Annotated in this window: 107 protein-coding genes and 1 tRNA gene (2 of these 108 only partly in view); 50 read left to right on the top strand and 58 right to left on the bottom strand. The window is 36.2% G+C overall.

Annotated features, from left to right (window positions below):
* The 5 genes from FW780_RS17885 to FW780_RS17865 form a co-directional block, all read right to left on the bottom strand.
* Nucleotides 1-1,961, bottom strand: the 5' portion of a protein-coding gene (locus FW780_RS17885) for a glycosyltransferase family 117 protein (protein WP_149835023.1). The gene continues 1,525 nt to the left of window position 1, outside the view; 1,961 of the gene's 3,486 nt are visible here — the first part of the coding sequence; its start codon is at nt 1,959-1,961; its stop codon lies off the left edge, out of view.
* A 150-nt stretch (nt 1,962-2,111) separates the two neighbouring features.
* Complete coding sequence (locus FW780_RS17880) at nt 2,112-2,900, bottom strand: SDR family oxidoreductase (RefSeq protein ID WP_149835022.1); 789 nt, start codon at nt 2,898-2,900, stop codon at nt 2,112-2,114.
* A 94-nt stretch (nt 2,901-2,994) separates the two neighbouring features.
* A complete protein-coding gene (locus FW780_RS17875; protein ID WP_149835021.1) occupies nt 2,995-3,384 on the bottom strand; it encodes a RidA family protein in 390 nt (129 codons plus the stop codon).
* Between the two features lie 100 nt (nt 3,385-3,484).
* The gene (locus tag FW780_RS17870; protein WP_149835020.1) at nt 3,485-4,048 is read right to left on the bottom strand and encodes a Crp/Fnr family transcriptional regulator; all 564 of its coding nucleotides are present in this window, start codon (nt 4,046-4,048) and stop codon (nt 3,485-3,487) included.
* 37 nt (nt 4,049-4,085) lie between these two features.
* Nucleotides 4,086-4,688 (bottom strand): TlpA family protein disulfide reductase, encoded by a 603-nt coding sequence (locus FW780_RS17865; RefSeq protein WP_149835019.1) that lies wholly within the window; start codon nt 4,686-4,688, stop codon nt 4,086-4,088.
* A gap of 417 nt (nt 4,689-5,105) precedes the next feature.
* On the opposite strand from FW780_RS17865, the gene FW780_RS17860 reads away from it, so the two are divergent.
* Both FW780_RS17860 and FW780_RS17855 read left to right on the top strand, forming a co-directional pair.
* Nucleotides 5,106-7,436, top strand: coding sequence for a TonB-dependent receptor (locus tag FW780_RS17860; protein WP_149835018.1), 2,331 nt, complete (start codon nt 5,106-5,108; stop codon nt 7,434-7,436).
* A gap of 3 nt (nt 7,437-7,439) precedes the next feature.
* Entirely contained in the window at nt 7,440-8,255 is an 816-nt protein-coding gene (locus tag FW780_RS17855; protein ID WP_149835017.1) for a DUF4249 domain-containing protein, read from the top strand.
* Between the two features lie 48 nt (nt 8,256-8,303).
* Here FW780_RS17855 and FW780_RS17850 read toward each other — a convergent pair whose 3' ends face one another.
* The gene (locus FW780_RS17850; protein ID WP_149835016.1) at nt 8,304-9,029 is read right to left on the bottom strand and encodes a YoaK family protein; all 726 of its coding nucleotides are present in this window, start codon (nt 9,027-9,029) and stop codon (nt 8,304-8,306) included.
* Between the two features lie 373 nt (nt 9,030-9,402).
* On the opposite strand from FW780_RS17850, the gene FW780_RS17845 reads away from it, so the two are divergent.
* Nucleotides 9,403-10,089: a Crp/Fnr family transcriptional regulator gene (locus FW780_RS17845; RefSeq protein ID WP_149835015.1), complete on the top strand. Its 687-nt coding sequence runs from the start codon at nt 9,403-9,405 to the stop codon at nt 10,087-10,089.
* 101 nt (nt 10,090-10,190) lie between these two features.
* The gene (locus tag FW780_RS17840) at nt 10,191-10,586 is read left to right on the top strand and encodes a VOC family protein (RefSeq protein WP_149835014.1); all 396 of its coding nucleotides are present in this window, start codon (nt 10,191-10,193) and stop codon (nt 10,584-10,586) included.
* 186 nt (nt 10,587-10,772) lie between these two features.
* Here FW780_RS17840 and FW780_RS17835 read toward each other — a convergent pair whose 3' ends face one another.
* The 4 genes from FW780_RS17835 to FW780_RS17820 all read right to left on the bottom strand — a co-directional run bounded on the left by FW780_RS17835 (nt 10,773) and on the right by FW780_RS17820 (nt 15,085).
* On the bottom strand, nt 10,773-11,720 hold the full coding sequence (locus FW780_RS17835) for an alpha/beta fold hydrolase (RefSeq protein ID WP_149835013.1): 948 nt from the start codon (nt 11,718-11,720) through the stop codon (nt 10,773-10,775).
* 157 nt (nt 11,721-11,877) lie between these two features.
* Complete coding sequence (locus FW780_RS17830) at nt 11,878-12,276, bottom strand: ACT domain-containing protein (RefSeq protein WP_149835012.1); 399 nt, start codon at nt 12,274-12,276, stop codon at nt 11,878-11,880.
* Nucleotides 12,277-12,747: 471 nt separating this feature from the next.
* The gene (locus FW780_RS17825) at nt 12,748-13,401 is read right to left on the bottom strand and encodes a response regulator (RefSeq protein WP_174774471.1); all 654 of its coding nucleotides are present in this window, start codon (nt 13,399-13,401) and stop codon (nt 12,748-12,750) included.
* Nucleotides 13,379-15,085 (bottom strand): sensor histidine kinase, encoded by a 1,707-nt coding sequence (locus tag FW780_RS17820; RefSeq protein ID WP_241676934.1) that lies wholly within the window; start codon nt 15,083-15,085, stop codon nt 13,379-13,381. Before FW780_RS17820 ends, FW780_RS17825 begins: the two co-directional genes overlap by 23 nt.
* Nucleotides 15,086-15,799: 714 nt before the next feature.
* Between FW780_RS17820 and FW780_RS17815 the strand changes: the two genes are divergently transcribed.
* From FW780_RS17815 to FW780_RS17800, 4 genes are all read left to right on the top strand, one after another.
* Nucleotides 15,800-16,987, top strand: a complete 1,188-nt coding sequence (locus tag FW780_RS17815; RefSeq protein WP_149835010.1) for an FAD-dependent oxidoreductase — start codon at nt 15,800-15,802, stop codon at nt 16,985-16,987.
* A gap of 13 nt (nt 16,988-17,000) precedes the next feature.
* The gene (locus tag FW780_RS17810; protein ID WP_149835009.1) at nt 17,001-18,770 is read left to right on the top strand and encodes a flavin monoamine oxidase family protein; all 1,770 of its coding nucleotides are present in this window, start codon (nt 17,001-17,003) and stop codon (nt 18,768-18,770) included.
* A gap of 264 nt (nt 18,771-19,034) precedes the next feature.
* A complete protein-coding gene (locus FW780_RS17805) occupies nt 19,035-20,174 on the top strand; it encodes a vWA domain-containing protein (protein ID WP_149835008.1) in 1,140 nt (379 codons plus the stop codon).
* Nucleotides 20,175-20,235: 61 nt separating this feature from the next.
* Nucleotides 20,236-21,690 carry a sigma 54-interacting transcriptional regulator gene (locus FW780_RS17800; protein WP_149835007.1) on the top strand — a complete coding sequence of 485 codons (1,455 nt, stop codon included), beginning with the start codon at nt 20,236-20,238 and terminating at the stop codon, nt 21,688-21,690.
* 75 nt (nt 21,691-21,765) lie between these two features.
* Here the strand turns inward: FW780_RS17800 and FW780_RS17795 are convergent, their stop codons facing one another.
* Entirely contained in the window at nt 21,766-22,173 is a 408-nt protein-coding gene (locus tag FW780_RS17795) for a YybH family protein (protein ID WP_149835006.1), read from the bottom strand.
* Between the two features lies 1 nt (nt 22,174).
* Complete coding sequence (locus FW780_RS17790) at nt 22,175-22,423, bottom strand: hypothetical protein (RefSeq protein WP_077414800.1); 249 nt, start codon at nt 22,421-22,423, stop codon at nt 22,175-22,177.
* Nucleotides 22,424-22,589: 166 nt separating this feature from the next.
* Here FW780_RS17790 and FW780_RS17785 point away from each other — a divergent pair, with 166 nt between their 5' ends.
* The 3 genes from FW780_RS17785 to FW780_RS17775 all read left to right on the top strand — a co-directional run bounded on the left by FW780_RS17785 (nt 22,590) and on the right by FW780_RS17775 (nt 25,746).
* Nucleotides 22,590-23,414 (top strand): AraC family transcriptional regulator, encoded by an 825-nt coding sequence (locus FW780_RS17785; protein ID WP_149835005.1) that lies wholly within the window; start codon nt 22,590-22,592, stop codon nt 23,412-23,414.
* A 70-nt stretch (nt 23,415-23,484) separates the two neighbouring features.
* Entirely contained in the window at nt 23,485-24,606 is a 1,122-nt protein-coding gene (locus tag FW780_RS17780) for an agmatine deiminase family protein (protein ID WP_149835004.1), read from the top strand.
* Nucleotides 24,607-24,801: 195 nt separating this feature from the next.
* Nucleotides 24,802-25,746 (top strand): MBL fold metallo-hydrolase, encoded by a 945-nt coding sequence (locus FW780_RS17775; protein ID WP_149835003.1) that lies wholly within the window; start codon nt 24,802-24,804, stop codon nt 25,744-25,746.
* Between the two features lie 103 nt (nt 25,747-25,849).
* On the opposite strand, the gene FW780_RS17770 is transcribed toward FW780_RS17775, so the two are convergent.
* The 4 genes from FW780_RS17770 to FW780_RS17755 all read right to left on the bottom strand — a co-directional run bounded on the left by FW780_RS17770 (nt 25,850) and on the right by FW780_RS17755 (nt 29,443).
* Nucleotides 25,850-26,629: a CPBP family intramembrane glutamic endopeptidase gene (locus FW780_RS17770; protein ID WP_149835002.1), complete on the bottom strand. Its 780-nt coding sequence runs from the start codon at nt 26,627-26,629 to the stop codon at nt 25,850-25,852.
* A gap of 432 nt (nt 26,630-27,061) precedes the next feature.
* A complete protein-coding gene (locus tag FW780_RS17765) occupies nt 27,062-28,810 on the bottom strand; it encodes a CocE/NonD family hydrolase (protein WP_149835001.1) in 1,749 nt (582 codons plus the stop codon).
* Between the two features lie 193 nt (nt 28,811-29,003).
* Nucleotides 29,004-29,088, bottom strand: a tRNA-Ser gene (locus FW780_RS17760).
* 142 nt (nt 29,089-29,230) lie between these two features.
* Nucleotides 29,231-29,443: a glyceraldehyde-3-phosphate dehydrogenase gene (locus FW780_RS17755; RefSeq protein WP_149835000.1), complete on the bottom strand. Its 213-nt coding sequence runs from the start codon at nt 29,441-29,443 to the stop codon at nt 29,231-29,233.
* A 111-nt stretch (nt 29,444-29,554) separates the two neighbouring features.
* Here FW780_RS17755 and FW780_RS17750 point away from each other — a divergent pair, with 111 nt between their 5' ends.
* Nucleotides 29,555-29,764, top strand: a complete 210-nt coding sequence (locus FW780_RS17750) for a hypothetical protein (RefSeq protein WP_149834999.1) — start codon at nt 29,555-29,557, stop codon at nt 29,762-29,764.
* Nucleotides 29,765-30,027: 263 nt separating this feature from the next.
* Here FW780_RS17750 and FW780_RS17745 read toward each other — a convergent pair whose 3' ends face one another.
* From FW780_RS17745 to holA, 3 genes are all read right to left on the bottom strand, one after another.
* Entirely contained in the window at nt 30,028-30,405 is a 378-nt protein-coding gene (locus FW780_RS17745) for a VOC family protein (RefSeq protein ID WP_149834998.1), read from the bottom strand.
* A gap of 390 nt (nt 30,406-30,795) precedes the next feature.
* Nucleotides 30,796-31,737, bottom strand: coding sequence for a thioredoxin-disulfide reductase (gene trxB, locus FW780_RS17740; protein WP_047376728.1), 942 nt, complete (start codon nt 31,735-31,737; stop codon nt 30,796-30,798).
* Nucleotides 31,738-32,033: 296 nt separating this feature from the next.
* Nucleotides 32,034-33,071: a DNA polymerase III subunit delta gene (gene holA / locus FW780_RS17735; RefSeq protein WP_149834997.1), complete on the bottom strand. Its 1,038-nt coding sequence runs from the start codon at nt 33,069-33,071 to the stop codon at nt 32,034-32,036.
* A gap of 7 nt (nt 33,072-33,078) precedes the next feature.
* Between holA and FW780_RS17730 the strand changes: the two genes are divergently transcribed.
* The gene (locus FW780_RS17730) at nt 33,079-33,510 is read left to right on the top strand and encodes a type I restriction enzyme HsdR N-terminal domain-containing protein (protein ID WP_149834996.1); all 432 of its coding nucleotides are present in this window, start codon (nt 33,079-33,081) and stop codon (nt 33,508-33,510) included.
* A gap of 152 nt (nt 33,511-33,662) precedes the next feature.
* On the top strand, nt 33,663-34,406 hold the full coding sequence (locus FW780_RS17725) for a dienelactone hydrolase family protein (protein ID WP_149834995.1): 744 nt from the start codon (nt 33,663-33,665) through the stop codon (nt 34,404-34,406).
* 85 nt (nt 34,407-34,491) lie between these two features.
* On the opposite strand, the gene FW780_RS17720 is transcribed toward FW780_RS17725, so the two are convergent.
* Complete coding sequence (locus tag FW780_RS17720; protein ID WP_149834994.1) at nt 34,492-35,364, bottom strand: T9SS type A sorting domain-containing protein; 873 nt, start codon at nt 35,362-35,364, stop codon at nt 34,492-34,494.
* A 274-nt stretch (nt 35,365-35,638) separates the two neighbouring features.
* Between FW780_RS17720 and FW780_RS17715 the strand changes: the two genes are divergently transcribed.
* Together FW780_RS17715 and FW780_RS17710 are read left to right on the top strand one after the other, a co-directional pair.
* Nucleotides 35,639-38,470: a sensor histidine kinase gene (locus tag FW780_RS17715; protein WP_167510751.1), complete on the top strand. Its 2,832-nt coding sequence runs from the start codon at nt 35,639-35,641 to the stop codon at nt 38,468-38,470.
* Nucleotides 38,467-39,222 (top strand): LytR/AlgR family response regulator transcription factor, encoded by a 756-nt coding sequence (locus FW780_RS17710; protein WP_149834992.1) that lies wholly within the window; start codon nt 38,467-38,469, stop codon nt 39,220-39,222. Before FW780_RS17715 ends, FW780_RS17710 begins: the two co-directional genes overlap by 4 nt.
* A 327-nt stretch (nt 39,223-39,549) precedes the next feature.
* On the opposite strand, the gene FW780_RS17705 is transcribed toward FW780_RS17710, so the two are convergent.
* From FW780_RS17705 to FW780_RS17670, 8 genes are all read right to left on the bottom strand, one after another.
* Nucleotides 39,550-39,921, bottom strand: coding sequence for a cupin domain-containing protein (locus FW780_RS17705; protein WP_149834991.1), 372 nt, complete (start codon nt 39,919-39,921; stop codon nt 39,550-39,552).
* Nucleotides 39,918-40,445 carry a GNAT family N-acetyltransferase gene (locus tag FW780_RS17700; protein ID WP_149834990.1) on the bottom strand — a complete coding sequence of 176 codons (528 nt, stop codon included), beginning with the start codon at nt 40,443-40,445 and terminating at the stop codon, nt 39,918-39,920. Before FW780_RS17700 ends, FW780_RS17705 begins: the two co-directional genes overlap by 4 nt.
* Before the next feature lie 3 nt (nt 40,446-40,448).
* Nucleotides 40,449-41,051 carry a DUF2911 domain-containing protein gene (locus FW780_RS17695; RefSeq protein WP_149834989.1) on the bottom strand — a complete coding sequence of 201 codons (603 nt, stop codon included), beginning with the start codon at nt 41,049-41,051 and terminating at the stop codon, nt 40,449-40,451.
* A 129-nt stretch (nt 41,052-41,180) separates the two neighbouring features.
* Nucleotides 41,181-41,786, bottom strand: coding sequence for a CDP-alcohol phosphatidyltransferase family protein (locus FW780_RS17690; RefSeq protein WP_149834988.1), 606 nt, complete (start codon nt 41,784-41,786; stop codon nt 41,181-41,183).
* Between the two features lie 55 nt (nt 41,787-41,841).
* Entirely contained in the window at nt 41,842-42,885 is a 1,044-nt protein-coding gene (locus tag FW780_RS22740; protein WP_149834987.1) for a bifunctional transcriptional activator/DNA repair enzyme AdaA, read from the bottom strand.
* A 239-nt stretch (nt 42,886-43,124) separates the two neighbouring features.
* The gene (locus FW780_RS17680) at nt 43,125-43,637 is read right to left on the bottom strand and encodes a methylated-DNA--[protein]-cysteine S-methyltransferase (RefSeq protein ID WP_149834986.1); all 513 of its coding nucleotides are present in this window, start codon (nt 43,635-43,637) and stop codon (nt 43,125-43,127) included.
* A gap of 33 nt (nt 43,638-43,670) precedes the next feature.
* The gene (locus tag FW780_RS17675; RefSeq protein ID WP_149834985.1) at nt 43,671-44,222 is read right to left on the bottom strand and encodes a DinB family protein; all 552 of its coding nucleotides are present in this window, start codon (nt 44,220-44,222) and stop codon (nt 43,671-43,673) included.
* A 53-nt stretch (nt 44,223-44,275) separates the two neighbouring features.
* A complete protein-coding gene (locus FW780_RS17670; RefSeq protein WP_149834984.1) occupies nt 44,276-44,794 on the bottom strand; it encodes a Crp/Fnr family transcriptional regulator in 519 nt (172 codons plus the stop codon).
* Nucleotides 44,795-44,863: 69 nt separating this feature from the next.
* Between FW780_RS17670 and FW780_RS17665 the strand changes: the two genes are divergently transcribed.
* Together FW780_RS17665 and FW780_RS17660 are read left to right on the top strand one after the other, a co-directional pair.
* Nucleotides 44,864-45,718 carry a hypothetical protein gene (locus FW780_RS17665; protein ID WP_149834983.1) on the top strand — a complete coding sequence of 285 codons (855 nt, stop codon included), beginning with the start codon at nt 44,864-44,866 and terminating at the stop codon, nt 45,716-45,718.
* A 3-nt stretch (nt 45,719-45,721) separates the two neighbouring features.
* Entirely contained in the window at nt 45,722-46,762 is a 1,041-nt protein-coding gene (locus FW780_RS17660; RefSeq protein WP_149834982.1) for a hypothetical protein, read from the top strand.
* 323 nt (nt 46,763-47,085) lie between these two features.
* On the opposite strand, the gene FW780_RS17655 is transcribed toward FW780_RS17660, so the two are convergent.
* The 11 genes from FW780_RS17655 to FW780_RS17605 form a co-directional block, all read right to left on the bottom strand.
* Entirely contained in the window at nt 47,086-48,138 is a 1,053-nt protein-coding gene (locus tag FW780_RS17655; protein WP_149834981.1) for an alpha/beta hydrolase, read from the bottom strand.
* Nucleotides 48,122-49,405 carry a PepSY-associated TM helix domain-containing protein gene (locus FW780_RS17650; protein WP_241676933.1) on the bottom strand — a complete coding sequence of 428 codons (1,284 nt, stop codon included), beginning with the start codon at nt 49,403-49,405 and terminating at the stop codon, nt 48,122-48,124. Before FW780_RS17650 ends, FW780_RS17655 begins: the two co-directional genes overlap by 17 nt.
* Nucleotides 49,406-49,606: 201 nt before the next feature.
* A complete protein-coding gene (locus FW780_RS17645) occupies nt 49,607-51,757 on the bottom strand; it encodes a TonB-dependent siderophore receptor (protein WP_149834980.1) in 2,151 nt (716 codons plus the stop codon).
* Nucleotides 51,758-51,905: 148 nt separating this feature from the next.
* Nucleotides 51,906-52,727 (bottom strand): acyl-CoA thioester hydrolase/BAAT C-terminal domain-containing protein, encoded by an 822-nt coding sequence (locus FW780_RS17640; protein WP_149834979.1) that lies wholly within the window; start codon nt 52,725-52,727, stop codon nt 51,906-51,908.
* Nucleotides 52,728-52,787: 60 nt separating this feature from the next.
* Nucleotides 52,788-53,363 (bottom strand): Crp/Fnr family transcriptional regulator, encoded by a 576-nt coding sequence (locus FW780_RS17635; protein ID WP_149834978.1) that lies wholly within the window; start codon nt 53,361-53,363, stop codon nt 52,788-52,790.
* A 3-nt stretch (nt 53,364-53,366) separates the two neighbouring features.
* On the bottom strand, nt 53,367-53,861 hold the full coding sequence (locus FW780_RS17630; RefSeq protein ID WP_149834977.1) for a hypothetical protein: 495 nt from the start codon (nt 53,859-53,861) through the stop codon (nt 53,367-53,369).
* Nucleotides 53,862-54,033: 172 nt separating this feature from the next.
* On the bottom strand, nt 54,034-54,639 hold the full coding sequence (locus FW780_RS17625; RefSeq protein WP_149834976.1) for a hypothetical protein: 606 nt from the start codon (nt 54,637-54,639) through the stop codon (nt 54,034-54,036).
* Nucleotides 54,640-54,672: 33 nt separating this feature from the next.
* Nucleotides 54,673-55,224, bottom strand: a complete 552-nt coding sequence (locus tag FW780_RS17620; RefSeq protein WP_149834975.1) for a hypothetical protein — start codon at nt 55,222-55,224, stop codon at nt 54,673-54,675.
* Between the two features lie 165 nt (nt 55,225-55,389).
* Entirely contained in the window at nt 55,390-58,572 is a 3,183-nt protein-coding gene (gene carB / locus FW780_RS17615; protein WP_149834974.1) for a carbamoyl-phosphate synthase large subunit, read from the bottom strand.
* A gap of 167 nt (nt 58,573-58,739) precedes the next feature.
* Nucleotides 58,740-59,813 carry a carbamoyl phosphate synthase small subunit gene (locus FW780_RS17610; RefSeq protein ID WP_149834973.1) on the bottom strand — a complete coding sequence of 358 codons (1,074 nt, stop codon included), beginning with the start codon at nt 59,811-59,813 and terminating at the stop codon, nt 58,740-58,742.
* Between the two features lie 104 nt (nt 59,814-59,917).
* The gene (locus FW780_RS17605; RefSeq protein ID WP_149834972.1) at nt 59,918-60,808 is read right to left on the bottom strand and encodes an aspartate carbamoyltransferase catalytic subunit; all 891 of its coding nucleotides are present in this window, start codon (nt 60,806-60,808) and stop codon (nt 59,918-59,920) included.
* Between the two features lie 239 nt (nt 60,809-61,047).
* Between FW780_RS17605 and FW780_RS17600 the strand changes: the two genes are divergently transcribed.
* Nucleotides 61,048-61,509, top strand: a complete 462-nt coding sequence (locus tag FW780_RS17600; protein WP_149834971.1) for an Lrp/AsnC family transcriptional regulator — start codon at nt 61,048-61,050, stop codon at nt 61,507-61,509.
* 422 nt (nt 61,510-61,931) lie between these two features.
* Here the strand turns inward: FW780_RS17600 and argH are convergent, their stop codons facing one another.
* The 8 genes from argH to FW780_RS17560 form a co-directional block, all read right to left on the bottom strand.
* The gene (argH, locus tag FW780_RS17595; protein WP_149834970.1) at nt 61,932-63,236 is read right to left on the bottom strand and encodes an argininosuccinate lyase; all 1,305 of its coding nucleotides are present in this window, start codon (nt 63,234-63,236) and stop codon (nt 61,932-61,934) included.
* 347 nt (nt 63,237-63,583) lie between these two features.
* Nucleotides 63,584-64,666 carry a M20 family metallo-hydrolase gene (locus FW780_RS17590; RefSeq protein ID WP_149834969.1) on the bottom strand — a complete coding sequence of 361 codons (1,083 nt, stop codon included), beginning with the start codon at nt 64,664-64,666 and terminating at the stop codon, nt 63,584-63,586.
* Nucleotides 64,641-65,435, bottom strand: a complete 795-nt coding sequence (gene argB, locus FW780_RS17585; protein WP_149834968.1) for an acetylglutamate kinase — start codon at nt 65,433-65,435, stop codon at nt 64,641-64,643. The genes FW780_RS17590 and argB overlap by 26 nt, the downstream gene beginning before the upstream one ends.
* A gap of 69 nt (nt 65,436-65,504) precedes the next feature.
* Nucleotides 65,505-66,461, bottom strand: coding sequence for an N-acetylornithine carbamoyltransferase (locus FW780_RS17580; RefSeq protein ID WP_149834967.1), 957 nt, complete (start codon nt 66,459-66,461; stop codon nt 65,505-65,507).
* Nucleotides 66,462-66,721: 260 nt separating this feature from the next.
* Nucleotides 66,722-67,861: an aspartate aminotransferase family protein gene (locus tag FW780_RS17575; protein ID WP_149834966.1), complete on the bottom strand. Its 1,140-nt coding sequence runs from the start codon at nt 67,859-67,861 to the stop codon at nt 66,722-66,724.
* A 110-nt stretch (nt 67,862-67,971) separates the two neighbouring features.
* On the bottom strand, nt 67,972-68,937 hold the full coding sequence (gene argC, locus FW780_RS17570) for an N-acetyl-gamma-glutamyl-phosphate reductase (RefSeq protein ID WP_149834965.1): 966 nt from the start codon (nt 68,935-68,937) through the stop codon (nt 67,972-67,974).
* A gap of 51 nt (nt 68,938-68,988) precedes the next feature.
* Nucleotides 68,989-70,185: an argininosuccinate synthase gene (locus FW780_RS17565; protein ID WP_149834964.1), complete on the bottom strand. Its 1,197-nt coding sequence runs from the start codon at nt 70,183-70,185 to the stop codon at nt 68,989-68,991.
* Nucleotides 70,157-70,843: a GNAT family N-acetyltransferase gene (locus tag FW780_RS17560; protein WP_149834963.1), complete on the bottom strand. Its 687-nt coding sequence runs from the start codon at nt 70,841-70,843 to the stop codon at nt 70,157-70,159. Before FW780_RS17560 ends, FW780_RS17565 begins: the two co-directional genes overlap by 29 nt.
* A gap of 160 nt (nt 70,844-71,003) precedes the next feature.
* On the opposite strand from FW780_RS17560, the gene FW780_RS17555 reads away from it, so the two are divergent.
* The 23 genes from FW780_RS17555 to FW780_RS17450 all read left to right on the top strand — a co-directional run bounded on the left by FW780_RS17555 (nt 71,004) and on the right by FW780_RS17450 (nt 98,273).
* Nucleotides 71,004-71,420, top strand: coding sequence for an IS1/IS1595 family N-terminal zinc-binding domain-containing protein (locus tag FW780_RS17555; RefSeq protein WP_149834962.1), 417 nt, complete (start codon nt 71,004-71,006; stop codon nt 71,418-71,420).
* A gap of 281 nt (nt 71,421-71,701) precedes the next feature.
* Nucleotides 71,702-73,081 carry a porin gene (locus tag FW780_RS17550; RefSeq protein WP_149834961.1) on the top strand — a complete coding sequence of 460 codons (1,380 nt, stop codon included), beginning with the start codon at nt 71,702-71,704 and terminating at the stop codon, nt 73,079-73,081.
* Between the two features lie 46 nt (nt 73,082-73,127).
* Nucleotides 73,128-74,708, top strand: coding sequence for an MFS transporter (locus FW780_RS17545; RefSeq protein WP_149834960.1), 1,581 nt, complete (start codon nt 73,128-73,130; stop codon nt 74,706-74,708).
* A 43-nt stretch (nt 74,709-74,751) separates the two neighbouring features.
* Nucleotides 74,752-74,979 (top strand): DUF6814 family protein, encoded by a 228-nt coding sequence (locus FW780_RS17540; protein ID WP_149834959.1) that lies wholly within the window; start codon nt 74,752-74,754, stop codon nt 74,977-74,979.
* A gap of 61 nt (nt 74,980-75,040) precedes the next feature.
* A complete protein-coding gene (locus tag FW780_RS17535; protein WP_149834958.1) occupies nt 75,041-75,235 on the top strand; it encodes a hypothetical protein in 195 nt (64 codons plus the stop codon).
* Complete coding sequence (locus FW780_RS17530) at nt 75,228-77,930, top strand: ATP-binding protein (RefSeq protein ID WP_167510748.1); 2,703 nt, start codon at nt 75,228-75,230, stop codon at nt 77,928-77,930. The genes FW780_RS17535 and FW780_RS17530 overlap by 8 nt, the downstream gene beginning before the upstream one ends.
* 9 nt (nt 77,931-77,939) lie before the next feature.
* The gene (locus tag FW780_RS17525; RefSeq protein WP_149834956.1) at nt 77,940-78,299 is read left to right on the top strand and encodes a response regulator transcription factor; all 360 of its coding nucleotides are present in this window, start codon (nt 77,940-77,942) and stop codon (nt 78,297-78,299) included.
* Between the two features lie 82 nt (nt 78,300-78,381).
* On the top strand, nt 78,382-80,268 hold the full coding sequence (locus FW780_RS17520; protein ID WP_149834955.1) for an AMP-binding protein: 1,887 nt from the start codon (nt 78,382-78,384) through the stop codon (nt 80,266-80,268).
* Between the two features lie 56 nt (nt 80,269-80,324).
* On the top strand, nt 80,325-82,232 hold the full coding sequence (gene acs, locus FW780_RS17515) for an acetate--CoA ligase (protein WP_149834954.1): 1,908 nt from the start codon (nt 80,325-80,327) through the stop codon (nt 82,230-82,232).
* A gap of 276 nt (nt 82,233-82,508) precedes the next feature.
* Nucleotides 82,509-84,149 (top strand): T9SS type A sorting domain-containing protein, encoded by a 1,641-nt coding sequence (locus FW780_RS17510; protein WP_149834953.1) that lies wholly within the window; start codon nt 82,509-82,511, stop codon nt 84,147-84,149.
* Between the two features lie 6 nt (nt 84,150-84,155).
* Nucleotides 84,156-87,674, top strand: a complete 3,519-nt coding sequence (locus FW780_RS17505; RefSeq protein WP_149834952.1) for a DUF5977 domain-containing protein — start codon at nt 84,156-84,158, stop codon at nt 87,672-87,674.
* Between the two features lie 6 nt (nt 87,675-87,680).
* Nucleotides 87,681-91,250, top strand: a complete 3,570-nt coding sequence (locus tag FW780_RS17500; RefSeq protein WP_241676932.1) for a DUF6443 domain-containing protein — start codon at nt 87,681-87,683, stop codon at nt 91,248-91,250.
* Nucleotides 91,235-91,906: a hypothetical protein gene (locus FW780_RS17495; RefSeq protein ID WP_149834951.1), complete on the top strand. Its 672-nt coding sequence runs from the start codon at nt 91,235-91,237 to the stop codon at nt 91,904-91,906. Before FW780_RS17500 ends, FW780_RS17495 begins: the two co-directional genes overlap by 16 nt.
* 81 nt (nt 91,907-91,987) lie before the next feature.
* On the top strand, nt 91,988-92,395 hold the full coding sequence (locus tag FW780_RS17490) for a hypothetical protein (protein WP_149834950.1): 408 nt from the start codon (nt 91,988-91,990) through the stop codon (nt 92,393-92,395).
* Nucleotides 92,395-93,060, top strand: a complete 666-nt coding sequence (locus FW780_RS17485) for a hypothetical protein (protein ID WP_149834949.1) — start codon at nt 92,395-92,397, stop codon at nt 93,058-93,060. The genes FW780_RS17490 and FW780_RS17485 overlap by 1 nt, the downstream gene beginning before the upstream one ends.
* Before the next feature lie 81 nt (nt 93,061-93,141).
* Nucleotides 93,142-93,567, top strand: coding sequence for a hypothetical protein (locus tag FW780_RS17480; protein ID WP_149834948.1), 426 nt, complete (start codon nt 93,142-93,144; stop codon nt 93,565-93,567).
* The gene (locus FW780_RS17475; protein WP_149834947.1) at nt 93,567-94,247 is read left to right on the top strand and encodes a hypothetical protein; all 681 of its coding nucleotides are present in this window, start codon (nt 93,567-93,569) and stop codon (nt 94,245-94,247) included. The genes FW780_RS17480 and FW780_RS17475 overlap by 1 nt, the downstream gene beginning before the upstream one ends.
* Before the next feature lie 76 nt (nt 94,248-94,323).
* Nucleotides 94,324-94,491 carry a hypothetical protein gene (locus tag FW780_RS22490; RefSeq protein ID WP_167510743.1) on the top strand — a complete coding sequence of 56 codons (168 nt, stop codon included), beginning with the start codon at nt 94,324-94,326 and terminating at the stop codon, nt 94,489-94,491.
* 25 nt (nt 94,492-94,516) lie between these two features.
* Nucleotides 94,517-94,741: a hypothetical protein gene (locus FW780_RS17470; RefSeq protein WP_149834946.1), complete on the top strand. Its 225-nt coding sequence runs from the start codon at nt 94,517-94,519 to the stop codon at nt 94,739-94,741.
* A complete protein-coding gene (locus tag FW780_RS17465; RefSeq protein ID WP_149834945.1) occupies nt 94,735-95,418 on the top strand; it encodes a hypothetical protein in 684 nt (227 codons plus the stop codon). The genes FW780_RS17470 and FW780_RS17465 overlap by 7 nt, the downstream gene beginning before the upstream one ends.
* Before the next feature lie 104 nt (nt 95,419-95,522).
* Nucleotides 95,523-96,500, top strand: coding sequence for an RHS repeat-associated core domain-containing protein (locus FW780_RS17460; protein ID WP_149834944.1), 978 nt, complete (start codon nt 95,523-95,525; stop codon nt 96,498-96,500).
* 404 nt (nt 96,501-96,904) lie between these two features.
* Nucleotides 96,905-97,558, top strand: a complete 654-nt coding sequence (locus FW780_RS17455) for an RHS repeat-associated core domain-containing protein (protein WP_149834943.1) — start codon at nt 96,905-96,907, stop codon at nt 97,556-97,558.
* Nucleotides 97,559-97,967: 409 nt separating this feature from the next.
* Complete coding sequence (locus FW780_RS17450) at nt 97,968-98,273, top strand: hypothetical protein (protein ID WP_149834942.1); 306 nt, start codon at nt 97,968-97,970, stop codon at nt 98,271-98,273.
* 56 nt (nt 98,274-98,329) lie between these two features.
* On the opposite strand, the gene FW780_RS17445 is transcribed toward FW780_RS17450, so the two are convergent.
* Nucleotides 98,330-98,740 carry an HAD family hydrolase gene (locus FW780_RS17445; protein ID WP_149834941.1) on the bottom strand — a complete coding sequence of 137 codons (411 nt, stop codon included), beginning with the start codon at nt 98,738-98,740 and terminating at the stop codon, nt 98,330-98,332.
* 80 nt (nt 98,741-98,820) lie between these two features.
* On the opposite strand from FW780_RS17445, the gene FW780_RS17440 reads away from it, so the two are divergent.
* From FW780_RS17440 to nhaA, 6 genes are all read left to right on the top strand, one after another.
* Entirely contained in the window at nt 98,821-99,423 is a 603-nt protein-coding gene (locus tag FW780_RS17440; RefSeq protein WP_149834940.1) for an RHS repeat domain-containing protein, read from the top strand.
* A 314-nt stretch (nt 99,424-99,737) separates the two neighbouring features.
* Nucleotides 99,738-100,016 (top strand): hypothetical protein, encoded by a 279-nt coding sequence (locus FW780_RS17435; RefSeq protein ID WP_167510742.1) that lies wholly within the window; start codon nt 99,738-99,740, stop codon nt 100,014-100,016.
* 6 nt (nt 100,017-100,022) lie between these two features.
* Nucleotides 100,023-100,352 (top strand): hypothetical protein, encoded by a 330-nt coding sequence (locus FW780_RS17430; RefSeq protein ID WP_149834938.1) that lies wholly within the window; start codon nt 100,023-100,025, stop codon nt 100,350-100,352.
* Nucleotides 100,353-100,882: 530 nt separating this feature from the next.
* Nucleotides 100,883-101,248 carry a hypothetical protein gene (locus FW780_RS17425; protein ID WP_149834937.1) on the top strand — a complete coding sequence of 122 codons (366 nt, stop codon included), beginning with the start codon at nt 100,883-100,885 and terminating at the stop codon, nt 101,246-101,248.
* A gap of 109 nt (nt 101,249-101,357) precedes the next feature.
* Nucleotides 101,358-103,568, top strand: coding sequence for a RelA/SpoT family protein (locus FW780_RS17420; protein ID WP_149834936.1), 2,211 nt, complete (start codon nt 101,358-101,360; stop codon nt 103,566-103,568).
* A gap of 2 nt (nt 103,569-103,570) precedes the next feature.
* Nucleotides 103,571-104,749, top strand: a complete 1,179-nt coding sequence (nhaA, locus tag FW780_RS17415) for a Na+/H+ antiporter NhaA (protein WP_149834935.1) — start codon at nt 103,571-103,573, stop codon at nt 104,747-104,749.
* On the opposite strand, the gene FW780_RS17410 is transcribed toward nhaA, so the two are convergent.
* Entirely contained in the window at nt 104,746-105,759 is a 1,014-nt protein-coding gene (locus tag FW780_RS17410; protein ID WP_149834934.1) for a YihY/virulence factor BrkB family protein, read from the bottom strand. The genes nhaA and FW780_RS17410 overlap by 4 nt on opposite strands.
* Before the next feature lie 360 nt (nt 105,760-106,119).
* Here FW780_RS17410 and FW780_RS17405 point away from each other — a divergent pair, with 360 nt between their 5' ends.
* A complete protein-coding gene (locus tag FW780_RS17405; protein ID WP_149834933.1) occupies nt 106,120-106,593 on the top strand; it encodes a 23S rRNA (pseudouridine(1915)-N(3))-methyltransferase RlmH in 474 nt (157 codons plus the stop codon).
* Between the two features lie 76 nt (nt 106,594-106,669).
* On the opposite strand, the gene FW780_RS17400 is transcribed toward FW780_RS17405, so the two are convergent.
* The 4 genes from FW780_RS17400 to FW780_RS17385 all read right to left on the bottom strand — a co-directional run bounded on the left by FW780_RS17400 (nt 106,670) and on the right by FW780_RS17385 (nt 108,927).
* On the bottom strand, nt 106,670-107,122 hold the full coding sequence (locus tag FW780_RS17400) for a tRNA (cytidine(34)-2'-O)-methyltransferase (protein WP_149834932.1): 453 nt from the start codon (nt 107,120-107,122) through the stop codon (nt 106,670-106,672).
* Nucleotides 107,123-107,207: 85 nt separating this feature from the next.
* The gene (locus tag FW780_RS17395; protein WP_149834931.1) at nt 107,208-108,020 is read right to left on the bottom strand and encodes a tetratricopeptide repeat protein; all 813 of its coding nucleotides are present in this window, start codon (nt 108,018-108,020) and stop codon (nt 107,208-107,210) included.
* Entirely contained in the window at nt 108,017-108,583 is a 567-nt protein-coding gene (locus tag FW780_RS17390) for a phosphatase PAP2 family protein (RefSeq protein WP_149834930.1), read from the bottom strand. The genes FW780_RS17395 and FW780_RS17390 overlap by 4 nt, the downstream gene beginning before the upstream one ends.
* 2 nt (nt 108,584-108,585) lie before the next feature.
* Nucleotides 108,586-108,927 (bottom strand): Sec-independent protein translocase subunit TatA/TatB, encoded by a 342-nt coding sequence (locus tag FW780_RS17385; protein ID WP_047383575.1) that lies wholly within the window; start codon nt 108,925-108,927, stop codon nt 108,586-108,588.
* A 432-nt stretch (nt 108,928-109,359) separates the two neighbouring features.
* Between FW780_RS17385 and FW780_RS17380 the strand changes: the two genes are divergently transcribed.
* Complete coding sequence (locus FW780_RS17380) at nt 109,360-110,310, top strand: hypothetical protein (protein ID WP_149834929.1); 951 nt, start codon at nt 109,360-109,362, stop codon at nt 110,308-110,310.
* A gap of 78 nt (nt 110,311-110,388) precedes the next feature.
* On the opposite strand, the gene FW780_RS17375 is transcribed toward FW780_RS17380, so the two are convergent.
* The 5 genes from FW780_RS17375 to secD form a co-directional block, all read right to left on the bottom strand.
* Entirely contained in the window at nt 110,389-111,198 is an 810-nt protein-coding gene (locus FW780_RS17375; protein WP_149834928.1) for an arylamine N-acetyltransferase family protein, read from the bottom strand.
* Nucleotides 111,199-111,304: 106 nt separating this feature from the next.
* Nucleotides 111,305-112,540, bottom strand: coding sequence for a TCR/Tet family MFS transporter (locus tag FW780_RS17370; protein WP_149834927.1), 1,236 nt, complete (start codon nt 112,538-112,540; stop codon nt 111,305-111,307).
* 196 nt (nt 112,541-112,736) lie between these two features.
* Complete coding sequence (locus FW780_RS17365) at nt 112,737-114,002, bottom strand: hypothetical protein (protein ID WP_149834926.1); 1,266 nt, start codon at nt 114,000-114,002, stop codon at nt 112,737-112,739.
* 83 nt (nt 114,003-114,085) lie between these two features.
* The gene (locus FW780_RS17360) at nt 114,086-114,658 is read right to left on the bottom strand and encodes a hypothetical protein (protein ID WP_149834925.1); all 573 of its coding nucleotides are present in this window, start codon (nt 114,656-114,658) and stop codon (nt 114,086-114,088) included.
* Between the two features lie 447 nt (nt 114,659-115,105).
* On the bottom strand, nt 115,106-115,343 hold the 3' end of the coding sequence (secD, locus tag FW780_RS17355) for a protein translocase subunit SecD (RefSeq protein WP_149834924.1). 2,672 nt of this gene lie beyond the right edge of the window; the window shows 238 of its 2,910 coding nt (coding positions 2,673-2,910); the start codon falls outside the window, past its right edge; the stop codon is at nt 115,106-115,108.

Below are 115,343 nucleotides of genomic sequence, written 5' to 3'. Positions count from 1 at the left end.
ATCATAAAAGGAATTCCCAGCAATACTACTCCTAGGATAATATGAGTTGCATTAGATTTAAGTTTAGACTGAATCAGCCAAAGTATTGCTCCTGCTCCCAGACCAATCCAGATGGCAAAAGCATAGAATGAGCCTACCATCGCATAATCTCTTTCCCTTACTTCAAATGGTTTTACCCCGGTATAGAAAACAATTCCCATACTTGTAAGAACAAACAGCGAAAGAATAGCATAAAATCTCCCGAAGTCCCTGTTCAGCTGAAAAAAGAAACCGATAAGTCCTAAAATCAATGGCAGAAAGAAAAACTTTACGGTACTTTCATTTTTGAATTTAGCCGGCATATGATCCTGATCACCCAACAGCACATTATCAATAAAGGAAAATCCTGAGATCCAGTTCCCATTGGTGTTTTCCATATGTCCCTCAAGATCGTTCTGCCTTCCTACGAAATTCCACATCAGATATCGGACAAAGTAGTATCCGTTCTGGAAAGAGATGAAATAATCCATGTTCTGAGCAAAGGAAGGACGTTGTACCTTAATAAGATCATAAGGTTTTACTTTCAGGTAATCTTCTGCGGTAATAGAATCTCCTTCATATTTCGCTCTCAGTTCATCAAAAATCCTTTTAGCTTCCGGATTGTCTGCTACGTCTTCATTATCATAATTGAAGGTAAAATCAGGAGCGCCATACAAGGCAATATAATTTGCGGTAACCTCTTTATCTTCATTGAACATCCTCGGCATGAAACTGATATGCGATTTATTAAACACATAATTGAATCGTTCCCCCGTTTTTCTGTAGGTTCCGGTTTTTTCATCTTTTTCATAAATATCTCCTGTCACATCTCTTTTGTAACTTCCGTCTTCCTCTTTTTCCAAACCATTTTTATCGAGAAATGCGGTGTAATTCTGTCCGTAAATGGTTGGCCAGTCCCCATATTGTACCCTGTTATAATAATCTCTCATTCCTATTGCGGTATCCGGATCATTAAGATTCATCGGCGGATTGGCATTTGCTCTGATGGGAATCACCAGCCAGCAAGAGAAGCCAATCATCATATACACAAGAGATAAAACCATGGTCTGATAGACTTTTCTTTTTGTTTTCCTCGCATATTTAATCAGGAAATAACTTATTGCAGTCATAAGAACAAATGCCGCAATCGTCCCTGAATGGAAAGGAAGTCCCAGCCCGTTCACAAAGAAAATCTCAAGTTTTCCAAATATCGTCATCACCAAAGGGAAAATAATCTTGAATACAAAAGCAAGAATCCCTAATGTAATCAGATTGGCAATTATAAAACTCTTCCATGAAAAAGTATAGTTTCGGGCATAATACACCAGACATATGGCCGGAATAGCCAGCATACACATCATATGCACACCCACAGAAAGTCCGATTGTAAAGAAAATAAGAATGATCCATCTCTCATTGTCAGCAGCTTTAGATTCATTCTCCCATTTGGTGATCAGCCACACCAGCAAAGCGATAAACAGAGAAGCCATTGAATATACCTCTCCTTCTACCGCTGAAAACCAGAATGTATCTGAAAATGTAAAACATAAAGCCCCAATGACACCGGCAAACAGGATTGAAATCTCCTGAGATCTGCTAACATCCTCAAAATCTTTATTCAAAAGCCGTCTTAAAAAATGGGTAATCGTCCAGAACAGAAACAAAATGGTAAATGCACTGAATACTGCTGACATCGCATTAATAACAATAGAATAATTTTCAGCATTTCCCAACGCAAAAATACTCGCCACCGCTCCCATAATCTGGAATAAAGCAGCTCCCGGAGCATGCGTTACTTCAAGTTTAACCGCAGAAGAAATATACTCTCCACAATCCCAAAAGCTCAAGGAATGCTCCATTGTTGAAAGATAAGTGACAAGTGCAACAGCAAAAAGGAACCACCCCAATACGGTGTTCCATTTTTTAAAAGACCAGTTTTTCATATAATATTTTCAATATGTATATGACAACCGAAGGAAAAGATTTATTACATGGAAGAAAACTTATTTAATTTTTTTTCTAACCATAAAAGTCACAAAAGCTTTATTCCAATTCAATTAGTTTAAAATGAACATTAATGTATATAAAGCTCTTTAATACGTATTATTCAATCCTCCATCCAAAGGAATGCTTGTTCCGGTAAGATAATTTGAATATTCTGAAGCCAGAAAAGCTACCAGATGACCATATTCTTCCGGCTGCCCGAATCTTTTCATGGGAATCTTATTTTCTCTTGCTCTTTTTATTTCGTCTGCCGGAGCGCCACTTTGCTGAGATTCATGGGCAACCAGTTTTTGAATTCGCTCGGTATCAAAATATCCTGTCAGAACATTATTTACAGTGATATTATGTTGTGCAATCTCATTAGAAAGGGTTTTTGCCCACGCAATTACTGCCGAACGGATAGAATTGGAGAGCGCCAGATTGCCGATCGGCTCCTTAACTGACAAAGAAGAAACATTGATAATACGGCCGTTTTTCTGTTGGATCATGTGAGGCAGAGCCAATAGTGTTGTATCACAAACCGTTTTAAAAAGAAGATCAAACGCTTTCTGATAATCATCCGGAGTTTTATCGAGTGCTAAACCGGGTTCCGGACCGTTTGTATTATTCACCAGAATATCAACCGAATGATCATTAAAATATCCAGCTATAATTTTCCTGTAACTTTCAAAATCCGAAAAGTCTGCCACCAGATACTCATGCTTCTGTTCCGGATTGAGTACCGGCAGAGAAGAAACGAAATCTTTAAGTTTTGTTTCATTGCGGGCCATAACGGTAACATTAGCACCGCATTTTGCCAATTCCAGAGCAATTCCTGCACCTATTCCCTGGGTTGCCCCTCCCACTAAAGCGTTTTTTGAAAAAAGTTGAATATTCATAAGATCTTTGGATATTGTATTGGTATAGGATAAATGTAAGAAAAAACCTTCAAAATATAATTTGAAGGTTAAATTTTTAAACTCTGTTTATCATTTATTTTACGACTGTAGCTTCAAGTTCCACCTTTAAAGTTTCAGACAAACCATTTACCTCAAGCATCGTTACGGCTTGCTGAATTTTATGTCGGGCAATCCACTCCTGAAGAATAGGAAAATAAGGCCAGAGTTCTTCCGTAGAAGTTGTATAGATATTTAATCTTACTATGCCACTACATTCATATCCTGCTGTGCTGATCACTTCTTCCAGATTGGCAATAGCCTGTTCCAGCTGAGATTTCATATCCTTATTACTGGATGTTCCATCAGGATCAATAGCTGCCTGTCCGGAGCAATATAAAGTACTTTCAACGTTTTTTACCTCTACCGCCTGAGAATAACTTCTCTCATCCTGCCATTTCCATGGGTTAACTGTTCTTTTTTCCATTGTCTCGAATTTGTTATTTGTTACAGTACAAAATTGCAGAACAAATACAGCAAATCCCTGTGATCCGGATCACGATTATGATGTGAGCCCGATCACTTTTTTACAATGGCAGCCGACTCAAAGTTTCTCTGGAAACGCCTAAATAAGCGGCTAAAAGAGATTTCGGAACACGTTGGACAAGAGAGGGATACTTTTTCAAAAGCTGGTCATACCTTTCTTTTATTCCTGTTGTCATCATAGAAATAGTACGCTGCTGAGCAGTAATAAATCCCATATATGCTTTTTCCAGAAAGAAATGTTCGAGTTTTGGAAGACGGGCACAGAGCTTTTTATAATCCTCTAACTGAAGACACAATACGTCTGTATCTTCGAGACACTCTAAAGACATCGTTGCCAAAGTCTGCTGATAGTAAGCCGGAAAGTCTGTTTCCCACCAGTCTTCCATCGCAAATCCTATAATGTGTTCTTTTCCGGTTTCGTCAGTATAAACCAGCTTCAGAAGACCTTTCAATACAAAATAATTGTAAGGGACAGCTTCTCCTTCCTGCACTAAAAACTGATGTTTCTTGTATTTTTTATAGGTAAAACAGGATGCTATGAATTCAAATTCATCATCATTAAGAGGTATAATTTTTTCAATATGGGTTCTTAGCAAATGCAGCATGTCTGTTTCCTATGATATAAAAATACAATTTAAACAATTAAAATTTTTGTTTCAACAGCTCATCTATCTGTTTATAAAAAGAATCTTTGCTGTAATCTGCCAATCCTTTATGATGCAGACGGATGTCACCTTTTTTATCCAGCACAACTGTTGTAGGTAATGATCCACTGTAAAGTACATCAGGAATATTACCAGCGGGCACCAGAAAAGGAATGGTAAATCCCTTTTCTTTTAAATAAGATTTTCCAAGAGCAGTGTTATCATCAAGATTTACGGTAAGAAATACCATATCCGGATTGTTTTTATATTGATCATAAAGCTTCTGAACGGAGGGAAACTCTGCCCTACAAGGAGGACACCATGAGGCCCAAAAGTTAATGAAAACTACTTTGTTTTGTAAATCAGAAGTATTAATAACGGTTCCATCTTCATTTTTCACCATAAATCCGGCGTAGGAAACCCGTGCTGAATTATTTAGATGCTCTTTTGGTTCTGATATACTGGAATTTAAGATTCCCGTGGAAGCAACCTGTCTCATCAGCCATGCCTTTGCATCTTTATTTACCAATACAACAATGAACAATAGGGTCAATATTGCAGTAGAGCCATTTTTTCTGATCCAAATTTTTACATTTTCCATACTCTTCCTCTTAATTCTTAGCCAAGATAAGACTAAAATTCCGATCAAAAGTTCTGAAGAGGCCTTTTTAAGCTAAAAAAACTTTACATCACAAAATATAAAAGCTCTTTAAATGTTCAGGTGTATAATTTTCATAACAGGCAGCAATAAAGTTCACACAACAGCCGTTAATAATTTATTTTTTAACATAACCGACTAAAAAACGATTAATAAATCAATATACAATGCATAATATTATTTTTTATGTAACAGTCTTATTTTATTCTTGCTTTTACCATTTTTAAAAACACACTTTTTCAATGGATTTATTTCATAATTAATTTGTTACATGTAACAAATTCCCTGTTCATCCAACTAATCGTACATCAATAAAATATTAATTCCTATACAAGAGATCTACTACTTTAAAATAAACTAATGCAAACATCCTTTTTAAAAATTACCGCTGCCACCGCAGCGCTCTGTTTCAGTACCCTGGCAATAGCCCAACAAACCTATTCTGTAAGTGGAACTGTAAAAGACAAAAAAAACGGTGAGCTGTTAATCGGAGTATCGGTAAAAGTAAGTGAAGATCCTACCATCAACGTTACAGCCAATGAGTATGGATTTTATTCTCTTTCACTGCCTGCGGGTACTTATACCGTCATTATTTCCAATCCGGGATATAAAGATTTTGAACAGCAGATCAAAGTAGATCAGAATGTGAAACTTGATCTCCCTCTTCTTCCTCAGGAGGAGACAACAAAGGCCATTGACGAAGTAGTGGTGACCGCTGTTAAAAAGGATAAAAATTTAACATCTGCTCAAATGGGAGCAGAAACGTTAAATATAAAAAGTATAGAAAAGCTCCCTGTTCTTTTTGGGGAAAAGGATGTGATGAAAACCATACAACTTTTACCGGGTATCAAAAGTAACGGTGAAGGAAGCAGCGGATTCAGTGTAAGAGGTGGTGCTACCGACCAAAACCTGATCCTGCTGGATGAAGCTCCGGTTTATAATGCCTCTCACCTTCTTGGTTTTTTCAGTACATTCAACAGTGATGCCCTGAAAGATGCCAGCATTATTAAAGGAAACAGCCCCGCCCAATACGGTGGCCGACTTTCTTCCGTTCTGGATGTAAAAATGAAAGACGGAAACAATAAAGACTATAACCTGAATGGAGGAATCGGTCTTATCAGCAGCAGGCTGAGTGTAGAAGGTCCTATCCAGAAGGAAAAATCGTCCTTCATTGTTTCGGGAAGAAGAACATATGCCGATTTGTTTCTTAAAACCAACAAAGATTATAAAGACAACAAGTTATACTTTTATGATCTGAACCTGAAAGCCAATTATCAGATCAACGAAAACAATCGTATTTACCTTTCAGGATACTTCGGAAGAGATGTTCTGGGATTGGGAGATACTTTCAATACAGACTGGGGAAATACAACAGCCACTTTGAGATGGAACAGCATTATCAGCAGCAAATTATTCTCCAATACATCTTTCATCTACAGCAATTATGATTACAAAATCAGTCTGAAAAATGATGATACTGTATTTGATTTAAATTCAAAAATACGTGACTGGAACCTTAAACAGGACTTTACCTGGTTTGCCGGGAACAAGCATTCTGTACGTTTTGGTCTTCAGTCTATTTATCATACGCTTACTCCAAGCAGTGCCTCCGGTACTACGGTGAGCAGCTTTCCAAGGAATCCGAGATATTCATGGGAGAATGCGGTTTATATCAACGATGATTTTAAAGCAACGGAAAAGTTAACCATCAATTACGGAGTAAGGCTTGCGATATTCAGTGTATTGGGAGGAGATACTTTCAATACGTATGAAAACGGAGTACTTACCGACAGTAAATTCTTAGAGAAAGGGAAATTTGGGAAAACGTATGTGAATCCTGAACCGCGAATTAGTGCAAACTACCGCATCAATGAAGTGAGCAGTGTGAAAGGAGGTTATTCCCGAAACACTCAGAATCTTCACCTTTTAAGCAACAGTAACAGCGGAAATCCTACCGACCAGTGGATAGGAAGCAGCTATACGGTAAAACCTGAAATTGCAGATCAGATCAGTGTGGGCTACAGCAGAAATTTCAACAACAATAATTATGAATTGAATGCTGAAGTTTATTATAAAGACATGAAAAATCAAATCGATTTCAAAAACGGGGCTCAGATTGGGTTTGATGCCGGATCTGATGTAGAAAGTGAGTTGTTGTTCGGGAAAGGAAGAGCTTACGGTCTTGAACTTATTGCTAAAAAGAAAAGCGGAAAACTTACAGGATGGATTTCCTATACTCTTTCTAAAACGGAAAGAAAGATCAACGGAATTAATAATAACGAATGGTATAATGCCAGAATGGATAAAACCCACGATCTATCCATTGTTGCCACTTATCAGCTTAATCCGAAATGGAGCTTTTCAGGATTGTTTGTTTACAGCACAGGAAATGCCGTTACCTTCCCTACCGGAAAATATGAGCTGAACGGTCAGACTATATTCCAGTACAGCAACAGAAATGCTGACAGGATGCCTGCCTATCACAGAATGGATCTGAGTGCGACTTATGAACCAACTTCCAACAAGCGATTCCGTGGTTCATGGACATTTGGTATTTATAACCTGTACGGAAGAGAGAATGCCTACACAATCAATTTTGAAGATAATCCTGACCGTCCCGGAACAACACGCGCAATGCAGACTTCTTTGTTCCGCTGGGTACCCAACATCACTTATAATTTCAAATTTTAAATCATGAAAAATACTTTTTATATCATATTATCTCTCTTTGCATTAACCTCTTGTGAAAAAGAGATCGATCTGGATCTGAATGATCAGAGCGGAAATATTGTCATTGAAGGAAATGTAACCAATCAGCCGGGGCCTTACACCGTAAAAATTACAAAATCAGTTGGTTTTTCAGATCCTAACCAGTATCCGGCTGTAACCGGAGCGCAGGTTATTTTAAGTGATGATACGGGCCAAACCGAAACTCTTCAGTATGCAGGAAATGGAATGTATCAGACCACCACTTTTGTGGGCCAGCCTGGAAGAACCTATACTCTGAAAATACAGGCGGAAGGGAAACAATATACCGCTCAGAGCAGCATGCCTGAAATTGTTCATTTTGACGGGCTTGAACAGAGTTCGTTCAAATTCGGTGACAAAACCACTTATACCCTTTTACCGATCTTTACTGATCCGATGCCGCTTGGTAACCGCTATCTTTTTAGTTTTACGATCAATGATCTCCCTAAAAAATACATGAATACCTTTTCAGACAATGTAAATAACGGAATGCCTAACCAACAGCCACTGATTCTGCCTAACGACGATAACAAAGGCAGAGACCATGAAGTGATCGTGGGAGATAAAATTCATGTAGAGATGCAGTCTATTGATAACAATATATTCACTTATTATAGTGCTTTGCTTCAGATTTCCGGAGGCAATGGCGGAGGTACTACTCCAGCCAATCCACCAAGTAATATCAACAATGGAGCTTTGGGCTATTTTTCCGCCCATACCACAGATACGGAGACTTTTGTGATCCAGCCTGTAACTCCATAAATTTAAAAAGGATATTTCATTGAATGGAATATCCTTTTTTATTTTGTCTTATCTCAATTTTCTTTTCAAGGCATAATACCTGTACAAAAGCTTATCATATCGGATAACAAAGAACAATAACCCTGCAGCTATCATCAGTGTTTTTAATTGAATCGTGTTATAACTATAACCGCCAATAATACATCCTGAAAAAAAGCAGGCAATGATGACCAGCTTAAGGGTAATATTCTTTTTAAGCTGTCTCTGCTCATTTTTTCTTTCTTTAAAAAACAGTTTTGAAAGTTCTATTCCAAGATCTGTAAACAATCCTGTAAGATGTGTTGTTCTTACTACAGACTGTGATACTCTTGTAACCAATGAATTCTGAACACCCATTGCAAAAAGTAAAAGACCTGCAGTGATATAAGGAGATAAAGAGATTTTTAATTCCTCAAAATCTGATATTCCTACAAATCCTAATATCAGAATTTCGGTTATTAACGGGATGAGATGCGGACGAACAGTTCTGTGTCCTGATGAGAATTCAACTAAAAAACTGGAACAAAAAGCTCCGCTCAGAAAACAGATTATAAACAGAAAGTAAGTAAGTGCTTCATTGTAATGATCCAGAAGAATCTCTTCAGAAAAGAAAGCAAAGTGTCCTGTTATATTGGTTGTAAGCACTTTAACGGATAAAACGCCTACAATATTCACTATTCCTGCAACGAATGAAAGTGCTGATGCCAGCTTAAGGTTGTGAAAATAAGTTCTGTTTCTTCCTCTATGTCTGAACATTTTAAATCTCTATAAGAGCTGTGCATTATTGTCAAAAAAACAGCTGGATAAAATAAATAAGTAAAAAAAATAAATTTAGAAATGTCAGTTTCAAACTGTGAAAAACATGTCCGCTTAAATATTTATCCAGTGTTTTTTTATAGATCTACTATATCTTTTTTGTATTCTTAAGTAATAAATTACAAGCTTTTATAGAAAGTAGAACAATTTCTCTGCGACGCTCTGAAATGTTCTGTTTCTTAATTAAAAATCAATTTTATTACTTTTGTAAAAGTAATTCGTTTAGGAGAAAAACTTGGTGATCTGCATCAGTTTAAAATGTGATTTAAGTTAAAAAAACTAGCCTTTATTCAATAGTCCGTATAGAAAAATTATGATCTCAAAATTTATTTTTAATAATCAGTATCTTTTTGATGAACTCCCTGAATATGATAAAAATCTGCTTACAGGTGCAATGAAAACCAGAAATTATCGTAAAAATGAGCCTATATTTACTGACGGGACAAAACCTAATGGTATTTACTACCTCAATGAAGGGAAAATAAAGAAATATAAGGTTGACAATGACGGAAGGGAACAGATTATTTACATTTACAGCTCCGGTGAATTTTTCGGATATTCTGCTATTCTGAGCAATGAATCTTATGGAGACACTACCTCTACATTAGAAAATTCTGTTATCTCATTCATTTCAAAAGACCATTTTCTGGATATCCTAAGTCAGTCATCAGTACTTTCAAGACTGTTGCTGAAATCTTTAAGCCATGAATTCAGTGTTATGGCCAATCTTATTGCCGTTTTATCTCATCGCACGGTAAGAGAACGAGCTGCTTTGAGTTTGCTTATTCTTCATGATAAGTACAAATCAAATAATGAATCTGATCAGGAAGTATTCATTTCCCTTTCCCGTATAGATCTGGCAAATATGGTAGGGACAGCCAGAGAAACCTTAGCCAGGATTATTAATGATTTTAAACAGGAAAAACTTATCAGATCTGAAGGCCGTAAAATACAGATCATCGACTTCAAGCAGTTAATTCATATCGCTAATTTTTATTAGTAAAATAATTTAGTCTAAAAGTTCAGATTTCCTACTGACAACCTGTTGTCATAACTCTCTATTACCTTTGTTTAAGATTAGTTTAAACAAAAAAATACCTTATGAAACTTACCTCATTAAGACTCATCAGCAAAGACATCAAAGCGGCAGTAGAATTTTACGAACAAATCATGGGAGCAACTGCCAGATGGTATACTGAAGATTTTGCAGAACTCTCCGCAGATTCCATAACTATAGCGATTGGAAGTACCCGAACGATGCAACTATTTTTGGAAGGTCTTACAGAATTTACAGGAACAAAATCAACCATTATTGAATTTATGGTTAAAAATGTAGATGAAGAATACGAAAGAATTAAAAATATAGCATCCGAAATTATTCAGGAACCTACAACAATGCCATGGGGAAACAGATCACTTCTGTTCTGTGATCCGGATGGAAACATGATTAACTTTTTCACTCCGGTAAGTGTGGAAGCTGTGCAAAAGTTCAGCTAAGTCACCCCCTTCAATAAAAAATAAAAAGAGGTTGTCTCAAAAGTCAAATAAATTGGCTTTTGTCATTCTGACGAAGGAAGAATCTTATTAGTAACCGAACATATGAGATTCTTCACTCCTTTTCATTTCATTCAGAATGACACTTTTGAGACAGTCTCTTTTTGTTATAATTAAAAAAATTAAATTTTATTTCCCAAGGAACTCAATTGCTTTCCCTACAAAAGTATCATGGTACTGATAGAAAGAGGCATGTCCAGAATCCGGGAAAATCACCAATTCTGCCTGATCTAAATTCTGAGCCATATTTTTAGCATTCTGAACAGACACGGGAAGGTCATTTTCACCATGAACAATCAGTACAGGGTTTTTGATATTTTGTATTTCTGTAAGAGCATCAGCATTGGGTTGAGCCCAGCTTAACACAGCTGTAAATTGCGAATTTGAAGTAGCATCATTTAACGGAACATCTCTGTCTTTTGTACGAAGCTGAACTCTTGCAAAAGAGGCTTTTCCCTCCGCTATACTTTGAGCCGATTCTGTAAATCCGAATTTCAGGAAGGAAGCTTCAGGACTTAGGCCCGCTGTTCCTGCAACAATATTAGGTAAGTTTGATAATCCGATGGCTCCCTGAGGACCAGTTCCGGTTAAAATCACTTTATTAATCAGCGAAGGATGAGTCAGCACTATTCTCTGAGCAATAAATCCCCCCATTGAAAATCCCATGATATTCACTTTATTCAGATTCAGCGCATTGATAAAATCGACAGCATCATCAGCCATTGTCTGAATAGTATTGGGAGTAACTCCTTTTGAAGATGCCACTCCTTTATTGTCGAAGATAATTACTTTGAATTTTTTTGCCAGTCCATCGGTCACAGCAGGATCCCAGTCATCCATTGAACCTCCCAATCCTGGCAGAAGTACCAGCGGAATTCCCTCTTCTTTTCCTAAAACGCGGTATGCAATGGCATTTCCTTTAACGTTTATGAATTGGGTTTTGGCCGTTTGATGGTCTCTGTTTTGTACCTCCTGTACCGTGGGAGGTTCATTTTCTTCAGTACAGGACACGGTCACAACGGTAAAAAGAGTTAAGCATAATAGGCTAACAGCTGAGATTTTTCTGATTGTTTTCATTGTAGTTTATTTTTGTTTGATTATGGTGCAAACATAAAACACAAAAACAGGCAGAACACTTAAAAGTATTATCAACAGGACATTTTAGGAATTCAATTAGACATTTTTAAAGGTGAAAATTACAAATGGAAAGTTTAAAGATGATTTTTGAAACTTCTTAACCATTTTTCAATGCATGGAGAGTTCTCATTGCTTTTTCAGCATCTTCTTTGGCTACAAAAATATGATCATGAAAATAAGCAGCCACTACATTACAGCTGATATTTTCCTGTTTCAAGGCATTTGCAAAGGCAGCAGTGAGCCCTACAGCTTCCAGGGAAGAATGAATATTCAGAGTAATCCATGAAGCAATATAACTGTAAATCATATTCCATTCATCTGCTATTTCTTTTTTTAAAACAATGGTAACCGCCTCAGCTTCCCTAAAGAAAAACAAGACCTTTTCTATATCCGGTAACTCACTGAGGTTTTCAACAGTACAAAACACATATTCTCCTGTATTTAATACGGGTTCCATGTTCTGAAGCAAAACGGCTAAATCTTTTTCTCCTGTCATCTTTTTGGTACAAAACTAAGATATAGATTACAGCATCTGTTTATCAAATGATAAAAAACAAAAAGAAGGCTGTGCGCCTTCTTTTTTGTTTTGTAATTGTAACCTGTCAACTGAACCTCTTTATATGTATTTGTGTTTTTTTCATTTGGCTTTTAAGAAGCCCGCTGAAGGTTATTCATCACTCCGTTTAATTTCATCAGTGTTTTTATTAATTTCATCATTTGTGTCTCTATAACTATCGTTTATTAAATGTATAGTTATAATCATTTGTTGTTTTGTGTATGAAATCTTATCAATTGAAAAGCATTTCTCAGTTGCTTTTTCATTACTTAAATTTCACAGTACAAAGGAACAACATTACAAAATAAAATTCTCTATAAACCTCATCGATACATCTCGATTCACTTATAGATATTTATCGATAAAATCAAATTCTCTGACTATACGAAGTGAAAAATGTCCTACGGACTGCTATAGTTTATGGTGCGTTTTAATGAGTTCTACCAGCTCAACCATATTCTCTATCTTCAGTTTTTCAAAGATATTTTTTTTGATTGTGCTTACTGTATTCTGTTTGATATTCAAGCTGTTTGATATTTCCAGGTTTCCATATCCTTCGGCATAGAGTTCTGCAATCTGCAGTTCTCTTTTGGTCAGACTGTTGAGAGGACTTATCAGATCCGGATTATAAACAAGCTGCACCAATAGATTTCTCAAAAGCTCAGAAAAATATTCTCCTTTCTCTATAAAAGTTGTAATCGCTTCCCTTACCTCTTCCTCTTCACTCAATTTGCTCAGGTAGCCGTTAGCACCCGCTTTAATAAATTTAAGGCCATGCAGATCCTCTTCAAGTCCTGTAAAAATCAAAACTTTAAGATCAGGATTCACACTTTTCATCTGAGGCAGAATATGCAGACTGTTTCCGTCCGGAAAATGGGCATCAATGATGGCCATTTCAACCCCTTTTGATTCTATCAGTTCCAATACCTGGTGTAAAGATGAAGTCTGATACACTTTAGCATTGGGAACAATATCACTGATAACAATTTCCATTCCCTGGCGCACAATGCTGTGATCGTCTGCCAGCAGGAAAATAATCTCTTTATTTTGAATTGGCGTTTCCATTATTATTACTATTTAAGTTGATCCTGAATGTCACTTTTGTTCCTTTGTGTAGTTTACTTTCCACTGATATATCGCCATCGAAAAGCTCTACGATTTCTTTTACCAGGTTAAGACCAAGTCCTGCTCCCAGATTATCTACTTCATCAGATACCATTCCCTGATAGTAAGGATCAAAAATTTTACCAAGATCAGATTCTGATATCCCTACTCCGGTGTCTCCTACCGTTGTAATCAGGGAAATTTGATTTTCACCTATAGTTTCTGTGGCCATCACGAGATCAATCTGCCCGTTTTCTGTAAACTTGTTGGCATTCCCAATAATATTCATAAAAATCTGGTTGATTCTTATATTATCCGAATAAACTTCTACTTCTTCAGGAATTCTGTCTGTTACTACAAATCTGTTGTTTCTGGTTTCCAGATAAGGTGTAATTACCTTCACAATAGAACTGATCTCATCTTTAAGATTGAAAACTGATTTTATAAGTTCTTTTTCAGCATTTTCATTTTTAGTGTATTCCAGGATCTGGTTAGATTGCAGAAGCAGAGTACTGTTTGTAAACTTGATAGATTTAAGATAATCCTTTATCGTTTCATCCTCTGTAGTTCTGTGGATCTTATCTATAAAAATATTGATAATTTTTAACGGAGATCTAAGATCATGGCTCAGCATTCCCAGAATTCTGTTTTTAAAATTAAGATTCTTTTTAATCTCTTTATTTGCAGCGTTAAGTTTTTGTTCATATATAAATGCCACTCTAGTAAAATACATGATCAGAATGGATACGATAAACATAAGAATCATCAATCCCAATACCAGATAAGTCCTGATTGTATTATTATTGGAACTCTGTTCGTTGTATTCCTTTTCCAGTTCTGTTTTAAAATCCTTGATGGCATTTTCATACACCTGTATCAATCCGTTACTGTAAACAAGCAACTTACTGAAGTTACTATAAAACTGCAGATTATTTTTCTGATTTTGAGCGGCAAGCAACTGTACCTTCTTTACTTCAGCGGCATAATGCTTATCCATAGACTTTATTGTGTTATCCATTTTGGATTTTACCTGAGAAAGATCTATGGTTTTATTGTTGGTCATTGTGATTACCGTACTTTCCTTCTGAACATCTACTTTTCCTGTTACCGCATCTTTTAAACGACCGAAAAAGCCTTTCTTTTTAACAGTATCGGCATAGGTACGGGTCTGGATTTTCAGATCCTCAAAATCATTTTTATACTTTGCCGGTTCATACTGCTTATCTTCAATTTTTGCAGGTGGGTTCAAAGAGGTCTGGTATACTGAATCTATCAGTGTTTTCAGTTTTTCAGTCTTCTGAATATCCTGACTGTGAGCTGCCAGATTCTTTTTGAGCCTCGGACTTGTATTTTCATATTCACCAATCTTATCAAAATTGGTTTTAAGTTTTCTCAACGATTGAAAATAGAGCTGCAGATCATTATTATCCTGAGTAGCCATATATTTTTGAAGATAATCCTGAGCATCCATAAAATCTTTTCTGGAATTATCCGTCAATCCGCCCAATGCACGGGTTTCTTCAAGCTGATCTTTAATAAACTTCAGCTTCTTCCCGTTGACAAATTCATTATAAAAAAATATGGCGATAATGACCTGTATCAGTAAAATACAAAGGATCAATGAGTAATGAACAAGTTTTCTCAATTTAAAATTTAAGAATTTATATTTCATATTTGTTTATCAGTTAAATCAATTTCCTGACTACATAAGTCCATTAGATATTAGCTTTCAACAATATACTATTATTTTCAATAATTTCATAATAGCAGTATATCATCTAATCTGCAAAGTTAAATTAATTTTTGTCTTCTTATAATAATGAATATTTGACAAAACCCATAGAATTTAATTTTTTTCTATATCAAATTGCCATATAAACATTCAGTTTTATTTACGTAAATCCATTTTTTTAGATCAATTGCAAAAAGCTGGGTTCTGTAAAATATTCTGTATCTGCCTGTTTTATTATATCTAGCGAATAATATATCATCAATAACGTGTGAAAAAACAATAGATAATCACTCACCATTTCAGTCATTTTGAAGGATCATTATTCCCTTACTGAATAAAGTTTTTATACCATTAAGTATTTCTACTAGATACCACAATTGGTTATTTACACTCTAAGAACATATACCCTCTTCTTTGTTACTTTGAAATGCTTATTAATAGTGACAATATCCCATGGGTAACCATGATATTAACATGTACCGGCAGATTCATCTCTACACATCATCTATCGTATGAATGGGATTCAGAGATTGTTGAAGACCAGCAATGGTGGTACACTCTACTTTTTGCTGTCTTTACTTTCTGTAATTCTTCAATACGATTATAAAAATAAAAACGTAATAACCTATGATTACAGAAAACTACGACGTAATCGTCATTGGCGGAGGAGCAATAGGTCTGGCAACGGCCTACCATCTTGGTCAGCGCCAGGCTAAGACTTTGGTATTGGAACAATACACTTTTGTGAATCAGCTGGGCAGCTCTGCAGGAGTATCCCGCCAGTTCCGGATTCCGTATCCGGATGAATATATGGTACAAATGGCTTTGGATTCTCAGCCTTATTGGGATGAACTTCAAAAAAAGACCGATACCCAATTGCTGGATAAAGTAGGCACTCTCTGGTTTGGAGATCCTGAAATACATTCTACCGAAGGAAATATTGCTGAAGCAGAGAAAGCTTTAGAAGCTTTAGGTGTTCCCTATACAAACTTAACTTCAAAAGAGATTGAAGAACAGTATCATTTCAAAAACCTTCCGGATAATTATGTTGGTCTGTTTCAGCCTGATGGCGCCAGCATTAATTTTAAAGCAACTATTGAAACGCTTTTAAGCCTTTGCCAGAAAGAAGAAACCGTAGAACTCAGGGAAGATTCTCCTGTGCTTGAAATCAAACAAAACGGTGAACTTTTTGAACTTACCACGCCCAACGGAATTTATATCGCCAAAAAGCTGGCCATTATCCCGGGGCCCTACATCAACAGTGTTATCAACTTACTGGATTTTAAAATAGAAGCTACTTATTGGAATATGTCTTCTGCTTATTTCAAAAAGACTGATCCTACGATACAGTATCCAACCTGGTTTGTGTTCCAGAATGCAACAGGAGATAACGGCAATCAGTTTTATGGTTTCCCTTCCGTTGAATGGGATCATCCGGAATACATCCGCGTAGCACCGGACTTTGTCATCACCCCTTTAGAAGAACCAAGTGACAGAACATTGATTCCCAACCCTCAGGAACTTGCCTATACTTCGCAATGGATTGAAAACCACATGACGGGGCTGAACATCGAACCGGAATATACCTCAACATGTCTTATCGCATTGAGTACAATTCCCAATAAAGAATTATTAATTGATTTTGCACCTCCTTATGTACCCAACCATAAAAATATTGTGGTCTATGCCACAGGATGGGCCGCAAAATTCACCCCTTTCTTAGGTAAAATCATGTCTGATCTTGCCTTAGACGGACATACCGATTTTGACATTACCCCATTCCGATTAGGATATAAATATTTCTTAGCACTTTAAAAAATTATAAACCATGAATCAAACAAACGTCAATAAAGATACCCCGTTGTATCCGGGGATGCAGCCCGATCTGAAAGTAGAAGTAGCCATTATTGGTGCCGGAACTTCCGGACTATACACTGCTTTTCGTCTGGTAACCGATAATAAGTATAAAGCTCATGAAGTACAGGTCTTTGATATGAGCAACAGACTAGGCGGAAGACTTGAGTCCGTAGTTATGCCGGGAATGAATTTTTGGGGTGAGCTTGGAGGAATGCGTTATCTGACTTCTCAGCAAATTGTAACCACATTGATCGAAGGGTATCCATTGAAAGAGGACCCAGACAAAAGAACACCTGTACTAAAGGATAAGATGACTCCTGTTCCATTTCCTATGGGAGAGCCTGAAAAACTTCTAATGTACATCAGAAAAGAGCGTTTCAAACAGAGTGCCTGGACAGAGGAACAAAAACTTAATAACAAACTGATTACCCGATATTACCTGAATGAAAATGATGAAGGTTTCAGCTCTGATCAGCTATTTAATAAAATCATTTACAATGTTTTAATGTCAGATCCATGGGTAGCAGAAAACTATAAAGAACTGATTATTGCAGACCCTAATGGCTATGATTACTCTTTCCAGCTGACCAGTAGAGACTGGGATGCCATCAAACCAAGAATGATCTACAATTTCCCGGGTTCTCCTTATGACAAACGTCTGGTAAATGATATCGGTTTCTGGAACTTAATCAAAGATCAGGTTTCCCAGGAAGGATATGAATTTTTAGCGAATGCCGGAGGATACTATTCCAATACCATCAACTGGAATTCTGCTGAGGCCTTTCCGTACATGGTAGGAGATTTTTCTGCCGGTACTATCTACAAAACCATTGAAGAAGGATATGACAGCATTGCTTATGCAGTAGCCAACGCTTATATGGAACATGACGGAGCCCGCATATGGTCTGAAAATAAGCTGATTACTTTCACCAAAGACCATCATCTGATTCATACTCATAAATATGAACTTACTTTCCTGAATATACAGAGCAATACAACCTGGAAAGTGTATGCCAATTCATTGGTATTGGGTATGCCAAGAAAATCTCTTGAATTATTGGATCAGAATAACTTCTTTTTCGATGCTAACAGACATCAGAAACTGAATGAAAATATCCGTTCTATTATTATGGAGCCTGCCTTTAAAATCCTAATGGGATTTGACCGTCCATGGTGGAGAGATCTGGGAATTGATTCCGGGCATTCCATTACGGACTTACCTATGAGACAGTGCTATTATTTCGGTACTGATCCTGAAAACGACAATTCAATGTTGCTGGGAAGTTATGGTGATATGGAAACGGAAACGTTCTGGAAAGCGCTATCTGACGACAAAGTTCTTTTCAAAGTAAGAGCTAACAAGTCTACATCCATGGAAGAATTGCACAAATTTGACGATGTTCAGGCCACAGAGTTCATGGTCAACGAATTGATAAACCAGCTGAAAGAATTACATGGTGTAGAAATTCCGCAACCTTATGTAACTTATTTTAGAGACTGGACAGACGATCCTTATGGTGCAGGATACCACGCCTGGAAAGCAGGTTTCTCCGTGAAAGATGTTATGCCATATATGAGAAAACCGTTGATGGATGAGCAAATCCACATTATTGGAGAAGCTTATTCTGATCAGCAAGGCTGGGTGGAAGGTGCTTTCTGTGAAGCTGAAAAAATGCTTCAGACCCATTTTAAATTAGACTGGCCCTACTGGCTGGATCGTGATTATTATTTAGGTTGGTAATCTTAAATACATAATAATAAGATGATGTGTATAGATAAAGCTCCGGAGTATTTCGGGGCTTTATCGCATTTACAGTCTACACAATCTGATATTATATTCTAATTTCATATCACCACCATTAGTTTTTTCTATTTCTCAGGAGGAATCTTGAAGTGATATTTTCCTAACTTTTCAGATTGAAACGAAATAAAGAATACTCCTGATAATTTTTGGATTATCTGAAATATTCAAAAGCAAATAACAGCAAAACAGCTTCATCATCTTATGACAGATAAAAATTTTAATCCTCAGAAAGGCTTTATATTCAGCAAACATGTGCCTGAGGAATTATCGCATTTTGACCGGGTCTTTGATGTTTTCAAAGATTTGCTCACCCACACTTCCGGAGATCTTGAAGAAGCCTTTGAATGGCTTGATATGCTTGATAAGGAATATGACATTTTCAATGATGAATATACCCTTCAGGATTTTGAAGAAGATCTGAAAAAACGGGGCTATATCAAAGAAGAAGATCCTGAAGAAGGCAATACTGGAAGCGGTAAAGGTAAAAATATATTAACTCCAAAACTGGAAGCAGCCCTTCGTGAATATGCTTTAGATCAAATATTTGGAAAACTTAAAAAAAACGGAGCCGGAAATCACCGCACCAGCAAAACAGGAATTGGTGACGAAAGAGATGGCGAAAACCGCTCCTTCCAATACGGGGATGATCTTGCAGCCGTAAACATGACTGAAAGTTTAAAAAATGCCCAGATCAATAACGGAATTTCAGACCTTCGCCTTACGGAAGATGACCTCATTGTAGAAGAAACCAAGCATAAGGCACAGATGAGTACCGTTCTGATGATCGACATCAGCCATTCCATGATCTTATATGGTGAAGACCGTATTACACCAGCGAAAAAAGTTGCCATGGCACTTGTGGAACTGATTAAACGGAAATACCCCAAAGACTCCATTGATATCATTGTTTTTGGAAATGAAGCATGGCCCATCAAGATCAAAGACCTTCCCTATTTAAAAGTAGGGCCTTATCATACCAATACCGTAGCCGGTCTGGAGCTGGCAATGGATATTCTTCGCAGGAAAAGAAATACCAACAAACAGATTTTTATGATTACCGATGGAAAACCGAGCTGTATCCAGCTGCCCAGCGGAGAGTTTTATATGAACAGTTTTGGTTTGGATGAAAAAATTGTTAACCAATGCCTCAACAGAGCAGCACAGGCCAGAAAACTGAAAATCCCTATCACCACTTTTATGATTGCCCAAGATCCTTATCTGCGTCAGTTTGTAGAAGAGTTTACAGCTCAGAACAAAGGAAAAGCATTTCTGACAGGACTCTCAGGTTTAGGACAAATGATCTTCGAGGATTACGAAAAAAACAGAATAAGAAGAATATAAAGATCTGATTTCAGACTTTAAAACAATAAAAATATCACCAGATAATTAGTAGTACAAGAAAATGAAAAACGATATTACATTCAAAGAATTAAAAGACTCCGGCTATACCCATAAAACAATTAACGAGGAAATTCAGGCGAATTTAATAGCCAGGATTAAAGCTAAAGAACCAGTATTTGAAGGACTCTGGGGCTATGAAGACACCGTGGTACCCCAATTGAAAAAAGCCATTCTTGCCGGTCACCATATCAATTTACTGGGTTTACGCGGACAGGCAAAAACAAGAATTGCAAGAAGCATGGTCAATCTGCTGGATGAATACATGCCTATTGTAAAAGGATCAGAAATCAATGACAGTCCATTTCATCCGATTTCAAAATTTGCCAGAGATCTCATTGCTGAGCTGGGTGATGAAACTCCGATTTCGTGGGTACACCGCTCTCACCGTTTCTATGAAAAACTGGCTACTCCTGACGTAAATGTTGCTGATTTAATTGGTGACATAGACCCCATTAAAGCGGCTACTTTAAAACTTCCTTATTCTGACGAGCGTGTTTTACATTACGGAATGATTCCGCGTGCCAACCGTTCCATTTTTGTTTTAAATGAATTACCGGATCTACAGGCCCGTATTCAGGTTTCCCTGTTTAATATTTTGCAGGAAGGAGACATTCAGATCCGTGGTTTCCAGTTGAGAATGCCACTTGACATTCAGTTTGTTTTCACAGCCAATCCGGAAGATTATACCAACAGAGGAAGCATTGTAACGCCATTGAAAGACAGAATCGGGTCTCAGATTTTCACCCACTATCCAAAAACAATTGCTCTTGCCAGACAGATCACAGAACAGGAAGCATTGATTTCTGCTGAAGATAAAGCACAGATACAGATTCCTGACCTGGCGAAAGATCTTTTGGAGGAAGTAGCTTTTGCAGCACGCATCAGTGAATATGTAGATGCAAAAAGCGGCGTAAGTGCGCGTCTGACCATCAGCGCTATGGAGAACTTAATCGCAGCCGCTAAATTACGTTTGATTGAATCCGGAGCTGAACGAACCACTGTCCGCCTGCTAGATTTTATGTCCATCATTCCTTCCATCACAGGAAAAATTGAGCTGGTATATGAAGGAGAACAGGAAGGTGCAGATTATGTAGCCAAAATTTTGATTGATAAAGCGGTTATGACCCAATTTGAAAGTCTGTTCCCACGCATCTCCAAACTTGAAAAAGAAGGGATCAAAACTCCTTATACCGACCTGATCAGATGGTTCAACAAAAATCATTTAGAACTTAATTATAATGATACGGATGAAGAGTTTTATGCTAAGCTCGATAAGATAGCCCCTCTGGCTGCTGTAGTGGAAGAAAATACTTCTGACCTAAGTCCGGAAGATCAGAATTTCTGTAAAGAACTAGTATTATGGGCATTAACCATCAGTAACAAAATTGATAAATCTGAAAGTCAAAATGCCTTTACTTTTGATTCGCCTGGAATTGGCCAGTTTTTGCGTAATTAAAAATCAATATCCGACAGATAAATACAAAAACCTTCAGAACTGATCTGAAGGTTTTTTATTTGTTTCTGAAAGACTTTACACCATATTATCATTTTTAAGTATAGCGGAACCAAAAGGATTATCAACCAGCCACAGCCATTCTCCATCTTCATCCCTTTTCATAATGCTGGAAGTATGACCAGTCATGTGTATAGAGTGTCCGTCCGGAGCAATTCCCGTCATTTCCCACTGATCAAGCCACATGGCAAGATCATTCACAACAATCACATGTGGAACTTCTCCCTGAATATCCAGCTTTAATCTGCAGATTTCATTCATTGCCGGTTCTATCTGGGCCAGCCCTCTCAGCTCTCTCCCATCCCTGTCTATATAGACCGCTTCGGGATGAAAACAGCTTAATGCTCCTGCAGCATCTCCGTTTTTTATACAGTAACGGAAATAGGCTACCGCTCCCACTTCTGTTTTTCTGTTAAACTCCTGCATTTTATTTCAGGTTTCTGGAGTTTAATTCTTCTTCTAATTGTTTCTTATTTTTATTCCAGCGGCTAGCAATAGAACCTACAAAAAATAATGGCAAAACAGTTAAAAATCCGAAACCGCCAGTTATAGTACTGTAAATCGAAATACCAACCATTACTCCCAAAAGTACAGCATTGAGAATATTATTGGATTTGATTTCTTTTTTCTTTTCTAATAATTCATGGTCGGTTAATTGTGATAATTCTTTTTCCATGGTTTATTTCAAGTTTTTGGGTTGTTTTTGGGTTTTAAAATGGCAAAAATCATGGTTTCAGGTTTATTTTTACCAAAAGCTAAAATACAATTTTGCTGTGATATTTTTTTATTTCTTTTATTTGTAATGTATTTCAGACCTCTTATTTCTGAAAACTTCAAAGCTTATGGAAGACAATCTGAACTGCATTTACAGCGTCATCAATTTCATGGAAAAGAATTATGATCAGCCCGTCTCTGTAAAGGAACTGGAAGAAGTCTCTCATTATTCTTACCGGAATATTCAGCGTATTTTTAAGTACAGCTGTGGAGAGACCATAGGTGCTTTCCAGCAAAGACTGAAGGTAGAAAATGCTTATAAGAGAATTCTTTATACTCAGGAAAACCTTACCTCCATTGCTATTGAAGTGGGATTTGCCAATATAGCTTCTTTTTCCAAGGCTTTCAAACAACACTTCGGGATTTCACCCAAAGCAGCGAGATTAAGTAAGGAAAAGCTCCTTTGTGGAGATGAAATTATTCCGGTAACTTCCGACATATTACTGGAACCGGAAATTGTATATCTTAAACCCTTTCAGGTATACTATCAAAGCATTAAAACCTATTATAATAATGAAGAAATTGAGGTACTATGGAAAAACTTCATGAAAAACAATTTTCCTGATTCCGGAACAGCATATTTTGGTGTTATAGCAGACGAACCATTGATTAAAACAGAAATCAACTGCCGGTATGATGCATGTTCTTCTACACAATCTGCCAACAAAAAACTGCCTTCAAAAACAATTTTCGGGGGTAAGTATGCCCGTTTTACTCATATGGGCAGCTATGAAACCATAGACGAAACTTACACTAAAATCTATTCCCGCTGGATTTTTAATTCAGGTCTTGAGTTTTCACACTCTCCTATCATAGAAAAATATGAAAGACATACTGAACAGGAAGAGCATCAGGAAGAACAGCTGACTTATATTTTGCTACCTTTGAAGTAAGTTGTCAATTTGGGACAAGTTTTAGCATTTCAATCCATCTAATTTTGCCTTGTTAAAAAATAGATCAATTATGCAAAAAAAGAAAATCATGTTCCTGTTATTACCTGCTCTTTTAATTGCCTGTTCCCAAACAGAACCTACAGAAGATTCAGGAAGTACAAATCCGGGAACTCCCGTTTACAGAATGCCGGAAGAATCTGCAACGCATGAAGGAACCTGGCTTCAATGGCCACATCAATATCAATATGGAACTACTTACCGCAACCGGCTGGATGCAACCTGGGTCGCAATGACCAAAGAACTGGTACAGAGTGAAAAGGTTCATATCATAGCCTATGACGGGGTAGAAAAAGATCGTATTATAGGATTATTAAACAGTGCCGGAGTTTCCCTTACCAATATCAATTTCAAACTTTATCAGACAGATGATTTTTGGGTAAGAGATAATGGTCCAATCTATGTAAAAGATCAAAACGGGCAGTTATTCATTCAGGATTGGGGATTTAACGGCTGGGGTAATAAAGCAGATTACAGCAAATGCAACACAATTCCATCAAAAATAGCAGCAGACACCAATATTCCAAAAATCAATCTCAACTCAGTAATGATCAATGAAGGCGGAAGTGTAGAAATTGACGGGAACGGAGTATTGATGGCTTGTAAAAGTTCTATCCTCAATAACAACAGAAATCCGGGGATGACTCAACAACAGGCAGAAGCCATATTTACCAAAAATTTAGGGGTAACTAAATTTATCTGGCTGAATGGAAAAGCAGGTCTTGATATCACCGATATGCATATTGACGGTTTTGCTCGATTTGCCAATTCGTCTACTATTATCACCATGAGCCCTGATGATCTTGCTTACTGGCAGGTTCCGGACGGTGATATTGATAAATTATATGATGCTACCGCGAAAAATGGTTCTCCTTACCAGTTTGTAAAAGTTCCGTTAACAAGAAACGACGTGATAACCACTTACGGAAAAAATGTAGGCCGTGCTTCTTACATCAATTATTATATCGCAAATAACCGTGTATTGGTTCCTAATTATAATGATCCAAATGATGTTGTTGCCAACAATATTATCCAACAGCTGTATCCCGGCAAACAGGTTGTTGGAATAGACTGCCGTAACTTATTTGCCAATGGCGGAATGGTACACTGTGTAACACAGCAGCAGCCACAATAAACAATATTCCCATTAAATAAAGTCTGCTGATTGTTCGGCGGGCTTTATCATTTATATACAAAGTTGTTTAACCAGATTCTTAAATACTTAACTTAATTATGCCCTATTTGTTAATACAACTGAAAGGCAGTCGCCAAAAAATAGCGTAAATTTGCTCTGTTCATCCGGTAAAGGATGGTTTCCAGTTTAAGTATTATGAAAAAAACAGCAGTTTCTTTATTGGCCCTTCTTCTGAATATTGTTTGCCACGCACAGAATTTTGATGTCATTCCCTTAGGGATTTATGGTGGAGAGCAGGAAGACAATTTATCTGCCTATCTGGTAGGCGCTCCGAAAGACAATGCATTTCTTTGCCTTGATGCAGGTACCGTAAATGCAGGAATACGAAAAGCTATTGAACTGAAAAGCCTTGACGGTTCTGCAGAAACAGTTTTAAAAGATCAGATAAAAGGATATTTTGTATCACATGGTCATTTGGATCATTTATCCGGACTCATTATCAATTCTCCGGCAGATTCTAAAAAAGATATTTTTGCTATAGCTCCGGTGATTCAGATTTTACAAAATCATTATTTTATCACAGATACCTGGATTAATTTTGCCGATCAGGGCCAAAAACCGATCCTTGGAAAATACCATTATAATGAACTTAAGGAAGGAACCGAAATTCCGGCACCTAAAACCCCATTTTTTATAACAGGTTACGAACTGAGTCATGTAAATCCTTATAAAAGCAGTGCAGCATTGGTAAGAAGAGACAATCATTACCTTCTTTATCTGGGAGATACAGGAGCTGACCGCATAGAAAAGTCCGAACGTCTTGATAATCTTTGGACCACTATAGCTCCACTTGTTAAAAAAAGACAGTTAAACACCATATTAATTGAAGTTTCTTTCCCTAACAGCCAGCCCGAACATCTGCTGTTTGGCCACCTTACTCCTAATCTTCTGACTGAAGAACTCAGCAAGCTGAAAGAAAAAACCGGACAAAACAACCTTGAGGGACTCAGCATCGTTGTTACTCATAGAAAACCAACGGGTGATAATCCTGAAATTATCAAAAAAGAGTTATTAAAAAACAATCCCTTAAAAGTAAATTATATCTTCCCGGAACAGGGCAAAAAGATTAGTTTGCCATAAAATAAATTTGAGATATCTCACAATAAAAAACGCCTTGAATCAAATGATTTAAGGCGTTTTTGTTTTATTCAAGTTTGCTAAACTCTCTGATACCTTTTCGATTTCACCGGGTATGCTGAAATGGTTTTGATATCAGGATAACCGCTACAATTCCAAGGAGCATCACAGCGGTATACGCCATATATGCAACGATTTCACCCTGACTCTCATTGCCTTTAGCTACTGTTTCAATAAATAATCCAGTATTGTCCTTAAAGCCGAACATCCAGTGCGCTGAATTCCACGCAAAATGCAAACCAGTAGATAGAGCGATATTTCCTGTTCTTAAAGTAGCGATTCCAAAAAGCAATGCACCTAATCCCGAGCCGATCAGCGCGTTTTTTAAGGTTAAACCAGCAATCATATGCTCCGCAATAAATACCATTGTAACACAGGTTAAGCTTAATATTGGACCTATTTTATCATTAAGCCTCCACAACATATATGTTCTAAAAGTAAGCTCCTCCCGAAGAGCTACAAAAAGGAAAAGTGGAATGTATAAAGCAAATTGGCCTGGCTGAAATTTCGGTGATCTTTTAAAAACTATATCGGTTAAATTAGTAATAATCAAGGTCATTATCCCTACCACCACCACTCCAATGCAAACCCCAATACAAAACTTTGATATCCAGCTTTTTTTACCCCCGAGACCTATTTGCGTTAATGAAATTTTATCCCAGCGTATAAAAATATAAATCAATCCACACGTTAATACTGTTGCAAATATAAGTGAGAATAATTCTGGAAACTTCCATGTCTTGCAAATAGCATTAGAAAATGCAAACAATAGCATACTCAAAAGATAAAATAGAATTATCTTAAAATAGATCCAGGTATTCTTCATTAGGTAAGAATTTATACTGCTTGAATTTACAAAAAAATTACATATACAATTAAAAACCAAATAATTATGTTATAAAAAAAATAAAGCTTGAAAAATAACAATGTGTGATGGATTAATCAATAAAAGATTTGGTACCATATAATTTAAAAAATCAAAGTTACTTTTGTAAGAAATATGGAAAAATGCGAGGAGAAAAACCCATAAAAAAAATCTACTGGTAATCAGTAGGTTTCATTTTGTTTCTAAGGGGAGAGAGTCATGTCGAACTCCCGATACCTCTTTTGAGTTTTCTAAGCAATATTAAATAAATGACAGAATATGTTTTTCAAATTTCAGAAACCCACTATTGATTTTCCCTTTTTAATAGGATCAATTTTATTTAACCGTCCAAATGTAAAAAATTGACTTTAGTAGATTCTGCTTAAAATGTTTTTATTTTAAAATAGGGATTTCAACAAAACTGCTGTTAAACCATTGGATATTTAAGGGTTCTCTGGCATCGAGAATTGTTTCTTCACTCACCTCTTTACCTGTGCCATAATTAAGCTGGGAAAAAGGATTTTTATTAACATTAAGTACAATTGCCAATCTGCTTCCTTTTTGGAGTTGCTTACTTATCAGGTGGGTATTGGAAAAAGGTATGCTTTCTTTTTTTCCGGGTGTCAACAGAGTGCGCTTGGCAGGATCTTTTGCATAACTTGCGCGACCAATATAATAAGACAAGTGAAAATATTTACCCTCCGCAGTAACTTCATATAGCGTGAGACCTATATCAAGATCCTTTTTATTACAGATTAAATTTATTTGTCCGAGAAAGGAGCCATTAATAAGAAATGGTTCTTCAAAGGGTTCAGTAACGAAAACCAAACCATTACCATCAATATTGTCTCGAACAATTGGATCCGGATAATAATCGTTATTACTGCTCTTTCGGTCGGAAAAATCGACCTCTTGTTTAAAGTATTCTAAGTTTTTAGGTTGATGGGAGCTTAAAGAATAGAATTTCCCTAATTTGTTTTTGCTCAAATAGAATTTCAGATATGTATTGTGCATGGCATCTAAGGAAGGGGCGCTACGCCATTGGTCTGTACCTATAACCTGATAATTAATTTTATCTTTTAAAAAATCAGGTTTCTTACCACCTTTTAATATGAAATCAAACCATTGATAAGTATATTCTTTGATATTAAAGCGGGCCAAGGGATCTATTTTATATCCATTGATCATCTCTTCACCTCCTATCTGGGTTCCAAAATGCCCATAAGGTCCTATCACCAGATATGCAGGGGTATCCGGACTGTATTTGTTAAGTTCCCGTAAATAATATAGGCTTGAATTTTGGGAATCATTATAATAACCATCAAAAGCCAAAACCGGGATTTTTATCTGAGCAAAATCTTCTTTATAAGGAGCCATCTTTTGCCAGTAATCATCGAAATCAGGATGGCTTATCCAACGTTGAAACAATCTGTTAGGTGTTCCATCAATACTGTCCATTTTCTTATAGGCAGCTCCGGATTCCCACCATTTGAACATCATTGCTCTGAACCGGTTTCTATTGTTGCCGGTTTCTGTATCCAGATATTTATTGTTGCCAACATAAAAAGACCATTCATAATTCGGGTTGATGAAAATGTTATTTTCCATAGGCAATCCCATTCCCGGCCGGTTAGCAACATAGGGAACAATCGTTTTCAGTGCAGGGTGAACTTTCTTGGTTGCAGCCCATTGTGTAAACCCATTATAACTTCCTCCGTACATTCCGACACTTCCATTGCACCAGGATTGTTTACTGATCCAGTCAATAATATCGTAGGTGTCATTTCCATCGGTTTCGTATGGGTATATTTCATTGGGACTGTATCTTTTACCTCTTGTATAAGCGATTACACCAATATAATCTCTATCTACAGCGTCTTTAAGCGATTGTAAATCCCTGTCTTTATCACGAACATAAATGGTAAATTGCAGGATAACAGGTTTAGGTCTTGTATCACCTTTTTTACGAACAGCAATAGCAGAGAGTAGAGCCCCATCACGCGTTCTGATCATAATGCTGTCCTGAATATCATAGACTTCATCCTGACTCCTAAAATTTGGAGATAATGTCTTTTGAGCATCAACATCAATCATAGCCAATATAATAAACAGCAAAATAAAAATTTTTTTGTAATTATTCATAAAACGGATGATTTTGATTAACAGGTATTTATTATAAGACAATCATATCCCCGATTTATTACATTTAATTGAGCAAAGTGTTAAAAATAAATCCCAATCAAAAATATTTGCAGAGATTCCTTTTTCAATGATTTGGGACAGGTAGGTATAAACATAAAAAAAGGAGACGTTCATTTTTGAACGTCTCCTTTTGCGGAGAGTGAGGGATTCGAACCCCCGGACCTGTTACAGTCAACAGTTTTCAAGACTGCCGCAATCGACCACTCTGCCAACTCTCCCTAAACCCCGGCTATACCGTTGTTTTCAGTGGTGCAAATATAGAACGATTTTTATTTTCTGCAAAACTTTTGCCACACAAATTTTAACAAAACTTAATAATAGACTAGGAATCAGGGGAATTATTTTTCATGAACACACCACCTATTCCCTATCTATGATTGCAATGAAGCTATTTTTTAAAAGATCAGACGGGTATACAAACTGATCTCCATCTTCTCCCTTTATCACAATAGCACCCTGCTCATCGTTCAGGCACTTGTCCAGCTGGGTTTTCAGGTCATTTAGCTTTCCATGGGGAGCATCAATGATGTAGGTTCCGGTAACGTGTGTTATTTTGATGACTTTTGTTTCCATATTCTTTTTGATTAGTTGCTAAATGTAGGAATTTTACTTTAAGTATGAAGATATTTATTCTCATGAACGATCTGTACTTAGCGAGGATATCAAAAAGGAAAACCTGCAGTGATGGAAAAGAAAAGCGAATTCAATCCAGATCTGACAACCAAGTTTTATAAAGGCGATATTGGCTCTATCTCTACCCCTTTTTCTACCATTGAAAAACCTAAAGTCTCTTTTGTGGAAGGTCTTATTTATGAAGGTAAGACAAGCATCAATTGGCTGGGTAAAAAACTGGGATTCAATCTTAAAGAAAAGAAAATCTACATTTTGGATTAGGAATTACAAAAGTATTGTAAAACTGTCATTCTGGCGAAAGAGAATCTTCAAGTTTGAGATTCTTCCTTCGTCAGAATGACAATGTGGAAAGACTTGAGCGCAGGGAAAACCACCCCGTCAAAAATTCTCTGAATTTTCGCCACCCCTCCGAGGGAGTGGAATGTGTATGTCTTCAGTTGTAATGTTTGTCATTCCACAGGAATCTCGGCTTCGTTAAAATACTTTAGATTCCATGTTTTAGTTTGTTCCGCTTGCTTCACCTTTTACTCTCCAACAGGTTCAAACAATTCTATTTTGTTTCCTTCCGGATCAAGAATATGTACAAACTTTCCATATTCATATGTAGCAACCTCATCCAGAACAGTTACACCTTCTTTTTTCAGTTCTTCTACCAATGCTTCAATATTCTCCACATGGTAGTTGATCATAAATTCTTTTGATGAAGGCTCAAAGTACTGAGTAGATTCTTTGAAAGGACTCCACAGTGTATATCCTTTTTTATCAGATTCTTCGTCTTTCCAGTCGAATTTAGCGCCGTATGGACTGGTGGGTAATCCGAGGTGGGTTTTGTACCATTCGTTTACTTGTTCAGGGTCTTTACACTTAAAGAAGATGCCTCCAATAGCGGTTACTCTTTTCATTTTTTATTCGTTTTTTTTAGTTTATATAAATGGAATGCAAAACGGAATCATTTTGCTTGTTCACAAATATATTAATGTTTTTATCAGATATTTCATAAATTTCTCATTGGATATTTGATATGAAGAAATATTTTTGTTGGAAAACACAAAAGCGCAAGTAATATTAAAAAAGTCTGTTATAAGACACAAAGATTTTATCTCCGATAAAATTGATAACGTATATTTTTTGCTGAAAATCTCATATTGAGTGAAGCCGAAATATTCTTGCGACTTAAAATCATACATAAAGTAGAAAAATCTTTGCATCTTTGTGATTACCCAACAATAGGTATATAAGAACAAAAAAGCGCACCCATAAGGCACGCTTTGTATTGTATAAACTGAATACGATTAGTGTAATTCAGCTAAATATTTTTCAGCATCCATTGCAGACATACATCCGCTTCCTGCAGCTGTAATAGCCTGTCTGTAGATATGATCCTGAACGTCTCCTGCAGCAAATACTCCCGGAAGATTTGTTCTTGAAGAACCTTTTTCTGTTAAGATATATCCGTTTTCATCAAGATCTATCTGGCCTGCGAAGATATCAGTATTCGGTTTGTGACCAATTGCAATAAAGATTCCTTCAACATCTACTGTAGATTTCTCCTGAGTCTGGTTGTTGATGATTACCGCTCTTTCTACCAGGCTGTTTTCACCTTCAATCCCGATTAATTCATGGTGGAATTTCACTTCAATATTTGGAGTACTTTCCACTCTGTGAACCATTGCTTTTGAAGCTCTGAAAACGTCTTTTCTTACCAATAAAGTTACTTTCTTACATAATTTTGCAAGATAAGTAGCTTCTTCGGCAGCTGTATCTCCTGCTCCTACTACTACAACATCTTTTCCTCTGTAGAAGAATCCGTCACACGTAGCACAAGCTGAAACACCACCTCCTGCATATTTTTTTTCATCATCAAGACCTAAATACTTTGCAGTAGCTCCTGTAGAGATAATTACTGTTTTTGCCAAAATCTCTTTGTTTCCTGCATATAATTTGTGAACACCGCCAACTTCTTTAGAGAATTCAGCTTTAGTGATCATTTCATAATGAACTTTGGTATCAAATCTTTCTGCCTGTTTTTGCAGATCCATCATCATTTCAGGACCTGTAATCCCAGCTGGATACCCCGGAAAGTTATCCACTTCTGTGGTTGTAGTTAATTGTCCGCCTGGCTCCAAACCTGTATACAATTCAGGTTTAAGGTCTGCTCTTGCTGCATAGATAGCAGCGGTGAAGCCAGAAGGCCCAGATCCAACGATCACACAATCTAAAATGTTTTGCTCCATAATTTACTTGTTCGAAAAGATTTAATTTGAATTAAGACTGCTAATTTCGGAATTTTTAATTTCTCCTTAAAGTTATTTTAATGATACTTGTCAATATCTGATATGTTGAATTTCGATAGGAGTTGTTTTTGGGTTCTGGATTCGGGATTCGAGTTGCGGGGTTCGGGGTTCGGGTTACAGGGGTCGATGTTTAATATGAAAATTAAAAATTTTATTTTCATTCCCACATCAAGTATCGCAAACTCATCTCGTTATCTCGAATCACGAAACTCATTACCACGCATCACGCATCCCGTCTACACTTTCATCTTGATCTTATCTACATTGATAATTTTATAAACCAGCTCTCTGATCAGTTCCGCTTCTCCCATATTCACAGCACCCAGCCCTTTTCCTTTCATATCGAATTCCCGCAAAATAGAAATGACTCTTGTAGCATGTTTCAAAGGATAAAGTCTTGCACTTTCTGCGTAGTCTTTTATAAAATAAGGATTTACCCCCATCTGGGATGCAATGGTCTGTGGAGACTGCCCAGCCATCGTTTGATAGATAATAACGTTTGAAAAGTAATTGTAAAGGCTTGCCAGCATCATTACAAAAGGATTGTTTTTCGGATTCTTTCCCATAAAATGGGCAATTTTAAAAGCAGTATTGGCATTTTTGGTCCCCAAAGCTTTTTGAAGTTCAAAAATGTTATATTCTTTACTGATTCCGATATGGTTTTCAACAATAGTCCCGTCAAGGATTTCTCCTTCTTTAAGAATGATCTTTAATTTGTTGAGTTCATTGACAATTCTTGACAGGTCATTACCAAGATATTCTGCCAGAAGATGGGAAATATTTGGTGCTGTATTGATTTTAAGTTTCGTACATTCATCTGAAATCCATTTAGGAAGATTGCTTTCCTTTACAGATTCACTCAGAAAAAGAGCTTTGGCTTTATCTAAAGCTTTAGCGGCCTTTTTTCGGCTGTCCAGCTTCTTGTGTTTGTGAGCAAAAACCAATACTGTAGAAGGAACAGGGTTTTCTACATAAGATTCCAGAATTCTGTTTTCCTCTTCATTAAATCGCAAATCCTGAGCTTCTTTCACGATAATCACCTGCTTGTCTCCCATCATCGGAAACTGCCTTGCCAAAGAAAGAACTTCTTGATAAGAAGTATCTTTTCCGTAGGTAACTGTTTGGTTGAAAGCTTTTTCATCTTCTTCCAAAAAGTTATTTTCAAGGGCTTTTACAGCGACATCAATAAAGTAAGCTTCTTCTCCGTGGAAAAAATAAATAGGTAAAACTTCTTTATTTTTAATATTTTTGAGGATTAAATCTAATTCTTTCATCTTATTAATGGAACTTCCAAAACTGAATTTTCAGGAAACTTTTGATTTTAAATTCAAGAAAGACAAAGATAAGTTTTTTATTTATGATTTGGTTCGTAAAACTTATCTTCTGCTCACTCCTGAGGAATGGGTAAGACAGCACTGGATACATTATTACCTTACTGTAAAATCCTATTCTACATCAGCCCTGATCACTGAAAAAAAGATTGTCCTGAATGGGCTAACAAAACGTATTGACCTTCTGGTTACTGAGAAAACAGAGCCTGTAATTCTGATCGAATGCAAAGCTCCACAGATCAAATTAACGGAAAAAACATTTGAACAGACAGCAAGGTACAATTCTATTATCGGAGCCAGAGAAATCATTCTGACCAATGGACTTCAGCATATTAATGCTTATTATGAAAACGGGCAGTATCAGTTTTACAGGCCAGAGTAAAGAAAGACAGAGATTAAGAAACTGCTCTATCCCTTTTTCAGATATTGATTTAATAAAGGAATTGAAGAAATTTGAAGCTGACGCTGAACTCTTTTAAATATTTTCTTACTTTTAATCTATCTTACCATCCACTCATTCACAAACAATTAATTATGATACGTTCTATCTTATTAACCACAATGATTATGGCTTCAGGAACCCTTTTCAGCCAGAAACTTAAACCTGTTTCCTATCAGGACGGTTCACAGAAACTAAATGGTCTTATCACTTCCAACGCAGGAAAAAAACTTCCGGGAGTTTTGATTCTGCCAGCCTGGAAAGGAATTGATGAAGAAGCTAAAACAGCAGCTTTAGAGCTTGAAAAACAGGGTTACATTGCCTTCATCGCTGATATTTATGGTGAAGGAAAGATTCCTGCTGACAATGAATCCGCTGCTAAAAGTTCAGGATATTACAAACAGAATTATCAGGAATACCAGAAAAGAATTTCACTGGCGTTGGAACAGCTGAAGAAAAACGGAGCAATTTCTGATAAAACAGCTGTAATTGGATATTGTTTCGGAGGTACCGGAGCATTAGAATCTGCAAGAGGTCATTTGCCTGTTGCCGGAGTGGTTTCTATCCACGGAAGTCTGGCCAGAGATCAGAGCAGAAAAAATGAAACATTAAGTGCTAAAATTCTGGTTGAAAATCCGGCAGATGATAAAAGTGTCACTCCTGATGATTACAATAACCTCATCAAAGAAATGAATGAAGGAAATGCCGACTGGCAGATCATCACCTACGCTCATTCAAAACACACCTTTACAGATCCGAAATCTCCGGATTATAATGAAACTATGGCTAAAAGAGCATGGAATCACACCCTTATGTTCCTAAAGGAAATTCTGAAATAAACTCAGCTTCCATCTAAAATATCAAAAATAAAAAGCGCACCAAGGTGCGCTTTTTTTCATCAATATTAGTTTTTACCCGCAAAAATTATTTTTTTATGATTGGTAATGATCCTGCATTTCCGTTACTGGAACGCCAATTCACATAATAGGTTCCTGATACTCCTTTTTGGAGATCTATTGGCAGTTTATTAACCCCTGCTTCAATATCAGTCTTATATCCATACAATGTTTTGCCTGCAATATCTGTAACCATTACAGTAATGGTCTCTTTTCCTGAAGCGGTGTACTCAAGCTCTGAGAATCCACTGCTTGGGTTTGGATAGAGTTTCGTTTTGTTCTGTTGGGCTGAGTTTGATTTACTAAAAGTTGGAATTACAGGTGGACATGGCTGGCATATATAACAACTGAATTGAGTACACTGAAGAATATATTCTGCAGAAGCAGTACGGGTAAGAGTTACCCCATACCCATAACTTGTAGTAGTACCCGTGTCATGGTATAGCCCGCGATCCATCTCAGGTGTCCAGCATCCGGGAATAATCGTAGTGGATCCTCCCACTGCAGTTGGAATGGGATAATAAAGGCTTGTTAACCCTGGTGAAGGAAAATGAATTTTAAAAGTCTGTGTAATTGGCGGAGCACCTGGAAGTGTTGCAACCAATGGAAAACTATAAGTTTGAGACGCTATTTCAACATCCTTAATAAAATTTTTCTGAAGCGCATTTGGCCCAATTTTCATTTCCAGCAAAGCATCAGAATGTACATGGCCAGAGACTTCCTTCCAAAATGAATCTTGTCTTTTTACAACAATATCATAGGTATAAGGAAAAGGATCTATTATCTTCTGTGCCTTAAATGTTTCGCCAGAAAAAAGTACAGCAATAAGAAGGGCTCCTGTTTTCCCTAAGCTTAAAAATGATTCTGATGATCTAAAGATCTCTGTTAGAGTTTTTTTCATAAGGTAATATTTTTGTGATGGCGTTCTTTGTTATCACGGGACGCCGTTACCGATAAACAGGTACAAGTTGTTTCTTTTTTAAGGAAAAAAAAAGGACTAATGAGCAAGTGAGCAGAAAAAAAACCCAGATGAGTATTTCGATACTTTGAATGAGCAGAAAAGCTGGAAATACAACTTTTTGAAGCATTTCTCATTCTGGGGAATTTTCTATATTAGCCTGAAAACTATGTATCATTACTCCCTCATATTATTCTTTTTGTTTCAAAGCCTGCTGATGTACGGCCAGAAACCCCAGCTGCGACATTATACGCTTAGTGACGGACTGCCCAGCAATACGGTTTACTCAGTGTATCAGGACAGTAAAGGGTTTATCTGGTTCTGTACCAGCTGGGGAATATCGAGGTTTGACGGGCATCATTTTGAGACCATTACCAGCAATCACGGGCTTCCTGATAATGAAACCTTTCAGGCATGGGAAGATCCCTGGCAGCGTTTATGGGTAAGCACTTATAATGGAAGTCCTACCTATATTTATAACGGAAAAGTATATTCTGTACAGAATGACAATCTTTGTCGCTTCATGGAGAAAAGAAGAATCGGGTTTTACGATATTACCCCGAGATGGGATCTGTATTCTGATCAGCACAAAAAATATCTCATAGGCAAAAAAAGTATTTTCAACCCCAAAGATACCATCTCACAATCTCCTAATTATCATTTCAAAGATCAGGGTCAGGACTTTTATGTTTCCACCAAAAAGATTATAAAAAAAACGCATTCTGGAATAAAGACAGCATATGTATTTAAGGAAAAAGCTGTAAGAGCCTGTTTTTATCTGAACGGACATCTGTATGTAAGGTATTATAATATTCTCTACGATATTATATTTAAAGAAGATAAGCCTCTGATTAAAAAAATTGAAATGCCCAGCAATATTCTTGATCTTACGATAGGCAAAAATGATAAAATATGGTGTTGTACCACAAGCGGAATTCTGGAATATGACCCTAATGAGATTGCAGACCAAAGGCCCCATTATATTGCAATGAAAGGCATTGTAAGCTATAGCAGTTTTATAGATAAACAGGGTAATAGCTGGTATCCTACCAATGAAGGGGTATACATGCAGCCCGCAAATAAAACGCTGGTCTATACTACAGATGACGGTCTTACAGATAATAATGTTTTAGTTGTAAAATATTTGCCCGGAGGAAAGCTTCTGGCGGGATACAGCAACAGTGCGATTATGATAGGAGAAAAGAATCGTTTCAAACCTTTATATACACTGGGAGACGGACAATGGAACAGACTAAAGTATATTTTACCTATTGATGATGATACTTTCTTCGCAGGAACTGACAGAGGATTATTCAAATGCAGCCTGACCGGAAATAGATACACAAAACTTCTGGAATTCTCCCAAAAATCAGCATCAATCAAAAATAATACTGTACTGTTAAGCCAAACCAGTACGGAAAAGAGGAATCATCTTATCTATGATCTCAAGAAAGAAACTTTCAGTCAACTCCCAGAATTGATTACTTCTATTGCAGCTCCTGCAACAGCAATTGATACAAAGGGAACCTACTGGCTTGGTACAGTACAGGGACTATTTTACTACAATCCGGCTAAAAAAAAATTCATTCAGGATCCGTCTTTAGGAAAAAATCGTATCACCTCACTCAATTTTCTGAAAGGAAGACTTGTCATTAGTACTCACTCTGATGGTATTTTTATTCGTGACGGACAAAGAATCATTAAGCTGAATAAAACCAATGGCTTAATCAGTAATATTTGTGAGAAGGCCTATGTAGATGAGAAAGAAAGACTATGGGTAAATACAGATAAAGGATTATCCCGAATCACCTTTGATGATGATATGCACTTTTCTGTTTATCATTTCTCCGCTGCTGATGGAGTTCCGAGTCATATGATCAACAATGTTACATTCAGTGAAGGAAAAGCTTTTCTAGCTACGTCAAAAGGAATTATTGTCATCAGCCAGGATCAGGTCAGCAAAAGCCAACCTTACAAAGTATATTTTCTAAAGGCTTCTCTTAAAGACAGCACGGTTTATTATCCGCAGAAAATAAGTCTGAATTATAATCAGAATAATGCTCAAATCATCTATACGGCAATTTCTTATCTGGACGAAAAAGATATCAAGTATAAATATCTTCTGTCTGGGGCTGAAAATGACACCGTAATTACAGAAGAAAGCACCTTAACTCTGGGAGCCTTAAAGCCAGGCAATTATCTTCTCAACATTTGGGCATCTGGTAAAAACAATAGCTGGAATACAACACCGGCTGTTCTGGCCATTGTTGTAAAACCTCCATTTTGGGAAGAACTTTGGTTTATGGGAGGTATATTACTGTTATTATTGGTCTTTATAATCTTAATATACAGGCATCGTGTCAATATTATCCGTAAAAAAGAAGCGGAGAAAACGGAAAGAAAAAAAATGATTGCAGAGCTGGAAATGCAGGCTCTCCGCGCTCAGATTAATCCTCATTTTATCTTTAATGTTCTGAATGCCATCCAGAATTATTATGGCAAAGAAGATGAACTGAATGCCAATTATTACATGGCCGCTTTTTCAGACCTGATACGAAAGACCCTCACCCACTCCAAAGAACACTGGAATACAATTGAGAAAGAAATGTCTATGCTGAAAACTTATATTGAACTGGAGCAGATGCGTTTCAAAAATCACTTCAGCTATGAAATTTTTGTAGAGCTCGGATTGGAACAATTAAAAATCCCGACCATGCTTCTTCAGACTTATACTGAAAATTCTATCAGTCATGGATTGAGGTATCTGAAAACAGGAGGAATTCTAAGGATATCCTGTAGCCGTAGTGAAGACTCCATCATATGTATTGTGGAAGACAACGGCGTAGGATTTGAAAAAGCCCGCGAATTTGACAGCAGACCGGATGATTATAAATCTATGGGACTGAAAATTACCGCCGGAAGAATTTCCGCCATCAATGAACTATATGGAACATCTATTTCTACAGAAATCACCGATAAAAACAATATAAACCCCGATTTACAGGGAACTATTGTCAGAATAACCATAAAAAATACCCCTTTCCTATGAACAGAATAAAATCTATTGTTGTAGATGATGAACAGGAATCCCGCGAGACCCTTCTCCGTTTCTTATCTAAATACTGTCCGGATGTTGAAATAGTCGGGCAAGCCGATTCTGTAAATGAAGCTGTAGAAGTGATCCGGGAGACCTCTCCGGAACTGGTGTTTCTGGACGTGAATATGCCTGTAGAAAATGGTTTCAAATTATTTGATAAGATATCTGATATTAATTTTTATACAGTATTTGTTACCGCTTATGATCAGTACGCTGTAGAGGCATTCAAACATCATGCGGTGGATTATCTTCTCAAGCCCATTGTGATTCATGAATTAATGATTACTGTAAACAGGGTATCCAAACTTCTGGAAGACAAGAATAAAATACAGCAATTATCAGCGCTACTGCAGCACATTAAAACTCCGGTTGAGCAGACTAAAATTGCTTTGCCTACCCTCGAAGGTCTGGTATACGTCCATACCATAGATATTGTGCGCCTTCAGGCTGATGATAATTATACTTCCCTCTATTTCAAAGGCGGAAAGAAAATAGTGGTTTCCCATACCCTTGCCTATTTTGAAGAAACATTGAAGGAGCAGGGCTTTGTCCGTATTCACCATCAGCACCTCATCAACCTTCAGCATGTTGAAAAGTACATCCGCGGGCGGGGCGGCTATATCATTATGAGTGATGAAACATCTTTACAGGTTTCACAGAGAAAGAAAGATGAATTTCTCCGGATTATTAAAAGACTTAAGTAATAAAACGGAAATTTACGTTTTATTTTATAATTTCCTTACATATAAAACACCACCAATATTCTTTATCCTGATCTTTTAATTTAGTCTTTGCCCGATGACCGCAATGATCACAGATGCATTCGTCATTTTCATCTTCTTCAGCTGTATAGTGACACTGATAACAACCCCAAACTGTTATACCTGACTCTTCATCATCAATATGCCACGTGAAAGAGTCTTCTTTACAGTGGGGACACATTTGTGTAGCCATTTATATATTCATTTAAACTTAAAAATAATAAAAAAAGACAAACCCTCAGATTTGCCTTTTATATTTTTGAAATTTTCTTAATCTACTCCTTCCTCTTCTCTGTTGACCAGCTCCATAGAAAATGCAGGCAGACAGATAGCAAGGTATTCACAAGGTTCTGAAAACGGGTTACTGTAACGAATTCTTGCTCCTTTTTCAATAAGAATACTCTGACCTTTTTCCAGAGTAACAGTCTCTCCGTCAATTTCAAATTGCTTTTTTCCTGAGATGATATATGTAAATTCATCAAATTCAGGGGTCTGATGAGGCTCGCTCCAATCAGGAGGCGCCACCATATGAGCAATCGAAACATTAGAATTTCCGGTAGAATTTCCCCAATGCTCTTCAATCAGTTTCCCATCATTAGTAGGAACTACAAATGGGGACTGTTGGATTTTATATTTTTTCATGCCCAGTCTTCTTTTTTAATTTCATAAACGAAGTTGGTTCTTGAAGGCTCTCCAAAATAAGCAACTTCTTCCTCTGCTATCTTTTGTCCTCCAAGTCTCTCCAAAGCTGTCTGCGAACGGAAATTTTCTTTCCCAATATGAAAATGCACTTTATCTACAAACTGAAAGATATAATCCAGCATCAGCTTTTTAACCTGAGGATTGATACCTTTTCCCCATGATTTTGTTCCATAGAAAGTATATCCGATAAAAATATGACTGTCTTCTTCATCAAAGTTATAATAACGGCTGCTTCCCAATACATCTCCGGTAGCTTTCTCAATAATTTTGAAAGCACCACCACTCTCCATAGCTCCTGTAAAAAAGTTTTCAAAAACCTCTCTCTGATAACGATCTTTGTTGGGATGCTGTTCCCAGACTTTAGGATCGGAAGCTACTTCATATAAAGATTCAAAATCCCCTTGCTGTAAGGGGATCAATTGAAATTCTTCATTCTCTAAAACAGGCTGAACAGAAAAATTCATTGTTTAGCTTTTTTTAGTAGAATCTGATTCTATTTTCTTGATTTCCTTCAATTTGTCAGAAATCTTGATTACAGTGTCTAATTTTGATGGTTTCAAAGGAACTTCCGCCTGAGCCATATCCCATTTGATCACTAAGTTACCTGTATTTTCATCTGTAGGATTCAGGGTAATTTCAAACCATTCCTGTTTGTCTGTTAATTTATTAACCGGCACAGTAACATCTACTACATCCTGTTTAGGATCGTAAGTATAAGCTCCCCATTGCTGGAAATCTTTATTCAGGATCACTTTCCATTCTTTTTCTGTAGGAACGATAAATAATCCATAAGTTCCTGCAGGAACTGTTTTCCCACCGAAATTAACTGCCTGTCCGAAAGTAATTTTCGTAGATGAGTTAGCACCTGCTCTCCAAACCTGACCATAAGGAACCAATTCTCCAAAGATCTTACGTCCTTTCACTCCCGGTCTTCCGTAGTCAATAGAAATCTTAGACATTGAAAATTGCTGCTCCACCTTCTGACGCGGGCTTGCTGCCGGCACAGAATAATCCTGAGCAAAACTTAATGCTGAAACTGAAATGCAAACTGCTGCTAGTAACTTTTTCACGTGTAAATTTTTGTTTAAAATTACGAAAATCAAAACAAAATAGCTTTCACAAACTTCGTTAATTTTTGTTTTACCGATATTTTTCTATAGTTATATTCTTTTAAGACAATTCTCTTTAGAAATGAATGATTAACTATTAAAGATTTTACTTTTCTTGATATTTTTCCCTTTTCTCAGCTGTATGGAATGAAAAACAGAAGGCACATCATTCGTCCACTCTTTAAGGATTAAAAGGATGGCAATAATCTCTGCCCGAGTGAGTAATCCTACCCAAAAACAAAAATTAAACAAAATAACAGACTGACATTTTAAGATAATCTGAATCAGTGTCCCAAAAAGAAATAAGGTCCATATTTTGGCCCCAATAGAATGCGTTGCCACTTCTTTTCTGAATTTTAAAAAGCTTACCAGATAAATAAGGACTTCTGCCCCTGCCAGAATAATTATTTTGTAAACATTTGTTTTGAAAAATCCGGGACACAGTAAATAAGTAGAAACTCCTACTGAGATGAAAAAAATCTGATCAACCGTAGAATCCATACGTCTGAGCTTTGGGGTTGAAACATTCAGATACCGGGCGATGATTCCATCAAAAATATCGGTCAGTAATCCTATGGATAAAAGAATGACAATAATTATTTGATGATTCTCTATTTTAATAAGGCTTAAAGAAATGATTATAAATCCAATAATCAGTCTGGAAAAAATTAAAATAGCCGGAATTTTTGATTTCATAGAAGCGTGGAATAAAACTTATATTAAAGGGGTGAAAGGTAAGTGATAATTTTTTTTAAAACAAAATAGCTTTCTCAAGTTCCAATAGTTTTTGTTTTCTCCAGATCCCTCCGCCATATCCTGTTAACTGCCCATTGCTTCCAATCACACGGTGACAGGGTATTATAATGGATATTTTGTTTAAGCCGTTCGCATTGGCTACTGCTCTTACAGATTTAGGATTTCCCAGGATATCAGCCTGTTCCTGATAGCTTCTTGTTGCTCCGTAAGGAATTTTCTGCAAAATATTCCAGACTTCTTTCTGGAAAGCAGTTCCCACTGGAGAAAGAGGAACAGTAAATTGGGTTCTTTTTCCTTCAAAATATTCTGAAAGTTCTTGTTCCAGAGTATCAAAGTGAGGGTTCTCTCCTTGTATAATATTCGCATTACAATGTGCTGAGATACTTTTCAGCTCTGTAGGAAGTGCTTTCCTGTCTGAAAATTCCAGCAGACAGATTCCATTTTCATCAGCACAGGCTATCATGGTTCCCAGTGTGGTTTCAATTCTCTTCAGATCAATGATTTTTTCCGTTGTATTATTTTTAGGAGATACTCCAAAAATATTTTTAAAACTCTCATTAAAACCACTCAGACTTTCATATCCCGTATCAAATGCCACCCCTGTAACTGATTCTCCCTGTTGAAGCTTTTTAAATGCTGTATTGAGCTTTGACATTCTCTGAAAAGCATGAAAAGTTATTCCATGATGTTTCAGAAACCATCTGCGGACTGTTGCGGGTTCCAATCCTCTTTTTACAAGATCATAATCTTTAAGTTTTAATGTTGGATCATCTGCAATTTCTTTCAGCAGTTCTTTTATAGATTCTGGTGTTGCATTAAGGTGTTCCAAAGGTCTGCATACTTTACACGGACGATATCCCTTTAGCATCGCATCTTTGGTATTGGAAAAAAACTCTACATTTTCAAATTTTGGTTTCCGTGCTGTACAGGTTGGTCTGCAGAATATACCTGTGGTTTTTACCCCCATCCAGAATATTCCTTCAAATGAAACATCTTTCGTATAAGAGGCCTCATACATTATTTTTTCTGTGAGTTTCATAATTAAATAAAAAGAGGTGAAAAATTTCTTCTATTCGTAACCTTCTGACTTGCTTTTTCAAGCTTCCTGCAGATCTCTACATTCAACACATTACTCAAAGGTAATGGTTGTTCACTATGATGTAACTGTTCAAAACTTATCATAACTTTTTTATTCAAAAGTAGAAAGATTGCAGAGTGCCTTACAACCGAAAAATGAACATCTATTTTTTTAATGATCTTTGAAAGTGAAGTTCAGATTTAAAATAAAATCGCCTTTTCAAGCTCCAGCAGTTTTTGTTTTCTCCAGATACCTCCGGCATATCCCACCAACTCTCCGTTGGAACCTATCACCCGATGACAAGGGATTAAAATCGCAATTTTGTTAATTCCATTGGCCGTTCCTACCGCACGTATTGCCTTTGGATTTCCTAAGATTTCCGACTGTTGCTTATATGTTCTTATTTCACCCATCGGGATTTCACGGAGAAGCTGCCATACTTTTTCCTGAAACTCAGTTCCTGTAGTAAACAACGGAACCTCAAAACGGTTCCTTTTTCCTTCAAAATATTCTTTCAGTTCTTCTTCCAATTGGTGGAAATGAAGGTGTTCTTTTTCCACAATCTCCGCCTTCAAAGCTTTTGATAAGGCCTTCAGCTGTTTTTCTATATTTTTCCGGTCTGTAAATTCAAGCAGACAGATTCCCTGATCTACGGCACAGGCAATCATTTCTCCCAGTGGAGTTGATATGTTTTTTTGGTGTATAAATTCCATTAGTTTAAAAATAAGCTTTTTGGAAATTATATCTTATTTTTTATAGGTTAAAATTCTTTTTATCTGCTCAATATGCCTTACATTATGATAAATAACAAAACGGAAAGTATCGCCCAGCTTCAATTTTATCAGTTTTGAAATACTAATACTGGTCTTCGTATTTCCCAGATCAATGTGGTGAGCTTTTTCTAATAATTCGAGTAACTGTTTTTGCTGGCTGATAAATTCGTCCACCACTCTTTTGTTCAGCTGGCTGTGGATGGGATTCATTGTTTTAAATGTCTTCATTTTATTCAGATTCTCTTTGGGAAGCATACTTTTGGCAAAATAATTCCCAAGAATTCCTGATTTGAAAATATCTTTCGGAGAAGTTTTGGAAGCAGCTATTCTGTTAGTGATTTCAGGAATATAGAAGTTTCCATAGCGGTTGAGATGCTCCAGACATTCCAATGTACTCCAGCTTTCTTGTGAAGGTCTGAAATTCAGTTCATGCTCCGGCTTTAAAGACAGTATTTCAGCAAAGTGTAAATGCTGTTCTGCTATGTCTTTTAACTCATCCAGTAATTCTGAGGTTGAAATTTTCATTACGTTTTTTATGCAAATATCCTGAACAGATTATTCTTAAATATTGACTGAACTCAAGATTTTTTAAGTCTGGATAAAGTTTCCGGTGACATCCTCAGATAATTGGCAATATATTTATTAGGAACTTCCTGAAACAGTTTCGGACTTCGTTTTAAAACCCTCTCAAAACGTTCTCCCGGAGCATTAATGAGCAAATCTTTTTCTCTTTCCAGCTGTTGCAATACGAGATCTTCCAGAATATTCATCCAAAATTTCAGGTGTTCTTCACTGGATTGTATAAACTCATAAAAATCCTTTTTTGAGGCTATTCTTACTGTTGTTCTTTTAATCGCCTGAATGTAAAGATCAGACGGTTTTCCCGATAAAAAGGAATCCAGACTAACAATAATATTTCCGGTGTATCCGAAACGAATAATTCTTTCTTCATTTTCATCCATCATAAAGATCCGGACACTTCCGCTTTCAACAAAATAAATAGAGGTATCTGTACTTCCCGAAATCTTCAGAAACTCATTTCTTTTGAATTCTTTCTTTTCCCAATGGATTCCGCTTTGAAGCAATTTTTCAACCATTTCATTTTATTATTTGCTTTTCCAAAGATAATAGGTAATTTTAAAGTTTTAAAACACTAATCACTGATAATGCTCAAAAAAACAGCCCTTTTTATGCTGCTTTCTGCCGGATTTTATGGTATGAAAGCCCAACAGACTATCCCCTTCCGGATTACAAAGCACAATAATATTATTGTTAAAACTCTTGTCAATAAAAAAGATTCACTGGATCTGATGTTTCAGATTGCGATGAAAGATTATTCAATTTCTCCTGAACGAAAGCATAAAGCTGACCATATTATTTTCAACAAAGAAGAAATCAGTGATCATAATACCGTAGAAATTGGGAAGATCAACCAGAAAAATGTGCGCTTTTTTGACAATCAGTTAACAGGCCACGAAGCTGATGGAAAAATGGGAACCGGAATTTTTGATGGTAAAGCCTTTAAAATTGATTATGATAACAGCCAATTTGTAATGTACGATAAAATGCCAGACCTGAGTGGCTACCAAGCTGTCAATATCATCTTAGATCATGACGGGTTTTATCTTGCCGGGGATAATATTATTGAGGGAGATCAGCAACAGGAAGCCTATTTTGTACTGCAATCGGGGTTCTCCGGAGCGATTCTCTACAGTAACGAGTTTGCAGAAGAAAAGCAACTTGACAAAAAGCTAAAAGTAACCGGGGAAAAAACTCTGAAAAACTCTGAAGGTAAAACTTTAACCACCAAACAGGCCGTTCTTCCTTTTTTTAAGCTGGGAAAGAGTGTTTTCAAAGATATTCCGGCAGGATTTTTCTCAGGAGAACTTAAAACACAAAATGTAAGTTATCTGGGTGCTGATATGCTCCGCAGATTCATCTGGATCTTTGATGCCGACAGAAAAATGGCTTACATTAAACCCAGCAAATATTTTTCAGAGCCTTACTACAAAATGAATTAGAATATGATAAACCCTTTAATGCTAAGAAAGATGATGAAGATCAAAGCTGTCACCCTTTTATTTCTCTCACTTTTTGTGGTGAGCTGTCAGAAAGAAGAGAAAAAAACACTTATAACAGAAGCAAAAACCACGAATGACTCTATAAAAACAACAAAAACTGAAGAGAAAATAGATTACACCGATTTTAATATTTTCAGTTTATCTGTTATTTCATCCGCTGAAAAAGATTCTGATATGGATATTTTCATTTCTGTTTCAGATATATACAAAGGAGAGCAACCTATTCCTGCAGACATTGTTAAAAATCATAAGCAGATGACCTATGAAGAACGCCAGCATTTTGAACTGGATGCTCCCAGCAGAAAAAAGCTTCTCAACGGAATTCATCTCACGGAAAATGATTCTCTCTATATATACGAGTATGGCTCTAATAAACTTCAAAAAAAGCCGATAAACCAATTAAAAGCGGTTGCTTATTTAAGTCCTTATACAGATAGTGAAGATTTAGATCCGGATTCTTATATGATCGGCTTTCAGGTAGCTACTCACCAAAAAACCACAGAGTACGACCGATTCAATAATGCCATCGCCTATTTTGGAAATAAAAACCCATTCATAGAAAATAAAATGAAGCCAGTAAAATGGCAAAAAGCGGGCGCTGATATTTCAAAAAAATATTTTAGTCATTCAAAGTTGACATCAGGAAAGACCTATCAGGCACAGTATGAAAATATGACTTATTATCTGCAGGATTATCTTGAAGAAGGAAATATTGTAGATCGTAAACTGGTCGTCATCAATGATCGTAAAGAAAAAATTGCTGAGAAAACATTCAGCCTTGCAGGAAGTGATGGAGGAGAATTTCTTCCGCTTTATGGGATAGATGCTGACGAGGCCAATGCTTTCCAGTACACAGGACATCTTTTCAAAGGAAAACCTTCTGTTATTTTTGGATTTATTGCACAATCTTTTGGCTGTCCTTCCATCAGTTTCTTAGATAAAAATGAGAAGGATTTTCCGATTAATTGTGATAACAGGCATTAAATAGGATGAAAATGCTAAATGGTAAAAAAGTTTCTAAAAGAATTGGTTTAGATTTCTACCGGAATGTCGAATCTTTGGATAAATAAAACGTTTAGCTTGTTCATTCCGTAGGAATCTATACTCTTACCATCTAAATACAAAATCTAGATTCCTACGGAATGAAAAACTGTGCGGATAGATTTTTGGAATTAGGATTCATTTCAATCACCAAAAGAAGATTCAAGAGGAATGGGCTTTATCCAAACCTATTATAAGAATTCTTATCCATGTATAAAAAAAGCAAATCCGTTGATGAACTGATTTGCTTTTTTATTTTGAGTGTCTTATTTCTTAGGATAATATCTGTCTTTCAGATTTGTAAAATAGGTTTCAGATTCCTTGAAGCCATTACTCTTCATGAATTTGATGACTACATTCAGATAAGTTTCTGAAGGAGTAAAACCTGTTCCCATTTTTTCGGAAAACTTTTTATAGTCTTCTTCCAGCTGTTTTGGATTTTTGGCAAGCTGTTTTACATCGGTTCTGAAACCTTTGAATATAAATTTTAATGCTTCATAATTCCCTGGATAGGAAACTGTTCCGTGAGTTTCTCCTTCAAAAAAACTATGTTTATAGTTTAGGGATCCGTTCTTTTCTATAATTCCTTTAAACTCTTCAATCGCCTGCGTCATATCAGAATTCCAGTTTTTCTGCTGTTCTTCATTGTCTGCCTGAGAAACATATAAAGTTTTTTTTGCAGGAAACTTCTTATTCTTTTCCAAATACTCTTTTGTTCTTGAAATGGTTACTTTATTATCCCACCATAAACTTGGATCATTCGCAACATATGCATTAAAATAATCCGGATGTAAAAGGAATGTATTGATGGCAAATAATCCTCCGAAAGAGTGCCCAACCAATACAGAATAATCCTGAGTTCTGTAGTTTTTATTAATGAATGGTTTCAGTTCTTCCTGCATAAATTTCACAAAATTTTCGCCTCCGCCACTGTCCGCAAAGAGTATGATATCCGGATTCACAGGGCTTTTCTTCTGAGCTTTTGTGGGAGTGAGATCTCTTGTCCTTTCTGTATTTTTAATTCCTACAACAATACATTCCGGAATATCCGCATAAGGAGTTCTGGCGATAAAATCCGTTAGTCCTGTGTAATAATCAAAGTTAATTTCTCCGTCTAAAAGATAGATGACCGGATATTTTGAGGGATTGATTGTATTATCGTTATAAGTTTTAGGCAAATGCACCCAAATTTCCCTGTTTTCGTTTAAAACTTTTGAAAATAAGTTTTGCTTCTCTCCGATTGTCAGTTTTTCCTGAGCTTTTCCTAATGTGAAGAGTAATAATAATGGGATATATACAATTTTAAACCAGCTGTTCATGGTGTGAGTCTTTTCTGTGTTGATGAATATTTTTAACTTCTTTATTCTTTTTGGGTGATTTGTTTCTTCTGCCCCACCAGATCAGGAATCCGGTGATTGGGAGGCTTGTACAGATAATTCCAATAATGAAGGTGAATATTTTACCAAACATTCCGCCCCAATAGCCTACATGAAGATCAAAATTCATATGCTCAATCACTTCATGCATCTGTACTTCTTTCGGGTAATCAATTTCTTTTCCGGTATACTTGTTGGTTTCCATGCTTTTCCCGTTGACAAGGCTTTTTAACCCAATAAACTGAGCGGCAACCACATGATAAACCGTTGCTGAATCATTTCTGGGAATGCTCATTCTGAACTGTTTTGCCTCGGGAAATTCCCTGAATTTTTTGTCTATAAAATCAGTATATGACAAAGCTTTTTTCTCAGAATCAAATTTAGGTTCATATTTTTCTGCAATGGTATGGGCATCCACCGCTCCACCGAAAGCCTGTTGGGTAAGATTTGTTAGAACCTCATAGGCCATAATGAGCCCTGTAATGGTAATAAATACTGCAGGAAGCAATGAATAAAAACCAAAGACATTGTGAAAGTCATAATTTTTTCTGCGCCATTTTGTTCCTGATTTGATTTTAAACGCAGTTGTTCTGGTTGTTTTGTTCCATTTTTTTGGCCACCAAAGGATCAGCCCTCCAATTAACTGGATAAAAAATATGATGGAAGCAACTCCAACTACCGTTTTCCCGAACTTTCCTGCCAATAATTGAGCATGAATATGGGCTACGACATAGAAAAACTCATAGCTCTTTGTAGAACCTATTACTTTTCCGGTGTATGGATTAAGATAATGATAGGCAAAAACGCCTCTTGGTCCTCGCCCTTTCTTTTTGGATTTTTCTGCTGTGTTTTTGTCTTTGGGAGGCTTAGTTGCTGATGCTACCCTGAAACTTCTGTCCGCTTCTTTATAGGTATCGAAATAGAATGCTTTTCTGTCCGGAACCTGCTGATGAAACTGAACCAGCAATGCTTCAGGAGTCATTTTTTTAGCATTGACAGGAGCCTGTACATATTTAGCACTTCCGCCGCACAGATCAATGATTTCGTCACAAAAGACAAATACAGTTCCTGAGAGAGTAACTGTCAGAACAATGATTCCGGAAACCAGTCCGAGCCATAGATGCAGCCATCCGGTGATCCTTTTGGTAAGGGATTTTCCCTGCTTTTTTTTAGGATTAGTTTTTTTATTCTCCATATCTGTTTTCATCATTAAAAAGATAATGGTTGAAAATGCAAAGGCGCAACAGGATTTATAATGGCGTGTTTGAAAAGTGAAAAGAGTTATTCCTGCTGCCATTTACTTTAGCATATTCGAGGGCATCAGAAACATTGGTTTATCATAAATCAAAGCGTTGCACCTTTGCGGTTTTCATCCTTATATTTTCGGTGATATTATTTTTGTTTTTAAATTTTAAAATTTGAATGCAAAATTGGCGAGGATTTCCCTTGGCTTCTGTGGCTGCCCGTAGAAGTTCCAGTAGACTTCATTTAGGGCATTATTCATTTTAAGACCGATTCTGTATTTTTTCTTGTCATAGAAAACCGTAGCACCCACTGTAGTATAAGAAGGAGCAAGGAAATGATTGGTAATATTGATGTAGGTTTGATCTACAAAATTGAATCCTGCCCCAAAACCAAGCCCTTCATAGGCTCCATCCATAATTTTGTAACTCGTCCATAGATTCGCTACATGTTTGGGTGTCCAGGCAATTCTTTTTCCGCTGTCTTTGCTTCGATCGTCGTATTTGTTGTCATTATACCCATATCCTGCAACGATATTCCATCCTCTGAAAGGATTGGCGATGATGCCTATTTCCAGCCCCTGACTTTTGATATTACCATCCTGAATACTTCCTATTCCGCCCGGATCTGCAACCAATCTGTTTTTAACGTTAATATTATAATAACTCACAGTTGTCAGTAATTTTTTATGGAAAAGATCTACTTTAAAACCTGTTTCAATCTGATTTCCCTGTTCGGGATCCCATTTTGTTAAAACCCCGACTTCATTCAATGATGGAGCATAGTTTTTAAATCCGTTTACATAATTGGCAAAGAATGAAATCTGGTCTTTTACAATTTCATAGACCAATCCAAATTTTGGTGAAAACTGGGTCTGACTGTATCCTGTCACTTTATTTTCAGGATATCCGTTTTTAGTAGAAATCTCAACACCGTTTACCACTGTATCATCATTTTTATAACTGTCTACTCTCAAACTCGCCATTACCAGCAAGTTGTCTGTAATATTCAAAACATTGGAGATATAACCGCTGATCGTTCTGAATGTGGTAATATCTGATTCTGTAGACTTTCTCTCCTTATTCATGAATTTGTTTCTCGAAATAGGATCCCATGCAGAAGAGCTGTCGAGGCTCACCTTATCATAAGGCATGAAAACATTGCTGTATCCGTTGGCTTCATAGTAAGGGAACTGATATTTTGTTCTTTGCTGGAAATAATCTATGCCTACTACCAGACGGTTTCTTAACCCACCTATTTTAAAATCTCCGGTAAAATTCTGCTGAATATTGTCTGTGGTCACTTTAAAGCTGTCGAAAGGACGGATCATTCTTTCTACCTGGTTATTATTCAAATATCTCAATACTAAAAAGATAGATTCATTTTCATTGGCTTCTCCTCTTTGGTAAGATGTTCTTGACGTCCATTGATCATTGAATTTATGAGTAACCTCAGCCATTGTTACAAAATTGGTTCTTTTGGAGCCAATGTCATTACTCGTAAACGCCCTCTTGTAAGCTACTTCCAGATCTTTCATTGAGTGTAAGGTCAGTTTTTCTGAGTTTCTTACGTAGGCATTCAATGTTTTATCCGGAGCATGGAACTCGGTGTCAAGCGTTACTGTGGTTTTGTCGCTAACTTTATATAAAACACTTCCGGAAAAGAATAATCCTTTATTGTAACCGGAATCCTGAAACGAATCCTGAGAATAGGCTGCGACATTGAATCTTGCTAATGCCGTTTTTTCTTTATTCAAAGGAGTATTCACATCAGCTGTGATCCTGTTCATTCCCCAGCTTCCGGTGGTATAATTGATAATTCCCCCGAAGTTTTCCTGTGGTTTTTTAGTGACAATATTCACCACACCGCCATAGTTGGCCAATGTTCCTCCGAATAAGGTTCCGGATGGTCCTTTAATTACTTCTACTCTTTCAATATTAGCGATTTCGGACTGTACTCTTGGGTTTTGGATAAGTCCATTTCTGAAACTTGCGTTTGAGCTGAATCCCCTCATGAAAATATCATTCCCGCTGTCGTTCACACTATTACTGACCACAACACCTGGGGCAGAAGCCATCGCTGTGTTGAAGTCCATTGCACCCATTTCACTGATGATTTCTTTGGGAACAAGATTGTAAACGGTAGGATTTTCCAGGTTTTCCAGAGGAAGTCTTGCTATAGACTCAGATTTTTTGGTTCTGTAATTATGGGTTCCCTGTAGTGATACGGACTGGATTTCAGCCACTTTAATGGTGTCTGTTTCCTGGGCACTCAGCATTGTTACGGCTAATAGAGCTGCAGAAATAATTGTTTTTTTCATGTTTATAATTAAGTTAGTTCTGCAAAATTATCTTATTTTTATTAATTCTAAATAAAAACATGACACAAATCATAAAATCAAAGCTTTCAAAATATCCGATAAATAAAGGGTTCCTGAAAAATCAAGAACCCCATTTTAAATTTTTATTTTAAAAATATTTTTGTAGAAAGGTAAAAATCCGGTCAAAATGTTGGTAGGGTTCAGTATGCCTGCCTTCCCATTTTATATGCTCAAAATGGTATTGATAATGATGGTCTTTAAGTCTTTGAATAATTTTGTCTGACATTTCTGCCGATGGACAAATTTCATCCTGATTACCAGACATCAGCAAAATAGCAGCCCTGGAATTTTCTACTTTTATAAGAGACTTACTTTCTGCATTTTTATCCTGCAGCATTGCTTCAAACGCCTTTCTTATATTGTGCTGCATCATAAAGGGAACTGCAGCTTCATTTACAGGCACAAAAGGAAGTTCCTTGCCTCCAAATGTCCAACTGGATGTTGAAAAATGATCGGTATTTCCAGGAAAAACAACATGGCTGGAGGAAAGAGCTATAATACAAGAAATATCAGAATAATAACTTCCAAGAAGCAGTGCGAGGTCTGCCCCTCTGGACCCTCCAACGATTGCTAATTTGTCCGTAGAAAGCTTCTGTTTAGCAACCGATATAGTTTTGTACACGTCCTGAATTTCAATTTTCTCAAGAAGTTTTGGTGAATTTTTTGAGCCAAAATAAGCCAGCGCCAAAAACGCATAATCCCTATCCAGAAATTGATCTCTTATAGATTTCCAATGTCCGGATGCCCAGGCATTACCTCCTTCTGCCCCTCCCAAACCCACAACTAAACCTTTTATTTTTTTTGAAGGAGTATATAAAACTGCATCTGTATTTTTTGAATGAATAGTATCCTGTGACTTCAGTGCTGTACTTATTAGCAGAAAAACAAAAATTTTAAATAATAGTTTCATGATCTTTTTTTGTCAAAAATAGATCTGTTAATCCGATTTATTTTTGCTCTAGATCAAAAACTACTTTTCTTTACGTAATCTGCTCAGAGTAGACTGTGTAATGCCCAGATAGGAAGCTGCCATTCCCAAAGGAATCCGATGATAAACTCCTTTATATGTGTTTAAAAAATGGTCATATTTTTCTTTTGCCGTAGTAAATCTCTGTGAAGTAATTCTTTCCATCAGATGCCCGAATACACTTCCCATCGAGAGTCTTGCATATCGTTCCATTTCCGGAAAATGGTCGAAGAGATACCCAAGATCATTCACTTTAAGGCAGAAGGTTTCAGTCTTTTCAAGACAATCAATATAATAGATATCTTTTGTTCTCTCTATAAAGCTTTTAGGAGAATTGATCCATTCATTTTCACAGGAAAAATACTCGCTGATCTCTATTCCGTCTTTCAGATAATAGGTTCTTACCAGTCCTTTAAGAATGAAATAACTTTTGGTACAAATTTTATCTGCATCCTGTACAAGCTCCCCTTTATCAAAGATATGAAAAGACAACCTGCTTTCAAGTTCGTTTCTCAGAGATTCACTCACTTTAATGTACTGGCTAAAATGAGCTATAATATGATCAAATTCAGATATCATATTTTACACAGCCATCATCATTGACATATAATAATTGGCACAATGCAATGCATTAATTAAGACAATTTCTTTGTCCGGAAAGGTTTCAAAGGCGTCAGAAGTTGTTATATGGTATTCATAATTCATAGAAGCCCATTTCAGATGCGGCTTTAAAATCATAAGCTCAACACCATCCTGATCTGTAAGGACGAATGATTCTTTAAAAATTCCTCTGTGCTTAAAGAGATAACCGTTTTTCACGCCATCAAAATAGGTCTGCACCACAATTTCCCCGTTCCAGTTCATCCTGAATTTTAAAAGGACTCTTTCATGATCTTTCAGTTCGATGGTAGTTCCCCAAAAACCCTTTGGCTCCACCTGATAGCTCTGACCATCTGCAATTTCAATAACAGCATTAAATTTAAACCAGCTTGCATAAGTAAGTTTCCCAATTAATGTCTCTTCTTTTGTGACTTCAAAAGATAAAGAATTGCTTGATTTAGCGTAATATTCTGCCATGGTTATATCTTAATTTGGTGAAGTTTTTATTAGTTTTTAAATAGCAATAACAGCTTGAATTTTAACGCTCTAATTTATAAATAATTCTGCAAAAAATTAAATTGATTTTAAAATCTGTTTTCAAATTACTTTATGATAAACAATTTAAAGGAATTCTATAAAATAATTGTTTTTATAATAAAGAATTTAGTACAAGTTCAGCTAATTCAACATTGCTTTTTGTTACGTTTCCTGATAAAACAAGAGTATTTAATATTTGTTTTGCACCTTCTTTATCTTGGTTATTATTCAATATTATAGCCTTATTAATCAGCAAAATTCCTTCTGTTTGACTATCTGGTTTTTTTGAAAGTCCTTGATTGATTGCATAAAGTCGTACTGTTTCATCTTCTGATATATCTGCAAGTTCTTTCCATCCTGGTGCAAAATCAGGAACATTTTGTGTCAGAAAGCTAATGATTTCATGTTTTTTATTAATATCGTCTGTCCACTCAATTTGCATATAAGTTAAATATAAACCTTTAGGGAATATTCCAAGTTTTTCTCCTTCCAAAGAATATATTGCGGTCTTTGTAGTAAAAAATCCTTTTGGTTCCAATTCATCTGTTTTTTTATAAAATTTTAATGCCAGATCATATACCGGATATGCCCAGGTTGGTTGAATCTTCATTGCTTCTTGAAGTTTTGAGATTGATAAATCATATTTTCCGGTTTGTCCCAACGCTCTCGCTTCCTGATGGAGTTGTTCTGCTCTAAAATCAATATTTTTATTTTCCATATTTTATACACTAAATTTTCTTCTTTTTATTTATTATTTGAATCTAACAATAACTCTTGTCCTTTGCCCTTCATCAATTCCAAAAACAAAACTATATATATGAAGATTATTATTATCCCATCTTATAATTTTCTGCCACCAGTAATCAACTTGTTCAGTTTTTTCAGATCCATCCATTTTTAGCTCCTTGGCTATGTTACTTTTATTCAAGCGATAGAGTTTATCAATAAACAATTCTTTTTTCTGATCTTGGTCCCAGCTGTATTCAATCAAACGTATAATACTGTCATTCTTTGTAAAAAAATAAGAAATTTGCGTATCCAGGTTTGCTGTATCTCTATGATAAATTATGGGTTGTTCAAATTCGTACTTTTCTATTTCTGGAAAATATTCTTTTGATAATCTAATATCAACATTATTGTAATATTTAATTCCACCATTTATCTTTTCGATACTTTGTATATCTGAAATTTTTGGCTGCTTATATTCAATAACTGTACTTTGAAGCCTTATATCTTTTAAAGTCACCTTTTGCCGGCAATTGAAAAGTAAAAGAATTATAAAAATCTGAAGAAATACCTTCATCAATAATTTATTTTGACAGAGTTGTTAATAACTCAAATTTACACATTACTTTTATTAACAAATAATGAAATATTATAAGAAAATTAATCCTATTCTTATGTAAGCTAAAAACCTCATAGATTTCAGAAATCTATGAGGCTTATAATATTTATTTTGTACTTGAAATTACATCGTCTCCATTTTGAAGCTCATGCTTTCGATTACTTTTAAGATCGCTTCTACCGTATCCATTGAAGTTAAACAAGGAACACCGTTTTCTACGCTCATTCTTCTGATCTGGAATCCGTCTCTTTCTGCCTGTTTACCTTTTGTAGTGGTATTCACAACATACTGAACTTTTCCTTTCTGGATCAGGTCGATAAGGTTTACACTTTCTTCTCCTATTTTGTATCCAATTTTGCAAGGAATTCCTTTATCTTCAAAGAATTTCGCTGTACCTTCTGTAGCCCAGATTCTGAATCCTACTTCATGGAATCTTGCTGCAAGAGCGGCTGCTTCATCTTTGTGCTTATCTGCTACCGTAAACAGGATAGAACCGTGCATAGGAACTTTTCTTCCTGCTGCTACCAATCCTTTATAAAGTGCTTTCTCAAGGGTTGTATCTTTCCCCATAACTTCTCCTGTAGACTTCATTTCAGGGCCTAAAGAGATGTCAACTTTCGTTAGTTTGGAGAAAGAGAATACCGGTACTTTTACAAATACTCCTTCTTTGTTTGGAACCAATCCGTTTTCGTATCCTAAATCTTTTAGTTTTTGTCCTAAAATTGCCTTTGTTGCAAGGTTAGCCATTGGAACTTCCGTGATTTTAGATAAGAAAGGAACTGTTCTTGAAGAACGAGGGTTTACTTCGATCACATATACATTTCCTTCAAAAAGAACGTATTGGATGTTCATTAATCCGATAACATTTAATCCTTTTGCCAGTCTTTGTGTATAGTCTACCAAAGTGTCAATTTCACTTTGAGAAATATTCTGAGGTGGATATACCGCGATAGAGTCTCCGGAGTGAACTCCCGCTCTTTCGATGTGTTCCATAATTCCCGGAATCACTACAGTTTCTCCGTCACAGATTGCATCAACTTCAATTTCTTTTCCTACCATGTATTTGTCAACCAAAACAGGGTGTTCAGGACTCGCTTCTACTGCATGCTCCATATAGTAAGCCAGTTCAGCTTCTGCGTATACAATTTCCATTGCTCTACCTCCAAGAACGTAACTTGGACGTACCAATACCGGATAACCGATTTCGTTAGCAATTTTTATAGCTTCTTCCTTAGAAGTTGAAGTTCTTCCTTTTGGCTGAGGAATTCCCAGCTCCTGAAGTGCTTTTTCAAATTTATCTCTGTTTTCAGCTCTGTCTAGATCTTCCAGTGAAGTTCCCAAGATCTGTACTCCGTGAGAGGCTAATTTATCTGCAAGGTTAATCGCAGTCTGTCCTCCGAACTGTACCACTACTCCTTTAGGCTTTTCTAGCTCGATGATGTTCATTACATCTTCTTCTGTAAGCGGCTCGAAGTATAATTTATCAGAGATTGAGAAGTCTGTAGAAACAGTCTCAGGGTTGTTGTTGATGATAATCGCTTCGTAACCCATTTCTTTGATTGCCCATACTGAATGAACGGTAGCGTAGTCAAACTCAACTCCCTGTCCGATTCTGATAGGCCCAGAACCTAGTACGATAATTTTTTCTTTGTCTGAAACAACACTTTCGTTTTCTTCTTCGTAAGTTCCGTAGAAATAAGGGGTTTCACTTTCAAACTCAGCAGCACAAGTATCTACCATTTTGTAAACCGGCATTACTCCGTTTTCTTTTCTGAAGTTGAAAACCTCACGTTCTTTTACATCCCAAAGAACCGCAATATTGATATCTGCGAAACCTAATCTTTTCGCTTCAATTAATGTTTCTTTATCGAATTTGTTGGCAGCAATTACTTTTTCAAAGTCAACCAGTTTTTTCAGTTTCCAGATGAAGAATTTATCAATTTTACTCCATTCTACAATCTGTTCCCAGTCGTATCCTCTTCTTAAAGCATCTCCGATGATGAAAAGTCTCTCGTCATCACAAACTCTGATTCTTCTTTCGATTTCCTCAGCAGTAAGTGCTTCAGCTTGTTTTGTTTTTAATCCTAAATGTTTGATTCCTGTTTCTAGTGAACGGATCGCTTTCTGTAAAGATTCTTCAAGATTTCTACCGATTGCCATTACTTCACCAGTTGCTTTCATCTGAGTGGAAAGTCTTCTGTCTGCAGTTTCAAATTTATCGAATGGGAATCTTGGGAATTTTGTTACCACATAATCCAGAGCAGGCTCAAAACATGCGTATGTTTTTCCTGTTACCGGGTTCATGATTTCGTCAAGCGTTAATCCTACCGCAATTTTTGCAGCGATCTTTGCAATCGGGTATCCTGTTGCTTTACTTGCTAAAGCTGATGAACGGGATACTCTTGGATTTACCTCAATGATATAATATTCAAAAGAATGTGGATCTAATGCCAACTGTACGTTACATCCTCCTTCGATACCTAATGCTCTGATGATTTTTAAAGAAGCATTTCTCAGTAACTGATATTCTCTGTCTGAAAGGGTCTGAGAAGGTGCTACTACGATAGAGTCTCCTGTGTGAACTCCTACCGGATCAATATTTTCCATGTTACAAACCACAATGGCGTTGTCGTTTGCATCACGCATTACTTCGTATTCAATTTCTTTGAAACCGGCGATTGATTTTTCAATCAAACATTGTGTAACCGGGCTGTGCTTTAATCCTAATTCGGCAATTTCTTTCAATTCTACCTCGTTGGATGCAATACCTCCTCCTGTTCCTCCCATCGTAAAGGCAGGACGAACGATTACTGGATACCCGATTTCATCTGCGAAAGCTAATGCTCCTTCTACCGTGTTAACGATATCAGATTCCGGTACCGGCTCGTTCAACTCTCTCATCAATTCACGGAAAAGATCTCTGTCTTCTGCTCTGTTGATGGCAGAAAGCTTTGTTCCCAGTACTTCCACTTTGCATTCTTCAAGAATTCCTGATTTTTCCAGTTCTACCGCCATGTTCAGTCCTGTCTGCCCCCCCAATGTAGGTAATAATGCATCCGGACGTTCTTTTCTGATGATGTGGCTTACAAACTGTAATGAAATCGGCTCAATATATACTTTATCAGCGATTTCCACATCCGTCATGATGGTTGCAGGGTTTGAATTGATCAAAATTACCTTATAACCTTCTTCTTTCAAAGACAGGCAAGCCTGCGTTCCTGCGTAATCAAATTCAGCTGCCTGACCAATGATGATAGGTCCTGAACCGATTACTAAAATTGTTTTTATATCTGTACGTTTTGCCATTTTTCTTTTTTTAGATACTAGAAGTTAGATACATAAATCTTAGACTTTTAGCATAATGCTTTATTTAGATTGAATTAACACACTTTGTCATTCCATAGGAATCTAAACATACTTTGTTGAGATTCTTCACTCCGCTATCGCTTTGTTCTGAATGACAGAAAGCCGTATTATTTTTTAAAGTCCTCCATCATTTGAATAAACTCATCAAACAGATAGTTTGCATCTTCAGGACCAGGGCTTGCTTCCGGGTGGTATTGAACTGAGAAACAAGGGTGGATTTTGTGTTTTAATCCTTCGTTTGTTCTGTCATTCAAAGCGATATGCGTTTCGATAAGGTCTGTTCCTTTTAAGCTTTCCTGATCCACAGCATACCCATGGTTCTGAGAAGTAATGGCTACCGTATTTTTCTCAAGGTCTAACACCGGGTGGTTTCCTCCTCTGTGTCCGAATTTCAGTTTGAAAGTTTTCGCTCCACAAGCAAGGCCGATCAACTGGTGTCCTAAACAGATTCCGAAGATTGGAACTTTTCCTAATAATCCTCTGATCATATCTAAAGCATGTGGCACATCTTCCGGGTCACCAGGACCGTTTGACAACATGATACCGTCCGGATTCATCAACAGAATTTCTTCTGCTGTAGTATCCTGAGAAACCACAATGATATCACAGTTTCTTTGAGATAACTCTCTGATAATCCCCAGTTTTGCACCGAAGTCTACCAATACTACCTTGAAACCTCTGTTCGGATTAGCATAAGGTGTTTTTGTTGAAACCTCTTCTACCTGGTTGGTTGGGAAATTTGTTGATTTCAGCTCAGAAGCTACTGCAGTTTCATCTGCATCAGCGTTTACAATCTTACCTTTTACAACTCCATGGTTACGAAGAATTCTTGTCAGTCTTCTTGTGTCGATTCCTGAAATTCCTGAAAGGTTTTTCTTTTTAAATAATTCATCTAAAGTAATCTGAGTACGGAAATTAGAAGGAAGATCGCAAAGTTCTTTTACGATAAGCCCTTTGATTGCCGGCTCAATACTTTCATAATCATCACGGTTAATACCATAATTTCCGATAAGCGGATAGGTCATACAAACTATCTGACCGCAATACGACGGGTCAGAAATCAATTCCTGATATCCTGTCATTCCGGTATTGAAAACTACCTCCCCTGCAGTTTCCAATTCTGCTCCGAAACCTTCTCCATGAAACACTTCACCGGACTCCAGTATTAATTTTTTCTTCATTTTAAACTATTATCTCTTATTATTTTATTCTATCTCTTTAATAAGTTACCTCTTACAAGGTTCACTAACTTCTTACTTTTAACTTGGCTCTTTTACCTTTTTTCTTATTTAAAGGTAAATCCTTTTTCTTCCAACGCTTCTTTCAAAATGGCCATTCTGGCGAAAACACCGTTTTCCATTTGTTTAAAGATTCTTGATCTTTCGCATTCTACAAGATCTGAATCTATTTCCACTCCTCTGTTGATAGGCGCAGGGTGCATAATGATTGCTTCTTTTTTCATGGCTTTCTCTCTTTCTTTGGTCAGTCCATATCTTTTATGATATTCTGAAGCCGTGAAACTCATTGCAGCATCGTGTCTTTCATGCTGGATTCTTAATAACATCAGAACATCCACTTCCCCGATCAGCTCATCCATTGACATATAAGTTCCGTTGATTAAAGCTCCTTCGTCAAACCACTGCTCAGGTCCTGAGAAGTATACTTTAGCGCCTAATCTTCTTAATGCCTCTGCATTTGAATTAGCAACACGACTGTGTTTTACATCTCCTACAATTCCTACTTTTAATCCTTCAAACTTTCCGAATTCCTGATAGATGGTCATCAGATCCAGCATACATTGTGAAGGATGGTTTCCTGTTCCGTCTCCTCCGTTAATCACAGGAATCTTAATATTTTTCAGTTCCTCAAAGTATCTGTCTTTTTTATCGCGGATCACCACAAGGTTTACTCCTATACTTTCAATGGTCTTTACTGTATCATAAAGGCTTTCCCCTTTGTTTACCGAACTGTGTGATGCATCAAACGGAACTACCTGAAGTCCCAGTTTTCTTTCTGCAAGATCAAAACTTGTTTTCGTTCTTGTACTGTCTTCGAAGAAAAGGTTTGAGCAAAAAACTTCTCCTTCAATTTTGGCAGTTTTACCGTTCGCAAAAGCCAGTGCTTCTGTCAGTATACTGTTGATTCTCTCGGTGCTTAGTTCTGTAATCGTAAACATAATTCTTATTTTTGGGCATAAAAAAAGCGAAGACAACAATCTTCGCTAATAACAATAAATATCGTAAAGGGCGCTTTCGCCCGGTAAATCTAATGATATAAATGCTTTTTTATTCATTAGGTGCAAAGATACAACAATTTTATGAACCTACAAAAACAAAGTTTAAAATAAATTAAAAACCTCAGTATTTCCTTATTCTCATTTAAAATTAATATTTTTGTTACAACTCAATTTTTTTTATGGATTTAAAAGACAAAATGATTCTCAGCATTATTCAGGAAGACTCTACATTATCGGTTAAGGAAATTTCCGAAAAAATTGGTCTTACCTTTACTCCTACGTATGAACGAATCAAACAGTTGGAGAAACATGGGATCATTCAGAAATATGTAGGACTTTTAAACCGTGAAAAACTGGGCTTGAATATTGTAGTCTACTGTAATGTACGTCTTAAGGAACAATCCAAGAAAGTATTGGAAACCTTTGAGAATCACATTGGAAAATATGACGAAGTACAGGAAATCATCAGTCTTTCCGGAGAGTATGACTATATGTTGAAGATCATTGCTAAAGATATCAATTCGTATAATGAATTTGCAGTGAATGTGATCTCAAACATTCCTAATATCGGGCAATACCACAGCTCCATCGTGCTTCATGAGGTTAAAAAATCCACTAAGTTTAAAATTGATCTAGAATAATCCTTCTATTTTTAAACCATTAAATTTGATTTTAGATTTACGTTTGCTGAAAATCAAGGATTTTCTGGCGCCTTAAAATCCAGATACATTTTTGTTTTATTCTTTGCGCCTTTGCGCTTACCAACAAATTTAATTTAGAAAAACGCAAAGACGCAAAAAATTGAAAACTCTATGCTGTAAGGCGCAAAGATTTTATCTCCGATAAAATTTCGACCTACATATTTAATCTCAATTTCCAACCACAGTCAGTATTAAAGCAATCATCAAATTCAAAGAGCGGAGCAAAATCTAACCATTAAGATCACTTAAGCAGATAAGATTTATAAGATTAAGGCTTCACAACGAAAAGGCAGCAGTCTAAAATAATTTAGAAATTCCACTGATTTTTGCTTAAGTTTTTAATGACCTTAATGGCTTAGATTCTAACCCAATAATTTATTTTTCAGTTTATTGAACTGATATTCTATTTTATCAAGACAAAGATTTCCGATACTCCCCTGATGGGTATGTTCAAGGTTTCCTGGTTCAAATTCAAATACATTGTTTTCAATCTCCTGCCCTATTTTCACATAAGCATCACGGAATGAACTTCCGCTTTTTACTTCTTCATTGATCTTTTCTACACTGAAAAGGTATTTGTATTTTTCATCTTCCAGAATCCCGTCTTTTACTTTAATGTTCGGTAAAGTATAGCTTAGGATTTCCAAACATTCTTTCAGGGAATCAATGGCAGGGAAAAGAATTTCTTTGGTCAGCTGTACATCTCTGTGATATCCCGAAGGCAGATTATTTGTCAGTAAAATAAGTTCATTCGGAAGTGACTGAATTCTGTTGCATCGTGCACGAACAAGTTCAAAGATATCCGGATTCTTTTTATGAGGCATAATACTGCTTCCTGTGGTAAACTCTTTCGGAAAGCTGATAAAATCAAAGTTTTGGTTCAAATACAAACATACGTCATAAGCAAATTTCCCAAGCGTTCCCGCTAAAGTTGCCATTGCCATCGCCAGCATCTTTTCTGATTTTCCACGAGTCATCTGAGCGTACACCGAGTTATAATTCATCGACTGGAATCCTAAGTTATAGGTCGTACTCTCACGGTTAATCGGAAACGAAGAACCATACCCTGCAGCTGATCCCAATGGGTTTTTATTAATAATATTTTTCACTGAAAACAGCATTTCCACATCATCCAAAAGCGCTTCTGCATAAGCACCGAACCACAATCCGAATGAGGAAGGCATTGCTATCTGCAAATGGGTATATCCCGGAAGCAATACATTTTTATGCTGATCCGCCAGCTGAATCAGAATCTGGAAAAACTCATCGGTAAGGGCTGTGATCTCACGGATCTCATCCAATAAATATAATTTGATATCCAGTAAAACCTGATCATTTCTTGATCTTGCTGTATGAATTTTTTTTCCTGTATCTCCTAATTCTTCAATGAGAATAGCTTCTACCTGAGAATGGATATCCTCAGCATCTTTATCAATTTCAAAACTGCCGTCTTCAATTTTTTCTAAAATAACATTTAAAACAGATAACATCTGCTCTGATTCTTCCTGAGAAATAATCCCAGTTTCTGCTAACATTTTGCAATGCGCCATAGAACCTTTGACATCATATTTCGCCAAACGCTCGTCAAAGTCAAGATCTTTCCCTACGGTAAAATTATTGACTAATATATTGGTGGCAAGGTCATCCTTCTGCCATATTTTTTTCATATGTAATTGTTTATTTTTTTTAAATCATATGCAATCACCACTTCTACCTGTTGTATTACCAGAAAAATTCGTTGGTAGTGATGTCATGATAAAATTGATTTAAAATATTTGTTGGCTTTGACATGCCCGGCAAGGCAATCCTTATTACTATTAACTATAAAAAAACATTTCCTTATGTGAAGCTTTCATTTCTAATTTTCTTTTTTGCATAAATCTTATTAAAAACTAAACTTCGTGCCTGCCGGACTGAGTCAAAACATATATTGAGCTGGAAGCCCGAAGCTGGAGGCTGGAAGTGAATTACAAACTATAATAACTTCCATCTTCCCACTTCATTCTTCCTTTCTTTATAACACTTTTTCTAAAATTCTGATGTAGATTTCTATTCCTTCTTCTATTTCATGGATATAGATAAATTCATCTGCAGTATGGGAGCGCCTACTGTCTCCAGGACCCATTTTCACGGATGTACATGGAATAATCGCCTGATCTGAAGAGGTTGGAGATCCATAAGTTGTCCTTCCGATTTCAATTCCTGCTTTTACAAATGGATGATCCATCTCGATTTTTGAAGAATTCAGCCTGAAAGATCTTGCCGTGAGTGTTGATTCCATCTGCGACTGAATGATTTCAAACGCTTCCTGATTGGAATATTCATCTGTAACCCTTACATCCAGTGTGAAATTACAAGACTCCGGAACAACGTTATGCTGTACTCCTGCGTGAATTCCTGATAAGGTAACTTTAACCTCACCCAGATATTCTGAAACCTTTGGAAATTTAAAAGCTAAAATCTTCTGCAGATCCTGCATACATTTTACAATTGAGTTATCATCATTAGGATGAGCGGCATGAGAAGGAGTACCTTTCATTTCTCCATCAATCACAAGAAGTCCTTTTTCTGCAATCGCCAGATTCATCTGCGTGGGTTCTCCTACAATGGCGAGTTCTACATTGGGTAGCTGCGGAAATAAGGCTTCGATTCCATCAAATCCTGAAATCTCCTCCTCTGCCGTCAAAGCAATAACTAAATTATATTTTAAATCTTCTTTATCATAAAAATGTAAAAAAACCTGCGCCATAGAAACCAAAGAAGCTCCTGCATCATTGCTTCCCAACCCGAACAGTTTGCCGTCTTTTTCAATAGGAATAAACGGATCAAGGGTATATGCTTTGTTCGGTTTTACCGTATCATGATGCGTATTCAATAAAACGGAAGGTTTAAATACATCGAAATGTTTATTCACCGCCCAGATGTTATTCTTAAAACGTTTGGTAGGAATCTGGTGTTTTTTGAAAAAGTCTTCAATTTCTACCGATGTATTGAATTCATCTTTGCTGAATGAAGGAATTTCAATCAAATTTTTAAGTAATCCGACTGCATTATTCAATAGCTCTTCTTTATTATAAACAGATTTCAGTTCCTGCATGATGATTTTCTATATGGTTTTTCAGTTCTGTTTCTTTGATCAGAAACACTTTATCTACATTATTTTTTATCGCTCCAAGAGCATTTTCAAGTTTGGGCAAAATCCCTTTATGAAGTTTTCCTTCTTCTTTCAATACCGTAAAATCTTCCTCAGTGACACTTTTAATCACCGATTCCGGATCGTTAACATCTTCCAAAACACCTTCTTTATCAAAACAATACAGCAATTCAACTTCATATTTCTCTGACAGGGCCTGTGCTATCACAGAAGCAATGGTATCAGCATTGGTATTGAAAAGATTTCCTTTTCTATCATGGGTAATTGCTGAAAACACAGGAACAAGATCCAGTTTGATCAATTTTGAAACCAGCTTCCTATTCACACTTTTCTTAGTGATATCCCCTACAAATCCAAAATCGATTTCAGGGTGTTCTCTTTTTTTAGCTTTAATTAAGTTTCCGTCTGCTCCGGAAAACCCTATGGCATTACATTTTTTCTGTTGCAGTTTTTCAACAATATTTTTATTGATTCCCCCTGCATACACCATCGTTACAATATCCAATGTCTCTTTATCCGTAATCCTCCTTCCGTTGATCATTTTCTGTTCAATGCCCAGTTTATCAGCCAGCGTTGTTGCCAATTTGCCTCCACCGTGTACAAGGATCTTCTTTTCCTGAATTTCAGAAAACTGTTCTAAGAATTGGGCTAACAATTCCTCATCATCAATTAAAGCTCCGCCAATTTTTATGATGTATAACTTTTCTTTCATTTGTAAACATTTTGGGATACTTGCTCTTTTCTATCCTTGTCAAGGTTTAAAACCTTGACAAGGATCACTTCAGGCTTTTAATTCATCTAAAATCTCACTGAACACAGCCTGCGCAGAGAAGATTCGGTTCTTTGCCTGCTGATAGATGATAGAATTTTCTCCATCCATTACCTCATCACTCAGCTCTACATTACGACGAACCGGAAGGCAGTGCATTACTTTTGCATCATTTGTATCTGCCAGTTTTTCATTCGTCAGCATCCAGTCTCCTTTCACTTCAGGCATGGCAGCGTAGTCATCAAACGAGGACCAATTTTTTACATAAATAAAATCAGCATCTTTTAAAGCTTCGTCCTGATCATGAACGACTTTCACATCTTTTGTGAATTTTTTATCCAAATCATAGCCTTCAGGATTAGCAATTACCAACTCTACATCCATTTCCTGCATCCACTCTGCGAAAGAGTTTCCAACAGCATGTGCAATAGGTTTGATGTGGGGAGCCCAGGTCAATACCACTTTTGGTTTATGATCTTTTTTCCAGTTTTCTGTAATGGTAATACAGTCCGCCAGACTTTGCAACGGATGGCGGGTTGCAGATTCCAATGAAATGACAGGAACTTTTGCATGTTTTTCAAACTGGCTTAAAATGCTTTCGTTCACATCATCTTCCTTGCTCTTCATCCCTGCAAAACAACGTACAGCAATGATATCACAATATTGATTTAAAACTTCAATGGCATCTTTGATATGTTCTACGGTATCTCCGTTCATGATAGCTCCGTCAGCAAATTCAAGATTCCAGGCTTCCTGTGCTGCATTTAATGTCAAAACATTCAACCCTAAATTTTGAGCTGCAATCTGACTGCTCAGACGGGTTCTCAAACTTGAATTTAAAAATACAAGTCCTATTGTTTTTCCCTTTCCTTTTTCTGTTTCAGTAAGGGGATCTGCTTTTATTTGTAAAGCTTTTTTTATGATTTCCTGTAAGTTTTCTACATCACTTACAGAGGTAAATTTTTTCATTTTTAAAATTGATTTTAAAGATTTTGTTTACACATTAATTAGGCTTCTTAACGCAAGGGAACAATGTTTTTCACTAATACCATTTTTTCGTTCGCAAAGGCATTTCATTCAGCAATTGACGGTTGTTTTGTCATTCTGACGAAGGAAGAATCTCTACATTATTTTACAGATTCTTCATTTCACTTTGTCCCATTCAGAATGACAAACATTGTGTAATATTCTAAGCTTTTAACCTTTTTATAATTTTAGCCTTTTGCAGTTTAAACCTTCCCCAATACCACTTTCAAAGCATTGATGAAAAGATCTGTTTCCTCTTTTTTGATATTCAGTGCCGGAAGAATCCTTAACACTGTTTTATCATTAGAGTTTCCTGTGAAAATATGATGATCGAACAATAAGCTTTTCCTTATTTCTGAACAGTCTCTGTCGAGTTCTATTCCGATCATCAACCCTTTCCTTCGGATGGATTTAATATGTGGTAAATCTTTAATTTCATTTTCAATATACTCACCCATTTCCTGGGCATTTTCGATAAGACTTTCATCTTTCATGACATCCAGAACAGCAATTGAAGCGACACAAGCCAGATGATTCCCTCCGAATGTAGTTCCCAGCAAACCATTGCTCGCCTGGAATTTAGGATGGATCAAAACTCCTCCAACAGGAAATCCGTTCCCCATTCCTTTTGCAGTTGTAATAATGTCTGCTTCAACTCCGAATTCCTGATGGGCAAAGAAATATCCGCTTCTTCCATATCCGGATTGTACTTCATCCAAAATAAGAACAGCATCATATTTTTCACATAGCTCTTTAATTTTAGATAAAAATTCCGGTGTAGGAATCATAATTCCGCCTACTCCCTGAATCCCTTCGATAATAACCGAAGAAATTTCATTTCCAAATTTTTCAAAAGTCTCTTCTAGTTGTTCTACATCATTCCATTCTGATTTGATGAATCTTTCTGAAAAGTTAACCGGAGCCACAATTTTTGGATTATCAGTCACTGAAACCGCCGCAGAAGTTCTTCCATGAAAAGATCCCGAAAAATACAGTACTTTGCTTTTCCCATTATGAAAAGAAGCCAGTTTTAATGCATTTTCATTAGCTTCAGCTCCTGAATTACATAAGAACAGATTATAATCTTCATATCCTGAAAGTTTTCCAAGTTTTTCTGCCAGTTCAGTCTGTAATTCGTTCTGAACGGAATTGGAATAAAAAGATATTTTTTCCAGCTGATCTTTTAGCTTATTCTGATAATGCGGATGATTATGCCCAATAGAAATTACGGCATGACCTCCGTAGAAATCAAGATATTTTTCTCCTTTGTCATCCCAAAGAAATGATCCCTGAGCTTTTACCGGATTTATATTGAATAATGGATATACGTTGAATAAATTCATTTTTGTTGCTTGTTGTTAGTTTGATGGTTGATTGTTGAAAGCCTGCAGATCTAAAGTTATTCTTCACACTACTGCAACCTATCATCTACAACCTTCTCCTTATTAATAAATTAGAATGCTATTGGCTTTAAATTCAATCCTGCATTTTCTTCCCAGTTCATCGCCAGATTCATATTCTGAACTGCCTGTCCTGAAGCTCCTTTTAACAAATTGTCAATCGCTGAGTGAATAACGACAACATTTCCACTCTTTTCGATCTGAATCACACAGCGATTGGTATTGACAACCTGCTTTAAATCAACTGCCTTCCTACTTACCGTAACGAAAGGCTCCTCCGCATAAAAATCCTGATATAATTGTTCTATTTCCTCCAAATCCAAATCCGTCTTCATCGTGGAACTTGTAAAAATTCCTCTTGCAAAATCTCCTCTCCATGGAACAAAATTCAGGTTTACTTCTTTATTATTAAATGATATCAACTGTTGTAAAATCTCATCCACATGCTGATGCGTTAAAGTTTTATATGCTGAAACATTATCATTTCTCCAGGTAAAATGAGTTGTTGCCTGCAAAGACTGTCCGGCTCCGGTAGAACCTGTAATCCCTGTAGTAAAAACTTCATTTAATACTTTTTTTTCCGCTAAAGGCATTAAAGCCAATTGAATAGCCGTAGCAAAACATCCGGGATTGGCAATACTCTTTGCTCCTTCCAGTTGTTTTTTATTGATTTCAGGTAATCCGTAGATAAAATTTCTGTTTCCAAAGTTTCCTTCTAAACGGAAATCGTTTCCGAGATCAATCACCAGCGTTTCATCTTTTACAAGATTTTGAGTTAACCAGTTTTGACTTTCTTTATGGGGAAGACACAGAAAAAGAATATCTACGTCTTCTGGTTTATCTGTCAAAACCATTTCACAAACCGTCGTTAAATCCGGGTACAAATCTGAAATTCGCGTTCCCGAATTTGAACGACTATATAAAAAACTCAATGTCACATGGGGATGAAAAGCCAATAAGCGTACCAGTTCACTTCCTGTATAACCGTTAGCACCAATTATTCCTACTGTTTTCTTCATTTTGATTCTGACAGAATTCTATTCCGTCTTGCATTAATCGTCCCTTCGGAACTAATTGATATTTTGGTTAATCTGGTGGTATATATTTAAAGAATTGCTTACAATTTTTGTATATCCTTTCACATCATCTCCTGTCCACGCTCTGTTTGCCTCTCCATAACTTCCGAATTTATCAGACATCAGGTCATGATCAGATTCAATTCCGTTTAAAATAAATCTGTAAGGATGAAGCGTTACGAATACTTTTCCGCTCACTGTTTTTTGAGAATCTGTCAGGAAAGATTCTATATTTCTCATTACAGGATCTAAGAAAAGTGCCTCATGAAGCCAGTTCCCATACCAATCGGATAACTGAGACTTCATCATTTGCTGATATTTTGAAAGCGTATGTTTTTCTAATAAATGATGTGCCTTGATGATCACTGATGCTGCAGCGGCTTCAAATCCCACTCGTCCTTTAATTCCAACAATGGTATCTCCAACATGGATATCACGGCCAATTCCGTAAGCTGAAGCCAATTCTTCTATTTTCTGAATCGCATACACAGAATGTTCAAAACTTTCTCCATTCACTCCTATCACTTCTCCATTTTTAAACTCGATTTCCAGTTCTGAGGGCTGATTTTCTTTAATCTGTGATGGAAAAGCTTCTTCCGGCAGATAGTTTCTTGAAGTCAAGGTTTCCTTTCCTCCTACCGAAGTTCCCCAAAGTCCTTTATTCACTGAATATTGTGCTTTATGGAATTCCATTTCGTAACCGTGGCCTTTCAAAAACTCAATTTCTTCTTCACGAGACAAAGCCATATCACGGATAGGCGTAATGATTTCAATATTCGGACACATTACCTGGAAAATCAAATCAAATCGAACCTGATCATTTCCAGCTCCTGTACTTCCATGAGCAATAGCATCCGCCTCTACCTCAATCGCATATTTTGCAATTTCCTGCGCCTGAATAGTACGCTCAGCACTTACAGAAAGAGGATAGGTATTATTTTTTAGTACATTTCCAAAAATCAAATACTTCACACATGAATTATAGTAATCTTCCTGAGCGTCTACGCACCTGTATTCTTTCACTCCAAGATTTAAAGCTTTTCTCTCCAATTCTTTTTCTTCTTCTTTTGAAAAACCTCCGGTATTTACAGTGACTGCATACACATCATATCCTAGTGTTTCACTAAGATATTTGGCACAGTAGGAAGTATCTAAACCTCCACTAAACGCTAAGATGACTTTCTTTTTCATCTGGACTTCTTTTATTTTTATTAATGGTCACATGGAATTCACTTGCAGAGTTTTGTGCAGAATACACAAAATTACTTTGGCTTGCTCCATTATATTTATTTTCAGGCTGATCATTTACAACCTCTTTTTTTTCTATATTTTCAGGAACAAATAACATGGCTGTACACAGACAATTCTTACGTTCCTTCATCATTAAAATCTCATAGTTCACGCAGTTTTTGCAGCCGTTCCAGAATTCTTCATCTTGAGTAAGTTCAGAATAGATTACCGGTTTATACCCCAAATCACTATTAATTTTCATTACTGCCAAACCTGTTGTCAATCCGAATACTTTCGCTTCCGGATACTTATCTCTAGATAATTGGAAAACCCTCTGCTTGATTTGAGTTGCTACGCCCCCGTTCCTGAACTTCGGTGATACAATCAATCCCGAATTGGCCACAAACTTCCCATGCGACCAGGTTTCTATATAGCAGAAACCTACCCACTCGCCATTTTCAGTAGCTACCACAGCATTGCCTTCTGAAATCTTCTTACTCAAATATTCTATGGAACGTTTTGCGATCCCCGTTCCTCTGCGCTGTGCAGAATCATACATTTCCTGCTGTATTTCACTCACATACATTAGATGCTCGCATGAGGAAATTTCTATTTCCATTTATTTATCTAATTTTTTTGGCAAATTTAAAATATATTTTCTTTTAAATCCAAATAAAAAAGATATTTTTTTTGTTTTAAAATTTTATACAGGTAAAATTATCTTTATTGAAAAATATACATTTGCTAATTTATTATATATTTGCTAAAATAATATAGTTATGGAAAACACCTGTCCTAAATGCAACAGTATCAAAGTAGTAAAAAGCGGTATCATTAATGAAAAGCAACGCTTCCACTGCAAAGACTGTAAATATTATTTCACTGTTAAAAAACTAGGAAAACAGATTGACGATTATTACGTCACCAAAGCACTGCAGCTATATTTGGAAGGCTTAAGTTATCGTGAAATAGAAAGAATTATAGGAGTTTCACACGTTACTATAAGTTCATGGATCAAAAAGTATAATATTACAAGACCTCCTCACTCCGAGTTTCACCCTGTTTATAAAATATTGAAACAGAATGAACTTATTGAGTATATCGCTCAGGAAGAAAATATTAAAAATTCAGGGATTATCATTACCCAGTTTGCTGATAAGTATATGCTGATTAAGTGGGAAAGGTTTAAGAAGTAGTGCGGGATGCGAGTTAGGGGATGCGGGATACGAGGTGCGGGATACGAGTTACGAGATGCGAGATACAGGGTGAGGTAAGAGCCACTAGATTTAATTATATTTTTCAATATCAAACACTTATAAACCGATTAGATTAAAATCCCGGATCCCGAAACCGAAACCATATAACATTAAATACGTCATAACTATACCATTACCACTAATATATATTAAATTTTCGTAACTAAATTATTAATTACAATTTGGCATTCATAAAAAACAACGCCAAAAATTGATAATTTATGAAGAAATTACTTACATTTATTGGAGTAGCCTTAATCAGCAGTTCTATATACTCTCAAGGGTCTCCTGATTATGGCAGTGGCTTAAAACTCAACCTCAATCCTGATGGTGATAAATTCGTCCGTTTTATTTTATGGGATCAGCTTTGGCTGAGAAACACCTCTATGAATCCCGGAAGTATGGTAGGTGGTGAGCCCACAGACAACTCCTGGAGCATAGGAAACAGACGATTACGTGCTTTAGCGTATGCACAGATCTCTAAAAGATATATGATTCTCCTTCATTTCGGAATCAATAACCAGACTTTCATCAATGGTGGGGCCACAGGTACTTCCGGTACAGGAGGTTACGGAAACGGAAAGAAAACCCAGTTATTTTTTCATGATGCCTGGAACGAATATGCAGTTATTTTACCTGGAGAAGCAGGAAAATTCAGTTTATCTTTAGGGGCGGGCCTTCATTACTATATGGGACTTTCCCGTATGACGATGGCTTCTACGCTGAATTTCCTCACATTAGATTCTCCCGTTTTCTCATGGCCACTGATTGACAATTCTGATCAATTTGCAAGACAGCTTGGAATGTTTGCAAAAGGTAAATACGGAAAACTGGAATACCGTTTCAGCTTAAATAAACCTTTTGCCACAGATCTGATCCCAGTAAATGTAACAGATCCTTCAAAAGCTGTTGCGGTAGACAACAACGGAAATCCCAGTTTTTCAAAAGCAGGATATGTGGAATACCAGTTCCTTGATGAGGAATCGAATACCCTTCCATACAAAGTGGGATCTTATCTGGGAACGAAGAAAGTTTTCAATGTAGGCGCAGGTTTTTATCATCAGGCAGACGGAACAAGAACTTCCGTGAACTCCAACATTGAGAAACACGATATTACTCTTTTTGCTGTAGATGCCTTCGCCGATATTCCTTTGGGAGAAGCGAAAAACAAAATGGCAGTTTCCGCCTATGCCGGATATTATAACTATAATTTCGGTCCTAATTACGTAAGAAATCTGGGTACAATGAATATTGCTGCTTCAGATCCTAATTTTATTGGAAATAAAGCTATTGCAGGACCAGGAAACCTGCAACCGACCATCGGAACAGGTAATATTATCTACGCACAGGCTGGTTTACTATTACCAAGCCAGGCAGAAAAGCCAAAAATCAGAATACAGCCTTTCGCTGCGTATACCCATAAAAGTTTTGAGGCTTTCGATAAATCTTCATCCCAGTTTGACGTAGGAGCCAATTGGTTCATAGATGGGCATCATGCAAAAATCACGACCCAATATTCAACAAGACCGATTTATACGAGCCCTACTGAAAGTCCTTCTTCAAAGGGAGAATTTATTGTACAGTTTCAAATCTATCTATAGAACATTACTTACTATCCTATTCCACTAACATCAAAAACTAATCAATATGAGCGAAAATCATCACGAAAGCTACGAAAATATGACCGACAGGCAGAAAAACCGCACCATATGGAGTGTGATCACTGCTTCATCCCTCGGCACCCTGATAGAATGGTACGATTTCTATATCTTCGGAAGTTTAGCTATTGTTTTAGCTACTAAATTTTTCCCTGCAGATAATCCTACTGCAGCATTTTTATCTACTCTGGCTACTTTTGCCGCCGGATTTGTTGTAAGGCCTTTCGGAGCTTTATTTTTCGGAAGACTGGGAGATATCATCGGAAGAAAATATACTTTTCTTGTTACTTTACTGATCATGGGATTTTCTACTTTCCTTATCGGATGTATTCCAAGTTATAAAACCATTGGGTTTATGGCACCGGTTTTAGTTTTAATTTTAAGATTACTTCAGGGGCTTGCTCTTGGTGGTGAATACGGAGGTGCTGCCACGTATGTTGCTGAATATGCCCAGCCTCACCGAAGAGGTTACTGGACTTCATGGATTCAGACTACCGCAACGGCCGGACTTTTCATTTCACTGATCGTAATTTTAATCACAAAATCAACCCTTTCCGCAGAAGAATTTGACAACTGGGGATGGAGAGTTCCTTTCTGGATCTCGATTTTGATGGTTGCCGTTTCCTATGTCATCAGAAAGAATATGAAAGAATCGCCTCTTTTTGCTAAGGCTAAGAGCGAGGGGAAAACTTCTAAAAATCCTTTAAAAGAGAGTTTCGGGAATAGATACAACTTCAAGTTTGTATTATTAGCCTTATTCGGAGCGGCAATGGGACAAGGAGTTATCTGGTACACTGGACAGTTTTACGCCATGAGTTTCCTTCAAAAGGTAATGAATGTAGAATCTGCACAGGTAGATTCACTCATGGCTACTGCTTTATTTTTGGGAACACCTTTCTTTGTATTCTTTGGATGGCTGTCTGACAAAATTGGAAGAAAAGCAGTGATGATGACAGGAATGTTGGTCGCTATTTTAGCTTACAGACCTATTTACGACAGTATGTTCAAAAGTGTAAACCTTGAGAGCAAAACCATTGCTGCCAATGGAATTACAGAAAAAAGAAGCGCTAAAATCCACAGTGATATTGCTACGGATAGTCTGGTTACTTTCCACAAAGAAACCCTTTACACAGACGGAACTTTAATCAAAAAAGACAGTATTGTTCACTGGTCGCCCGCAGGACCTGTTATGAAAGACGGAAAAGCGGAAGAACCAAAAATCTCCACGTCTGTAAAACTGAGCGACGACACGAAATGGTATCTGGTATTCCTCGTATTTATCCAGGTAATATTTGTAACCATGGTATACGGACCTATTGCCGCTTTCCTTGTAGAAATGTTCCCTGTGAGGATTCGTTATACCTCAATGTCATTACCTTATCACATCGGAAACGGGGTATTTGGAGGTCTTCTGCCGGCAGTGGCAACTTATCTGGTTACTACAGGAAAAGAAGCAGGACATGCAACCTGGTATCTGGAAGGGCTTTGGTATCCTATTGGAGTTGCTGCAGTATGTCTTATCATCGGATTATTTTATCTTAAAAATAAGAACAATAATCTTCACGATTAAGTACTGAATCACTCAAATTTTTATTAATTTTAAAACTACTAAAATGAACGGACTAAAAAAAATATTAGGCATTCTCTGGATCGCAATCGCGGTAGTTGTAGGGTATTTCGGAATTACGGTATTGGGAATCCCAAAAATAGCATCCGGAAAGCAGGAAGATTTGGTTTTTGGCATTATCATCCTTTTTGTACTGATGCCAATTATTTCAGGGGGAATGGCCATTTTCGGTTATTATGCCCTGAAAGGAGAATATTCTGACGATAAAATTTAAAAACAAAAAAGATAATTGATGGATAGCACGTCCATCAATTATCTTTTATCAATAATCATTTATGAAAAAGAGACACGAGCAAAAACTTATCATACTGAGCGTAGGGCTTATGATTGCTTTCAGCATTCCTATTTCATTGCTTTTTAACAGCGAAAGGGAGGTTTTAGGCTATCCTATGATCCTCATTTACCTGTTCGTGGTCTGGATGATTTCCATTATGATTTCTTTTGTAATTGTAAAAAGACATGATGAGTAGTTTCGCATTATTTTTTGTGGTTCTGTTTTACCTCGCTCTTCTTTTCTTGGTTGCCCACCTGGCAGAGAAGAAAAAGAGTAAGCTCTGGATCAACAATCCTTACATCTATGCATTGTCTCTTGCAGTATACTGTACTGCCTGGACGTATTATGGAAGCATTGGGGTTGCAGCTACAAGCGGATTAAATTATCTGCCGATTTACATTGGCCCTATCATGATTATTCCGGCCTGGATCTATATCAACACCCGGATCGTAAGAATTTCAAGGGTTAATAAAATAAGCAGCCTTGCTGATTTCATCTCGTTAAGATATGGGAACAGCAGAAGTCTGAGTGCTATTATTACAGTGGTTTGTCTTTTGGCTATTGTTCCTTATATCGGGTTGCAGATCAAAGCAATTTCGGAAACGTTTCATTTGGTAACGGAAACTCCGATGTCAAAAAATATCCTTACCGATAACGCCACTTTTGTAGTGGTTTTAATTGCCTTATTTTCCTCTTATTATGGAACCCGATATGTAGATGCCTCAGAAAAACGACTGGGGATTATTTCAGCCATTGCGCTGGAAAGTTTTTTAAAGCTATTCTTTATTATCATTCTCGGGCTTTTCGTGATCTATTATGCCTTTGACGGATTTTCAGATATCTATGAGAAAGCCAGCAGATTTAAAGATTTTAAAGAGAAAAACACCTTCAACGGTATTGAGGGTGCTATGAACTGGATGATTTTGTGTATGATTTCTGCAACAGCAATCTGTATTCTGCCGAGACAGTTTCACACCGCTATTGTTGAAAACAGGCAGGAAAAACATATCAAAACAGCGATTTGGTTTTTCCCTCTTTACCTTCTAATCTTCACCATATTTATCTTTCCGATCGCTTGGGGTGGAAGACTGATTTTTGATGGTCAAAACGTAAATCCGGAGTTCTACTCTATTCTGATTCCGCAGCATTTTGACAATACCCTTATCACTGTACTTGTTTTTCTGGGAGGATTGAGTTCATGTATTTCCATGATTATTATTTCCGCCATTACTTTGTCCATCATGCTTTCCAACAACCTCATCATTCCATATGGATTGCTTGGAAAATTAAAATCCGAAAGTGAGGAACAAAACACAAGAAGCATTACCAATATCAGAAAAATCAGCATTTTTGGACTGATTATCATGGCATTTGTCTTTTATAAATATTTCATCCTGAAAACCTCACTGGATTCTGTAGGATTGATCTCATTTGTCATCATTGCTCAGCTGGCGCCTGCATTTTTTGGAGCTTTATTCTGGAGAAGAGGAAGTTACAAAGGTGCTGTTACAGGGCTTATAGCAGGATTAGCGATCTGTTATTTCGGATTGATTATTCCTCAGTATTATTTTTCATACAATCAGGAGCTTAAAGGAGTACTGAGAGACATGTACGATGCTTTCGGATTTTTCACCATTCCTTATCTGGGAAGAATTCCACAGATTTTCTTCTGGTCGATGCTTGTAAATACAAGCCTGTTTACCATTGTTTCCGTAAGTTCTAAGGGAAATTACCGTGAAAGAAACTTTGCTGAACTGTATGTGGATATTGACAAATACATTCAGAATCATGAAAATGCTTTTATCTGGCGCGGAACAGCTTATATTTCGGATATTCAAAATATTCTTGAACGTTTTCTAGGCAAAAATAAAACAGAGCAGGCGTTACGAATTTTTAATTTAAAATATAACATTGATTCCAAAACAGAAACCGCCGATTCCCGATTTATCAAATTTTCAGAAAACCTTCTGGCAGGAAGAATCGGGACTGCTTCAGCAAAAATATTAATTGAAGGTGTCACCAAAGAAGATAAAATATCTTTAAAAGAGGTTTTAAATATTCTTGAAGAATCTAAAGAAAATATCAGCTTAAATAAAAAGCTTACCGAGCAGTCCGAAGAGCTGCAAAAACTTTCAGACGATCTGCGAACCGCCAATGAGAGCCTCATCATCAAAGACCGCCAAAAAGACGATTTCCTTGACTCTGTTGCTCACGAACTGAGAACCCCGATTACGGCTATTCGTTCTGCTGGAGAAATTTTAGCTGATGATGACGATATTCCTTTTGACATTAAACAGGAATTTTTAAACAACATCATCACAGAATCTGACAGATTAAGTGAAATCATCAACGATATTTTGTATCTGGATAAATTACAGCATGGCGAAATTTCTTTACATATTCAGGAAAATAACATTATTGAAACCTATAAAAAAGCATTAAGCCCACTTCTTCACCTGATACAACATAAAAATATTCATTTAAGTGAAGTTAATCTTCTGAATCAGTTTATATTTGAATACGATGAAGCGAGAATGATTCAGCTTTTTCAAAATATATGGGGAAATGCTTTAAAATTCACAGATGAGCAGGGAACTATTCAAACCAAATTATTTGAAAAAGACCAACAACTTGCCATCAGTATTTTCAATACCGGAAAACACATTCCGGAAGAAGACCTGGAAATGATTTTTGACAAATTTTATCAATCTAAAAACCAGAACATTATAAAACCAACAGGAAGCGGACTGGGACTTGCTATTTCAAAAAAGATAGTACAGGCACACGGAGGAAATATAAAAGCCGAAAACAGCGGACTGGGAGTCACTTTCACCATAAGCATTCCCAAAAAAATAAAAAAAGAGATCACAGATGAAGTTGAACACCATTAAAACCCTTTTATGAAAAAGATAATTATTGCTGATGACGAACACAAAATACTCATGTCGCTGGAATACAGCTTCAAGAAAAATGGCTATGACGTTTATATTGCCCGTGACGGTACGGAAGTCCTTGATTTTTTGAAAACAATGGTTCCGGATGTAATCCTTCTCGACATTATGATGCCAAATCTTGATGGGTACAGCACTTTGGACCTCATAAAACAAGACGAAAAACTAAGAGATACCAAAGTCATCTTTCTAAGTGCCAAAAACAACCCCAGAGATATTGAAAAGGGATTGGAAATGGGAGCTGATGCCTACGTCACAAAACCCTACTCCATCAAAAAGCTGATGCAGCAAATTGAAGAAATGTTTTAAAATGTTGCTTCGCCCTTTTATCCTTGTCAAGGTTTAAAATCTTGACAAGGATAAGCAAAAAAACAAACACAAGACTATTGATATGGATACTGATATATTATTTAAACAAAGCATAGAGAATAAAGAAGACTTCTGGAGAAAACAGGCCGAACAAATACAATGGTTTGATTTTCCAAAGCAGATCCTTTCCAAAGACGAAAATGATTACCCACAATGGTTTTCCGACGGAAAGCTCAATATGTGTTACTTATGTATTGACAAACACATTGAAGACGGATTCGGGGATCAGACTGCAATAATTTACGATTCTCCTGTCACCAGCCAAAAGAAAACCTACACCTTCAATCAGGCGAAGGAGGAAATTTCAAAATTCGCAGGAGGACTAATTTCTTTAGGATTAAAAAAAGGAGACACAGCGGTTATTTATATGCCAATGATTCCTCAGACTCTTTTTGCGATGCTGGCATGTGCAAGAATCGGGGTTATTCATAATGTGGTTTTCGGAGGTTTTGCCCCTCATGAACTTGTGGTAAGAATTGACGACTGTAAACCCAAAGTTTTAATCACAGCCACTGCAGGAGTAGAAATTGCCAAAAGAATTCCTTACCTCCCACTGGTAGAAAAAGCGATTGAACTTGCACAGGATAAAGTAGATCATATTGTTGTATACAACAGAAAATTAGTAGATAATCAGGATGAAATGTTTGATGGACTGATTGATTATGAAGAACTGGTTGAAAAATCAGCTCCTACAGAATGTATTTCTGTGGAATCTACCCATCCGCTTTATCTGCTTTACACATCCGGAACTACAGGAAAGCCAAAAGGCATTGTTCGTGATACAGGAGGTTACGCAACTGCTTTAAAATTTTCCATGACATATGTTTATGGTGTTGATCCGGGAGAAACCTATTGGGCTGCTTCAGATTTTGGATGGGCAGTTGGCCACAGTTTTTCGGTGTACGGACCACTTATCAATAGAAACGCAACTATTATTTTTGAAGGAAAACCTATCATGACTCCCGATGCAGGAACATTTTGGAGAATTATTTCAGAATATAAGGTTTCGGTAATGTTTACTGCGCCTACTGCTATCAGAGCAATCAAAAAAGAAGATCCGAACGGAGAACTGGTAAAAAAATATGATTTAACCCATTTCAAAAAACAGTTTCTGGCTGGTGAAAGATGTGATGTGGCTACTCTGGATTGGTTTGCAGAACATATCGGAGTTCCGGCTATAGACCATTGGTGGCAGACCGAGTCCGGATGGCCTATGCTTGGATTACTTACTCATGATGAAAACTATCAGATCAAAAGAGCTTCTGCAGGGAAACCTGTTCCGGGATATGACATTAAAATTTTTGATGAAAACGGACTGGAACTTGATCCTCATCACGAGGGTTATCTGGTAATCAAACTTCCTCTCCCACCCGGTGCCATGCTTGGAATATGGAAAGACTATCAACGTTTTGAAAACAGTTACCTGTCTCAGTACAAAGGATACTATTTCTCAGGAGACGGGGCAATACAGGATGAAGACGGCTATATTTTCATCACAGGAAGAGTGGATGATGTAATCAACGTTGCGGGACACAGACTTTCTACTTCTGAAATGGAGGAAATTGTCTCTTCACATCCTGATGTTGCAGAATGCGCTGTAGTAGGAATTGATGATGATTTAAAAGGACAGGTTCCTTTTGCAACCGTTGTGTTGAAAAATGGATCAGCTATTTCCGAGGAAGACGTTGAAAAAGATATCATTCAGATGGTCCGCAACAAAATCGGAGCAGTAGCTTTTCTGAAAAACGCCATGGTTGTCAAACGCCTACCTAAAACACGATCCGGAAAGATTTTAAGAAAACTGATCCGGACTTTACTTGACGGGAAAGATTTCCAGATTCCTTCAACAATTGACGATGAGAAAATTATTGATGAAATTCAGGAAAAAATCAAGGAATACAGGGCTTAAGCCAGAAATTAAACATAAATTTAAAATAAATTCAAATTTCAAAAAACGAAAGGGATATGAGAAATTACTTAATAGAAGATTTACCACAGTATTTTGAAGATTATAAAAAGTCTATCAAAAATCCTAAAAAATTCTGGGATAAGGTAGCGGATCAAAATTTCGTGTGGTACCAAAGATGGAGCAAGGTTGTTAAGTACGATATGAATGAAGCTAAAATTACCTGGTTCAAAAATGCAAAACTCAATATTACCAAAAACTGTATAGACAGGCATCTTGCCATAAGAGGAGATAAAACAGCCATCATCTGGGAACCCAACGATCCTAAGGAAGAAGCACAGCATATTTCTTATCAGGAATTGTATACCCGAGTGAATAAAACGGCTAATGTTTTACATGATATGGGGATTAAAAAGGGAGACAGAGTCTGTATTTATCTTCCCATGATTCCTGAATTGGCCATTACAATGCTTGCCTGTGCAAAGCTGGGGGCAGTACATTCTGTGATCTTTGCAGGATTCTCAGCTTCTGCAGTAGCTTCAAGGGTAAATGACTGTGAAGCAAAAATGGTAATCACATCGGATGGAAGTTACAGAGGAAATAAAGTTCTTGACCTGAAAAGTATTGTTGATGATGCTTTAGAAAAAACACCAACAGTTGAAAACGTTCTTGTAGTCAAGAGAACCCATAACGAAATTACAATGAAAGAAGGAAGAGATTACTGGATGGCCGATCTGTATGAGAAAGCTTCTGCTGATTTTGTTACGGTAATTATGGATTCTGAAGATCCGCTTTTCATTTTATATACTTCAGGATCTACAGGAAAACCAAAAGGAATGCTTCATACCTGTGCGGGCTATATGGTGTACACCGCTTATACCTTCAAAAATGTATTCAATTATAAAGAAAATGATATTTACTGGTGTACCGCAGATATCGGATGGATCACAGGACATTCTTACATTCTTTACGGACCTTTATTAAATGGGGCTACTACCGTAATCTTTGAAGGTGTTCCTACCTATCCTGAACCAGACCGCTTCTGGGAAGTGATTGAAAAACATAAGATCACTCAGTTTTATACTGCCCCTACAGCGATCCGTTCTTTGGCGAAAGAAAGTGCGGAGTGGGTTGATAAGCATGACCTGAGTTCTCTGAAAGTAATTGGTTCTGTGGGTGAACCTATCAATGATGAAGCATGGCATTGGTTCAATGATCATGTTGGAAAGAAAAAATGTCCGATCGTGGATACGTGGTGGCAGACTGAAACAGGAGGAATTATGATTTCGCCACTTCCTTTTGTTACGCCAACGAAACCTACTTATGCCACTCTCCCGCTGCCAGGTGTACAACCTGTTTTAATGGATGATAAACGAAATGAAATTACAGGCAACCAGGTGACCGGAAATCTTTGTATCCGTTTTCCATGGCCGGGAATTGCGAGAACCATCTGGGGCGACCACCAAAGATATAAAGAAACGTATTTCACAGCCTTCCCTGGGAAATATTTTACCGGAGACGGTGCTTTGAGGGATGAAGTGGGTTATTACAGAATTACCGGACGTGTAGATGATGTGATCATCGTTTCCGGACATAATCTTGGAACTGCACCTATTGAAGATAGTATCAACCAGCACCCTGCCGTTGCGGAATCCGCTATTGTAGGCTATCCGCACGACATCAAAGGAAATGCACTGTATGGTTATGTAATGCTTAAAGAATCCGGAGAAGGGCGTGATAAAGAAAATCTGAAGAAAGAGATCAATCAACTGATTTCAGATCAGATTGGACCAATTGCCAAGCTGGATAAAATACAGTTTGTTTCCGGACTTCCAAAAACACGCTCCGGAAAAATTATGCGTAGAATATTGAGAAAAATTGCGGAAGGTGATTTCAGTAATTTTGGAGATATCAGTACGCTTTTAAACCCTGAAATTGTAGAGGAAATCAAAAACGAAAGAATTTAATTAATCATTATTTAGCAATAGACAGCCCCGGAAATTATTTTCGGGGCTTTTTTATGTATGCAATTTATACCTTAAAAAAGGTACGACAAACTTTATCGCCGTGTATAGATAATTTTACATTATAATGAATAGAATCCCAATATAAATAAATAAAATTCAACAATAAATAGTATAATTTACAGAAGACTGCATTAAAGTATTTTTCGTGTTCTACAAAGTATTAAATTCGCGAAGTTTTTACAAGCTATTATTAACGTAAAAAACAACAACACAAGAATGAAAAAAATCTATCTCGGTGCATTTACTTTATGCACGGTCTTGGGCATCTCTGCTCAGGAGGTGGTATGGCAGAAAGACATCAAATCCTCTACCCAGGATTTTCTTAGCCAGGTTACCACAACAATTGATCAGCAATATTTAATCACGGGAAGCTCCATCCAAAGCGATAAGCAGCAAGCTTCAGGCAGTAAGCAGAATAATGGTTACGATTTCCATCTTGTAAAACTTAATCAACAAGGAAATGAAGCCTGGGAAAAATACTTCTCGGGATCAAATCATGATTATTTATCAGCAACCGTTACCACACAGGACGGTGGATTTCTTTTGGCCGGAACCTCATATTCAGGAAAAGGGTTAGATAAAAAAGACGATTCTAAAGGAGGCTCAGACATTTGGCTAATCAGAATCAATGAATTTGGTGATGAATTGTGGCAGAAAACCTTAGGAAGCTCTTCAGATGAAGAAGCCAGAGCGGTTATTCAAACGACAGATTTAGGATTCTTTGTGGCTGGATCCTTCGTCTCCGCTCAGGATTCCAAAATGAAAGGTTACGGTTCTAAAGATGTTTTGATTACCAAAATCGACAAAGATGGAAAAGAGTTATCTCAACTAATTTTAGGCGGAAAAGGTTTAGACGAAGTGGAGAAGATGATTCCAACAAAAGACGGCGGAGCATTGTTGGGAATTTATTCCAGAAGTTCCGAGGTTCATATTTCGGGTTCTGAAAAGGGGTCCGGGATGCGAGATGCGGGTTCTGTGTCAAACGTTCAAAACACGAATCCCGTATCCCGAAACTCAAAACAAACTGAAAACTTCGGTGAAGGAGACTACTGGATCGTAAAGCTCGACAAAAATGGAAAAGTAGAATGGGAAAAGAATTTTGGAGGGAAAGGAGATGATCATATCAGAACTATGGCATTAACTTCAACTGGATTTATTATTGGTGGAGAATCCAGATCGGATAGATCAGGAAATAAAACGGTAGGCATTGAAGAAGGGACAGACCTCTGGCTGATTTCTTTAAATGAAAGAGGTGAAGAGCAGTGGCAGAAGTCTTACAATTTCAAAAATAGAGACATTCTAATGAGTATGAGTGTTCTTCATTCCACAGATGACAAATCTTCCAAGGGAATCTTATTAGGCGGATATACTCAGGCAGAGGGAAGAATAGAAAAAGATGATGAGACCTTTTGGTTGCTTTACATTGATCAGTTAGGGAACGAATCATGGAGAAAATACATCACCGGAGAATCCAGAAAGAAGGAAGAAAGGCTTTTTGATTTAAAACTCAACAGAGATGGCTCTATTATTCTGGCAGGAACCAGTGCAGAAGAGCTTGGAAAAGAAAACTGGAAGATTGTAAAGCTGGGCGACAAGCAGATTGATCAGTTGATTGAAAAATATGATATCAAGATTTATCCTAACCCTGTATCTGATTATGCTTATGTAGAAATTGGCTTTGATTTTAAAGATGCTGATATTCTACTATACGACATGAGTGGTAGACAACTTCAAAGTATAAAAACAAAAAACAGAGTGACCAAGATTAATACCCAGGCTTTGGTTCAGGGAGCGTATCTAGTGACGATAAAAACTGATACTAATAAAACGGCGAATGCTAAACTCATTAAGAAATAAATACAAATGAAGAAGAACAACTATAAATTAATATTCCTTTTATTGCTTTTCATAAATACGGAATACAAATCACAACAATTACTTGAGAAACAGGTATATAATGTAGCCTCTCCTGAAGTAACAGGCTTAATGAAGTACAGTGATTTTTCTGAGCTTGATTATATAGGAAAGACCAATATATCAGTTCCTATTTATAATATAAATTTTGGAAAAGTAAAAATACCCATTGATCTTTCTTATAATACCAAAGGAAATAAAGTTGCTGATATTGCTACATCAGTAGGACTAGGCTGGAATCTGAATGCAGGTGGCAATCTAACCGTTAAAGTAAACGATCAGAATGATCTTACGGAAACCTATGCTTACTACACAACTTCTACTTTTGAACCAGAACAATCCTTGTCCTGGCACAGGCAGTCTAAAGGATTTTTGTGTACTACATGGCCAGATCAGCTTTTCTACTCAAACATTAATGGCCAGCAGCTATGTATAAGTACCAAAATTGAATGGAATGATGATGGAATGGTGGATTCGGCTCCTGATTTCTATTATATTAATGCACCTGGATTTAATGATAAATTTTATCTGACAAGAATTAATGACACCCAGTTTAAAGCTCATTTTTTTAATTCTACCAATGCCAAACTTAATAATAATCTTATTTTAACTATTAAACCTACTTGTGGAGGTTTTGAAAGTACATTCTGGGGAAATGGTGGAAAAGCGAGTGTTTTTTATCAGATTGATAAGTTTGAAATCGTAGGAGAAAATGGGTATATCTACACTTTTAATGATTATGAAATAGGGAAAATAACAGAGTATCCTCAGGATTTTTTGAGTCACGATTCTTACCAGGTTAATAACTGGTACCTCAGTAAAATGAAAGATCCTGTTTCAGGACGAGAAGTAAAATTTGAGTATGAAACTTATGTAAATAATTATGAACACCCTTCACTCAATACAATTGAAGATGTAGATTTTGGGAACTATAATGTTGCAGGTAATTATTCATTAGGAAGCAATTCGTCAATTTATGAAACTCCACCTCTGATCTATAATAAGTTTACAACCTCTCAGTTTGCTATTAAGCGATTAAAAAAGCTTATAACGAATCAGGAGACCGTTGAGTTTACATATGCATTTAACAGAATAGATTATCCAGGTAATGGACTTTCAAATATTAACGTGAAGAATAAAAATGGAGATATCATAAAACAGGCTAATTTCACATATTCATACTTTGATTCCAGCGGTTGTACAGCAGGTAATTATGAGTGCAAACGTCTAAGGCTGGATAAAATCGAAGATTCTTCTTTAGGAAGCTATAGTTTTTCTTATGATACTAATAATTTCCCACCCAGAAACTCTTCAAAAGTTGATTTTTTAGGATACTTTAATAATAACAGTTCTAATATCACATTTTCAAAAACCGACTTTCATCCTTATGACCTTAACTATTTCCCTAAAGCAAAAACATATTTCTATCCCGATCTGACTACTGATAATATTTTACCTTTTAAATTAGTCAATAAACAGCCCTACTTTGAGCCGTCAGGAATAGATAAAACACCTTCCCCTCTTTCTAAATTGGGATTATTACAAAGAATAGTATATCCAACAGGTGGAGCTTTAGAATTAAACTATGAAAATGATGATTTTATTTATGAAGGGGAGAAATATATTTTAGGAAGCACCAGAATCAATAGTATGAAATTATATGATTCTCAAAACAGTGTAAGTAAAGAGATCAAATACAAATATCTCAATACAAATAACAAGTCTTCAGGGCAGATTAATTTCATTACAACACCTGCTAATGTAACAAGAACATATATTGCTTCTGGAGTTGGGTTTAATACAGGTGCAATTGTCGGATATTCTAGAATCATAGAAGAAGTAACTGGAAAAGGATATATTGAGAAAAATTATAGCAATTTCAGTGATTACCCTGATAAATTTATGGTATCTGATACCAATTTTACTGATCCAGGAGTTAAAAATCTTCTTAAATTCTTAAAATTCCCCAGTTCTTATGTCCAGTCTTTTGATGGAAGAAGAGGAAAACTGCTTTCCGCAAATTACTATAAAGAGGGAGTATCTGCACCTATAAAAAAAGAAACTTATACCTATGATTATCATGTTAAAGATTCTCTTAAAGTTCAAAAAGCATTTTCATCATATATTAATTCGGGAAATAATAATTCAGGGACTTATACTGCATCAAATTACCTGTTAAGATATTTCAATAATACAAGCTCCAATAATAGAGAAGAACTCTTCACAGGAGGGAGTATGAAGGAAGAAAACTTCTTTACATATGATGATGCAAGATTAACTTATAAGAAATCCGTTTCCAATGGAGATATCACGGAAGAATACTATAGAAATGCCAAAGACAAAAGCATACAGAAATTGATTGATGCTAATATTTTAGATACACCCATTGAAATAGAAAGAAAGAAAAACGGTAAACTGCTAAGTAAAGAACAGTTTAAATATGATCATGCTTACACCGTATTACCAAGTTCTGTAATATCTACTGATATTGGTAATAATACGCTTAATACAGAAATAGCTTATGAGTATGACATGAACGGGAATGTGGTACAATATACTACCAAAGATGGAGTTTCTACAGTAATTGTGTGGGGGTATGGTCAAACTCAGCCTATTGCTGAAATTAAGAATGCGAAATTCACCGATATTAATTATACATCTATGTCTACCATTCAGGAAGCTTCCGATCTAGACGCTGCTGCGGGGACGAACAATGATGAATCCAATTTATTGAATGCTTTAAATACCTTTAAAAGCAATCTATCCAATTACGAAATAACGACCTATACTTATGATCCATTAATTGGAGTGAGAACCATTACCCCAGCATCAGGAATCAGAGAGAATTATATTTATGATTCTGCAGGGAGACTTGTAAAAATAGTTGATGCTAACAGTAATACGATAAAAGAATATAAATATAATTACGCTCCGACAAAATATTATAATTCTGAAAGGAGTGGTAATTTTGCTAAATATTGTGGAAGCGGAGGAATTGGAACTGCCTTTACTTACACTGTACCAGCTAATAAGTATACTTCAATGATCAGTCAATCTGATGCTGACCAAAAAGCAGTAGATGAAATTACAGCAAATGGACAGAATGCTGCTAATAATAATCCCAATGCAACATGTACGACTATAAACTGTACGGTAACAAAAGGAAGTCAGATTAATCAATTTAATTATGGATCAATTACGGTGAATAATCCCACAACTTATAGAATACAAATTGGGTTCTTATACGAAACTAATAATCAATATTGGAATCAGGGTGGTGCTATTATAGGAAAAATCAACGGGAGTTGTACTCCTGGTGGAATCCGTACATCAAGTGCCTACTCCAACGGAATATGGAATTTAACAATTGATACCAATGGTTATATTAAAGCAACCATATCATCAGCTTCACCTTCTCTGGTAAATAATACCAATGTAGCTTTAGACTTTACCTTCTCCATTAATTAACGCATTATGAAAAAAATAATAATCCCCATAAGTGCTTTGCTTATCACAGGTACTCTGCAAGCACAGCTTACGACACTTCCCAATACGGAAAACTATATCCAGAGTAAAACATATCTGGATTATAATGATACTACCGCTACAAAGTCTCTGGAAACTGTCCAGTATTTTGACGGGCTGGGAAGAGCTAAACAAATCGTTAATGTAAAAGCATCACCACTGGGAAAAGATGTGGTTACTCCTATAGAATATGATCCGTTCGGAAGACAGGTAAAAGACTATCTTCCAGTTCCACAAGGGGGTACTTTAAACGGAGCTATTACTCCCAATCCTTTAAGTAATCTGGCAAGTAGCCCTTATGGCAATGAAAAGATTTATTCTGAAAAAGAGCTGGAAAAGTCCCCTTTGGACAGGATTCTGGAGCAGAAACAGGTAGGCAATGATTGGAATACAAAATCCGTCAAGTTTGGTTATGATGTCAATTCTACATTAGATAAAGTAAAAAAGTTTACCCTTACTACAAGCTGGGTCAATAATGCTACATTCTCAGAGATTAGTAACATCGGAATGTATGAAGAGGCCAAATTGTATAAAAATACCGTTACCGATGAAGACGGCAATTCAACCATTGAGTTCAAAAACGGACAAGAACAGGTAGTATTGGTAAGAAAAGTAATCAATGCAACTGAGAATGCAGATACTTATTATCTTTACAATGAATATGATCAGCTGGCATTTGTTATTCCTCCCAAAGCTTCTATAGAAAACAATCCCAATACTGTGCTTAATGATTTATGCTACCAGTATAAATATGACGGAAGAAACCGATTGGTTGAAAAAAAGATTCCTGGCAAAGGTTGGGAATTTATGATCTATGACAAACAGGACAGAATTGTAGGAACTCAGGATGCAGAATTAAGCACAAAAGGACAATGGCTGTATACAAAGTATGATCAGCTTGGAAGAGTTGCTGTGACAGGACTCGCTACTGGAGGAGAAAGAAATGCAGAACAGCAATTGGCTAATGATTCAGGAAGTATGCTAAGAACTACTTCATCAGTATTCAATAGACAGGGAATGGATGTTTTTTATGATCCAGCCATTTCTTATCCTCACGCTTCTAAATGGGTAGCTTTATTATCTGTAAATTATTACGACTCTTATCCTGCATACAGTTTCAATCCTGCATTCCCTTCCGCTATTCAGGGAAAGCCTGTACTTTCTGACTCACCTACAGCCGATGGGAGAAGCACCAAGGGACTGCCTGTCATGAGCTTTGTAAAGAATATCGAAGATGATAACTGGACAAAAAACTACACGTATTATGATACCAAAGGAAGAACTATTGGAGGTCACTCTATCAATCATTTGGGAGGATATACCCATACAGAATCCAGGCTGGATTTTGCAGGTATTACAAAACAGACAGTGACAAAGCACAAGCGATTAGATACCGATACGGAAAGGGTTATCACAGAAACTTTTGAATATGACAATGGGAACAGATTATTGGTACATAAACATCAGGTAGACAGCAATCCAATAGAGATTTTAACTCAAAACATATATAATGAAATTTCTCAGGTTACTAATAAAAAAGTAGGAGGAACGGATATTGCCAATCCACTACAATCTATAGATTACAAATACAATATCCGTGGCTGGCTTACCAAAATTAACGATCCGGCAGCTTTGAATGGAAAACTATTTGGATATGAAATTAAATACAACAATCCTACTTATAGCGCATTAGCTTCTGGAAAATACAATGGAAATATCGCAGAGATAGATTGGAGAAATGCTTCAGAAGGTGCTTTGAAAAGATATTCTTATACTTATGATTCTCTTAACAGGTTGAAAGATGCTATCTATACAGAACCGGAAGCGACCAATCCATACAATAATAACTTCAATGAAAATCTGACTTATGATTTGAATGGAAATATTATGACTCTGAAAAGGAATGCTTATCCGGTATCCGGAACTACAGCAACTTTAGTAGATGATCTTGAATATAAATATACAGGAAACCGTCTGAATCAGGTTATTGAACATTCCACCAACCCATCAGGATATGAAGGAGGAGACAATATTATTGCTTATGACCTTAACGGAAGTATGACCGATATGAAGGATAAAGGGATGCAATCTATTACTTACAACTATCTGAATCTGCCTAAATCAGTCTCCATACAAAGTCTTGATTATATGAACAGACCCATTAATACAGGGATATCACACCTGTACCGTGCAGATGGGGTGAAGCTTCGTAAAACATTTTCACAGCAGTTTTATATGGGACTTCCTACCAACCGTATGACAGACTATCTGGATGGCTTCCAATATTCATTTGAAGATAACGGAGGCACATGCCTGACCTGTAAAACAGAGACTGCATTTGAAGTTCAGGCTTACACCAGAAAACCACCACTGTTTCCTCCTGCATCCCAGTGGAAATTAGAATTTGTACCCACTTCAGAAGGATTTTACAGTTTCGTAGAAAACCGTTATATTTACAACTATCAGGATCATTTAGGAAATACAAGGATTACATTTGCTAAAAATAATGCTGGAGTGCTGGAATCTATAGACACCAATAACTATTATCCATTTGGATTAAACCATATAGGAGGGTCTTCTTACTCAAACTTTGGAGGTTATTATAACTATAAATTCGGAGGAAAGGAACTACAGGAAACTGGATGGAGTGATTTTGGAGCGAGGATGTATATGAGTGACTTGGGTAGATGGGGAGTAATAGATCCACTGGCGGAAAAGATGACTCGTCATAGTCCTTACAATTATGCGTTTAATAACCCTGTTAATTTTATAGATCCTGACGGTAGAGAGGGATTAGGATGGGGACTGAAAGATAATATGTGGCAATATGTTGAGGGAATGCAGGAAGGTGATGCTACCTACCAGGAAAATGGGTTTACCAGCTTTCTTCCAGATGGAAGTATCAGACCCAATGTTCAGATTACCAACAGTAATGAAGGAAATACAGGTCTTACTTATCTGGGGTTTAATGGTAATGTTTCTTATCTGCCAACAGATGGAAGTAATGGCTCTGTAGCCATGTTGGGGTTAGCAAATATGTTTAGTGATGCGTTTTCAAAAATAGAGTCTGCCGTATCTGGTTTGATAGGAAGTACAAATGAAGAGTTTCCTCAGATCACCAATACTGGAGGACTGGCTAGAACTGATTTTGATGCAAGCACCTGGGACAAATTCAGACCTGGTGATAAGCTTTTTACTTTAGATGCTGGAAGCTTTATATTTCCAAGTACTCTTCCAGCTAATGGATTTATAAACAGAAACGCTCCAACATGGGCAGGTAGATTGTATGCAGGATCTTGGGTGGCAGATAGATTAGCAGATTTATATAACTCTTCAGGTAGTAATGAGTTTTTAAATATAGCTGTTCCTGATAGAGATTCCGCAAATAATGGTGTAATATCTATGAAAGATAGTTTAATTAAGGTTAATGGAAAAAGCCATATGAATGATTATAATAGGGTACAAGATACCATATCAAAGAGATATAAAATAGCAAATCAGAGATGGGGAAAAAATTAAATCTGGCAGTTCTAATAATACCTTTTTTGCTGCACTCTTGTAAAAAAGATCAAATTGCAAATATTGACCCAAAGTTTCTATTGGATTTGACCAAATATTCATTAAATAAAAGGGCAGTAAATGACTCTATTATTGAATATTTTGGTGAAAATAAAGATTTCTTTATACAGGGAAAGTATAACAATAAGTTACAACACAAAACAGGATGGTGGAGTATTTCTAGAAAAAATAAAGAAATGTATACCAAAATCCAAATTTTTCTTGAAGGTGATAAAGAAAAGAATAATCAAATATTAAGATTTAATCAAAATAAAATAGATACTGCAAAAAGTAAATTCTACAACCTTAGCTTTGAGTATAAAAATGGTAGAATTTCAAAAGCTAAATATGATTTTTACACTCCCAAAAGTGCTTATCATACGGAGTATGCGGATCTATATTATGATATTTACATAGGAAAAAAAAGCGTGGAGTCAAAAAAAATAAAATTGAAAATTGTAAATGATTTCCATCATTCATATGAGATTGATTTATCAAAATATGAGAATCAAAGAAATATATTTATTGGTGGATTATTTGTTGAATATTCATTCAACGACAAGAAAGAAGAAATGGGAATTAATGAAATTTTTTTAGAAGATTCATTAAAACAATAACTAAATCAAAACAGGGCGATCAAAAATTAAGATCGCTCTGTTTATGTTCAATTAAATGAGGGTTCTACTATAAGGCTTGTTGTGGAAGAGTTCCCTCAGATCACCAATACTGGAGGATTGGCTAGAACTGATTTTGATCCAAGTACTCATGATAAGCTGAGACCTGGTGATAAGGTTTCCACAGTAGATTGGGGAAGTTTTGTTGTTCCAAGTACTCTTCCAGCTAATGGCTTTATAAACAGAGAAGCTCCAACATGGGCAGGTAGATTGTATGCAGGATCTTGGGTGGCAGATAGATTAGCAGATTTAAAAAATACATTATCTGGAGGAAATAAAGCAGCTGATACCATATATTTTAAAGATCATACTTTCGATAAAAATGGGATAAAAGATACTACGTATAAAACAACTCTAAAAAACGGAGAAAATTGGTCAAAAGCCATGCAAAGACTTTATAAAACATCAGATTCAGTAAAATCTTCAAAATAATGAATAAATTCTTTTTTATATTATCTTTTTTATTTTTAGTTATTTCATGCAAAAAAAATGAACAATTAAAAAACTACAAAGATTTAAACTCTAGAGAATATTTCTCAATTCCAACTGACCTAAAAAACATGAGGAATATTGAGAAAAGTAAAATTAATGACTCTTTATACAAAATAAAAGGGTTATTTAATAATTACATTATACAAGGATATATGAATGGCAATAAGAAAGTTGGCTGGTGGGAAGCATTTGACAATAATACAAAAGAAATTGTTGCTAAGTTAGAATATAAATTCATTGATGATAAAGAATTTGTTAATCAATATTTTTTATTTGAGAATAAAAGTATTGATACTTTAAATAGCAAATTTTACACATTGAAAAAAAATGGTGATCTACTAAACTATAGGTTTTACACATCAGTACTTTATAAAAAAACTCAACCAGAAGGAAAGTTAAATTATCATTTTTATTCTAATGGGAAAGAAGTTAGTCACTTACAATGTAGATGCAAAAAATATAAAAATTTTTATGATTGCGAATTTACTATTCCACCTAATTCTAAAAATATAAGTATTAGAGGTAATTTTTGGGAATTATTTCAAATCGAAAATGGAAATGTGGGAGAAAATGAAATATATGTACGAGACACATTAAAACAATAACTAAATCAAAACAGGGCGATCAAACATTAAGGTCGCTCTGTTTATGTTCAATTAAATGAGGGTTCTACTATAAGGCTTGTTGTGGAAGAGTTTCCTCAGATCACCAATACTGGAGGACTGGCTAGAACTGATTTTGATGCCACCACTCACGACAAGCTTAGACCTGGTGATAAGGTTTTCACATTAGATTGGGGAAGCTTTGTTGTTCCAAGTACTTTTCCAGCTAATGGCTTTATAAATAGAGAATCTCCAACATGGGCAGGAAGATTGTATGCAGGATCTTGGGTGGCAGATAGATTAGCAGATTTAAAAAATACATTATCTGGAGGAAATAAAGCAGCTGATACGGTTTATTCTCCATATCAAACTTGGACAATTGATGAGAAGGGTAACTATAAAGATACTATTCCTGGTATCTGGCATAGGAGAAATGATACATTAGCTTATCCACGCTTAATAGATAGGACCGATTCATCAAGACAGGCAAAAATCAAAAAGCTTAAATAATGAAATATAGATTTTTTATTTTTATAAATATACTTTTATTTGTTTCCTGTAGTAAAGCTAAAAAGGAGAATGAAGGAAAAACAGATATTATTACTAATGATTATTTTTCAATTGCAACAAATTTGAAAACTTTGAAGAAAGTTAACAAAACTATCTTGAGCGATTCCTTAATAAAAATTGAAGGCAGCTTTAGTCAGTATTTAGTTGAGGGCTATATAAACAATATAGGACAAAGAATAAATTGGTGGAAAATAGTAGACACAAAGAATAATAATGCCTATAATGTGCGTCTAGAATATCGAATTATTGATGATAAAGAAAAGGTAAATCAATTTATATTTTATAATAATCAAAGGGATTATAAAATAAATAGCAAATATTTTACTAGATCCCAATTGAATAATGTGAAAAATACCATTAGATATAGCTTCTACACACCAAGTGAGTATCCCAAGAAGAATTTGTTAAAAAAATTTGAATATTTTCTTTTTATTGACAATAAAGAAGTAAATCATTTAGATTTAGATTGTTTAAAACAAGATACTCATTTTTTTGTAGATATCAATGTTCCTAAATATCATCAAAAAATTATTTTAAAAGGATTATTTACCGAAGTATTTGAAAATAATAACAAACCTGGTCAAAATGAGATTTATGTATTAGACACATTAAAACAATAACTATATCAAAACAGGGTGATCAAAGATTAAGATCGCTCTGTTTATATTCAATTAAATGAGGGTTCTACTATAAGGCTTGCTATGGAAAGAGTTCCTTCAGATCACCAATACTGGAGGACTGGCAAGAACTGATTTTGATGCAACTACTCACGATAAGCTTAGACTTGGTGATAAGGTTTCCACATTAGATCGGGGAAGCTTTGTTGTTCCAAGTACTTTTCCAGCTAATGGCTTTATAAATTAGAGAATCTCCAACATGGGCAGGAAGATTGTATGCAGGATCTTGGGTGGCAGATAGATTAGCAGATTTAAAAAATACATTATCTGGAGGAAATAAAGCAACTGATACCATATACTTTAAAGATTATACATTTGATAAAAGTACCATCAAGGATACTACATATAAAAGATTACCACAAAAAGGAGAAAGTTATATCGAAGCAATGTCAAAACTACGTAAAACAGCAGATTCAACAAAACGTGCGAAATGGTAAAAAATATAATAAATAAGAATGTTTTTTTTTACTTTCTTTTTTTCTCATTTTTTTCATGTAAAAATGAAAAATCAAAAGAGTATAAAAATCTAAATTCTAGAGAATATTTCTCAATTCCAACTGACCTAAAAAATATGAGGAATATTGAGAAAAGTAAAATTAATGACTCTTTATACAAAATAAAAGGGTTATTTAATAATTACATTATACAAGGATATATGAATGGCAATAAGAAAATTGGCTGGTGGGAAGCACTTGACAATAATACAAAAGAAATTGTTGCTAAGTTAGAATATAAATTCATTGATAATAAAGAGTTTGTTAATCAATATATATTATATCAAAATGGGAAAATTGACACACTAAAAAGTAAATTTTATAGGGTTAATAAAAGTCAAAATTCTGTAAAGTATAAATTTTACATGCCCTATCAATCTAAAGAAGTTCACTCCGAAGGAAAATTGTATTATAGATATTCTTTTCAGGGAAAAGTACATAGACACTTAGAATCTAAAGGCTTTAAAAATAAAAATGTTTTTGATTGTATGGTTTCTATGCCCGCAAATTTCAATAATAAAGATTTGTTTATTGAAGGGAATTTTTGGGAAATGTTTCGGTTAGAAAATGGAGAAATTTCAGGAAATGATATTTACGTATCTGATACATTAAAACAATAACTAAATCAAAACAGGGCGATCAAACATTAAGGTCGCTCTGTTTGTTAAAAAAAACTTTATATTATACAACTACAAGGATCACCTTTGCTAAGAATAATGCTGGAATGCTGGAATCTATTGATACCAATAACTATTATCCGTTTGGTTTAAACCATATTGGAGGATCAAATTACTCAAACTTTGGAAGTTTTTACAACTACAAGTATAATGGAAAGGAATTGCAGGAGACCGGTTTTTATGATTATGGAGCGAGGATGTATATGAGTGACCTTGGTAGATGGGGAGTAATAGATCCATTGGCGGAAGTAAATAGAGCTTGGTCTCCTTACAGATATGCATACAATAATCCTTTACGTTTTATAGATCCTGATGGAAGATTAGAAGACTGGTATAAGGACAATCAAACAGGTAATATAGCCTGGCATGACGGAAGTGCTGAAAGAAAAGGTGAGACAAATCTTACTCAAAAAGCAGAAGGAAAACCAATCGCTGTAATTGAAAAAGATAGTTCTGGAAATATTACGAATACCAACATGCTTAATAGTGATGGAAGTATTACTCGAAATGAAGAAACAATTACTAATGGTTATTCTGTAACAACGGTTGCTGATAGAACGATAACCTCTCGACAACCTTGGGAAATGATTGTGAATGCGGATGGCGGAGAACCGGGTCAAGGAGGAAATCCAGGATTTAGATTTCCTGACTATTATACTGCAAATGTTAGCATTGCAATACCTAACCCACTTACAGCTTCTTTCGTTGGTTGGAATGGTACTCTGACCATTGATAGAAATTTTACTGTTTATGCTTCTCCAATTGGAGTAAGTGTAGGAAAATCAGCTAGCTTATTTTCAGGAAGTTTAACCGCAAATTGGGTAAATCAATTAAAAACCCCTACAGGATCACAATTAAATAATTTTTTAAGTGGTCACGGATATAGTATAGGTGGTGGTGAGGTAGTCGGAGGTGGAGTTTCATACTCCCCAGGAAATGGAACAGCTACAAGTTTAGGTCTTTATACCCCTCAATTTGGAGCTTCATATAATTACACTCCTAATAAGTTTATTTTTAATAAATAATGATATGGATATCTCTTATATTTTAACAATTATTTTAATGGTATTAATTTTTATTTTGGGAATAGTCGGTATATATTCTCCAAATAAAATCATCAACTACTATTTAAAATATACAAAAAAACATCCTAAAGTTACCGAAATAATAAATAAAAATTGGTTTTATCTAAGCTTTAAAATAAGCTCAATTTTACTTATTCTCTACTCAATAGCAATAATACTTTTAATAATTAAAAAAGTGTTATAAATCCGATCATGTTTCAAAAATGTTGGTTTCCGCTATTAATGAGACTTGATAAAGGAAATTATAAATAATTCAAAAGCAGGCAATCTAAAGTGGTTGCCTTTTTGAAAACAAGTATCATTTAGGAAATGTGAGAATAGCCTTTGTTAAAAATAAAGCTGGAATGCTTGAATCAATAGACACCAATAATTATTATCCGTTTGGTTTAAACCATATTGGAGGATCTTCTTACTCAAACTTTGGAGGTTATTATAACTATAAATTCGGAGGAAAGGAACTACAGGAAACTGGATGGAGTGATTTTGGAGCGAGGATGTATATGAGTGACTTGGGAAGATGGGGAGTAATAGATCCACTGGCTGAAAAGATGACAAGACACAGCACCTATAATTATGCATTCAGTAACCCTGTTAATTTTGTAGATCCTGATGGTAGAGAGGGATTAGGTTGGGGACTGAAAGATGGTGTTTGGAGCTGGAAAAGTGATCTTACTGAGAACAATTATAAAGAAAGAGGTTTTACTGAATATAAAGATGATGGGAGCGAAATTGAAAATTCTCCTATCCAGGGCAAGGAAGCAGGTGATACAGGTAAAACTTATTTAAGGTTTGGTGGTGAAGCTTTTTATTTACCAACAGAGGGAAGTAATGGTTCAACTGGCCTTTTAGGATTATCAAACTGGTTTAGAGATGCTACGTCAGGGGTATCCTCAAGCATATTTTCACAGTTTTCGGGAGGATGGAATAGTAATTTTGCAAGGGGTATAGTCAAGGATTTATATAATGTTGTGTATCTTCAAACATCACAGCTTTTTTAGGTGTTGGAACTACTCCTATTAACTTTACTCTTTTAACTAGAGGGCAGGAACCAGGATTATATTTTACTCCTACTGTAAATTGAGCAATAGGTACTGGTATAGAAGCAAATGCAGGTGTTACATTTGGCTCTGGAAGGTATACAGGTGATCCAAGACAAATTCAAAGTTCATTTCTACAAGGACATACTTTTGGTGCTTCAGCAGGGTTAGGTGCAGGTATAGATGCTTCAGCAGGGGTTTCTTACGCACCTGTAAGTGTAGCTGATCCTTTTGGAAAACAAGGAGGATTTATTAATGTATCTGGGCAGGTTGGAGTAGGTATACAAGGAAGTCCAGTTACAGTAATAAATGGCCAACTTAACTATCAATATACACCTATTGTAAAACCTATTTTTCAATTTAAATAATTATGAAAATAAAAACATTTTATCGCTTTCTTCCTATTTTACTTGGATTGGTAGTATTTGGCTATTTTTACTTATATAAACTAGTATATTTAGGGAATAAAAGATTTAAAGAAAATTCAATAAATGAAAGAATAATTGATAGTAATAACTGGCCGAAAAGATCAACTTTTTACTATTTAAAAGGTGGTTTGTCGATTGAGTTATCAGTATTAGATTCTCTCCATTTAAAAATTGGTGATTCAATTTCCAAAGAGGCTAATACGACCGAATTTAATGTTTACAGGAAAAATAATAAGGATAAGTATTAATTTTATAAAAGATATAACATAAATTAAATTAATAAATCCTCTATATAGAGGATTTATTAATTGTTTATTGGACTTATAAAGTACCCTACAATTTTGATAGAATCACCTTGTTGGTGTAATGTGAATTTTTCCTGGGTATTTTTGATTTCTCGATTTACATTATAAATTAATATATATTCATTTTTCGAATGAGCCCCTTTTATAATATTGGTCTGTTCGTATATTAAAGAGTCATTTTTAATGTTGCCAAATTGTGCAAAAGATGTGTCAAACATCTGATTTATCTGTTTTTTTGAAGCAATTTTAAAAAGTTCACTACCACATAATTTAAAAATTTCTTCTCTGTTATTTTTTTTAAAAAGAGTATAAAACTTTTGTGTTATGTTTTTAGTTTCTACACTATTTTCTTTAGAACTACAGTTTATTAGAAATAAGCTAAATAGTAATATTACAATTTGTTTTTTCATGAATATAAAGTTAAGGTATATAAATTAGAAATAGACTTAAAAATAAAAACTTTATAAAGTTAAAACCTGGCTCTATAGCCATGTTGGGGTTAGCAACTATGTTTAGTGATGCTTTTTCAAAAATAGAGTCTGCCATATCTGGTTTGATAAGAATTACAAATGATACATTTTACCGTTTCTCAGAAAACCGTTATATTTATCAGTACAAAGATCATTTAGGAAATGTGAGAATAGCTTTTGCAAAGGATAATGCCGGCGTAGTTCAGTCAATGGATACCAATAACTATTATCCGTTTGGATTAAACCATATTGGAGGATCAAATTACTCAAACTTTGGAAATTATTATAATTATAAATACAATGGAAAAGAATTGCAGGAAACAGGAATGTATGACTATGGAGCAAGGATGTATATGAGTGACTTGGGTAGATGGGGTATTGTTGATCCACTGGCTGAGAAAACAAGGAGATTTAATCCTTATAATTATGCCTTAGGTAATCCTATCTGTTTTATTGACCCGGATGGTAGATCAGAATCTGATTGGTTTAAAAATTCTTTAGGCCAAATGGAGTTTAGAGATGATGTTAAAAGCCAGCAGGATTTAGAGAATAAAAGGAAGCTATGTAGGAGAAACAGCAAAAGAAGGAAATCTGACCTATGCAGCAGACGGATGGATTTATGATGATTCTACAACTGTGGAGGAAAAGAAGTTGCTAATGGCAGGGTCATAGATGTTGGGGAAGTTACAATAACCCCTAAAAGTGTTACTGCTGAAAGAAATCTTCAAGCTGCAAGAATAAGACTCGGGGCTGCTGAATCTGCTATGTTTGGAAAATATGTTTCTTTTTTATAGGGATTACTTTTGGAGGTTCCTTTGCTCAAAGTTCAGGAAGTTTAACTTTTGCTTATAACCCAGGTACTGGCCAAGCAAATTTATTTGGAACTTATGGAGAACAAGATATGCCAAGTGCAGGAGTTGGTTTTCAATTTAACTTCATGAATGCATATGGGACAAAATCCAATAGACAGAAATATACTGATGTTTTTGCTGGAGCAGAAGGAGAATCTACTGTTTATTCAGGATCAGCGGTGGTTGGTGGTGAATACAGCAAAAGTTCTTCAGGAGGGAAATATTCCCCTTATGGCACAGAGACGACAAGCATCAATTTAGAAGTAGGATTTGGTGTAGGAAGATCTAAAACGCAGACTGTGAGTATAAGTAACTGGATAAAAGCTCATCCTCAGTATTTTAAAGTTGGACATTCAAGTAATTAAATAGTTATGAAATCATTAGTACTTCTCATCTTACTTCTTTTCATACTTTCTTGCGGAAAGGTTAATTGTGTTGAATATACAAAAATGCTTTCCAAAGAAGAGTGTATAATAGTAGTTGAAATTCCTCCCACATCTTCAGTTTGGTTTGAAGTAAAGGGGTATGATCCAGCTACTCAAAAACCTAAAATATGTAAAACCAATAACAGGTGGTGGAATTTATATTGGAATGAAATAGAAACTGGAGATACAATAGTAAAAAAGAAAGGGGAATTAACCTTTAATATACACAAAAAAGATAGTATTATTACTCACTTTTGGAAATGTTACGAAGACTAAAAATAAAAGTGGAAAATAATTTCCCCGCTGGCGTGAGCATCTCGCTCATGTCCACATTCAACCTTCAAGAAAACTGGATTTTGTACTGGATATATTGTTTGAGGTTCCGGAATGATATTTTGAGGTCATGAACTCCTCCTGATAGGTTCGGGACACCAAATTTCCAGTTGGAGAAACGCAAAAGAAGGCTTTTTTATAGATATGATTAAGTTGGGAATCCCAAAAATACCATTTCAGAACCATAACGTTGGGCTTAAGTAAAAGCTGGACAAAAAACTACACGTATTATACTAGAGCTTTGAAGAGATCTGAACATTAGTGATCCATATCTCTTCAAAAAAGGAAAGTGTATCACGTCAAAATCAACATTATTCAATTGTTAAAATTAAACACCTGTTCAACAATTATTCACAGATATTACTTTACTCTATTGAAAACAGAATATTAATTAACAAATTATATTGCCTTAAACGCAATGATAATAAGAAAATTATTACTAACTTTAGTCATAACTTTAAAACCAATTAACTATGTCACATATATTAGCTGGACTATTTGATCATCGCAGCGACTACAAACAACTGGAAAGTGATCTGGAAAATTCAGGATTTGAAAACTCAGATTACATTGTATACCTTAATACTGGTTCTAATAACTCCCAATATCTGGCAAGTGTTACCGTAAATGATATCAATCAGATTGATCTTGCCCGCAATGCGTTTATTCAGAATGCAGCATTGAAATCATACTTATTTGAAAACATGAATATTAATGAAACGAATTATGATACCATTAAAAAGTATATTGACGCAAGAAACAGAGCTGAAATTCAGAACAGCCCTGATATTAAAATTAAAACGTCAAGTGACGGTATGAATTCTGAAGTGAAATTCTAATCGATATAAAATCTAATAGCCGAAGATCCGCAGTGTATGCTGTGGATCTTTTATGTTTGAAAAAACTAAAAAATTTCGTATTTTCGTCTTATTATAGGCATGCGCACAAATGAGTTACGATTTAGAACAAGAGAATAAAGAGATCCTGGCGAGATATAAGGACCTGATTTCTAACACATACAGAACGTTGGATGAGGAAAATAATAAACTCATCCGGAAGGCATTCGATATCGCTTTGGATGCCCACAAGGATCAAAGGAGAAAATCCGGAGAACCTTATATCTACCACCCTATTGCTGTTGCTAAAATTGTAGCAACAGAGATTGGTCTGGGAGCTACTTCCATTGCCTGCGCACTTTTGCATGACGTAATTGAAGATTCCGATTATACTTACGAAGATCTTAAAAAAATCTTTGGAGCAAAGATCGCCAGTATCGTGAATGGATTGACTAAGATCTCCATCATGAACCACCAGAATATCTCTGTACAGTCTGAAAATTACAGGAAACTTTTATTGACTTTATCCGAGGATTTCAGAGTTATTCTGATTAAAATTGCGGACCGTCTTCATAACATGAGGACACTGGAAAGTATGGCTCCGGATAAGCAGAAAAAAATCGCTTCAGAAACGGTTTATATCTATGCTCCGATGGCCCACCGCCTTGGATTATATAACATCAAATCTGAGCTGGAAGACCTTTCTTTAAAATACAATAGCCCCGAAGTATACAACGAGATCACAGAAAAACTGGAACTCGCCAAAGAAAGCCGTGAAAGATATATTGAAGAATTTAAAAAAGAAGTATCTGAAAGACTGCGTGAAGAAGGCTTAAACTTTAAAATCAAAGGCCGTGCAAAAGCAATCTCCTCTATTTACAGAAAAATGCTGAAGCAGGGAGTTTCTTTCGAGGAAGTTTTTGATAACTATGCCATCAGGATCATTTACAAATCAGATGCAAAAAATGAAAAATTTCTTGCATGGAAGATCTACTCTATCGTTACGGATGTATACCACAGTAACCCGTCAAGAATGCGTGACTGGATTACACAGCCTCGTTCTACCGGATACGAAAGTTTACACTTAACGGTTTTAGGTCCGGACAGAAAATGGATTGAAGTCCAGATCCGTTCCGAGCGCATGGATGAAATTGCTGAAAAAGGGGTTGCAGCCCACTATAAATACAAAGAAGGCTATAAACAGAGTTCTGATGACAGAAACTTTGAAAAATGGGTTACCGAAATCCGTGAAGTACTGGAACAACAGCAGAACCTGTCTACTTCAGAGCTTTTGGATAATATTAAGCTTAATTTATACTCCAAAGAGGTATTTGTGTTTACCCCGAAAGGAGAAATTAAAATCCTGCCCACCAATGCTACTGCCCTGGATTTTGCCTTTTCAGTCCATTCCGACTTAGGGATGAAATGTCTGGGAGCTAAAATCAATGGAAAACTGGTTCCCATTTCCTATATCCTTCAAAACGGAGATCAGGTAGATATTCTTTCATCACAGAATCAGAAACCAAAATCTGACTGGCTGGAATTTGTAGTGACTTCAAAAGCCAAGTCAAAGATCAAAAGTTATCTGAACTCTCAGAAAAACCAGTTGGTAGAAGAAGGAAAAGAAATTCTGCAAAGAAAACTTCGTCATGCCAAAATCAATTTCAATGATGATGAAATTAATAAACTTCAAAAGTTCTTTAATTTAAAATCTTCTCAAGAGCTGTTTCTTAAATTCCAAAGCAACGAACTGGATGTAAGCAGCTTGAGAAAATATATTGAAAGTAAAAACGTATTTAATAACTTACTGTCAAGATTCAGAAAATCTCCGGCAAAAAATCAGCATTTCGAGGAACCGAAAGAGGAAAACCTTGACATGATTATCTTTGGAAAAGATGAAGAAAAGCTGAATTACAGCTATGCAAAATGCTGTACAGTAATCCCAGGGGACAAAATTTTTGGATTTATCACCATTTCAGACGGAATTAAAGTTCACAGTGACAGCTGCCCGAATGCCATCAATCTGAGAGCGCAGTATGACTATCGTGTCATTCCTGCTAAATGGGTAAATGCTGAAAGCTTCAAAAACAGAGTAAAAATTGAAATTGAAGGACTTGACAGAATGGGTATGATCAATGATATCACCACCGTCATCAGCGGAAGTATGGGAATGGATATGAAAAGTCTCTCCATTGAATCTAACAACGGTGTTTTCACAGGAAATATCATCCTCGAAGTTAAAAATAAAGGCCAGTTGGAAGAAACTTTCAAAAAGCTTAAAAATATTAATGGAGTTTCAAGAGTGAGACGACTACAATCATAAACATGAATTTATCTCTTTATTTTAAAAAATTTTTCAACAACAGCCAGTCTTCAGGAATTATTCTTATTTTCTGTGTACTTGTCTCATTGATTATTGCCAACTCATCTGCTGCAGAGAACTTCCAGCATTTTTTAGACAAGGAAGTCGGCACCCATTTTTTTGGACTCGAATATCCTGTCAGCATTTGGATTAATGACGGACTGATGGTCGTATTCTTCCTTCTGGTAGGCCTTGAAATAAAACGGGAACTTGTAGAAGGTGAACTTTCATCTTTCAAAAATGCATCACTTCCCATTTTTGCAGCTGTAGGCGGAATGCTTGTTCCGGCCGTGGTTTACAGTATCTTCAACACCGGAACAGAATACAGCAATGGCTGGGGAATTCCTATGGCTACAGATATTGCTTTTTCACTGGCAATTATTTCGATGTTGGGTAAAAAGATTCCTAATTCTATCAAGATATTTTTAGCAGCATTGGCTATTGTAGACGATCTTGGAGCTATTCTGGTAATCGCAATCTTCTATACTGAACAAATTCACTGGAGCTATCTCCTACTGTCTTTTGGAGTGACTGCCCTACTGTTTATCTTAAATTTTTTAAAAGTAACCAAAACTATATTTTATATCATCCCCGGACTGTTTTTGTGGTATTTCCTTCATCACTCCGGAATTCACGCCACGATAGCAGGTGTTTTACTTGCGTTTTCAATACCTACCAACGCTTCCAATGTAGAAATATCACCATTGGAAAAACTGGAGCATCAGCTTCACATTCCGGTAAGCTTTCTGATAATGCCTATATTTGCTTTAACGAATACCAATATCACTTTTTCCAGTGAAATGGTTACCGGTGTTACAAGTACATTAGGATTGGGTATTATTTGCGGTTTGGTATTGGGTAAACTGGTTGGGATCAATCTGTTTTCACTTATTGCTATCAAATTAAAGCTCAGTTCTCTGCCCCAAAACAGCAACTGGCTTCAAATGATTGGTGTAGGTCTGTTGGCCGGAATTGGATTTACCATGTCCATTTTTATTGCATTACTTTCTTTTAAAGGAGAAATTCCTATTCAGGATGAAGCGAAATTTGCTATTTTGATTGCTTCATTTATAGCTGCTATTGCAGGATTTACCATTTTAAGTATAAGTTCAAAAGAAAATCCTGAACTGGAAGAGAATTAGTCTTTCTTTCGGGTTTCCAGCTTTCTTCTATGTTCTTCATCACCATCAAAATCAGGTTCTGTAATCTGGGTGTGATAGTGTATGGTTTCTCTCTGGATTTCATCAGACAGCAGTTTTTCTATTCTGAGCTTTCTGATGGCCATATTCAGTTCATTTCCGAATAAAAGCAGATATACATTCACATTCACCCAAACCATCAGCAGAATCATACTTCCGATAGATCCGTAAAGAACGTTATACCGTGCAATATCCTTTACATAAATGGCAAAAATATAAGTAGTAACAACGAACAGTATTGTAGTTAAAATAGCACCCGGAACCGCCTGACGGAATCTTGTAATTTTTACGGTTCCCAGCCAGTAAAATAAGGTCAGAAGGATAAAATAAAAAAGAGGAAAAGAAACGAATCCAATAATACTGGAAAGGTTATCTACAAGCCAGGAAATATCATAAGCCGGTGTAAAAAGCTTCATCACAACCTCCACATAATACACCCCGAAAAGTGCTAAAAAAACAATAGTGATAAAGCCTATTGTGATAAAGAATGAAAGAATAAACTCCTTTACGTCACTCAGTTTTTCATCCGTATTTTCATTAAAACCATTGATCAGGGAAAATGTACCATTCGTAGCAAAAACAAGCGCCAGAACAATGGTGAGATTACTGATTCCTCTCATATTTGGGATAATATTACTTTCTATATATCCTCTTACATCCCCTTCCATATTAGAAGGGAAAACATTATGCATCAGTACATCAAAAATATAGAACTGCAGTTTATCATAATGCGGCATATAGGGCAAAACGGAAAGCAGAAACAGAATAAACGGAAAAAGACTTATCGTAAAGCTCCAGGAAATGGCAGCAGCTTTTCTACCAATTTTTCCTTTGAAAATCCCGGAAATATAGATCTGAAACATCTGCCAAAGCGATATTCCCAAAACAGGAATATGGATGCTGTCAAAAAACTCTTGAATTTTCAAAATAAATTTAGGAACCTTTACACTCATCGATCTGTTTGTCTTTATACAAATGTAGGGGAATTAAATTAAATAGGGAAAAGATAAAAGGTGATAGGTGGCAGGTAGGAGTTTAGTAGGTAGCAGGGGGATACTCTGTGAAATAGTAATGAAGGTTCATTGAAGTCAATGGTGAATTTTGCTTCGCAAGTGAATGGTGAATTTTTGAAGAGAGTATCAGAAGCCAAGATATAACAATCTAAACAAAACCAGCAACAAAGACAACCAACAACTAGCAACAAAAAAACAAAAACAACCAGCAACCAGAAAACAAGCAACATTAAACATTAAACCCAAAACTTTGAACATTACCCTGTGAAGCCCTATCTTTGCACTCTGAAACTTCTTACAATGCGAATCAGTTTACTTTGTATCGGTAAAACAGACGATAAAGAAATTACATCGTTAATAAATTACTATCTCAACCGTTTACCTAAACACTGGAATTTTGAAATCACTGAAATCCCGGATGTTAAAAATGCCAAAAACCTGTCCCCTGATCTTCTTAAAAAGGAAGAAGCCAAATTGTTTTTAAATCATATCGACAAAAACGATCTGGTAGTGATTCTTGATGAAAAAGGAAAACAGTTTACCAGCCGTGAATTTTCGCAGAAAATTGATACCTGGATGAATTCTTCTGTGAAAAAAGTACACATTCTGATTGGAGGAGCTTATGGCTTTTCTGAAGACATGTACAGCAGAGCAAATGAAAAAATGTCATTATCCAAAATGACATTTACCCACCAGATGATCCGCCTGTTTATTGTTGAACAACTTTACCGCGCTGATCAGATTCTACAAGGCAAGCCTTATCATAACGATTAATACAAAACCCTTCCGATTCAATTCAGAAGGGTTCATATTTCTTTAAGTTTATCGTTTTTCTGTCTATTGAAATCAGTTATTTCAGACCGATCTGTCTTTTTGCTTCTCCCACCACAAAAGCAACGGAATTCGCAATATTAAAACTCCTGATCAGTTTAGACATAGGAATTGTAAGATGGTTTTCAAAACGGTCCAGAACCTCTTTACTCAGACCCACACTCTCCTTTCCAAAAACCAGCCAGTCTCCATCCTGAAATTCGGTTTCCAGATATGATTTTTCAGCATGTGAACTCATTAAAAAAACGCGGGACTTATCAGGAATCTGTTGAATCCATTCTTCAATATCAGCATATTCAGAAACATCAAGATGCACCCAATAATCCAGCCCGGAACGCTTTAGGTTTTTATCATTAATTACAAATCCAAATGGATGAACCAGGTGTAATCTGCTTTCGGTTCCTACACATAATCTTCCGATATTGCCTGTGTTATTAGGTATTTCGGGTTCTACAAGAACAATATTCAACATCTTTCTTTTCTTTATTCGTTTTTAAAACAGTTAACCAGATTTTGGTATTTTAGTTTGGATTTATTATAAGGATTAAAATGTCAACTTATTTCTTACCACATTTAGCATAGGAATCTGTAAGCACTGCTTTTTCGTAGCCTAAAGTAACTGCTTTATCCAGATTTGCACAGGCTTCCTTAAGTTTGGAGGTATCCAGCAGAATCATAGCTTTGCTCACATAGGATTGTGCAAATTTCGGATCTATTGAGATGGCTTTATTGGCATCGGTAAGTGCTTCTTTATATTTTTTCATTTTAAAATACACATCAGCACGGCCGTTGTAAAGCAAAGATTCCGGTTTTTCAGAAATAAGTGTATTATAATCTTTTAAAGCGCCATCAAGGTCACCATTATTTTTTTTCAGATTGGCCAGCCCTGTTTTAGCAAAAATATTATCTGGTGCAAAAGTCAGAATTTGGTTAAGATCTTTGATAGCAAGATCCTTTTTCCCCTGACTGTCATAGATTTTGGAACGGGTAAGGTATAAATCCGGAGTTTCAGGATTCACTTTCAATCCTTTTTCTACATATTCCAGTGCTTTTATCTTATTCCCCTTCTGACTGTAAAGCGATGAGAGGTTAACATACACTGAAACCGACATAGGGTTTGCCTTTAAGGCAGAATCATAAGATTTAAAAGCCTGAGTGGTCTTCCCCAGCCTTCTCTGAGCGGTCCCGAGATAATCATAATATTCCGACTGAAATTTTTGAATCTGCTCTTTTTCTGCCAGTTTTAAGTATTGCTCTTCTGCACACTTATAATCAGCTTTCTTAAAACAGTCTTCAGCCAGTTTTTTATCCTGGGCATAAAAATTAAGGGAAAAACAAAGGGAAGTTACTAATAATAAAGTTTTTTTCATGAGGTTATAGTTTGTTTATTGATCACTTTTTTGGCGAGTGCCCCAAATATCACTCCCAATAAAGATCCAACAAACGCCCCCACCAAAATATCAATTGGGAAATGCACTCCTAAATAGATTCGGCTATACGAAACAACCAGAGCCCATGCAAATATAGCATAAGGAAACCATTTAATCTTCTTTTTCAGTAAAATACCTAAATAAGTTGCTAAAAAGAAGGTATTGGAGGCATGAGCAGAATAAAACCCAAACTGCCCGCCACATTTCACAATTCTCATATGATGTTCCAAAGTAGGGTCATGGCATGGCCTTAACCTCGCTACCCCGTATTTGAAAATATTGGCCAGCTGATCAGAAACCATAGCCCCAAGTCCTATAAATATGAGAATAAAAACTAAAGTTCTTAGTTGATAATTTTTGTATAAAAAATAAAGAAAAATAATATAAAGAGGTACCCAAATCCAGGTACTTGAAATCAGCATCCAAAACTGGTCGAAAGATGAATCGCCCAGATTATTAAGGTACAGAAATACCTTTTTATCTTCCTGAATGATCTCCTCCATAATTATCTGCTTACAGGTCCTTCATAAGTCTCATCATCAGCCGGTTTCGGTTTGGGAGGCTCATTAGAAGCAAGAGAACCAGGTTCCGTAAGAATATCCTTTTCGATATCTTTCATCGGGTTGAAATCTTTCGCAGCATCTTTTACCTTTTCAATCTCACGCTTTATTTCAGAAACAGGATTATCTGTTTCTTTCATAATTTCAGTTTTGATATCTTCTACTGCTCCACGCATTTTTCTCACGCCTGCACCTAAGTCACGCGCAATCTGAGGCAGTTTATCCGGTCCGAATAATACAACGATTGCAATGGCAATGAGTGCCATTTCTCCAATGCTTAATTCCATGCCGTAAAATTACGAAAGATTATTGCATTTATGGATGGTAAACTAAAAATTTAAACAAATTTTAAGATTTTATAATAAAGCTCAAGATTCAAGGTTCAAAGTTCAATATTTAATGTTGTTGGTTGCAAGTTTATTTTGTTGCAAGTTTATTTTTTGTTGCTGGTTCTATTTAGATTATCATTATCTTGATTTTTGGTTTTTAATTCTTGGTTCTAGAATCTCCCCTCAAGAATTCACCATTCACTTGCGAAGCAAAATTCACCATTGATTTCAAAAACCCTTCATTACTACTTCACAGAGTGTTCCCCCTGCTATCTGCTACCTGCTACCTGCTACCTGCCACCTATAAATTAACAAATACTTAATTCAAAACAATGAGAATTACATAACAATTCTGTATATTTATAATGCACAACCAAACAAATATATAGTATGAAAAAACTAGTGACTACTTTTAAAGTTTTCGCCGTATTATCGGTATTGGCACTCAGCAGCTGCCAGAATGAAAACAACGAATTGAACCAACAGGAAACAGTTCAGGCAAAAATAACCGTCGATGAACTGAAAAAGGAGATCACTCCTCTTTCCTCTCAAATTGTTCCTGAAGCAGTACAGCTTCAACTGAATGAATCCGGAAAAAACCTTGAAACTTATCTGAAAAATGATCTGCAGATTGCAGAAGTGAAGGTATTAGGAAAAATTTCAACTCAAAAAAGCATTGATCTTTCTAAAAGCCTGATCACAGGTAAAGATCAGTTTATTGCAACAGGAAACATCATGGATCCTTCTTCAGTAAAGATTGGAAAAATTGGAGATTTATATAGCGGAGATGATCTGACAACAGCCCAACAGGGACTAAAAGAAGCTGTAACTGAAGAAGTGAAATCCGGAACTAATGTTATGGAAATAACGTGGAGCGGCAAAAACGGAAAGTTTACTACATTGTGTTTTTACAAAGATTCAGGGATTATCTGGGATAATGTTTTCGGAGGTCTTATTATGATGGATCCACGTGGAAATTCTGAAGCTTCCAACAACAATCAGGCGGCAAAAGTAGTTTCTACCTGGTATAAACAATGGTGGACAGCAAACTGGCTATGGGGTTCCAAGAGAGGGGAAGCCGGGTATCAGATTACCATTTATTATTCAGGTTCTACGGTTTCCAATGCGGATGTAAGTGATTGGGGATATATCAGTTTAGGAAAAGCAAAAAGTGAAAGTAAGATTACAAAGAGAACAGGAGCTTATGGACAATGCCGTTATGCGCTGGGACTTTGCACGCCTACCGGCTCTTTAAGCTTTAACAGCAATAATTTCTCTGTATCATTCTCAGGATTGGGCAGTAATATTGTAAGTAACGGGACAAAATCCCTTTATCCATAATTTTCATAAAAATCAGATTTCAAAAAGAAACGGGAAGCCAGACAGCTTCCCGTTTTTATTATATACAAAGATTATATTTTATATCCTGTAAACTTCGGCTTTTGATTTCAAAGCCTCTACTGCATTTTCTTTTAGACCAAAAGTATTCATCAGTATTTCATACAACTGCATATCATTTTCTATAGATATGGATTCTTTTTCACCATGATCAGACCGGATATTAAGGACATGGTCTGTATAGGTATAACGGGCATTCTCATCTACTTTTGAAAGGATCAGTTTGTTTTTAAAATGAGAATCCGGATGAGTAGACAAATACCAATTAGAGATAGTAAGATCAATGGGCTCTACATGTTCCAGTATGAAGCGGTACACCGGGAACCATTGTTCTTTCAGCATCCAGAGGGTATAGGTGTCTTCTTTATGGGAGACTTTAAATATTCCGTTGGGTGTTTGCTGTGGTTCTTCTTCATTTAAAAGGATCGGTGCTGTAAGCGTAGCAGTCCCAAATCCACAGTCCGCAATATACTTTTCACCTCCAAAATCAACGATCAGTAATAAATGAGTCTGTGCCGCAACGCTGTCTTCCTGCCTCCCCCACACTACTCTTCCAAGCTGTAATTTTACATTGAATCCTAAATGTTTTAAAACTTCGCTTAAAAGGAGATTTTGTTCATAGCAATATCCGCCTCTTGATTCTGTAACCAATTTTTTGAAAACATCCTCCAAATTCAGAGAAGGAACTGTTCCTGTGTAAGAGTCAATATTCTCAAAAGGAATATGTTTAGGATGAAGCTGGTGTATTGTTTTCAATACCTCCATGCTCAATTCCGGAGTTCCGGTGAAATGAATCCGTTCAAAATACTTTTCCAGGTTTAATGTATTCATAATTTATTTTGTGTTTAAAAAAGCAGAAAGACTACTTCTGTAAAATTATTGAATAGATTGCACCCTGACCTATATATATGTTCGGAATAGAACGAATCTATCGTCTCTAAAAATCCTTTATTTTTTCTTTTCCTTTTTTCTGAAATGCAGAATAGGTAATCACAACACTGACTGCCATTAAAATAAATGCTAAAAAGAAAGGGGCACCTGAAAATTTAAATGGCGCTTCATCATGCGTAAAAAAGTAAAACAAATTCGTCATCATCGGAGGCCCGATAATAGAAGTTGCACTCATTAAACTCGTCAACGCTCCCTGAAGTTCACCCTGCTCATTGGAAGGAACACTTTTTGTGATGACAGACTGTAAAGCCGGCCCACAGATCCCTCCTAAACAATAAGGAACTAAAAATACAAACATCATCCATCCTTCAGAAGCAAAAGCAAACAACAGCATTCCTACTGCGTAAAAAGCCAGTCCGTAGTAAATACTTTTCTGCTCTCCAAGCCTTGGAGTAGTCCATCTGATAAGCCCACCTTGTACGAGACCAACCAATAAACCTACTACCCCTAATGAAATCCCCACCATTCTTTCTGTCCAGTTGAACTTATACATCGTAAAGAAGCTCCAGTTACTCTGTACAGCATGACCTGCAATATAAATCAATATTAAGGAAAGAATAAGCCCAGAAATTTCAGGGTGTTTACCTAAAAACTTAAATGAACCTATAGGATTGGCACGTTTCCAGTCAAACTCTCTTCTTTTATCTTTATCCAAACTTTCGGGAAGTATGAAATATCCATACAGGAAGTTAAGCAGACACAAGCCCGCAGCCGCATAGAAAGGGACTCTGGCTCCATAGTGACCCAGCACACCGCCCAGAACCGGACCTATGATAAATCCGAGACCAAAAGCAGCTCCTATCAGTCCAAAATTCTTGGCTCTGTCTTCATCAGTGGAAATATCTGCAATGTAGGCACTGGCAGTAGTGACACTTGCACCCGTTATTCCGGCAATAACTCTTCCAAGAAACAGCCACCAGATTGTGGGAGCCAATGCTAGGAAAATATAATCCACGGCAAATCCGAAAAGAGAGATCAGGATTATAGGTCTACGCCCATACTTATCACTCAGGTTTCCAACAAGCGGAGAGAATATAAATTGGGTAAATGCATAGGCAAATCCAAGCCAGCCACCATATTTTGCGGCTTCACTAATATCTGCGTGAATAAGTTCCTCAATTAATTTGGGAACAACAGGAATGATGATCCCCCATCCCGTAATATCTATTAGTAAAGTAATAAATATGAAGCCTATAGCCGCTTTTTTCTTTGAATTTTCCATGATGGTGCAAAATTAATCAAATCTTAAAAATAATGGTTCTAAATTTCATTGTATTAAAGAAGTATAACATTAATAATACACTCAATTGGTTTTTTAGTAGTATAAGGAATAAAAAATCAGGTGTTGAACAAAAAAAAGCCTGTTCCAAATTTTTCTTTTGAAACAGGCTTGTATAATCAATTAGAAATCAGTCTATTTAATTGGAATTCAACTTTGTATATAGCATTCTGTTTGTTATGATACATTTAATCAGACAATTTTGTTTTACGGTTACTTTTACCACATTACTGTATTGATAACCGGTAGTATTTCCATTGAGTACAGATCTTACACCTCTACGATAATAAGTAGTCTGTGTCACTGGTGGTGCATCATAAGTAGCCGATGTTGCATTCGTAATATTCACAAATGTTATATTATCCGCTGAACTTTGCCATTGATACTCAGCAGAACCGCTTACCTGTGCCGCTGCAGTCTGAGTAAATACTGCCGGATCGTTACTGATATCCATACACACTGTTTGATCTGCCGAAATCGCCCCAGGGACATTTACAGAGTTTACAAAAAGTCTTCCCACAGTAGAAATTGCCTGGAAGGAACATGTATGGAAACTGGAGTTGGCAACTACACGGTATTGATTATTATTAAATCCTACAGGAACATTACTGATAGTAAGAGTGGATGAAGTAACATTGCTATAGTTCGTACCATTCACCAGATTAGTCCATGTACTTCCGTTGAGAACCTGCCATTGGTAAGTAATATTATCAGGAGTCTCATCTGTAGGCGTATTATTAATCACAGCAGTCATCGTTGTTGATCCGCCTGCAGCCACTGTTTTATCTGAAGGCTGAGACAGATAAGTCATAGGAGCCAGATAATACTCCGAAAGAATATTATACACCCTCATCTGACTGAATGAGAAACCAATCCCTATAGCTTCTCCAAAAGCCAATTGTACTTCGTCCCATGCCGCTGTAGGAATTACTTTAATAATCCGGCGCTCCTGATTATCACCAAAATCAAAGAAGAAATGTCCATTAATACCGGTACGGTAAACTTCCTGTCCATTGTTGTAGAAAACAAAATTTCCTCCATTAAAACTGGGGTTAAAATTGAAACCATCTGAAGCAAAATCAATATACACAGGTTTATTAGCCTGAAAATCGGCGCCATTGGTTCCTACCCCTACATACATACTGCAGAAAAGACCAGCACCTGTACCCGGCTTCAATGAAGCAAATGAATTGACATCCGTATCAGTCATATTACCCGGATTAGCAGCTTCTTTTCCCAATCTGAAACAAAGAAAACCGCCATCACTTGAACTTGATGTATTGGTATCCAATAATCTTCCGCATCCCCCGTTGGGGAGTGTTACCATCTCCTGAGAAGTCATTTTGCCTGATATAAACAGACAGACTGCTATAAGCATATACTGTAATATTGAATTTGTTTTCATCATCGATAATTTTTAAAGTTAATTATACACGGGATACTCACCCCTGAACAAGGATGATCATAAAGACTGTGTGTCTCTTAAAATTATTTGATTACAAATACAATATTCACGAAAGAGCAGGCAGTAGCTGATCCTATAACATCATAGCGAAGTATTCCATTGGCATCAATGCTTACATTGCTTAAAACCGTATTGTCAAAATCAGTCACATAATAATACAGATCTGATGCATTTGCAAAGAAAGGAATTGTACCTGGCGCTCCCGTACTTGAGACTTTCGGGGTAGAAAACTGCGCTTTATAAAGCTGGAATAAGTCTTTTGTTCTTCCTGTACCTAACGTAGAAGTATCAATACTTATAGAAGGCATATAAAAGAATTTAACAATATTCCCACTGATCGGTATCCAGTTTGGACTGGCGGGTGTTCCAATATTCTGGGTCAATGCCTGCCTGTTGAGATCATAAACCAGCAAACCATTAGCTGGAGTAGCTATTGTTGAGAGATCAGAAATCCTAGGGATCAATACACCTTTATTGGTGCCGGTAACATCTAATGCAGAACTTTTATCAGGATTTGGAGTACTAATCCCAACCTGTGCGTAAAGGAAACTGACAGCACATAGTGCCGTAGCAACGAATAATTTTTCGACTTTCATTTTTGTTTTGTTTTAAGTAAATATAAAATAATTTACCACATAAAACTCTTATTTTTTAATAATTTTTAACTAAAACATTTTTTTTATTACAAACTCGCAAAAAACCTTTATTATTCAGCAATTTCACACAAGCAAATTAATCTCCAAAATTTGACTTATTGCCTATAACTCCACTTTACATCAATTTATAAAAAATGAAATTCATAAAAAAATAAAAGAAAAACAGATTTCAGAAACACTAATAAATAATTACATATATAAAAAAAATAAAATAATCATAAATTAAATAAAAAGTCATCCATTTACTATGAAAATGTACAAATAAGCTGTAAAGAGATGCATTATTTGCTATTAGAAATAAAAATTCTTCAAAACGCAGAAGCATGAGTAAGAATAAAAAAGACCGTCTCTTTCGAAACGGTCTTTATTAATTTATTGTAGTTTGTATTACTTTGAAGCAAGTTCTTCTTTTGTAGAAGTGGTTTTTCCATGTACCTCTTCTTCTTTTCCTGTTTTAAGGAAGTCATAAGCAATTGCAGACGCAATAAAGATAGATGAATACGTACCGAACCCAATACCAATTAACATAGCAAACATGAATCCTCTCAAGTTATCACCACCGAAAATGAAGATCGCAAGGATAACCAAAATCGTAGTAAATGAGGTGTTGAATGTTCTACCCAAT

The sequence above is a fragment of the Chryseobacterium sediminis genome (genome assembly GCF_008386505.1).
GTDB lineage: Bacteria > Bacteroidota > Bacteroidia > Flavobacteriales > Weeksellaceae > Chryseobacterium > Chryseobacterium sediminis.
Note: the sequence above shows the minus strand (reverse complement) of the source record. Positions and strands in the feature narration are given on the sequence as shown.

What these genes read in the sequence shown, in the direction of transcription:
- FW780_RS17880 (WP_149835022.1), bottom strand. Translation starts at nt 2,900, where the DNA reads ATGAATATTCAACTTTTTTCAAAAAACGCTTTAGTGGGAGGGGCAACC.
- FW780_RS17875 (WP_149835021.1), bottom strand. Translation starts at nt 3,384, where the DNA reads ATGGAAAAAAGAACAGTTAACCCATGGAAATGGCAGGATGAGAGAAGT.
- FW780_RS17870 (WP_149835020.1), bottom strand. Translation starts at nt 4,048, where the DNA reads ATGCTGCATTTGCTAAGAACCCATATTGAAAAAATTATACCTCTTAAT.
- FW780_RS17865 (WP_149835019.1), bottom strand. Translation starts at nt 4,688, where the DNA reads ATGGAAAATGTAAAAATTTGGATCAGAAAAAATGGCTCTACTGCAATA.
- FW780_RS17860 (WP_149835018.1), top strand. Translation starts at nt 5,106, where the DNA reads ATGCAAACATCCTTTTTAAAAATTACCGCTGCCACCGCAGCGCTCTGT.
- FW780_RS17855 (WP_149835017.1), top strand. Translation starts at nt 7,440, where the DNA reads ATGAAAAATACTTTTTATATCATATTATCTCTCTTTGCATTAACCTCT.
- FW780_RS17850 (WP_149835016.1), bottom strand. Translation starts at nt 9,029, where the DNA reads ATGTTCAGACATAGAGGAAGAAACAGAACTTATTTTCACAACCTTAAG.
- FW780_RS17845 (WP_149835015.1), top strand. Translation starts at nt 9,403, where the DNA reads ATGATCTCAAAATTTATTTTTAATAATCAGTATCTTTTTGATGAACTC.
- FW780_RS17840 (WP_149835014.1), top strand. Translation starts at nt 10,191, where the DNA reads ATGAAACTTACCTCATTAAGACTCATCAGCAAAGACATCAAAGCGGCA.
- FW780_RS17835 (WP_149835013.1), bottom strand. Translation starts at nt 11,720, where the DNA reads ATGAAAACAATCAGAAAAATCTCAGCTGTTAGCCTATTATGCTTAACT.
- FW780_RS17830 (WP_149835012.1), bottom strand. Translation starts at nt 12,276, where the DNA reads ATGACAGGAGAAAAAGATTTAGCCGTTTTGCTTCAGAACATGGAACCC.
- FW780_RS17825 (WP_174774471.1), bottom strand. Translation starts at nt 13,401, where the DNA reads ATGGAAACGCCAATTCAAAATAAAGAGATTATTTTCCTGCTGGCAGAC.
- FW780_RS17815 (WP_149835010.1), top strand. Translation starts at nt 15,800, where the DNA reads ATGATTACAGAAAACTACGACGTAATCGTCATTGGCGGAGGAGCAATA.
- FW780_RS17810 (WP_149835009.1), top strand. Translation starts at nt 17,001, where the DNA reads ATGAATCAAACAAACGTCAATAAAGATACCCCGTTGTATCCGGGGATG.
- FW780_RS17805 (WP_149835008.1), top strand. Translation starts at nt 19,035, where the DNA reads ATGACAGATAAAAATTTTAATCCTCAGAAAGGCTTTATATTCAGCAAA.
- FW780_RS17800 (WP_149835007.1), top strand. Translation starts at nt 20,236, where the DNA reads ATGAAAAACGATATTACATTCAAAGAATTAAAAGACTCCGGCTATACC.
- FW780_RS17795 (WP_149835006.1), bottom strand. Translation starts at nt 22,173, where the DNA reads ATGCAGGAGTTTAACAGAAAAACAGAAGTGGGAGCGGTAGCCTATTTC.
- FW780_RS17790 (WP_077414800.1), bottom strand. Translation starts at nt 22,423, where the DNA reads ATGGAAAAAGAATTATCACAATTAACCGACCATGAATTATTAGAAAAG.
- FW780_RS17785 (WP_149835005.1), top strand. Translation starts at nt 22,590, where the DNA reads ATGGAAGACAATCTGAACTGCATTTACAGCGTCATCAATTTCATGGAA.
- FW780_RS17780 (WP_149835004.1), top strand. Translation starts at nt 23,485, where the DNA reads ATGCAAAAAAAGAAAATCATGTTCCTGTTATTACCTGCTCTTTTAATT.
- FW780_RS17775 (WP_149835003.1), top strand. Translation starts at nt 24,802, where the DNA reads ATGAAAAAAACAGCAGTTTCTTTATTGGCCCTTCTTCTGAATATTGTT.
- FW780_RS17770 (WP_149835002.1), bottom strand. Translation starts at nt 26,629, where the DNA reads ATGAAGAATACCTGGATCTATTTTAAGATAATTCTATTTTATCTTTTG.
- FW780_RS17765 (WP_149835001.1), bottom strand. Translation starts at nt 28,810, where the DNA reads ATGAATAATTACAAAAAAATTTTTATTTTGCTGTTTATTATATTGGCT.
- FW780_RS17755 (WP_149835000.1), bottom strand. Translation starts at nt 29,443, where the DNA reads ATGGAAACAAAAGTCATCAAAATAACACACGTTACCGGAACCTACATC.
- FW780_RS17750 (WP_149834999.1), top strand. Translation starts at nt 29,555, where the DNA reads ATGGAAAAGAAAAGCGAATTCAATCCAGATCTGACAACCAAGTTTTAT.
- FW780_RS17745 (WP_149834998.1), bottom strand. Translation starts at nt 30,405, where the DNA reads ATGAAAAGAGTAACCGCTATTGGAGGCATCTTCTTTAAGTGTAAAGAC.
- trxB (WP_047376728.1), bottom strand. Translation starts at nt 31,737, where the DNA reads ATGGAGCAAAACATTTTAGATTGTGTGATCGTTGGATCTGGGCCTTCT.
- holA (WP_149834997.1), bottom strand. Translation starts at nt 33,071, where the DNA reads ATGAAAGAATTAGATTTAATCCTCAAAAATATTAAAAATAAAGAAGTT.
- FW780_RS17730 (WP_149834996.1), top strand. Translation starts at nt 33,079, where the DNA reads ATGGAACTTCCAAAACTGAATTTTCAGGAAACTTTTGATTTTAAATTC.
- FW780_RS17725 (WP_149834995.1), top strand. Translation starts at nt 33,663, where the DNA reads ATGATACGTTCTATCTTATTAACCACAATGATTATGGCTTCAGGAACC.
- FW780_RS17720 (WP_149834994.1), bottom strand. Translation starts at nt 35,364, where the DNA reads ATGAAAAAAACTCTAACAGAGATCTTTAGATCATCAGAATCATTTTTA.
- FW780_RS17715 (WP_167510751.1), top strand. Translation starts at nt 35,639, where the DNA reads ATGTACGGCCAGAAACCCCAGCTGCGACATTATACGCTTAGTGACGGA.
- FW780_RS17710 (WP_149834992.1), top strand. Translation starts at nt 38,467, where the DNA reads ATGAACAGAATAAAATCTATTGTTGTAGATGATGAACAGGAATCCCGC.
- FW780_RS17705 (WP_149834991.1), bottom strand. Translation starts at nt 39,921, where the DNA reads ATGAAAAAATATAAAATCCAACAGTCCCCATTTGTAGTTCCTACTAAT.
- FW780_RS17700 (WP_149834990.1), bottom strand. Translation starts at nt 40,445, where the DNA reads ATGAATTTTTCTGTTCAGCCTGTTTTAGAGAATGAAGAATTTCAATTG.
- FW780_RS17690 (WP_149834988.1), bottom strand. Translation starts at nt 41,786, where the DNA reads ATGAAATCAAAAATTCCGGCTATTTTAATTTTTTCCAGACTGATTATT.
- FW780_RS22740 (WP_149834987.1), bottom strand. Translation starts at nt 42,885, where the DNA reads ATGAAACTCACAGAAAAAATAATGTATGAGGCCTCTTATACGAAAGAT.
- FW780_RS17680 (WP_149834986.1), bottom strand. Translation starts at nt 43,637, where the DNA reads ATGGAATTTATACACCAAAAAAACATATCAACTCCACTGGGAGAAATG.
- FW780_RS17675 (WP_149834985.1), bottom strand. Translation starts at nt 44,222, where the DNA reads ATGAAAATTTCAACCTCAGAATTACTGGATGAGTTAAAAGACATAGCA.
- FW780_RS17670 (WP_149834984.1), bottom strand. Translation starts at nt 44,794, where the DNA reads ATGGTTGAAAAATTGCTTCAAAGCGGAATCCATTGGGAAAAGAAAGAA.
- FW780_RS17665 (WP_149834983.1), top strand. Translation starts at nt 44,864, where the DNA reads ATGCTCAAAAAAACAGCCCTTTTTATGCTGCTTTCTGCCGGATTTTAT.
- FW780_RS17660 (WP_149834982.1), top strand. Translation starts at nt 45,722, where the DNA reads ATGATAAACCCTTTAATGCTAAGAAAGATGATGAAGATCAAAGCTGTC.
- FW780_RS17655 (WP_149834981.1), bottom strand. Translation starts at nt 48,138, where the DNA reads ATGAACAGCTGGTTTAAAATTGTATATATCCCATTATTATTACTCTTC.
- FW780_RS17650 (WP_241676933.1), bottom strand. Translation starts at nt 49,405, where the DNA reads ATGATGAAAACAGATATGGAGAATAAAAAAACTAATCCTAAAAAAAAG.
- FW780_RS17645 (WP_149834980.1), bottom strand. Translation starts at nt 51,757, where the DNA reads ATGAAAAAAACAATTATTTCTGCAGCTCTATTAGCCGTAACAATGCTG.
- FW780_RS17640 (WP_149834979.1), bottom strand. Translation starts at nt 52,727, where the DNA reads ATGAAACTATTATTTAAAATTTTTGTTTTTCTGCTAATAAGTACAGCA.
- FW780_RS17635 (WP_149834978.1), bottom strand. Translation starts at nt 53,363, where the DNA reads ATGATATCTGAATTTGATCATATTATAGCTCATTTTAGCCAGTACATT.
- FW780_RS17630 (WP_149834977.1), bottom strand. Translation starts at nt 53,861, where the DNA reads ATGGCAGAATATTACGCTAAATCAAGCAATTCTTTATCTTTTGAAGTC.
- FW780_RS17625 (WP_149834976.1), bottom strand. Translation starts at nt 54,639, where the DNA reads ATGGAAAATAAAAATATTGATTTTAGAGCAGAACAACTCCATCAGGAA.
- FW780_RS17620 (WP_149834975.1), bottom strand. Translation starts at nt 55,224, where the DNA reads ATGAAGGTATTTCTTCAGATTTTTATAATTCTTTTACTTTTCAATTGC.
- carB (WP_149834974.1), bottom strand. Translation starts at nt 58,572, where the DNA reads ATGGCAAAACGTACAGATATAAAAACAATTTTAGTAATCGGTTCAGGA.
- FW780_RS17610 (WP_149834973.1), bottom strand. Translation starts at nt 59,813, where the DNA reads ATGAAGAAAAAATTAATACTGGAGTCCGGTGAAGTGTTTCATGGAGAA.
- FW780_RS17605 (WP_149834972.1), bottom strand. Translation starts at nt 60,808, where the DNA reads ATGTTTACGATTACAGAACTAAGCACCGAGAGAATCAACAGTATACTG.
- FW780_RS17600 (WP_149834971.1), top strand. Translation starts at nt 61,048, where the DNA reads ATGGATTTAAAAGACAAAATGATTCTCAGCATTATTCAGGAAGACTCT.
- argH (WP_149834970.1), bottom strand. Translation starts at nt 63,236, where the DNA reads ATGAAAAAAATATGGCAGAAGGATGACCTTGCCACCAATATATTAGTC.
- FW780_RS17590 (WP_149834969.1), bottom strand. Translation starts at nt 64,666, where the DNA reads ATGCAGGAACTGAAATCTGTTTATAATAAAGAAGAGCTATTGAATAAT.
- argB (WP_149834968.1), bottom strand. Translation starts at nt 65,435, where the DNA reads ATGAAAGAAAAGTTATACATCATAAAAATTGGCGGAGCTTTAATTGAT.
- FW780_RS17580 (WP_149834967.1), bottom strand. Translation starts at nt 66,461, where the DNA reads ATGAAAAAATTTACCTCTGTAAGTGATGTAGAAAACTTACAGGAAATC.
- FW780_RS17575 (WP_149834966.1), bottom strand. Translation starts at nt 67,861, where the DNA reads ATGAATTTATTCAACGTATATCCATTATTCAATATAAATCCGGTAAAA.
- argC (WP_149834965.1), bottom strand. Translation starts at nt 68,937, where the DNA reads ATGAAGAAAACAGTAGGAATAATTGGTGCTAACGGTTATACAGGAAGT.
- FW780_RS17565 (WP_149834964.1), bottom strand. Translation starts at nt 70,185, where the DNA reads ATGAAAAAGAAAGTCATCTTAGCGTTTAGTGGAGGTTTAGATACTTCC.
- FW780_RS17560 (WP_149834963.1), bottom strand. Translation starts at nt 70,843, where the DNA reads ATGGAAATAGAAATTTCCTCATGCGAGCATCTAATGTATGTGAGTGAA.
- FW780_RS17555 (WP_149834962.1), top strand. Translation starts at nt 71,004, where the DNA reads ATGGAAAACACCTGTCCTAAATGCAACAGTATCAAAGTAGTAAAAAGC.
- FW780_RS17550 (WP_149834961.1), top strand. Translation starts at nt 71,702, where the DNA reads ATGAAGAAATTACTTACATTTATTGGAGTAGCCTTAATCAGCAGTTCT.
- FW780_RS17545 (WP_149834960.1), top strand. Translation starts at nt 73,128, where the DNA reads ATGAGCGAAAATCATCACGAAAGCTACGAAAATATGACCGACAGGCAG.
- FW780_RS17540 (WP_149834959.1), top strand. Translation starts at nt 74,752, where the DNA reads ATGAACGGACTAAAAAAAATATTAGGCATTCTCTGGATCGCAATCGCG.
- FW780_RS17535 (WP_149834958.1), top strand. Translation starts at nt 75,041, where the DNA reads ATGAAAAAGAGACACGAGCAAAAACTTATCATACTGAGCGTAGGGCTT.
- FW780_RS17530 (WP_167510748.1), top strand. Translation starts at nt 75,228, where the DNA reads ATGAGTAGTTTCGCATTATTTTTTGTGGTTCTGTTTTACCTCGCTCTT.
- FW780_RS17525 (WP_149834956.1), top strand. Translation starts at nt 77,940, where the DNA reads ATGAAAAAGATAATTATTGCTGATGACGAACACAAAATACTCATGTCG.
- FW780_RS17520 (WP_149834955.1), top strand. Translation starts at nt 78,382, where the DNA reads ATGGATACTGATATATTATTTAAACAAAGCATAGAGAATAAAGAAGAC.
- acs (WP_149834954.1), top strand. Translation starts at nt 80,325, where the DNA reads ATGAGAAATTACTTAATAGAAGATTTACCACAGTATTTTGAAGATTAT.
- FW780_RS17510 (WP_149834953.1), top strand. Translation starts at nt 82,509, where the DNA reads ATGAAAAAAATCTATCTCGGTGCATTTACTTTATGCACGGTCTTGGGC.
- FW780_RS17505 (WP_149834952.1), top strand. Translation starts at nt 84,156, where the DNA reads ATGAAGAAGAACAACTATAAATTAATATTCCTTTTATTGCTTTTCATA.
- FW780_RS17500 (WP_241676932.1), top strand. Translation starts at nt 87,681, where the DNA reads ATGAAAAAAATAATAATCCCCATAAGTGCTTTGCTTATCACAGGTACT.
- FW780_RS17495 (WP_149834951.1), top strand. Translation starts at nt 91,235, where the DNA reads ATGGGGAAAAAATTAAATCTGGCAGTTCTAATAATACCTTTTTTGCTG.
- FW780_RS17485 (WP_149834949.1), top strand. Translation starts at nt 92,395, where the DNA reads ATGAATAAATTCTTTTTTATATTATCTTTTTTATTTTTAGTTATTTCA.
- FW780_RS17475 (WP_149834947.1), top strand. Translation starts at nt 93,567, where the DNA reads ATGAAATATAGATTTTTTATTTTTATAAATATACTTTTATTTGTTTCC.
- FW780_RS17465 (WP_149834945.1), top strand. Translation starts at nt 94,735, where the DNA reads ATGGTAAAAAATATAATAAATAAGAATGTTTTTTTTTACTTTCTTTTT.
- FW780_RS17460 (WP_149834944.1), top strand. Translation starts at nt 95,523, where the DNA reads ATGCTGGAATCTATTGATACCAATAACTATTATCCGTTTGGTTTAAAC.
- FW780_RS17455 (WP_149834943.1), top strand. Translation starts at nt 96,905, where the DNA reads ATGCTTGAATCAATAGACACCAATAATTATTATCCGTTTGGTTTAAAC.
- FW780_RS17450 (WP_149834942.1), top strand. Translation starts at nt 97,968, where the DNA reads ATGAAAATAAAAACATTTTATCGCTTTCTTCCTATTTTACTTGGATTG.
- FW780_RS17445 (WP_149834941.1), bottom strand. Translation starts at nt 98,740, where the DNA reads ATGAAAAAACAAATTGTAATATTACTATTTAGCTTATTTCTAATAAAC.
- FW780_RS17440 (WP_149834940.1), top strand. Translation starts at nt 98,821, where the DNA reads ATGTTGGGGTTAGCAACTATGTTTAGTGATGCTTTTTCAAAAATAGAG.
- FW780_RS17435 (WP_167510742.1), top strand. Translation starts at nt 99,738, where the DNA reads ATGAATGCATATGGGACAAAATCCAATAGACAGAAATATACTGATGTT.
- FW780_RS17430 (WP_149834938.1), top strand. Translation starts at nt 100,023, where the DNA reads ATGAAATCATTAGTACTTCTCATCTTACTTCTTTTCATACTTTCTTGC.
- FW780_RS17425 (WP_149834937.1), top strand. Translation starts at nt 100,883, where the DNA reads ATGTCACATATATTAGCTGGACTATTTGATCATCGCAGCGACTACAAA.
- FW780_RS17420 (WP_149834936.1), top strand. Translation starts at nt 101,358, where the DNA reads ATGAGTTACGATTTAGAACAAGAGAATAAAGAGATCCTGGCGAGATAT.
- nhaA (WP_149834935.1), top strand. Translation starts at nt 103,571, where the DNA reads ATGAATTTATCTCTTTATTTTAAAAAATTTTTCAACAACAGCCAGTCT.
- FW780_RS17410 (WP_149834934.1), bottom strand. Translation starts at nt 105,759, where the DNA reads ATGAGTGTAAAGGTTCCTAAATTTATTTTGAAAATTCAAGAGTTTTTT.
- FW780_RS17405 (WP_149834933.1), top strand. Translation starts at nt 106,120, where the DNA reads ATGCGAATCAGTTTACTTTGTATCGGTAAAACAGACGATAAAGAAATT.
- FW780_RS17400 (WP_149834932.1), bottom strand. Translation starts at nt 107,122, where the DNA reads ATGTTGAATATTGTTCTTGTAGAACCCGAAATACCTAATAACACAGGC.
- FW780_RS17395 (WP_149834931.1), bottom strand. Translation starts at nt 108,020, where the DNA reads ATGAAAAAAACTTTATTATTAGTAACTTCCCTTTGTTTTTCCCTTAAT.
- FW780_RS17390 (WP_149834930.1), bottom strand. Translation starts at nt 108,583, where the DNA reads ATGGAGGAGATCATTCAGGAAGATAAAAAGGTATTTCTGTACCTTAAT.
- FW780_RS17385 (WP_047383575.1), bottom strand. Translation starts at nt 108,927, where the DNA reads ATGGAATTAAGCATTGGAGAAATGGCACTCATTGCCATTGCAATCGTT.
- FW780_RS17380 (WP_149834929.1), top strand. Translation starts at nt 109,360, where the DNA reads ATGAAAAAACTAGTGACTACTTTTAAAGTTTTCGCCGTATTATCGGTA.
- FW780_RS17375 (WP_149834928.1), bottom strand. Translation starts at nt 111,198, where the DNA reads ATGAATACATTAAACCTGGAAAAGTATTTTGAACGGATTCATTTCACC.
- FW780_RS17370 (WP_149834927.1), bottom strand. Translation starts at nt 112,540, where the DNA reads ATGGAAAATTCAAAGAAAAAAGCGGCTATAGGCTTCATATTTATTACT.
- FW780_RS17365 (WP_149834926.1), bottom strand. Translation starts at nt 114,002, where the DNA reads ATGAAAACAAATTCAATATTACAGTATATGCTTATAGCAGTCTGTCTG.
- FW780_RS17360 (WP_149834925.1), bottom strand. Translation starts at nt 114,658, where the DNA reads ATGAAAGTCGAAAAATTATTCGTTGCTACGGCACTATGTGCTGTCAGT.